108 protein-coding genes, 1 pseudogene, 1 riboswitch and 1 other annotated feature (1 of these 111 running past the window's edge) are annotated in these 115343 nt (G+C 38.3%); of the genes and pseudogenes, 19 read left to right on the top strand and 90 right to left on the bottom strand.

Annotation, left to right across the window (positions count from 1 at the left end; translation table 11 throughout):
- From BZZ03_RS03255 to BZZ03_RS03235, 5 genes are all read right to left on the bottom strand, one after another.
- Positions 1–684, bottom strand: partial view of an FtsX-like permease family protein gene (locus BZZ03_RS03255; protein WP_086582685.1) — the 5' end (the start) only. Its footprint begins 1974 nt before the window's first position; 684 of the gene's 2658 nt are visible here — the first part of the coding sequence; the start codon lies at positions 682–684; its stop codon lies off the left edge, out of view.
- Positions 685–688: 4 nt separating this feature from the next.
- Positions 689–1390, bottom strand: a complete 702-nt coding sequence (locus BZZ03_RS03250; RefSeq protein WP_086582496.1) for an ABC transporter ATP-binding protein — start codon at positions 1388–1390, stop codon at positions 689–691.
- A gap of 112 nt (positions 1391–1502) precedes the next feature.
- Positions 1503–2327 (bottom strand): ammonia-dependent NAD(+) synthetase, encoded by an 825-nt coding sequence (gene nadE / locus BZZ03_RS03245; RefSeq protein WP_086582495.1) that lies wholly within the window; start codon positions 2325–2327, stop codon positions 1503–1505.
- 2 nt (positions 2328–2329) lie between these two features.
- Positions 2330–2818 (bottom strand): GNAT family N-acetyltransferase, encoded by a 489-nt coding sequence (locus BZZ03_RS03240; protein WP_017369595.1) that lies wholly within the window; start codon positions 2816–2818, stop codon positions 2330–2332.
- Positions 2819–2822: 4 nt separating this feature from the next.
- Entirely contained in the window at positions 2823–4286 is a 1464-nt protein-coding gene (locus tag BZZ03_RS03235; protein WP_019293534.1) for a nicotinate phosphoribosyltransferase, read from the bottom strand.
- Between the two features lie 267 nt (positions 4287–4553).
- Here BZZ03_RS03235 and BZZ03_RS03230 point away from each other — a divergent pair, with 267 nt between their 5' ends.
- On the top strand, positions 4554–5141 hold the full coding sequence (locus BZZ03_RS03230) for a nicotinate-nucleotide adenylyltransferase (protein ID WP_086582494.1): 588 nt from the start codon (positions 4554–4556) through the stop codon (positions 5139–5141).
- 11 nt (positions 5142–5152) lie between these two features.
- Here BZZ03_RS03230 and rnr (BZZ03_RS03225) read toward each other — a convergent pair whose 3' ends face one another.
- The 7 genes from rnr (BZZ03_RS03225) to BZZ03_RS03195 form a co-directional block, all read right to left on the bottom strand.
- Entirely contained in the window at positions 5153–7180 is a 2028-nt protein-coding gene (gene rnr, locus BZZ03_RS03225; protein WP_269843659.1) for a ribonuclease R, read from the bottom strand.
- A 57-nt stretch (positions 7181–7237) separates the two neighbouring features.
- Positions 7238–8350: an NAD(P)/FAD-dependent oxidoreductase gene (locus tag BZZ03_RS03220; protein WP_086582492.1), complete on the bottom strand. Its 1113-nt coding sequence runs from the start codon at positions 8348–8350 to the stop codon at positions 7238–7240.
- An 84-nt stretch (positions 8351–8434) separates the two neighbouring features.
- Positions 8435–8959: a dihydrofolate reductase family protein gene (locus BZZ03_RS03215; protein ID WP_019292558.1), complete on the bottom strand. Its 525-nt coding sequence runs from the start codon at positions 8957–8959 to the stop codon at positions 8435–8437.
- 128 nt (positions 8960–9087) lie between these two features.
- Positions 9088–9255, bottom strand: a complete 168-nt coding sequence (locus tag BZZ03_RS03210; RefSeq protein WP_019292557.1) for a hypothetical protein — start codon at positions 9253–9255, stop codon at positions 9088–9090.
- A gap of 18 nt (positions 9256–9273) precedes the next feature.
- On the bottom strand, positions 9274–10587 hold the full coding sequence (gene obgE / locus BZZ03_RS03205; protein ID WP_014024644.1) for a GTPase ObgE: 1314 nt from the start codon (positions 10585–10587) through the stop codon (positions 9274–9276).
- Between the two features lie 252 nt (positions 10588–10839).
- Positions 10840–13977 (bottom strand): SbcC/MukB-like Walker B domain-containing protein, encoded by a 3138-nt coding sequence (locus tag BZZ03_RS03200; RefSeq protein WP_086582491.1) that lies wholly within the window; start codon positions 13975–13977, stop codon positions 10840–10842.
- A 2-nt stretch (positions 13978–13979) separates the two neighbouring features.
- Complete coding sequence (locus BZZ03_RS03195; protein WP_086582490.1) at positions 13980–15152, bottom strand: exonuclease SbcCD subunit D; 1173 nt, start codon at positions 15150–15152, stop codon at positions 13980–13982.
- A gap of 186 nt (positions 15153–15338) precedes the next feature.
- Here BZZ03_RS03195 and BZZ03_RS03190 point away from each other — a divergent pair, with 186 nt between their 5' ends.
- Positions 15339–15800 carry a GNAT family N-acetyltransferase gene (locus BZZ03_RS03190; protein WP_086582489.1) on the top strand — a complete coding sequence of 154 codons (462 nt, stop codon included), beginning with the start codon at positions 15339–15341 and terminating at the stop codon, positions 15798–15800.
- A 102-nt stretch (positions 15801–15902) separates the two neighbouring features.
- Complete coding sequence (locus tag BZZ03_RS03185) at positions 15903–16844, top strand: UbiA family prenyltransferase (protein ID WP_086582488.1); 942 nt, start codon at positions 15903–15905, stop codon at positions 16842–16844.
- 51 nt (positions 16845–16895) lie between these two features.
- On the opposite strand, the gene BZZ03_RS03180 is transcribed toward BZZ03_RS03185, so the two are convergent.
- The 18 genes from BZZ03_RS03180 to BZZ03_RS03095 all read right to left on the bottom strand — a co-directional run bounded on the left by BZZ03_RS03180 (position 16896) and on the right by BZZ03_RS03095 (position 41582).
- A complete protein-coding gene (locus BZZ03_RS03180; RefSeq protein ID WP_086582487.1) occupies positions 16896–19571 on the bottom strand; it encodes a cation-translocating P-type ATPase in 2676 nt (891 codons plus the stop codon).
- A 185-nt stretch (positions 19572–19756) separates the two neighbouring features.
- Positions 19757–19857: riboswitch (yybP-ykoY riboswitch) on the bottom strand.
- A gap of 94 nt (positions 19858–19951) precedes the next feature.
- Complete coding sequence (locus BZZ03_RS03175) at positions 19952–20293, bottom strand: DUF2200 domain-containing protein (RefSeq protein ID WP_019293543.1); 342 nt, start codon at positions 20291–20293, stop codon at positions 19952–19954.
- Positions 20294–20354: 61 nt separating this feature from the next.
- On the bottom strand, positions 20355–21245 hold the full coding sequence (locus BZZ03_RS03170; RefSeq protein WP_086582486.1) for an ROK family protein: 891 nt from the start codon (positions 21243–21245) through the stop codon (positions 20355–20357).
- Positions 21229–22608: a glycoside hydrolase family 1 protein gene (locus BZZ03_RS03165; RefSeq protein ID WP_086582485.1), complete on the bottom strand. Its 1380-nt coding sequence runs from the start codon at positions 22606–22608 to the stop codon at positions 21229–21231. The genes BZZ03_RS03170 and BZZ03_RS03165 overlap by 17 nt, the downstream gene beginning before the upstream one ends.
- Before the next feature lie 12 nt (positions 22609–22620).
- Positions 22621–23418: a MurR/RpiR family transcriptional regulator gene (locus tag BZZ03_RS03160; protein ID WP_061413205.1), complete on the bottom strand. Its 798-nt coding sequence runs from the start codon at positions 23416–23418 to the stop codon at positions 22621–22623.
- A 9-nt stretch (positions 23419–23427) separates the two neighbouring features.
- Positions 23428–26046, bottom strand: coding sequence for a glycoside hydrolase family 38 N-terminal domain-containing protein (locus BZZ03_RS03155; RefSeq protein ID WP_086582484.1), 2619 nt, complete (start codon positions 26044–26046; stop codon positions 23428–23430).
- 57 nt (positions 26047–26103) lie between these two features.
- Complete coding sequence (locus BZZ03_RS03150) at positions 26104–26556, bottom strand: PTS sugar transporter subunit IIA (protein WP_086582483.1); 453 nt, start codon at positions 26554–26556, stop codon at positions 26104–26106.
- A 14-nt stretch (positions 26557–26570) separates the two neighbouring features.
- Positions 26571–28064 (bottom strand): PTS fructose transporter subunit IIC, encoded by a 1494-nt coding sequence (locus BZZ03_RS03145; protein WP_019293549.1) that lies wholly within the window; start codon positions 28062–28064, stop codon positions 26571–26573.
- 194 nt (positions 28065–28258) lie between these two features.
- A complete protein-coding gene (locus BZZ03_RS03140; protein ID WP_086582482.1) occupies positions 28259–28996 on the bottom strand; it encodes an MIP/aquaporin family protein in 738 nt (245 codons plus the stop codon).
- Between the two features lie 52 nt (positions 28997–29048).
- Positions 29049–30878 (bottom strand): type 1 glycerol-3-phosphate oxidase, encoded by a 1830-nt coding sequence (gene glpO / locus BZZ03_RS03135; protein WP_086582481.1) that lies wholly within the window; start codon positions 30876–30878, stop codon positions 29049–29051.
- Between the two features lie 36 nt (positions 30879–30914).
- Entirely contained in the window at positions 30915–32411 is a 1497-nt protein-coding gene (gene glpK, locus BZZ03_RS03130) for a glycerol kinase GlpK (RefSeq protein ID WP_019292543.1), read from the bottom strand.
- 160 nt (positions 32412–32571) lie between these two features.
- Positions 32572–34266 (bottom strand): hypothetical protein, encoded by a 1695-nt coding sequence (locus BZZ03_RS03125; protein WP_086582480.1) that lies wholly within the window; start codon positions 34264–34266, stop codon positions 32572–32574.
- Positions 34267–34518: 252 nt separating this feature from the next.
- Complete coding sequence (locus BZZ03_RS03120; protein ID WP_086582479.1) at positions 34519–35985, bottom strand: helix-turn-helix domain-containing protein; 1467 nt, start codon at positions 35983–35985, stop codon at positions 34519–34521.
- A 158-nt stretch (positions 35986–36143) separates the two neighbouring features.
- Positions 36144–37355, bottom strand: a complete 1212-nt coding sequence (locus BZZ03_RS03115; RefSeq protein WP_086582478.1) for a chloride channel protein — start codon at positions 37353–37355, stop codon at positions 36144–36146.
- Positions 37356–37531: 176 nt separating this feature from the next.
- Positions 37532–37771 (bottom strand): DUF896 domain-containing protein, encoded by a 240-nt coding sequence (locus BZZ03_RS03110; RefSeq protein ID WP_004257921.1) that lies wholly within the window; start codon positions 37769–37771, stop codon positions 37532–37534.
- Positions 37772–37787: 16 nt separating this feature from the next.
- The gene (gene glyS / locus BZZ03_RS03105) at positions 37788–39821 is read right to left on the bottom strand and encodes a glycine--tRNA ligase subunit beta (protein WP_086582477.1); all 2034 of its coding nucleotides are present in this window, start codon (positions 39819–39821) and stop codon (positions 37788–37790) included.
- Complete coding sequence (glyQ, locus tag BZZ03_RS03100) at positions 39821–40789, bottom strand: glycine--tRNA ligase subunit alpha (RefSeq protein ID WP_019292765.1); 969 nt, start codon at positions 40787–40789, stop codon at positions 39821–39823. The genes glyS and glyQ overlap by 1 nt, the downstream gene beginning before the upstream one ends.
- Positions 40790–40802: 13 nt before the next feature.
- Positions 40803–41582: a formate/nitrite transporter family protein gene (locus BZZ03_RS03095; RefSeq protein WP_019292766.1), complete on the bottom strand. Its 780-nt coding sequence runs from the start codon at positions 41580–41582 to the stop codon at positions 40803–40805.
- Positions 41583–41899: 317 nt separating this feature from the next.
- Here BZZ03_RS03095 and BZZ03_RS03090 point away from each other — a divergent pair, with 317 nt between their 5' ends.
- Positions 41900–42922 (top strand): alpha/beta hydrolase, encoded by a 1023-nt coding sequence (locus BZZ03_RS03090; RefSeq protein ID WP_086582476.1) that lies wholly within the window; start codon positions 41900–41902, stop codon positions 42920–42922.
- A gap of 34 nt (positions 42923–42956) precedes the next feature.
- On the opposite strand, the gene BZZ03_RS03085 is transcribed toward BZZ03_RS03090, so the two are convergent.
- Positions 42957–43979 carry a DUF475 domain-containing protein gene (locus BZZ03_RS03085; RefSeq protein WP_086582475.1) on the bottom strand — a complete coding sequence of 341 codons (1023 nt, stop codon included), beginning with the start codon at positions 43977–43979 and terminating at the stop codon, positions 42957–42959.
- Between the two features lie 12 nt (positions 43980–43991).
- Positions 43992–44615: a YigZ family protein gene (locus tag BZZ03_RS03080; RefSeq protein ID WP_019293558.1), complete on the bottom strand. Its 624-nt coding sequence runs from the start codon at positions 44613–44615 to the stop codon at positions 43992–43994.
- Between the two features lie 54 nt (positions 44616–44669).
- Between BZZ03_RS03080 and BZZ03_RS03075 the strand changes: the two genes are divergently transcribed.
- Both BZZ03_RS03075 and BZZ03_RS03070 read left to right on the top strand, forming a co-directional pair.
- Positions 44670–45926 (top strand): ATP-dependent helicase ComFA, encoded by a 1257-nt coding sequence (locus BZZ03_RS03075; RefSeq protein WP_086582474.1) that lies wholly within the window; start codon positions 44670–44672, stop codon positions 45924–45926.
- Positions 45923–46567: a ComF family protein gene (locus BZZ03_RS03070; RefSeq protein WP_019293560.1), complete on the top strand. Its 645-nt coding sequence runs from the start codon at positions 45923–45925 to the stop codon at positions 46565–46567. The genes BZZ03_RS03075 and BZZ03_RS03070 overlap by 4 nt, the downstream gene beginning before the upstream one ends.
- A 2-nt stretch (positions 46568–46569) precedes the next feature.
- On the opposite strand, the gene BZZ03_RS03065 is transcribed toward BZZ03_RS03070, so the two are convergent.
- From BZZ03_RS03065 to BZZ03_RS02995, 15 genes are all read right to left on the bottom strand, one after another.
- Positions 46570–47031, bottom strand: coding sequence for a diacylglycerol kinase family protein (locus BZZ03_RS03065; RefSeq protein ID WP_019292772.1), 462 nt, complete (start codon positions 47029–47031; stop codon positions 46570–46572).
- Positions 47015–47503: an rRNA maturation RNase YbeY gene (gene ybeY / locus BZZ03_RS03060; protein WP_086582473.1), complete on the bottom strand. Its 489-nt coding sequence runs from the start codon at positions 47501–47503 to the stop codon at positions 47015–47017. The genes BZZ03_RS03065 and ybeY overlap by 17 nt, the downstream gene beginning before the upstream one ends.
- Before the next feature lie 9 nt (positions 47504–47512).
- Positions 47513–47986, bottom strand: coding sequence for an NUDIX hydrolase (locus BZZ03_RS03055; RefSeq protein WP_086582472.1), 474 nt, complete (start codon positions 47984–47986; stop codon positions 47513–47515).
- A 1-nt stretch (position 47987) separates the two neighbouring features.
- Positions 47988–48947: a PhoH family protein gene (locus tag BZZ03_RS03050; protein ID WP_004257953.1), complete on the bottom strand. Its 960-nt coding sequence runs from the start codon at positions 48945–48947 to the stop codon at positions 47988–47990.
- 119 nt (positions 48948–49066) lie between these two features.
- On the bottom strand, positions 49067–50173 hold the full coding sequence (gene ald, locus BZZ03_RS03045) for an alanine dehydrogenase (protein WP_086582471.1): 1107 nt from the start codon (positions 50171–50173) through the stop codon (positions 49067–49069).
- Positions 50174–50500: 327 nt separating this feature from the next.
- Complete coding sequence (locus tag BZZ03_RS11965; protein ID WP_158092863.1) at positions 50501–50695, bottom strand: hypothetical protein; 195 nt, start codon at positions 50693–50695, stop codon at positions 50501–50503.
- 238 nt (positions 50696–50933) lie between these two features.
- A complete protein-coding gene (rpmA, locus tag BZZ03_RS03035; protein ID WP_004257956.1) occupies positions 50934–51218 on the bottom strand; it encodes a 50S ribosomal protein L27 in 285 nt (94 codons plus the stop codon).
- The gene (locus BZZ03_RS03030; protein WP_004257958.1) at positions 51211–51555 is read right to left on the bottom strand and encodes a ribosomal-processing cysteine protease Prp; all 345 of its coding nucleotides are present in this window, start codon (positions 51553–51555) and stop codon (positions 51211–51213) included. Before BZZ03_RS03030 ends, rpmA begins: the two co-directional genes overlap by 8 nt.
- Before the next feature lie 3 nt (positions 51556–51558).
- A complete protein-coding gene (gene rplU / locus BZZ03_RS03025) occupies positions 51559–51873 on the bottom strand; it encodes a 50S ribosomal protein L21 (protein ID WP_003136338.1) in 315 nt (104 codons plus the stop codon).
- A gap of 33 nt (positions 51874–51906) precedes the next feature.
- Positions 51907–51979 (bottom strand) — a sequence feature (ribosomal protein L21 leader region).
- 113 nt (positions 51980–52092) lie between these two features.
- Positions 52093–52929, bottom strand: coding sequence for a PRD domain-containing protein (locus tag BZZ03_RS03020; protein ID WP_086582470.1), 837 nt, complete (start codon positions 52927–52929; stop codon positions 52093–52095).
- A 20-nt stretch (positions 52930–52949) separates the two neighbouring features.
- The gene (locus BZZ03_RS03015; protein ID WP_086582468.1) at positions 52950–54422 is read right to left on the bottom strand and encodes a glycoside hydrolase family 1 protein; all 1473 of its coding nucleotides are present in this window, start codon (positions 54420–54422) and stop codon (positions 52950–52952) included.
- Positions 54422–56269, bottom strand: a complete 1848-nt coding sequence (locus BZZ03_RS03010) for a beta-glucoside-specific PTS transporter subunit IIABC (protein WP_086582466.1) — start codon at positions 56267–56269, stop codon at positions 54422–54424. The genes BZZ03_RS03015 and BZZ03_RS03010 overlap by 1 nt, the downstream gene beginning before the upstream one ends.
- Positions 56270–56474: 205 nt before the next feature.
- Complete coding sequence (locus BZZ03_RS03005) at positions 56475–57383, bottom strand: diacylglycerol/lipid kinase family protein (RefSeq protein WP_019293563.1); 909 nt, start codon at positions 57381–57383, stop codon at positions 56475–56477.
- 90 nt (positions 57384–57473) lie between these two features.
- On the bottom strand, positions 57474–58652 hold the full coding sequence (locus BZZ03_RS03000; RefSeq protein ID WP_029345738.1) for a DUF998 domain-containing protein: 1179 nt from the start codon (positions 58650–58652) through the stop codon (positions 57474–57476).
- A 2-nt stretch (positions 58653–58654) separates the two neighbouring features.
- Positions 58655–59032 (bottom strand): YwiB family protein, encoded by a 378-nt coding sequence (locus tag BZZ03_RS02995; protein WP_019292782.1) that lies wholly within the window; start codon positions 59030–59032, stop codon positions 58655–58657.
- A gap of 200 nt (positions 59033–59232) precedes the next feature.
- Here BZZ03_RS02995 and BZZ03_RS02990 point away from each other — a divergent pair, with 200 nt between their 5' ends.
- From BZZ03_RS02990 to BZZ03_RS02980, 3 genes are read left to right on the top strand one after another with little or no spacing between them, the layout of a single operon-like run.
- Positions 59233–60531, top strand: a complete 1299-nt coding sequence (locus tag BZZ03_RS02990) for an HD domain-containing protein (protein ID WP_086582464.1) — start codon at positions 59233–59235, stop codon at positions 60529–60531.
- A 20-nt stretch (positions 60532–60551) separates the two neighbouring features.
- On the top strand, positions 60552–61364 hold the full coding sequence (gene yidA, locus BZZ03_RS02985; RefSeq protein WP_019292784.1) for a sugar-phosphatase: 813 nt from the start codon (positions 60552–60554) through the stop codon (positions 61362–61364).
- On the top strand, positions 61357–61725 hold the full coding sequence (locus BZZ03_RS02980; protein WP_086582461.1) for a hypothetical protein: 369 nt from the start codon (positions 61357–61359) through the stop codon (positions 61723–61725). Before yidA ends, BZZ03_RS02980 begins: the two co-directional genes overlap by 8 nt.
- A gap of 19 nt (positions 61726–61744) precedes the next feature.
- Here BZZ03_RS02980 and trhO read toward each other — a convergent pair whose 3' ends face one another.
- The 3 genes from trhO to BZZ03_RS02965 form a co-directional block, all read right to left on the bottom strand.
- Complete coding sequence (trhO, locus tag BZZ03_RS02975) at positions 61745–62758, bottom strand: oxygen-dependent tRNA uridine(34) hydroxylase TrhO (RefSeq protein WP_019291868.1); 1014 nt, start codon at positions 62756–62758, stop codon at positions 61745–61747.
- An 87-nt stretch (positions 62759–62845) separates the two neighbouring features.
- Positions 62846–63304 carry a hypothetical protein gene (locus tag BZZ03_RS02970; protein WP_061413224.1) on the bottom strand — a complete coding sequence of 153 codons (459 nt, stop codon included), beginning with the start codon at positions 63302–63304 and terminating at the stop codon, positions 62846–62848.
- Between the two features lie 101 nt (positions 63305–63405).
- Positions 63406–64008 (bottom strand): DUF6287 domain-containing protein, encoded by a 603-nt coding sequence (locus BZZ03_RS02965; RefSeq protein ID WP_086582459.1) that lies wholly within the window; start codon positions 64006–64008, stop codon positions 63406–63408.
- Positions 64009–64199: 191 nt separating this feature from the next.
- Here BZZ03_RS02965 and BZZ03_RS02960 point away from each other — a divergent pair, with 191 nt between their 5' ends.
- The 3 genes from BZZ03_RS02960 to ntdP all read left to right on the top strand — a co-directional run bounded on the left by BZZ03_RS02960 (position 64200) and on the right by ntdP (position 66399).
- Positions 64200–64844, top strand: a complete 645-nt coding sequence (locus BZZ03_RS02960) for a CatA-like O-acetyltransferase (RefSeq protein ID WP_086582457.1) — start codon at positions 64200–64202, stop codon at positions 64842–64844.
- Between the two features lie 73 nt (positions 64845–64917).
- Positions 64918–65796, top strand: coding sequence for a metallophosphoesterase family protein (locus BZZ03_RS02955; protein WP_233128946.1), 879 nt, complete (start codon positions 64918–64920; stop codon positions 65794–65796).
- A gap of 72 nt (positions 65797–65868) precedes the next feature.
- Entirely contained in the window at positions 65869–66399 is a 531-nt protein-coding gene (ntdP, locus tag BZZ03_RS02950) for a nucleoside tri-diphosphate phosphatase (RefSeq protein WP_004258003.1), read from the top strand.
- A gap of 21 nt (positions 66400–66420) precedes the next feature.
- Here ntdP and BZZ03_RS02945 read toward each other — a convergent pair whose 3' ends face one another.
- Positions 66421–68061, bottom strand: a complete 1641-nt coding sequence (locus tag BZZ03_RS02945; protein ID WP_086582454.1) for an ABC transporter permease — start codon at positions 68059–68061, stop codon at positions 66421–66423.
- A gap of 12 nt (positions 68062–68073) precedes the next feature.
- Positions 68074–68952, bottom strand: a complete 879-nt coding sequence (locus BZZ03_RS02940) for an ABC transporter ATP-binding protein (RefSeq protein ID WP_086582452.1) — start codon at positions 68950–68952, stop codon at positions 68074–68076.
- A 133-nt stretch (positions 68953–69085) separates the two neighbouring features.
- Here BZZ03_RS02940 and BZZ03_RS02935 point away from each other — a divergent pair, with 133 nt between their 5' ends.
- Positions 69086–69652, top strand: coding sequence for a TetR/AcrR family transcriptional regulator (locus tag BZZ03_RS02935; protein ID WP_019291875.1), 567 nt, complete (start codon positions 69086–69088; stop codon positions 69650–69652).
- Here BZZ03_RS02935 and whiA read toward each other — a convergent pair.
- The 12 genes and pseudogenes from whiA to BZZ03_RS02875 all read right to left on the bottom strand — a co-directional run bounded on the left by whiA (position 69649) and on the right by BZZ03_RS02875 (position 82177).
- On the bottom strand, positions 69649–70569 hold the full coding sequence (gene whiA, locus BZZ03_RS02930) for a DNA-binding protein WhiA (RefSeq protein WP_019293178.1): 921 nt from the start codon (positions 70567–70569) through the stop codon (positions 69649–69651). The genes BZZ03_RS02935 and whiA overlap by 4 nt on opposite strands.
- Positions 70566–71552: a gluconeogenesis factor YvcK family protein gene (locus tag BZZ03_RS02925; protein ID WP_061413229.1), complete on the bottom strand. Its 987-nt coding sequence runs from the start codon at positions 71550–71552 to the stop codon at positions 70566–70568. The genes whiA and BZZ03_RS02925 overlap by 4 nt, the downstream gene beginning before the upstream one ends.
- The gene (gene rapZ, locus BZZ03_RS02920; RefSeq protein WP_019291878.1) at positions 71549–72439 is read right to left on the bottom strand and encodes an RNase adapter RapZ; all 891 of its coding nucleotides are present in this window, start codon (positions 72437–72439) and stop codon (positions 71549–71551) included. The genes BZZ03_RS02925 and rapZ overlap by 4 nt, the downstream gene beginning before the upstream one ends.
- Before the next feature lie 47 nt (positions 72440–72486).
- Positions 72487–73932, bottom strand: coding sequence for a cardiolipin synthase (gene cls / locus BZZ03_RS02915; protein ID WP_086582450.1), 1446 nt, complete (start codon positions 73930–73932; stop codon positions 72487–72489).
- A 105-nt stretch (positions 73933–74037) separates the two neighbouring features.
- Entirely contained in the window at positions 74038–74646 is a 609-nt protein-coding gene (locus BZZ03_RS02910; RefSeq protein WP_086582448.1) for a hypothetical protein, read from the bottom strand.
- Positions 74610–75742, bottom strand: a pseudogene (locus BZZ03_RS12370) (glycosyltransferase family 2 protein). The gene BZZ03_RS02910 and the pseudogene BZZ03_RS12370 overlap by 37 nt, the downstream one beginning before the upstream one ends.
- Before the next feature lie 174 nt (positions 75743–75916).
- Positions 75917–76567, bottom strand: a complete 651-nt coding sequence (locus BZZ03_RS02895) for a hypothetical protein (RefSeq protein ID WP_086582443.1) — start codon at positions 76565–76567, stop codon at positions 75917–75919.
- A complete protein-coding gene (locus tag BZZ03_RS02890; RefSeq protein ID WP_086582441.1) occupies positions 76557–77942 on the bottom strand; it encodes an FAD-dependent oxidoreductase in 1386 nt (461 codons plus the stop codon). The genes BZZ03_RS02895 and BZZ03_RS02890 overlap by 11 nt, the downstream gene beginning before the upstream one ends.
- Positions 77943–78155: 213 nt before the next feature.
- A complete protein-coding gene (locus BZZ03_RS02885; RefSeq protein ID WP_086582439.1) occupies positions 78156–78551 on the bottom strand; it encodes a hypothetical protein in 396 nt (131 codons plus the stop codon).
- Between the two features lie 303 nt (positions 78552–78854).
- Positions 78855–80348, bottom strand: coding sequence for an ABC-F type ribosomal protection protein Lsa(D) (gene lsa(D) / locus BZZ03_RS02880; protein ID WP_086582437.1), 1494 nt, complete (start codon positions 80346–80348; stop codon positions 78855–78857).
- 53 nt (positions 80349–80401) lie between these two features.
- The gene (locus BZZ03_RS12140; RefSeq protein WP_198943944.1) at positions 80402–80563 is read right to left on the bottom strand and encodes a hypothetical protein; all 162 of its coding nucleotides are present in this window, start codon (positions 80561–80563) and stop codon (positions 80402–80404) included.
- A gap of 279 nt (positions 80564–80842) precedes the next feature.
- A complete protein-coding gene (locus tag BZZ03_RS02875) occupies positions 80843–82177 on the bottom strand; it encodes an amino acid permease (RefSeq protein WP_019291882.1) in 1335 nt (444 codons plus the stop codon).
- Between the two features lie 476 nt (positions 82178–82653).
- Here BZZ03_RS02875 and BZZ03_RS02870 point away from each other — a divergent pair, with 476 nt between their 5' ends.
- Entirely contained in the window at positions 82654–83463 is an 810-nt protein-coding gene (locus tag BZZ03_RS02870; protein ID WP_019335346.1) for a Cof-type HAD-IIB family hydrolase, read from the top strand.
- Entirely contained in the window at positions 83460–84383 is a 924-nt protein-coding gene (locus BZZ03_RS02865) for a LacI family DNA-binding transcriptional regulator (protein WP_017369743.1), read from the top strand. Before BZZ03_RS02870 ends, BZZ03_RS02865 begins: the two co-directional genes overlap by 4 nt.
- A gap of 46 nt (positions 84384–84429) precedes the next feature.
- Here BZZ03_RS02865 and BZZ03_RS02860 read toward each other — a convergent pair whose 3' ends face one another.
- The 3 genes from BZZ03_RS02860 to BZZ03_RS02850 are packed head-to-tail and all read right to left on the bottom strand — an operon-like array spanning position 84430 to position 87401.
- Positions 84430–85203, bottom strand: a complete 774-nt coding sequence (locus tag BZZ03_RS02860) for a DUF1295 domain-containing protein (RefSeq protein WP_019291884.1) — start codon at positions 85201–85203, stop codon at positions 84430–84432.
- Positions 85200–86993 (bottom strand): DAK2 domain-containing protein, encoded by a 1794-nt coding sequence (locus BZZ03_RS02855; protein WP_086582434.1) that lies wholly within the window; start codon positions 86991–86993, stop codon positions 85200–85202. The genes BZZ03_RS02860 and BZZ03_RS02855 overlap by 4 nt, the downstream gene beginning before the upstream one ends.
- A 12-nt stretch (positions 86994–87005) precedes the next feature.
- Positions 87006–87401 carry a DUF2177 family protein gene (locus BZZ03_RS02850; protein ID WP_086582432.1) on the bottom strand — a complete coding sequence of 132 codons (396 nt, stop codon included), beginning with the start codon at positions 87399–87401 and terminating at the stop codon, positions 87006–87008.
- 202 nt (positions 87402–87603) lie between these two features.
- Between BZZ03_RS02850 and BZZ03_RS02845 the strand changes: the two genes are divergently transcribed.
- Entirely contained in the window at positions 87604–88761 is a 1158-nt protein-coding gene (locus BZZ03_RS02845; protein ID WP_019291887.1) for a DUF998 domain-containing protein, read from the top strand.
- A gap of 33 nt (positions 88762–88794) precedes the next feature.
- Here BZZ03_RS02845 and BZZ03_RS02840 read toward each other — a convergent pair whose 3' ends face one another.
- Genes BZZ03_RS02840 through BZZ03_RS02825 form a run of 4 tightly spaced genes read right to left on the bottom strand, consistent with a single transcriptional unit; the run spans position 88795 to position 90368 of the window.
- Complete coding sequence (locus BZZ03_RS02840; RefSeq protein WP_019291888.1) at positions 88795–89307, bottom strand: Asp23/Gls24 family envelope stress response protein; 513 nt, start codon at positions 89305–89307, stop codon at positions 88795–88797.
- Between the two features lie 31 nt (positions 89308–89338).
- Positions 89339–89524, bottom strand: coding sequence for a DUF2273 domain-containing protein (locus BZZ03_RS02835; protein ID WP_019291889.1), 186 nt, complete (start codon positions 89522–89524; stop codon positions 89339–89341).
- Positions 89525–89535: 11 nt separating this feature from the next.
- Positions 89536–90093, bottom strand: coding sequence for an alkaline shock response membrane anchor protein AmaP (amaP, locus tag BZZ03_RS02830; RefSeq protein ID WP_019293188.1), 558 nt, complete (start codon positions 90091–90093; stop codon positions 89536–89538).
- Positions 90094–90125: 32 nt separating this feature from the next.
- On the bottom strand, positions 90126–90368 hold the full coding sequence (locus tag BZZ03_RS02825) for a GlsB/YeaQ/YmgE family stress response membrane protein (RefSeq protein ID WP_017369751.1): 243 nt from the start codon (positions 90366–90368) through the stop codon (positions 90126–90128).
- Positions 90369–90572: 204 nt separating this feature from the next.
- Here BZZ03_RS02825 and BZZ03_RS02820 point away from each other — a divergent pair, with 204 nt between their 5' ends.
- Positions 90573–91118, top strand: a complete 546-nt coding sequence (locus BZZ03_RS02820) for a hypothetical protein (RefSeq protein WP_086582430.1) — start codon at positions 90573–90575, stop codon at positions 91116–91118.
- A 62-nt stretch (positions 91119–91180) separates the two neighbouring features.
- Here the strand turns inward: BZZ03_RS02820 and BZZ03_RS02815 are convergent, their stop codons facing one another.
- The 16 genes from BZZ03_RS02815 to BZZ03_RS02740 form a co-directional block, all read right to left on the bottom strand.
- Entirely contained in the window at positions 91181–92296 is a 1116-nt protein-coding gene (locus tag BZZ03_RS02815; RefSeq protein WP_086582428.1) for a CDP-glycerol glycerophosphotransferase family protein, read from the bottom strand.
- Between the two features lie 45 nt (positions 92297–92341).
- A complete protein-coding gene (locus BZZ03_RS02810) occupies positions 92342–93286 on the bottom strand; it encodes an LCP family protein (RefSeq protein ID WP_086582426.1) in 945 nt (314 codons plus the stop codon).
- 44 nt (positions 93287–93330) lie between these two features.
- Entirely contained in the window at positions 93331–94530 is a 1200-nt protein-coding gene (locus BZZ03_RS02805; RefSeq protein ID WP_086582424.1) for a CDP-glycerol glycerophosphotransferase family protein, read from the bottom strand.
- 20 nt (positions 94531–94550) lie between these two features.
- On the bottom strand, positions 94551–94973 hold the full coding sequence (locus BZZ03_RS02800; RefSeq protein ID WP_086582422.1) for a hypothetical protein: 423 nt from the start codon (positions 94971–94973) through the stop codon (positions 94551–94553).
- Positions 94970–95404, bottom strand: a complete 435-nt coding sequence (gene tagD, locus BZZ03_RS02795; RefSeq protein WP_086582421.1) for a glycerol-3-phosphate cytidylyltransferase — start codon at positions 95402–95404, stop codon at positions 94970–94972. Before tagD ends, BZZ03_RS02800 begins: the two co-directional genes overlap by 4 nt.
- Positions 95405–95446: 42 nt before the next feature.
- Positions 95447–96391, bottom strand: a complete 945-nt coding sequence (locus tag BZZ03_RS02790) for a glycosyltransferase (RefSeq protein WP_233128956.1) — start codon at positions 96389–96391, stop codon at positions 95447–95449.
- Entirely contained in the window at positions 96331–96630 is a 300-nt protein-coding gene (locus BZZ03_RS02785) for a hypothetical protein (RefSeq protein WP_143466327.1), read from the bottom strand. Before BZZ03_RS02785 ends, BZZ03_RS02790 begins: the two co-directional genes overlap by 61 nt.
- A gap of 41 nt (positions 96631–96671) precedes the next feature.
- On the bottom strand, positions 96672–97688 hold the full coding sequence (locus tag BZZ03_RS02780) for an XcbB/CpsF family capsular polysaccharide biosynthesis protein (protein ID WP_086582415.1): 1017 nt from the start codon (positions 97686–97688) through the stop codon (positions 96672–96674).
- 3 nt (positions 97689–97691) lie between these two features.
- Positions 97692–100052 (bottom strand): CDP-glycerol glycerophosphotransferase family protein, encoded by a 2361-nt coding sequence (locus BZZ03_RS02775; RefSeq protein WP_086582413.1) that lies wholly within the window; start codon positions 100050–100052, stop codon positions 97692–97694.
- Positions 100053–100154: 102 nt separating this feature from the next.
- Positions 100155–100967, bottom strand: a complete 813-nt coding sequence (locus BZZ03_RS02770; RefSeq protein ID WP_086582411.1) for an ABC transporter permease — start codon at positions 100965–100967, stop codon at positions 100155–100157.
- A 24-nt stretch (positions 100968–100991) separates the two neighbouring features.
- Complete coding sequence (locus tag BZZ03_RS02765; RefSeq protein WP_158092862.1) at positions 100992–102536, bottom strand: ATP-binding cassette domain-containing protein; 1545 nt, start codon at positions 102534–102536, stop codon at positions 100992–100994.
- A gap of 270 nt (positions 102537–102806) precedes the next feature.
- On the bottom strand, positions 102807–103622 hold the full coding sequence (locus BZZ03_RS02760) for a mannan-binding protein (RefSeq protein WP_086582409.1): 816 nt from the start codon (positions 103620–103622) through the stop codon (positions 102807–102809).
- A gap of 308 nt (positions 103623–103930) precedes the next feature.
- Positions 103931–106042 (bottom strand): DUF6056 family protein, encoded by a 2112-nt coding sequence (locus BZZ03_RS02755; RefSeq protein ID WP_086582407.1) that lies wholly within the window; start codon positions 106040–106042, stop codon positions 103931–103933.
- A gap of 349 nt (positions 106043–106391) precedes the next feature.
- Positions 106392–106976, bottom strand: coding sequence for an isochorismatase family protein (locus BZZ03_RS02750; RefSeq protein WP_086582405.1), 585 nt, complete (start codon positions 106974–106976; stop codon positions 106392–106394).
- Positions 106977–107000: 24 nt separating this feature from the next.
- Positions 107001–109439: a ribonuclease R gene (rnr, locus tag BZZ03_RS02745; protein WP_086582403.1), complete on the bottom strand. Its 2439-nt coding sequence runs from the start codon at positions 109437–109439 to the stop codon at positions 107001–107003.
- A gap of 258 nt (positions 109440–109697) precedes the next feature.
- Positions 109698–110327 (bottom strand): NUDIX hydrolase N-terminal domain-containing protein, encoded by a 630-nt coding sequence (locus BZZ03_RS02740; protein ID WP_086582401.1) that lies wholly within the window; start codon positions 110325–110327, stop codon positions 109698–109700.
- A 244-nt stretch (positions 110328–110571) separates the two neighbouring features.
- Here BZZ03_RS02740 and BZZ03_RS02735 point away from each other — a divergent pair, with 244 nt between their 5' ends.
- Positions 110572–110814, top strand: coding sequence for an NINE protein (locus tag BZZ03_RS02735; protein WP_019291898.1), 243 nt, complete (start codon positions 110572–110574; stop codon positions 110812–110814).
- Between the two features lie 622 nt (positions 110815–111436).
- Here the strand turns inward: BZZ03_RS02735 and BZZ03_RS02725 are convergent.
- The 3 genes from BZZ03_RS02725 to BZZ03_RS02715 all read right to left on the bottom strand — a co-directional run bounded on the left by BZZ03_RS02725 (position 111437) and on the right by BZZ03_RS02715 (position 115020).
- Positions 111437–112480 carry a tyrosine-type recombinase/integrase gene (locus tag BZZ03_RS02725; protein WP_143466326.1) on the bottom strand — a complete coding sequence of 348 codons (1044 nt, stop codon included), beginning with the start codon at positions 112478–112480 and terminating at the stop codon, positions 111437–111439.
- A gap of 1777 nt (positions 112481–114257) precedes the next feature.
- A complete protein-coding gene (locus BZZ03_RS02720) occupies positions 114258–114614 on the bottom strand; it encodes a thioredoxin domain-containing protein (RefSeq protein ID WP_086582398.1) in 357 nt (118 codons plus the stop codon).
- Positions 114615–114663: 49 nt separating this feature from the next.
- A complete protein-coding gene (locus BZZ03_RS02715; RefSeq protein WP_086582396.1) occupies positions 114664–115020 on the bottom strand; it encodes an LPXTG cell wall anchor domain-containing protein in 357 nt (118 codons plus the stop codon).
- On the opposite strand from BZZ03_RS02715, the gene BZZ03_RS02710 reads away from it, so the two are divergent.
- Positions 115013–115343, top strand: a 331-nt coding sequence (locus BZZ03_RS02710) for an MSCRAMM family adhesin SdrC (protein ID WP_233128945.1), incomplete at its 3' end; no start/stop codon positions are given. The genes BZZ03_RS02715 and BZZ03_RS02710 overlap by 8 nt on opposite strands.

Here is a 115343-nt window from a genome sequence, read left to right as displayed (position 1 = left end):
TTCCGTAAATTGTGGATCATATGGACTAAGGCCTTGCATGGTTTTGAAACTCAAGCGTGCAATCATATACACATCTGACTGAAAAGTTTCAGGAGGAACAACGGCATAGCCGTTAAGCTGTCCCGTTCCTATATTGGTCGGACCGTATAGACTTTTATCAACAAATTCACTTGATTTGACAAAACCGACCAGCTTAAACTCATGGTTTTTTAGAAGATATGATCCCTCATTTTTTTCTTCGGTTACGCGGATTGTATCACCAAGCTTGTACTTGTCTTGATAGAGAAAATCAAGGGCAATTTCATTGCTTTTTTGGGGCATTTTTCCTGCAATGAGCTCATAAGTCGAAAGGTTGTCCGCTTGCGAGAAAATACGCAAGGATGTTTTCTTATCGGGCAGCAAAACATCACGAAAATAGCCAAAATCCACCGTTTTGACTCCATCTGCCTGGCGAATAAGCGCTTGGTCCGATGCATTTAAACCCATCGTTGAGGTAACACTCAAATCTGCCAAGTGATGCCGCGCATAGAATTCCTCAGCCGTTGCCCTCATATTTGGCCCAGACATTTTTAAACCGACAAAGGCAAAGACCCCTAAAGCCATGAGGGAGAAAATAGATATGAAACGTCCAAAGGATCCAGTAATCGACCGTCTTATATTTTTATTGAGGGTTTTTGTTTTCATCGAATCACCACTCAATCGTTTCAATATCTGATGGACGGTCGTTGACCGTAATCTCCTTGACCCGACCATCATGGACATGAATGATACGGTCCGCAATTTGACTAATGGCAGCATTATGGGTCACAATAATCACTGTTGCACCCTGAACGCGCGACATGTCTTGCAGTATTTTCAGTACATGCTTACCTGTTTGATAGTCTAATGCTCCGGTTGGTTCATCACAGAGAAGGATTTTGGGATTCTTAGCGATAGCACGCGCAATAGCCACACGTTGTTGTTCTCCCCCCGAAAGTTGTGAGGGAAAATTATCCAAGCGATGACCCAAGCCGACATTTTGAAGAACTTCTACAGGATCAAGCGCATTTTCGACAATCTCTGAAGCCAGTTCAACATTTTCCTTGGTCGTCAAATTATTAATCAAGTTATAAAATTGAAAAACAAAACCAACATCACGTCTACGGTAAGTAATCAGTTCTTTAGCAGACAGCTCAGCAATATTTACACCATCAATTATCACTTGCCCTTCATCACTCGAATCCATGCCGCCTAAAATATTTAAGATTGTGGACTTACCCGCACCTGACGTTCCTAGGATAACTGCCAGTTCTCCTTTCTCAATCGCAAAGTTTACGTGATCATTGGCATAGATTTTTTCTCCACCAGATTGATAGATTTTTGATTCATCTTTTATCTCAATATAGGACATAATATCCCTCCTGTAAGCGTTTATATTACTCTATTATACCATACTCTCAACCCTCATTTTATTGATTTACGTATAAAAAACGCCAGCCTAAGCGCTCACGTCTTCTTATATATTATTTCCAAAAATCATCAAAAACGGTAATAGGTAAGTGACGTTTGTGTTCCGTTTTAAGATACCAATTTTCGATTTTTTCTTGTGCCTCGGGGCTGATTGATCGTCCTTCTGTATAGTTGTCGATGTCCTCATAAGTCACGCCCAGAGCAACTTCGTCTGCCAAACCGGGCTTACCATCTTCCAAGTCTGCTGTTGGAACTTTTTCATAAAGAGAAGGTTCGGCACCCAAAGCAGCGAGCAACATCTTACCTTGACGTTTATTGAGACGGAAGAGCGGCAACAGATCAGCGCCACCATCACCAAATTTCGTATAAAAGCCAGTAATATTTTCAGCTGCATGGTCTGTTCCCAAAACAGCACCTTGCATCCCTCCAGCAATCCCATATTGACTAATCATGCGTTGACGGGCTTTGATATTTCCCTTGTTAAAGTCAGAAATCTCCACACCAGTCGCTTCTAAAGCCGCAACTTGAGCATCAACAGCTTCTTTGATATTCACCACTAAACTTTTATCTGGTTTAATAAAGTCCAATGCTCTTTGCGCATCCTCTTCATCTGCTTGTGTACCATAAGGCAGACGAATAGCTACAAATGTATAAGCTTCGTTTCCCGTTTCTGCACGCATTTCTTCCATGGCAATCTGTGCCAAGCGGCCAGCCAATGTTGAATCTTGCCCTCCAGAAATTCCTAAAACATAGGTTTTAATAAACGGATATTTCTTTAAGTAGTCTTTGAGGAAATCCACTGATTTACGGATTTCTTCATGTGCATCGATTGTTGGTTTAACACCTAGTTCTTTGATAATTTTTTCTTGTAAAGACATATTCACTCCAAAATTTTAGCCATATAAAATTCATCAACCCATTCATCATTGATTTTAAGAGATTGGCTACGTACTCCTTCAATCACAAAACCGTTTGTTTTATAACATGAAATAGCTGCACTGTTGTTCATTGCCACTGTGAGTTCTAAACGTGAAACTCCTTCTTTACGTGCCCATTCTTCTAAAGCTACAAAGAGCCGGCTCGCAATCCCTTGACGACGATAATCCTTAAGCACAGCAATGACAATTTTAGCACAATGTCTATTGCGACGGTAAGTGCCACGGTAGGCAGCTAAGAAGGCAACTAATTCGCCTTGATCATTGTCCGCACCCATCAAAAAGTCCGTTGAGGCAACTTGATTGGCTAATTCATGAAGTTTAGTTTTATGTTCGTCCGGTTCAACCAGCATAAAGTTATTTTCTTGAAAAATTTCCATTTGGAGCTGACCAAATGCTTCAGCATGTCCTAATTCAATATTTTTTATTCTCATAGTATCAATCCAATTTCATTCCAGAAACCTTGGTGCGTACTTGACTAATCAAACGCATCTTATGGTTCCATAATTCTTGTGATAAGTCAACGGGATATGGTTGGGGATTGAGGTTGCGCTTATATTCATCCCAAAGTTCGGTCAAGTTGGCTTCAGCAAAAGTTTTGATTTCTTCTAAGGTAGGCAAAGGATAAACTTGCTGGCCTTTGACAAAAATTTCTTTAAGTAGGGGTTTAGCAGTAAAGTCACGTACATTTTTATTAATAAAGGTATGCACGGGATGGAACATATAGATTTCCTCACTCTGGTCTGGTCTTTCACCGTCAAAAGTAATATAATCACCTTCAGACTTACCGTCACTTTCTCTTGTGATACGCCAGATTTGCTTTTTCCCAGGCGTGGAAACTTTCTCTGCGTTGCTCGACAGTTTGATGGTGTCTTGCATTTCGCCCTGATCATCTTCCATAGAGACAAGTTTGTAGACAGCACCAAGCGCAGGCTGATCATAAGCCGTGATGAGTTTAGTACCTACACCCCAAACATCAATCTTCGCTCTCTGCATTTTCAAGTTTAGGATTGTTGACTCGTCCAAGTCATTTGAAGCATAGATTTTGGCATCAGTAAAGCCAGCTTCATCCAGCTGCTTACGTACTTTTTTCGAGATATAGGCCATATCTCCAGAGTCAATGCGGACACCTTGGAAATTGATTTTGTCACCAAATTCACGTGCCACACGAATAGCTGCCGGAACACCAATGTTCAAAGTATCATATGTATCCACAAGGAAGACACAATCTTTATGTGTCTGTGCATAAGCTTTAAAAGCTTCATAATCGTTGCCATAGCTCTGAACTAAAGCATGAGCATGTGTTCCGCTTGGTTTAATGCCAAAAATCTTAGCCGCACGCACATTACTTGTGGCATCTGCACCACCAATATAGGCCGCACGTGTCCCCCAAATAGCAGCGTCCATTTCTTGGGCACGGCGTGTACCAAACTCAAGCAAAGGATCATCACCAATCACAGACTTGATGCGTGAAGCCTTGGTTGCAATCAGTGTTTGGAAATTAATGATATTGAGGACAGCCGTTTCGATAAGTTGACATTCAGCCAGCGGTCCTTCTATCTGAACCAAAGGTTCGTTGGCAAAAACGAGTTCTCCTTCTTGGACAGAGCGGACTGTACCTGTAAAGCGAAGCTGTGCCAGATAGTCCAAAAAATCCTCAGGATAATCTAAATCACGGAGATAAGAAATATCTGTTTCGGTAAATCTTAGATTGTTCAAGTAGTTAACCATGCGTTCCAGACCTGCAAAAATAGCATAGCCGTTTTCAAAAGGCATTGAACGGAAAAAGACTTCAAAAACAGAATTGCGATTATGACGTCCAAGCTCCCAATAGGTCTGCATCATATTTATTTGGTAAAGATCTGTATGTAAAGTTAAACTATCGTCTGGATATAGTGACATGGTGACTCCTTTTATGAGTGACAAATTATATTCTAACTCTATTTTAACAAAATTTGACGGTAAATTGTATTGTCATCACCTTTATTTACAAATATTCAGGGACATTTCTATCTTCATGTTGAAATTATCTCAATGCTTCTTAAATTCTTCATGAGTTTAAACTCAATAAATTATTATTTTCTTATTTGAAACTGCTCATATACCTGATGAAAGTGGGCTTTTCTGGTATAATATGAAAAGAATTAAAAAGGAGCTATATATCCACTAATGGAACAAGCAAAAAGAAATAAAATCGGAATTTTGGGCGGTAACTTTAACCCGGTCCACTTTACCCATCTGATGATGGCTGATCAGGTCGCTCAACGTCTTGATTTAGATAAAGTTTGGCTCATGCCCGAGGCTCTTCCTCCCCATATTGATGAGAAAAAAACAATCTCGGCTGAGCATCGTGTGAAAATGCTGGAGCTGGCGATTGCAGATAGTCCACGCTTATCGCTTGAGTTGGGAGAAGTTGCACGTGGTGGGAAATCTTACACCTATGACACGATGAAGCATCTCACTCAAGCTTATCCAGATACTGATTTTTATTTTATCATTGGTAGCGATATGGTGGAATATCTTCCGAAATGGTACAAGATTGATGCCTTACTTGACTTGGTTCAGTTTGTTGCTGTTCAACGTTCAACTGAAGCTATTGAAAGTCTTTATCCTGTCCAATGGGTGGACTTACCTCTTTCTTTTGCTTCCAGTACTTCTTTACGTAAGATGTTTAAAGATGGAATCGAGCCGGTTTACCTCATGCCTCAATCTGTTATCGATTATATTAAAAAAAATAAGCTCTATCTTGAAGGATAGAACTTTTTTTATTATTCTTCAATAATTTCTTCAAAATCAACGGTTCCCTTACGTTTATTGGCTGAAATGACACGAATTTTTAGGACATCCCCCATACGATAAGTTTTCTCAGATTTTTTACCTTTGAAGATATCTTCTTCTTCATCGAATTCAATGGCTTCTTCAACACCTGTGTGAAGATTGACCGTACGAATCAAACCTTGGACCGTATTTTCAAGTTCCATGAAGAGGCCAAATTTTTGAACACCAGTTACGGTTGCTGAGTAAACTTCACCGATATGATCTTGCATGTACTCCGCTTTTTTCATAGCATCCACGATTCGTTCCGTCACAACTGCACGATGTTCCATATCAGAAGACTGTTTAGCGATTTCAGGTAAACGTTCTTTCCATTCTTCTTTCGTACGGTTTGAGTGATCTTTTGGATAAAGATGAAGTAACCGATGCACGATCAAGTCCGGATAACGACGAATCGGACTGGTAAAGTGGGTGTAGTCTGTCGCAGCTAATCCATAGTGCTGTGTATTTTTTTCTGAATACAGAGCTGTCGACATCGTGTGGCGTAATTGATACGTTAGTGTTTTTTCAAAAGCCGTTCCTTTAATCTCTTCCGCAAAGTAATTTACAGCTTCATGAGAGTTTGAACTCAAGCTAAAGCCCGCATCAGCAGCCTTTTCCATTAATTTAGCAAATGCTTTTTCTTTCGGCTTGTCATGTACGCGGTAAAGTGACGGCAATTTTTTCTTTTGGAAATCAAGGGCAACCGTTTCGTTGGCTGCCAACATGAAGGATTCAATCATACGTTCTGCTGTACCACGTTCACGTTTCACAACATCAATCGCATGTCCTTTTTCATCCAAGATAACTTTTGCTTCACTTTCGTCAAATTCGATCATGCCACGTTGATGACGCATCTCTTCGAGTAGCGCGTGAAGTTCCCCAGCGATAGCGACAGAATCCACAATTTTAGGGAATTGCTCTAGACTTTCGCGATGTCCTTCTTGCCCTTTATTGAGCATCTTGTTTACTGTTGAATAAGTCATACGATAAGTTGTCTTAATCACAGACGGACCAATCTTATAATTGATAATTTTACCGGAATTATTGATTTCCATCACACAGGACATCGTCAACCGCTCTTGCGCTTCATTTAGTGAACAAAGATTATTGGACAGCTTAACAGGTAACATTGGCACGACACGATCGGTAACATAGACAGATGTAGCACGTGCAAAAGCTTCCTCGTCCAAAGGTGAACCGTCAGTGACATAGTGAGAAACGTCAGCGATATGAACACCCAGTTCATAATTTCCGTTGTCTAACTTCTTAACATGAATGGCATCATCCAAGTCTTTAGAATCTTCGCCATCAATCGTATAAGTGATTTCTGAGCGATAATCGTCACGCCCTGCAAAATCTTCTTCCGTTAATTCTTCTGGGATTGCTTCGGTCTGAGCCATTGTTTCTGCTGTAAATTCTTGCGGAATTTTCATAGCGCAAAGCACTTCCAAAATATCAATCCCCACATCATCCTTGTGTCCGATAATTTCTAACATTTGACCTTCAAATGCTTTATTTTCATCAGGATGTTGCGTTACTTTGACACGGACAACATCACCTTCTTGTACTTCAGACAGCGGTTGCTTGATGTATAAAGGATCTGTGATTTTATCATTGTAGAGTTGAATCGTGCCTTTGTAGCCTGTAAGTTTACTTTGACGGCTAGATAAGCTTTGATAGCTCCCAACAGTTTCCGTCACTGAACGTTTTGTGATTTTGATTATCTGTCCATCTGCACCACGTTTAGCATTTTTTTGATGAAGTACACGAACAAGGACTGTATCTCCATCCATTGCTGATTTGGTGAATTTTGGTGAGATGAAAATGTCATTACTCTTGTCAATCGCCTCGAGCGGGTTCACAAAGCCAAATCCCTTCGGATGCTTATGAAAAACGCCTTCAACTTCGTTTTTTTCTGGTGTATTAATAATTAAATCTGATATTTTTGCCATTATTATCTTTCTGTTTTTTAAATCTATCTTTTCTATTATAACACACCCTACAAGACGTCTTTTGTTTTGAAATGTTTTTTAAGCTCATTCTTCTTTTTTATTCACATAGAGATCCATTTCCTTTTGATAATGGTTCATATCCCATTCTGAATTATCTGCATTTAAATGTTGTGCTAAAAGATAGGCAATGTAAGGTCCTGTAGTTAGTCCTGAGGAACCTAATCCACTCGCAATATTCAAACCTCTCTCTTGCACTATAGGGCCAAAGAAGGGCGCAAAATCAGCAGTGTAGGCGCGGGTCCCGACACGGTAGCTATAAGCTGTGTCTGCAAAATAATCTTCCTTTAAGAAGGTCTGCACGCCTTTAGTCAGTTGCTCAAAAGCTTCTTGTGTCGGTTCTAAATCCCAACCTGCTTCATTTTCATGTGTTGCACCTAAGAGTAAACGGCCATTTTGAAAAGGAATCAGGTCGGCTTCACCTTCTAAGAAAGCAACCGGCCATTTCTCTGTTTCAAAATTGGTCTCAAAAGACAACAGTTGCCCTTTCTGGGGCGAGACCTTGGCTGTATAACCCAGTTGATCCAGTAAAGTTTTCAATGCTGGTCCCGGTGTCAAAACAAGTTCATCTACTTCCACCTCCTCTTGCACTGAAGTCACACGCCATTTTGCCTTCTCCTTCTTGACTTGGGCTTCTTCGCTTATTACACGAACACCGCGTGTTTGGGCACGTTCCCGAAGATGTTGCAAGTAAGCTTTTCCATCAAGTCGTGCGCCTCCAGAGATGTATAAGCTTTCGACAGGTTTTAGCAAAGGCAGCATGTTTGTCGTTTCTTCTTTGGTGAGATGGCGCACTTCCCCAATCTCTGGTGCCGTTGCACGTCGCTCTAAAGCAAGCTGTTCGAGGTCTTGAAGCGCTTGTGGACTTCTGACGAAGAGCGTACCACACTTTTCGTAAATGTTTTCATCTAAGCTCAAGTCTTTGACCAGTTGCTCAAAAAAGGCAGCACCATCTTTAGCTAAAGCATACCATTGTTTATTTCTTCGTTTGGACAGCCAAGGAGAAATAATCCCTGCACTGGCACCTGTCGCCTGATGTTTGCCAGAATCAAAAACTGTAATGTCAAATTTTTCTGTATCTAAGTAATTGGCCAAGGTCATGCCGATGATGCCGCCACCAATAATCGCTATTTTTTTCATAAATTTATTATTCCATATGGAGTATTTTAAGTCAAATCCATATTTTAGCTTTAAAAATTTCCTAAGAGAGAAAATATATTTTAACTAACTTTTCGCTTTCGTTTTGCGCTTATAAGCCAATTCAACAAATTGTCCGTATCTTGTTGTTCCTTGTAACTCTAAGTCTGCCGCATAATTACCTTGTGGAAAGAGCGGGATGCCTTCTCCCAAAATAACTGGAGCAATTGTTACTTGGTACTCGTCGATAAGATCAGCTTCCATGAAATCCTTAATCAGCTGACCGCCACCAACTAACCAGATTTCTCCTTGAAGCTCTTTGACAAATGATGTTAGATTACTTGGATGCACAAACTTGATATTGGTTTTGTCTTCCCAAGTTTGTCTTGAAAATACATAAGTCATTTTATCCTCATAGGGCCATGTTTCTAACTTTTGATCTAAAAGCCATTGGTAAGTTCTGCTGCCCATGATAACAATATCTACAGATGAGAGAAATCGCGATATACCATTGTCTCCTTCTCCTTCAACAGCCATCAGCCAATCCAAATTATCCTGCTTATCAGCGATATACCCGTCTAATGTTTGGGCGATAAAAAGTTTTACTGCCATGTGATCTCCTTTTCGTTTCTTAACTTGCTTCATTTAGCTTAGCAAGACTAAATTATAAATTCAAGCTAATTGTTCTTGTTTTCTACCATATTATAAAAATAAAAACCATGAAAAACATGGTCTTCTTTTTATTCATCTTCTTTTTCGTTTGTTTCTTGTGCAGCTTTAGAGAGGCGGAGTTTACCTGAGGGATTATATTTCTTAATCAAAGCATCAATCCGTTCGTCTGTCCAAAAATCTGCTGAGGCAATAAATTCACCGTTTTCATCACGGTCAGAAATAATCTTAAAGCCCATCTCAATCCTCCTACGCTATTAATCTACAAATTCAAACTCAAATTTCTCGATACGTACCAAATCACCATCACGTGCACCTGCTGCACGAAGTTGTTCATCAACACCCATTGAACGGAGTTGACGCGCAAATTTCATGACAGATTCGTCACGGTCAAAGTTAGTCATCTTGAAGAGTTTCTCAAGCTTAGTACCAGACAAGCGCCAAGCGGCATCATCGTCACGTGAAATACTGAATGGTTTTTCTTCTTCTTCAAAGCCATAGTATGCTTCTTCATCGATGAAGTCTTCGTCTTCATACAACAAGAATTCTGGTGTTTCAGCTAAGAGTTCACTTGTACGTGCCAACAGACCTTGCAAGCCTGTTTTTGTTAGACCAGAAACTTCAAAGATTTGAGGCATTTCTTGCCCTTCAGGTAGATTTTCAGCTAACTTTTTCTTGAAATCTGCAAGAATCTCTGGCGCATCTGGCATATCCATTTTGTTGGCCACAATCAATTGTGGACGTTCAAGCAAGCGAAGATTGTAACTTTCCAATTCCTTATTGATGGTTACATAATCTTCGTAAGGGTCACGTTCCTCGATGCCTGACATATCCAAAACATGCAAGAGAACTCGTGTACGCTCGATGTGACGTAAGAACTGAATCCCTAAACCTGCACCTGAGTGTGCGCCTTCAATCAGTCCAGGCATGTCCGCCATAACGAAACTGTCACCGTAGCCGATTTGGACCATACCAATATTTGGTGTGATTGTGGTAAAGTGATAAGCTCCAATCTTTGGTCGTGCATTAGAGACAACACTCAAAAGCGTTGATTTACCTACAGAAGGGAAACCTACTAAGCCAACATCAGCAAGGACGCGCAATTCAAGCATAAGCCATTTTTGCTCCCCTGGCTCACCGTTTTCAGCAACTTCTGGTGCAGGGTTACGTGGTGTTGCAAAGCGAATGTTTCCACGTCCACCACGACCACCTTTAGCAACGACAAACTCTTGACCTTTGTCAATCAAGTCCACAATTACTTGTCCTGTTTCATTGTCTTTGACTGTGGTTCCTTGCGGAACTTTAACAATCAAATCTTCTGCTCCACGTCCGTGCATCCCTTTGTTCATACCTTTTTCACCTGGTTTCGCACGGAAAATACGGTTGTATTTAAAGTCCATCAGAGTAGAAAGCCCTTCATCGACACGGAAGATAATATCACCACCGCGTCCGCCATCTCCACCAGCAGGACCACCGTCTGGTACGTATTTTTCACGACGGAAAGCGACTGCTCCGTCTCCACCTTTACCAGCTCTTACTTCAATTCTAGCTGTATCTAAAAACAAGCTCATTTTTATTTTTCCTATTTCTTCCTAAAAGCATGCGCTCTTCTATTTGGTTCGAGTTCGATTTTCCAGCAGGACTAAACTTCATCATTTTTTACTGCTGTTTGCTGGAAAAGCTTTTTCCCATACATCTCACTCCACACTCCTTTGTGAGTAGAGTTTTGAACTCTACTATTTTACCATATTTCATTGTTTTTCTCAAAAGGCTACTTTGGAAAGCAGTCGGAACTTTTTATCTTGATTTCTGACTAAAAGATTTTATTTCGAAAAGAGTTTTACCTGACTTCGTCCGTCTCCGACTTTTTCGACACGTAGTTGCTGTGCGATTGAATCTTTCATTTCTTCTACGTGACTGATAAGGCCAACAAGACGATTTTCTCCTATTTGTTCCAGCGCTGTCATGGCTTTTTGGAGTGTTTCTTGATCAAGTGAGCCAAATCCTTCATCGACGAAAAGTGCTTCTATTTGAACCCCTTGCGCAGAATTTTGCACCACTTCACTCAGTGCCAATGCTATTGACAGAGCTGCAATAAAGGTTTCTCCACCCGACAAAGTATTGGATGAACGTGAGGCACCTGTCTCATTATCATAGATGCTGATGTCCAAGCCATGATCGCGCCTTTTATTGGCGGATTCTTTGGCCAACTCAAAGCGATAGCGGTTATTGGAAAGTTGATTGATGAAATGCTGGTTAGCATAAATCAAAACTTTTTCCAGATAATGTTGGACAACAAAGGTTTCAAGCTTGAGCTTATCTCCTGTTTTTCCTGCTATCGCATTGTAGAGCTTAGTCATTTCACGCGCCTTATCCGCTGCCTTTCCTTGTGTCTCAAGTATTTGTTCAATCTTAGCAACCGTTGTTTCGAGTTGTTGGCGTGTATTGGATAGCTCAATAACTGCCTTTTGCGCTTGGCTATAGCGCTCGTTTAGGGCTTGCTTTTCTTCTCTCAACTCAGTAAGATCAGGTCTTTGCTTACCGCTTAATTTTTCCTCATACTTTGCTAAAGCACGATTCAAGCGTTTCTCCTCAAGTTCATAAGTATTAATAAACTTGGAAATTTCAGGAAGTTTATCCTCTGCAAGCCAATTTTTCAGTGTGACTAAATCATTGGTCCAAGCATTTGGGGCTGCCAATGCTTTGTGGATAATGCGCTGTCCTTCTTGAAGCTTCAGTTTTTGCTCTTCAATACGCATCAGACGTTCTTCATGTTTTGCTTTCTGTTCTGCATAACGCTTTTCAAGGGAAATTATCTTCTCACGCACCTCTTGGCACTCTGTATAATAGTTATCGACTTCTTGGCGCAATATAACCTTCTGCTCTTTTAGAGCTTGACTGGATTGCAGTTGCCCAAACTCAGCTAAACTTTGAGCGATTGTTTCGAGCTGTGCCTTGACTTTATCGCTCTCCTGAAACAACCCTTGACGTTCAGCTTCTAAGTTTTCTACTAAAACAGACAGCTTGTCTTTTTCCAGAGAACGTTCTTTTTGTGCAGTGCTTTTCTGCCTATAACTGTCTTCTCGAGCTTGAAAAATGATATTGAGCTCTTGGCGACTAAACACTTTAGGAAAACTGCCTTCATGTGCCTGACAAAACTGACGGTAGGCTTGGTCAAACTTCTGCTCCATTTCTTGCAGTGTTTCAGCTTTTTCTGCAGCTTTTTTTTGAGCCTTTTCAAGTTCGCTTTGAGCCTTTTCTTGCCTTTCTTCTGCAGCAGCAAAGGCTTCTTGAGCTTCGTCAACTTGTTGCATAGCTGCTTTTAAGTCATCGTCAGAAACATCAAGCTCAACATGTGATAAAGGATGTTCTGTAGCACCACAAACTTTACATGGTAAGCCATCTTCGAGTTCCTTTTGCAGTTGAGCAATCATGAGACTTTGGCGTAATTTTCGCTTTTCCTGATAACTTTTCTGTTTGAGCATGAAATCTTGCTGCAGTGTCGTAATATTTTCCTCAGCAAAGTTTAATTCCTTTTGTGCAAGTTGATTTTCTTGTTTTAAGCGCTCCAAATATTCTGCTAAGGGAGAAAGTTGCTGGTGAAAGTCCAACTTTAGACGACTTAAAGCATCTTTTTCCGCCTGCAAGATACTCTCATCAAGGATCTCTTTTTGTAATTGATCAAGTTTGACTTGTGCTTCTTTTAGGGGCACATCTGTCTCACTTTGCTTAAGCTGCAAGTGGACAATCTTTTTCTCCAAATCTTTTTTCTGTCGGATAAGTTTTTCTGCCTGCTCAGCTTGCGTAATCGTGCGAGTCAGCTCTTCAATATCCTTATCTTTTTCTCCAAATTCTGAAGCTTTCTGATCTAAGTCTTGCTCACGTTTTTTCACTTCTCCAAGTATTTTCTGCTCTTGCTCGGCTTTTGAGCGATAATCAGCTTCACGTACTTGGTTAGCTTCTAGTTCTTTTTCAACCTCTTCCAAGTCACGTAAAATATCCTTAAATTGTTGCGCCCAGCTGCGGGCTTCGTAGGCTTCTTTCTGTTGCTCATAGAGCGCTGCCTGCTCTGCTATTTTTTCCTGATATTCTTTTTGAGTCTTTTCTGCTTCAAGGAACTCTTGTTCCAGCAGCAAGGCATCTTCGTAAGCTTTATCGACAGTTTCTACTTGGTGCTGCACTATTTTTGCAAAGTCACGAGCCTTGCTTTCTTGCATCTGCTTTTGCTCTAGAAATTCTGACGCTTTTTCAAATTTTTCCTTATCTGGACATTCTTCCAAAGCCTTGGCTTCTTCCTCCGTCCAGACAGAAGAGCTATATTGGCTTTGCAAGATTGAATCAAGAGCTGCGTTTTCTTGATTGTTTTTTGTGTATTGATTCCGCACTTCCTCAGAAAAGACCGTAAAAATTGCCGTACCAAAAATTTTCTTCAGAATTTCTTCTTTTTCATTGGTGGCCGATTTTAAAAAACGTGAGAAGTCATTTTGTGGAAGTAAAATGATTTTCTTGAACTGCTCGGCGCTGAGATTTAAAAGACCATATATTTCACTGGCAACATCGACCGGTTTTGTAGCCAAACTGGCTTGCTCTGTGCCAAATACCCTATCTACAATAGCTAAGCTGGCTTGACTTTTTTCCGTCTTAGTGCCTACTCCTCTTTTCTTAAAGACTTCTTGCTCGGGACAGCGTTGTACCTTATAAAGAAAGTTACCTTGCTCAAAATAGAAAGTAACTTCGGTACGTTGGTCTGGTTGTGCAAACTGGCTGCGCATTTCTCTCGCTTCACGATCTCCTGTCGTCTTGTCAAAAAGAGCATAAGTCATTGCATCAAAAATCGTAGATTTTCCGGCACCCGTATCGCCGCTAATCAAAAATAATGGTGCTTCATCTAAAGCTCTAAAATCAATTTCCGAGTGAGCATGAGGTCCGAAATAATTCATTTCTAAGTAAATTGGTTTCATGTCTACTTCTCCCCTCTCAAGTCAATAAAAGTTTCTTCGATAAAAGTTCGCTGAAATGGACTAAGTACCTCTCCTGCCACCTGTTGGTAGAAATTTTGCACGATTTCTTCCTCACTCATCATTTCCATATTTTGATGGGTTTCGTGCTCTATGATGCGTTCTTTATCTTCATAATCCAGTTCGACAATAGTGCCATAGATTTTCTGAAGTTGGGCACGTAAATTTTGCCCAGCATGAGCAAAGCGGTCAAAGTTTTTAATACATATAGCAAACCAAGCAGATTCTAAAGGTTGTTGCTGGTAAAACTCTGGATCAAGAAGCGTTTCCCACTCTTCAGCAAGAGCAACCAAATCCGTCTGCGGTTGAATTTCGAAAAACTCAGTCTCAACCTTATCCGCCACATTTACGATATAATAGCCTTTTTTCGTTTTCGCTTCTTTGATATTAAATTTGACAGGACTTCCTGAATAACGCACTGTCTCACTGGGTGAAGCATGATGTGTATGAATATGCCCCAAAGCAACGTAGTCAAAATCCACAAACTGCTGGACTGTGACAGTAGCTAGCCCCCCAGCTTTGGACTTGGTTTCACTTGTCAGCTCAATCTCCTGATCTGCAGAAGGGCTCACAGCAAAGTGAGTCACTAAAATTTGTTTTTTCTCAGGGTGAAAGGCTTCTCGCATTTTTTCAAGTACTAGTTCTAATGCCTGAGACAAGGTTTTAATTTCTTTCACTTCCTCTTCCGGCATACCCGCTTGTAAAAAATAAACACGCACATCAGCTGGATCAAAGTAAGGAAGCAAGAACATTTGGATCTCCGCTGTTTCAATGGGTACAAAAGCTTCTTCTAATAATGTATTCAAATGCAGATGGTTAAATTCCATCCATTCACGCCCATAATTTAGTCGTCGTGCACCGTCGTGATTTCCCGAAATTGCATAAATAGGAAAATTCTCCTGAATATTCATTTCTCGCAGCATTTCGTTAAAGGTCGTCACAGCTGCTGCGCTCGGAACTGTCCGGTCATAAAGATCTCCTGCAATAATGATACCGTCAACCTTTTCTTGCTTGGCTGCGGCCAGCATAATTTTAAAGGCGTGCTTTTGCTCTTCTAAAAGACTCCAACCGTTCAAGGTTCTGCCAATGTGCCAATCTGATGTATGTAAAAATTTCACTAATTTCAGCCCTTTTCTACTTTTTTCGCTTCCTCTATTATACCTCATAAAAGTTAAAGACAAAATAATGGGGAGATTTCCCCATGTGGCCAATATTTATTCATCACTTCTTTATCCTCGCCTATGGTATAATTTAGGAAAAACTAGGCTCATACATACCAGATATTTTTTAAATTAAGGAGAAATATGCTAAAACTTATTGAAATGACACAAGAAAGATTTCAACACTACATGCTCTCCGCCGTAGAAACCTTTGCTAAAGAAAAAGTCCTAAACGGTACTTGGACTGAAGAACAGGCTTTTTCAAAGGCTCAGGCAGAATACAATTTACTCCTGCCTGAAGGCCTCCAAACACCCAATAACTATTTTTATTCTATCCTTGAAAAGGGAGGAGTCATTGGTTATATTTGGATTGCTCAAAGTACAGACAATGCTCGAACTGCTTTTATTTACGATTTGGAAATTTATGAAGAATTTCAAAATCAAGGTTTCGGCTCTACGTCTCTTGAATTAATTAGTTTTCAAGCTAAACAACTTGGCTTTTCATCCCTAGCTTTACATGTCTTTGGAAGTAACTCTAGAGCTTTACACGTCTATAAAAAAATGGGTTTTGAAATTACTGATATTAATATGCAAAAAGAATTATAATTTAACTTTTTACTGAAGAGATTTGAGTACTTTAGCTTGGAGCACTGTCTATCTTTCTTTCCAACTAAGAATGCCTCTTTTTTTTGTGATATAATTCTCATTATGAACGTCAAAACATTTCTTAACTTTACAAGAATCCAAACCTTACCCGTGGCTCTGCTTTCGCCACTTGCAGGAATTATGTTCTCGCTATGGTATTTTCACTCTTTTCATCTTTTACCCACCCTTCTTTTTCTGATTGGGCTTGCTGCCATCAATCTTTTTGTTTCCGCATGGAATAATTTGATGGACTACCATAAAGCGCTGGATCCAGAATATAAAACCCAGAAAAATATCATTAGCAATCGCAATATCAACCCTAAGTTAGCACTAAAAATTTGCCTGCTCTTTCTTTTCATCGATATCGTAGTTGGGCTTGCAGTTATGTTTATCACCAATCTTGCCATTTTACCCGTTGGCGGCCTCTGCTTTCTTGTAGCAATCTTTTATACTTATGGCCCCTTTGCTTTCAGTCGCTTTCCTTTAGGTGAAATTTTAGCTGGCCTATGTGAAGGATTTTTCGGTTTCTTTCTCGCTGTATATATTAATTCTTATGATTTACAGTACTTTTTCATTCAATTTGACGGCTGGAAAATGAACTGGACGTGGGATTTTTCCCAACTTCTTCCGATTGTTCTCATAGGTATTATGTGTTTCTGTCAGAACTTTAATGTCATGCTTTCCGATAACATTTGTGATTTGGAACAAGACATTCGCAATCAACGTTTCACCTTACCTTATTATCTTAAAATTCCTGCCAGCTTAGTACTTTATAAAGTCATGTATATCATTCCTGCTCTTTGTGTTAGTCTAGCGATAATCTTAGGTATCTTGCCTATATGGTCTGCCTTAATGCTGCTCATCCTCTTCGAGTTGATTCCTAATATGAAAAAATTCCTCCACAAGCAAGTCAAAAGCGAAACCTTTCATTATCAAATTAAAAATCTAATTCTTTACAATGGCAGCTTGGCTTTGACTCTGTTTATTGCTATTATCTTTAACTAAAAAAAACGCTCCAACAGCTGGGAGCGTTTTTTAAATTTTCTTAAAGGATAATTAACCTACTTTGTTTACTGTTGCTTTTGCTTTTTTCTGACTAACAAGTACGCGAAGTGCTTTGATGATTTCCATCATCAAGACAGCACCTAAAGCAAGACCAGCAGCAAGTAACCAGTAGTGCATACTGAAGTTTGCCGGAATGCTGAAGAATTCACGTGTGAAAGGTAAAGTTGTCAAGCTGTAAAGTCCAAGGCAGAATACTACCGCACCTAAAACATATTTGTTAGAGAAGAGGCCCAATGAAAGGATTGTTTGTGAATTTGAACGTGCTGTGAAAGTTTGTAAGCTACGTGCCAAGATTAGAGTTGTGAAGGCCATAGCTACACCCAACTCATCTGAAACTTGCATCCCTATATATTGAGAAATAATCGCTGCAATACCAATCAATACACCACGAACCGCAACACTTGCCATCAAACCGCCTTCGAAGATACCTTCGTCAGAAGGACGTGGTTTTTTCTTCATGACATTGGGTTCTGCTTTTTCCATACCCAAGGCAATCGCTGGTACAGAGTCATTTACCAAGTTGATGAAGAGCAATTGCAGGGCTGTAAATGGACTTGCCCAGTTCATAACTAAGGCAAAAACAATGGTAATAATCGCCCCTAAGTTACCTGAGAAGAGGTAACCAATTGATTTTTTGATATTATCGTAGACTGTACGTCCAACCGCTACAGCATTAACAATAGAAACGAAGTTATCATCGGTCAAAATCATTGATGATGCATCTTTGGCAACGTCTGTCCCTGAACCCATAGCAATACCAATATTGGCTTGTTTCAAGGCTGGGGCGTCATTAACTCCGTCACCAGTCATCGCAGTAACATTTGCTTTCTTCTGCCATGCGCGAACAATACGAATCTTGTTTTCCGGTGACACACGCGCATAAACAGAGATTTTCGCCAAGTTGTCATCCAACTCTTGCTCTGACATAGCATCTAATTCTTGCCCAGTCACAGCAATGTCGTTTTCCCCAAAGAGACCGATATCTTGCCCAATCGCACGCGCTGTTGTTTTATGGTCACCCGTAATCATCACTGTACGGATACCTGCTTTTTTCGCTTCCGCAATTGAATCATAAACAGCTTCACGTGGTGGGTCAATCATGGCTGTTAAACCAATCAAGATCAAATCATTTTCATCTTCCAAATCCAGAACTTCTTTGTCTTGCGCCAAAGGTTTGTAAGCATAAGCCAAAACACGGAGTGCTTTGTTACTGAATGCTTCATTTTGTTTTTGGAATTCTGCTTTTAATTCTTCAGTAAAGTCTTGGACTTGACCGTTGATAAGAACTTTCGAACAACGTGCAAACATCACGTCTGGTCCACCCTTAGTCAACATGAGTTTTTCATCATCAATAAGGTTAATCGTTGACATCAACTTACGGTCGGAATCAAAAGGAAGTTCTGCTAAACGAGGGTAAGCTTCACGAAGTTCTTGATAAGGTTTACCTACCTTGTTGCTAAAAGCAATAAGTGCAACTTCTGTTGGATCACCGAGCTCTTGCCCTTCTTCATTGATACTTGAGTCATTACACAAGACAGCTGCTTCAATCAGTAGTGCTTCGTCCACCGTCCAAGTTTCTGGCTGATCTGGGAAAGTTTCTTTTGTGGTTGTAGGTAAAAAGTAATCGACAACCGTCATTTTGTTTTGGGTTAATGTCCCTGTTTTATCCGTACAGATAACACTTGTTGAACCTAAAGTTTCAACTGCAGGCAACTTACGAATGATAGCATGTTGTTTTGCCATTTTGTTTGTACCTACTGAAAGGACAATCGTTACAATTGAAGAAAGTGCCTCTGGAATTGCGGCAACAGCGACAGCAACAGCAAACATGAAGGCATCTAACATCTTCACTTCAATATTTGCACCGTCTCCAGCAAAGAAGATACGTGCCGCTTGAATTGCAAAGATAGCAACAGAGAGAATCAGGATAGCAATACCCAGTTGTTTACTGAATTTCTCCAGTTTTTGTTGCAAGGGTGTTTGTTTATCTTCAGCCGTTTCAAGGAGCGTGGCGATTTTACCAATCTCTGTTTGACTTCCGGTACCGGTAACGATAAATTCTCCACGCCCATAAACAGTGAGCGCTCCACTGTAGAGCATATTTTTACGGTCGCCTAAAGGAAGTTCCCCTTCAAGCGCTACATCTGTCTTTTCAACTGCTTCGGACTCACCTGTTAACATGCCTTCTTCTACACGCAAGCTCTTACAAGTCAAGACACGTCCATCGGCAGGAACAAAGTCCCCTGCTTCAAGCAAGACAAGATCACCCACAACAAGTTCACGTGCTGGAATCGTTATTTTTTCACCATTACGTAACACTTTTGCATGGGGCGCCGAAATTTGTTTCAAGGCATCCAATGAACTTTCTGCTTTTTTGGTTTGAATCACAGTGACGATTGAGCTGATTAATACTACACCAAGAATGATGCAGGCTTCAACCACTTCGCCTAATGCCAGCTGAACAATGGTAACAATCAGCAGGACAATAACCATCGGGTCTTTAAAAGTGTCCAGTAAAATTTTCCAAGTTGGAACTTTGTCTTTACTCTTCAGCTCATTAAAGCCGTCTCGTTCTTGTCTTTCTTTGACTTCTTGCTCCGTTAGACCTTCAACGGTTGTCTGCAATTCCTCAAGGACAAGCTCTGTTTCTTTGTTGTAGAATTCCATTTTAGCTCCTTCTCCAATAGTTAAATATGACGCTTGATATCAAAAGCAATATTTTTTGATTCGAAACGAATAAGACGCTACGGTAATCGATAGATAGTATGATTTTCCCTCCAGCATGAACATCTTTCAATGCTTGTATGTAGCGTATTAAAAAGACCCCTGCCAAATCTGGCAAAGGTCTTGCTAAACATGTCATATCCATGTCAACAAAGCCGGTGAGATTAATGCTCACGGAATGACGACTTTGTTTCGGTTTGCACCGACGCTACTCCCCTTTGGGAATTCATATTCAATATTGTTCTTTAATAATAACAAATTCCCTTAGTAAATGCAAGAATTGGACTCAGTCTGGACACATAAAGCTTCATTATGTCCACGAGTTATAAGGTTATTCTTTTAATCTTTTCCAGACTTTTCCCTTTGGCGAGTTCATCTACTACCTTATCCATATAACGTAGCTTTTTCATAAAGTTGTCTTCGATTTCTTCTACACGAACACCGCAAATCACTCCAGTGATAAGAGGCGCATTGTCATTAAAAGGCTGATTTTCAATCAATTGCCCCAAGCTACCCGTGAGCTGGCTAGGATTCGTATATCCTGTCAACCAAGTCAAAATCTCATCTAATTCTTCTTTTGTCCGTCCTTTTTTCTCTACTTTTGCCAAGTAAAGCGGATAAACGGTTTCAAATTTCATCTGTTTTACACGATCAGTGCTTGCCATATTCTTTACCTCTATAAAGCCTTTTCTTTTAAGTATATAGAGCGCTAGTTTTTTTGTCAAATCATCTCTGATCTTTTGGAAAAATAGTGTAAAAATTTAAAGCTGCCCCAATCAGATTTGCATTGTTCATATAATGACAACTTTCAATTCTTGGCAGGATATGAGCTATATCATAGTTTTGAAGACGTTCTGCTAATTTTTTCTGAAGGATTTCTGGCAAATCTTTCCGCGCTGACATTCCGCCACCAATGATAATTGTATCTGGATCAAGCGAAACTTGGATATTATATAAATAATCAGAAATAGTCTCCAGCATATTTTCGATAAGTAAAGTAGCTTGGGGATTTTTTTGATCCATTAAGTCATACAGTTCCTTACCTGAAATTTTCTGCCCTGTCTCTTTGGAATAAGTTTCCGCAGCTTTAACCAATGGTCCGGTTTCGCTAAAAGTTTTATGCTTCGTGTTTTTCATCAAACCGAACTCGCCAGCAAACAGATGCGCACCTTTATAAAGCTTGCGGTTAATAAAGATAGCTCCACCTACTCCTGTACCTATGACCAAAAAAACAGCATTCTGGGCTTCTTTTCCTGCACCATAATCAATTTCACAAATCCCTGCACAATTGGCATCATTTTCGATAGCCACGGGCAAGTCAAAGCATTGTTCAATTTCATCAAATATAGGACGATTGTGCAGATAGGGTACGGCGCTGATTCCTTCAATCCTTCTTTTCGCTGTATTGACAGCGCCTGGAGACGATATCGCTATTCCTTTAAGCTGTGGATAGTCCTTGATAATACTGCCCATCTTCGCAGTAAGCTTTTCAAAGCTTACAGGTGTTTTAAAAGAAGCATTATTCAGGATTTTTTCTCCATCCCATAAACCATATTTTACTGCTGTACCGCCAATATCAAACACGGCGAGCTTCTGTCCATTATTCTTCATATCCATTATGCTCACTTAATTTCTTATACCAAAGTCCGCTCTTTTTCACGGTACGTTTATAATCGTCTTCCAAATCAACCCAATAAAAACCATAGCGGTTGCGATAACCATTCAGCCAAGACCAACAATCAATAAAGGTCCACGTGTGGTAACCAAAGCAATTGCTTCCTTCTTCAATGGCTTGATGAAGATAACTGAGATGCTCCTTCATAAACTCAATGCGATAATCATCTTGGATCATGCCTGAGTCATCCATAAACCGCTCCTCATCAGCTACACCCATACCATTTTCACTGACAAACCAAGGAAGATTATGATAGTCCTTTTTCATCATCATTGCTACATCATAAATGGCTTGCGGGTAAATTTCCCACCCACGATAAGGATTCATTTTCTTTTCAGGCCAATCATAAGGCTGGTAAAAATCATCTAAGGTTTTGGCGGGGAAGCTTGCATCCTCAGGTGCTTGAACGCGACTCGGTTGGTAATAATTTAAACCGATAAAGTCTACTGTATTGGCTGCTACATCTTTTTCATCTTCTGGCAATGTTTCAGGTAAGAGTTGGTTATTTTTGAGAAGTTCAACCAAATCAGTGTTGTGTTTTCCAAGCACCGCAGGATCAAGAAAGCTTTTTATATTGACTAAATCAGCGGCTTTTTTAGCTTTTAAGTCTGCTGCTGACTGACTGCGCGCATAGCTCGGAGATACATTCAGAATAATACCGATGGATCCTTGCGGCATAAGTTCTCTAAAGGTTTGAACAGCTTTTACATGTGCCATTAAGGTATGATAAGCCACTTGAACAGCTTTTTTGATATCAACAATTGCAGGATAATGAAAGCCTTGTAAATAACCACATTCCACATGAACCATTGGTTCATTGAAAGTGGTCCAATCCTGAACTAAATCACCAAAGCATTCAAAAGCTGTTTGGGCATAAAAACGAAAAGCCTCAACAGATTCTCGGATTTCCCACCCACCTTTATCCATCAACCACATGGGCATATCAAAATGAAAAAGGTTAATTATTGGCTTGACACCATTTTCTTTCATTTTTGTAAAATAATCTCTGTAGAAAACCACTGCTTGAGGGTTGAGCGTTTTCCCATCAGGAAGTAGTCGCGTCCATTGGATAGAGGTACGAATCGAATTAAGCCCGATAGCTTTCATCCGTTGGCAATCCTCTACGTAATTTTCGTAAAGATTAGAAGTTATTTCTGGGCCTTGTTTTTCATTAAATCTTTCAGGATTTTCTTTAAACCAGTAATCCCATGTAGAAGCAGATTTACCCTCTTTTAGAGAATAACCTTCAGTTTGTGGACCAGATAAAGCTGAACCCCACAAAAATCCTTCAGGAAATTTTTTCATGTTTAAACCTTCTTATTTTTTATTTTTATGTAAAATTTCTTCAGATTTGATCCATTTCTTTACAGAATCAGAAAAGAGATGAAGATAGCGTTCGTAAAGTATGTCTAATTGAATCAAAATCGGAATTTGTGGTGAGATATTACCGATAGATTCTTCATGTGTTAAGCCCGCTGAAATTAGTGTAATATCTGCTTGTTTAATCAAGTCAGAATTAGGATTGGAAGTAATCAGTGCTATCGGAATATTTTTTTCCTTTGTTATGGTCATCGCTTCAAGAAGATTGCTGTCTATTCCTCTCAAGGATGCCACGAGTATCATTTCACCCTCACGGGCAAATTCTGCTGACATTAAGATTGACTTTTCCTCTGAAATGACACGAACATACTTGCCAAACCGTGAAAATTTGAATGAAAAATCAGCTCCTGTATAACTGTTAAATCCCTTTCCAAAAAAATGAATGATGTTATGATTTTTTATTAAAGCGCACAGCTTGTCCACTTCCACCTCAGAATAAGCATTGTCACTTCGTGTGGCTAAAGCGTGATAAATAGCTGTCACTGCCGATGAAATCGATGGCTCTTCTTTTTTATCCAAGGAAAGGTTGTATAAAAACATGAGTTCCTTGTAATTATCCAAACCAATCTTTTTACAAAAGCGAGTAATCGATGCCTTTGATACAGCTAGTGTTTGTGCTAATTTATCTATATTCAGCGGTGCCTTTTTACTGATAAAATAGTTGGCGATAATCTCCTCAACATAGGTTAATTCCAAACGGTGCGATTCAATTAATATGAAAATATCTTCCTTCATGATTTTTCCTCAATCTATGAAATGAACAGTTTTAATCTGTCCTGCTCTAAAATCTCCCAGATTAATTTTACTATTTTTTTGTCGTTCGGTCAGCGCGATTCCCCTCAGGTCCACAAACTCATAGCGAAGCTCTTGCTCTGACAGAATAAAATTCTCACCCTGAACAGCTTGGGTACTTGGATTATACACCCGTAAGTCCCAACCGCCGTAAAGCTTATTCTTACGGAGTGAACTAAAGACAAGGTCAGGTGCTTTCAAGCTGATATTCTGGGGACTGCAAATTTTTTCTTTCAAGGTATTTGACACAAAATATTTTAAAGTCGTTGTAAAAAGATTTAGACTCTGAATTTGATAGAAAGGCAAGGATAAAGCATAATCAAGGTAACTTTGAGCAAGTCGTGCGGGGTTATAATCCTGTTCTAAACTTATGGCAAATTTGAATGTTAATTTTTCCAACAATTGGCTATCAGGTGTTGGGATGTACTTAAAAGCATTACCAGAAGCTACACCTGGCCTTCTGAGCAAATCAGGCCGTCCTAAAAATCCGACACTTCGAAAGAGGGTTAAAGCTAACTGATGATGATTTTCCCCGATTAATTGATATTCTTTGATTCCTTTGGCAAAAACCGTCCAACTGTTTTTATCATCGTGAGCATTAACCCATTTTAGCATGGGGTAAATAGCTGTTGGTTCTTCACGCCAGCCGATTTCTTGCCAATCTTTCAAATGCGGATCTTCTGCTTCACGCTTCACTGTACCAAAAGGCGTATCTGTGTAAGAATATTGATTAGCAAAAGGAAGATTGATGACTGCACGCATACGATGGTCCAACACTTGATTATCTATCGTCAAATGGCATTCGAGATGCTTGCTCCCTTTTTTTAAGGTAATTTTTAATTCGTAGTCTTGTTTTTGTTGGCAAATGCCTTCTGCACGTTCTTTCAAATCTTTAGGAAGTTCCCAAGAACCTGTCAATAATAACTCTTGATAATGTTCCCCACAAAAAGTACTATTTTTACTTCCTTCAAGTGTCAAATCAAAGACACGATCTGCATGAGCTGGCGAGTAATCGTAAGTATCACCTTCATCACCACCATCTTCAAAAGATAAGATGTTGTCATAACTTTGCTGCATTTTCTTATCAAATAAATGAAGCTGTCCTTTTTCATAGCTCAGCTTGTAGTAATCATTTTCAATATAATCTTGCTTGTCTTCGCTGATGATCTTGCTTGACCGTTGACTTTCTTCAACGAAGTAATTCACAAAACTAAGCGCAGGAACCGTAACTTCTACAGCCAGTTCATGAATATAATAATATTTATCCGGATCTTGAGCAGTTTCTTCGCGTCTGATTTCACCAGAATATTCTTTATTTCTTGCCAGAACATCAAAACTTAGCGCTTCCCCTGCCGTGTTTTTCAGTTGGATATCTTTAAACTCAGTAGAGACATTAATTTTTACTGTTTTAGTTACTTCCCAAGGCAGGGTATTAAAAATGCTGACTTGGTGGTCACAAACTTTTTTCTGTGACTCACTGATTTTTCTGGTCAAGTAGTCGACTATGGAATAAGACAGTTGGTCTGCTTCGATAAAGCGTTCACGAATAATGCGATTGGTTTTATCGCTATTACAGCCGCCCGCACTGTCGTGGGCTTGATTTTTTGCCAGCAATTTCCAGATTCTGTCAATTAAACCCTGCTTGTTAGCAATCCCAAGTTTTTCAGCCATAAGAACGAGTGGTTCTACTTGATAAATCATCCGTCTTTCCAGCTTATCATTCAAATACTTATGGTCGTAACGTGAAGAATAAATCGAGCGATGGATTTTCGAGACTGAGCTGGAGATAAATTCCCCTTCAATTGTGGTCAGTTCCTCTTTTTCGAGTTCGGAGAATAGCTCCTCATAGTTGCTTTCTTTTAACTCATAGTCACTCAGTTTCTGGTTGTAAAAATCAATCCGCTCACGTAGGTTAAAATCTACATAACGCTGGTCTCCTCCTACAGGTAAAACGAGATGTTGCCCCACAGAGCCGTCTTCAATCTGTGTCATAAGTTCTTGGGTTTGGTCACTATGAATAAGTCCAACGCCAACAAAATAACCATCCTTAATATTTGCGGCTAAAACTTTTGAACCATCTTCAGCTTGCCAATAAAATTCGCGGTCCCTTGTTTTTTCCTGCGGCAATCCTCGCCAAAAGACTGTACGATCAATTCCTAAACCTTGATATATCTTAGGCATATCTTTGCTCTGGCCGAAAGAGTCTGGCAGGTAACCGATATTCATATAACCACCCAAATCTTCTGCTAATTCCATTCCCAGAGTCAAATTTCTCACGATTGACTCGCCACTTATGATGAGTTCATCTGTTTGAGTATACCATGGACCAATCCAGAGTTTTCCAGCTTGAACCAGCTTTTTGAGTCGTGTTTTTTGTTCAGGGAAACTTTGGAGGTAGTCATCCAAAATGCTCATTTGCCCATCGAGGAGATAATAAGAAATTTCATTATTCTCCAAAGCGCTCATTACTTCATCCAAATGATAAGCCAACTGGACGAAAGATTCATTATGAGTAAAATACCATTCTAAATCCCAGTGTGTATGATGAATGACGTGTACTTTTTTCTTCATTTTTACTTCCTTATTCATTTTTTCAAAAGGCCAAATCAAGATGATTTGACCTTTGAGTTAAAAATCAATTTTATCTATAACGGCAGTCAGATTATTCGGGTCTTTCTCTGATAAAATATCTTCACGAAATTGATCATCAATTAATTTTCGAGCGATTAAGCTCAGCAACTTCAAGTGCTCAGTCGCACCTTCCTCGGGAATCGTAAGTGCCAAAGCAACTTTCACGGGTTTGCCATCCAAAGCATTCCAAGGAATTTCATTGGCAAATCTAACGAAAAACATGCCCGGCTTTAAGTTCGTTTTATCTTTACAATGAGGAATGGCGATATGGTCTTTAAACCCTGTTGTTGCTTCTGCTTCTCGCTGTTTTAGGCCTTCAAAATATTCGGCTTCATTGTCCACAAAGCCAAGAGAATGCGCAAACTGTGCAATAACTGCAAAGGCTTCTTCCTGTGTACGTGCGCTTGTATCGAAAAGGATATGTTCTTGATTAAAAACTTCTTTGTTCATCTTTATTCACTTTCTTATTTTGCTTTAGCTTTTACTGGCTTTTTGAATTCAATACCTCGTGTAAATCCAATCAATAATGCGGTGGTCAAAATACCTGCACATACGCACAAAATCCATGTTACAAAAGGAATCGGTTGCTCAATATAACCAATAAAGGTTCCCAGAGGCGAGCCAATACCGCCATAAAATTTCGAACCAGTAGCTGAGATAAGTCCACCTGCAACAGCTGAACCTACGACGTTTGAGAAAATCATTCGTACAGGATGTGCTGCCACAAATGGAATAGCTCCTTCAGTGACACCGACAATTCCCATACCGAAGGCTGCACTGGCAGCAATTTTTTCATCTTTTGAAAATTTATTTTTAAATAATATCGTAGCCAACCATACACCTAAGGGTGCTACCGAAATCGCTGCTTGTGTTGCTGTACCTGGTACAAAGTTTGCACCTTCAATACCGTATTTTGTCATTGTATCGGTAAATATTGCTGTCCCAAACACTAAAGCCGTTTTATTGATTGGTCCCCCCAAGTCAAACCCAATCATTGCGCCACAAATGGCTCCGATAATGATTGGTGCACCTGCGAAATTATTATTTAAGTTGGTTAACCCATCATACATGGCATCCATCCCCACTGAGATTGGATTTCCGATGATATAAAGCACGATCAAGCTGATAACTGCTGTTGCAATAAAAGGAATAATCATAATTGGCACGATTGGCATAACAATTTTAGGCCATTTTATTTTTTTCAATCCTTTGACCATATAGCCAACAATGAAAGCCACAATAATAGCACCAATAAAACCTCCACCTGCTTCAGTTCCTAAAAATTCTGGGTCATTAACAAGATAAGCACCAATCATGGCAGGAGCTATTGCGGGTTTGTCTGCAATGGAATTTGCCACAAAACCAGCAAATAGTGGAATCATTAGTTTAAAACCCATCTGCCCAACATAAAAGAGTTTTTCCATGAGGAAGCCCATTTGTGTCGTATTGTCAAAACCCCACTTGACAATACGTCCTAGGTCGTCTCTTTGAAAGGCATAGAGATTGGCAATGGTAAGGAGAAGACCGGCAGCGATGACCATTGGCACCATGTAAGAAATACCACTCATCACATGGGTCAGAAAAGTAACCTTATCTTTATCATTACCAATCTGAATATTCCCTACCTTACTTCCTTTCTTGCCAAAAACTTCAGCCTCAGCGAATGCTTTTTTTATCAAGGCTTCCGAATCTTCAATTGCCGGAATAGATTTTGTAACATAAAGAGGCTTACCTGTGAAACGAATCGGATCAATCTTAATGTCTGAGGCAACAAGTACAAGATCTGCGTTTTCGATCTCTTCAGGAGTTAAGACATTCTCTGCTCCAATAGCTCCATTTGTCTCTACTTTGACCTCATAGCCCATTTTTTTAGCCGCTTTTTCGATAGATTCGGCGGCCATATAGGTGTGCGCTATTCCAGCAGCACAGGCCGTAACGGCTACTATTTTTTTCGACATTTTGTTTCCTCCAAAATTTTTCTTTTAGTTTTGTTATATTTGTAATATAGCACCTCTTATTTTCAAAAGCAAGAGAAAATAAAGCGTTTTCTTTATTTAGTTTTTATTCCCATAAGCTGGAGGATTACTGGTATTTTTTTCATACAAAAAGAGCTAGATTTTTGTCTAACTCTGCTTTTATCTAATATTTCAATTTATTTACTTGCAAATTGAATAACCATGTTAAAGAGAAGGGCGCCTAAGCTACCGCCAATGATTGGACCTACAACAGGAATCCATGCGTAAGACCAGTCAGAATCTCCCTTACCCTTGATAGGTAAGATAGCGTGCATGATACGAGGACCTAAGTCACGTGCAGGATTCAAAGAGTAACCGGTTGTCGCACCAAGTGATAAACCGATGGCTGTGATGATAGCACCGACTAAAAGAGGTGAAACACCAGAAGTTTGCGTAATGGCATATTGACCAAAGGCCAGAATACCTGTCGTTAAGACTGCTGTTCCAACGATTTCACTGATTAAATTCGACCCCGTTTGACGAATGGCTGGACCTGTAGAAAATGTGCCTAAGATATCTGCTGGATTTTTAGTTTCAGCATAGTGAGGGTAAAACATCAGGTAGAGGATAATGCTGGCGACCATTGCCCCAAGCATTTGGGCGATAATATAAGGGAAAACCAAACTCCAGCTAAAGCTACCAATCATTGCCATTGCAATCGTTACTGCTGGATTTAAGTGGGCAGGCGACATAAATCCGGAAATGTAAACCCCCATCATTACTGCAAAGCCCCAACCGAGTGTGATAGCAACCCACCCTGCTCCTGTTGCTTTCGTCTTGTTCAGAACAACGCCTGAAACTACACCGTTACCAAGAAGGATTAAGATAAATGTGCCTAAAAATTCACCGAGGTATTGTACCATTTCTGAGTGCATAGTGACTCCTTTTTTCTATATTTTATTTGTTTCAATCATTTTTGGGATTATTTTACTTCTTCAAGTCCGACAAGTCAGATTCACGAAGTGCTTCTTCCAAAGCTTTTTCTTGTTCTGCTTTTTCTTCTGCAGACCAGCCGAGGTATTCCGCCATGGCATTAACAACATGTACCTTGATAGCATCTACACCTTCACGCATAAATAAAATATGGTTGGTACGACGAAGCAAGTAATCCACTGGCGTCAAGATCATTTCATCTTCAAGCGCATAACGTAAACGTGCTGATTCGGCGAGAGATAGACCTTCATATGGCTCCATTTCAGAAGCATAGGCAAACACTTGGAGAGCGTTCATGCCATAAAAGTCCGCGATGTATTTTGCTTCTTCTTCTGTAAGTCCTGCAGCAACACCAACTTTCATGTTTTCAGCAACAACTTCTTCAACCTTAGTTGGGTCAAATTCACCACCAGAGATTTGGTATTTTTTAGAGTCAATAGGTTCATATTTCAAACCAAAGTCCTCCTCAAGCAGTTGGCAGATAAGCTCCATCGCACCCGCTGCCATTTTACGGTAGTCCGTGATTTTACCGCCCGCTAGAGTAATCAAACCATCGCTCTCGCGTTCGAGGGAACTTCCACGAGATACGGAAGATGGTGCATCTCCTTTTTCGGAAAGGCTTGATTCCATATTGTTCAACAAATGCTCTACTTCGGCTTTTGTTGCTGTTTTATTTTTATAACGGAGCACCGCCTCAACGACAGCGTTAAAGCTGGTTTCAGAAACCGCACCATTATCTCCACCGTTATAGTCTGAACCAGAATTTCCACCTAATAATGGGCGCAATCCAGCCCATGAAGCTTCAATGTCATTAATCGTGATATTTGCTTCAGGGTAGCGGAAATTAATGACATCCAAGAGGTAATCCACATCTTCTTGGGTTACTTTTGGATCAGTAAAGTCGCCATGATAATCTGTATCTGTCGTACCAAAATAAGTTTTATTTTCACGGGGAATAGCAAAGACCATACGTTTATCGTGTTTGCCTGTATCAAAATAAGTTGGTTGTGGTACAGGTAGTTTAGCCGCATCCACTACCAGATGTACACCTTTTGTTGGACGCATTTTTGGCACGATAGGACGTGTGAAGTTCAGATAACGAATCTTATCTACCCAAGGACCACTTGTGTTAATCACAAGTTTAGCTTTGACTTCAATGACTTGGTCTGTCAACAAATCACGCGCACGAACACCAGAGATTTGTCCATCGGTATAGGTAAAATCAATCACTTTCATCTTGCTAATGGCTTGCGCACCGTCTTCTACGGCTTTCTTGATATTATCAATTACCAAGCGTGCATCATTGTTACGATAGTCAAGATAAACACCAGCTCCTTGTAACCCTTTTTTCTTGATGAGTGGCTCACGGCGCAATACTTCTTCTGGTGAGATAGTATAGTTAGCATATGGTGAGTCTTCATCCACACCGGCCAAACGGTCATACAAATCCATCGCGATTTTCACAGAAAACATATCAAAAGTTGTCTTGCCTTCATCATCGTAGATAGGAAGTAACATCGGATCTGGCTTAGGAATATGGGGCGCAATGCCTTGAACAACAGCACGTTCTGAAACTGTATCAGAAACGACTTCGACATCGAAGTTTTTGAGGTAGCGGATCCCTCCATGCACGAGTTTTGTCGAGCGTGAGGATGTTCCTTCTGAAAAGTCCTGCATTTCAAGCACGGCAACTTTCATGCCAGCTGCCGCTGCTTGTAATGTCAATCCAGCACCAGTGATTCCCCCTCCGATAACGAGTAGGTCCATCTCTTCATTTTGAACTTTTGTGATTGCTTCTTGTCTTGTTTTTTTAGAAAAAGCCATTTCTATTCTCCTTTTAGGTTACTGTCTAATTGCTTATTATTTGAAAGCGCGTGTCGCATTCACGGCTTTTTTCCAACCGGCATAGAGTTCTTCTCTGCGTTCTTCTTGCATTTGAGTTTGGAAAATTTTGCCCGGTTCATAGGATTCTTTAAGTTCTTCTAAGTCTTTCCAGAAACCAACAGCTAGTCCTGCAAGGAAGGCTGCACCAAGTGCTGTTGTTTCCAAATCGCCCGCACGTTGGATTGGGATATTCAGGATATCCGCTTGGAACTGCATCAAGTATTCATTGTTTGCAGCACCGCCGTCTACCTTGAGCACAGACATATCGATTCCTGTATCTTCTTTCATGGTGCTGACTACATCACGAACTTGATAAGCAATCCCTTGTAAGGTTGCTTTCACAATATCTTCTTTTGTTGTTCCACGTGTCAAGCCAAACATCGCACCACGCGCTTCTTGGTCCCAATACGGAGCACCAAGGCCGACAAAAGCTGGCACCACGTAAACTTCATCTTGACTCCTAGATTGAAGTGCCACTTCTTCGGAATCACTGGCCCGCTCCAACATTTTCAAACCATCACGTAACCATTGGATAGATGAGCCTGCGACAAAGATACTTCCCTCTAAGGCATAATAAACTTTTCCGTTAATACCATAGCCAATCGTTGTCAGCATGTTATTTTTCGAAATATGTGGTTTCTCACCTGTGTTCATGACAATAAATGAACCTGTACCATAGGTATTTTTAATCATCCCGGGCTCAAAGGCCATTTGACCAAATAATGCAGCTTGCTGGTCTCCCGCCATACCAGAGATTGGTACTTCAGAGCCGAAGAAATGGAAACCTTTAGTTACACCGTAAACTTCTGAGTTGGACTTAACTTCTGGAAGCATTGAAGCTGGGATATTAAGAATTTTCAGGATTTCTTCGTCCCATTTCAACTCGTGAATATTGTAGAGCATCGTACGGCTGGCATTAGAATAGTCGGTATAGTGTGCATCGCCATCTGTCAACTTCCACAAGAGCCATGTATCGATGGTTCCAAAGAGGAGCTCGCCGCGTTCGGCACGCTCTTGTGCACCTTCTACGTGATCAAGGATCCAACGAATCTTTGTGGCTGAAAAGTAGGAATCAACAATAAGTCCTGTCTTTTTATGGAAGAGTTCATCATGCCCTGCTTCTTTAAGACCATTGGCAATGTCGGCAGATTGACGAGATTGCCATACAATGGCATGGTAGATGGGTTTGCCTGTCTTTTTGTCCCAGATAATGGTTGTTTCACGTTGGTTAGTTATACCGATACCGGCAACCTGTACAGGTTTGATACCAGATTCGATAAAAGCTCCTGCGATAACAGACTGAACAGAGTTCCAAATCTCGTTGGCATCATGTTCGACCCAACCTTCTTTAGGAAAGTACTGGGTGAATTCCTTTTGGGAACTGCCAATGTGTTTACCTTGTTTATCAAATATAATAGCTCTTGAGCTTGTCGTACCTTGGTCAATTGCCATAATGTAAGAAGTTTCTGTCATGTTCGTTCTCCTTTGTAAACGCTTTCTATATTTCATATTATAGCATTTAAAGATAATGAAATACTTTCATTTTTTAAGAAATTCTAAAAAAAATTGGCAGTCAAAGGAAAAAAAGAGCTTTGGACAGAGAAAAACTCCCCAGCATGTGGGGAGTTTAGGGTTATTGGTGGATGATGAGGGCGGGACGTGCCCCAAGATTAGATATGGTGTGTGAACGTTGAAAACCGGAAGCAGCAGTAAACGTACCAGCTGCTATTGTCCATGCACTATTGAGTTGTGGGAACAGGGGATAAGTTGCAGGCGTACGTAACCACCATATGTTGGGCCAAGGGGAAGCAGCCATACGGTCGGACAAGTTGTTCGCAAAACCAGAACTCGTACCGAATGTTAAATATTGAACATCTGCTACCGAGAGGGCAAAGGCACTAGGGATGCCCCCTTCTGCTTCTGAAACAACTCTTGTTCTGTCCGCCGCAACTTCTGGATAAGCACTCAGATTAGTGATAGACAATAGAGTGCCACTAATCTGAAGTCCACCCGTAGTACCACCCACGCGGGAATCATGGACATCTCCTGTACTAAAAGATTCAGCTACAGGAGCAACCAACGCACGAAATTCGAGCGAAAGCTCCTCATCGAACCACGCATCCATACGATCCTCTTGCTCATACCAAGACGTATAGGTAAGGACAGAGTTACTGATAATCCAGTGATAACCGCCCTCCATGTTTTCAAGGTAACGGAACTCTTGGGGTTCTCCTGGACTATCTACTGTAAATATCCTGTTGGAACCAGCTGTATCACGCATTGTACTAAAGGTAAAGTCCCTGACAGGGGCAGGAAATTGTGGTGAAGCATTGCCATCGGCACCGACTCTGATACGGTCAAGAAGTTCTTCCAAGGCCTCAGAAGCTTGGTCTTCATGGGAAAAACGCTCTGCACTGACATTGATTAATTCACTGTCGACGTGGATGGCGTAATAGTAAGAACCTTGAATCGCACGAGCCGCATCTTCCATGCGTGCCTCGTCTATCAAGTATGAAGTCGCTTGCCCGGGATTAAGCCTATTCGCCCAGTAAGCCCAACCTGTCTCTGGGTCCATGACCCAGAAGTTACCGATTTGCTTATTTCTTCCTACTTCATCATTCTCTGCCTCTGTTCGGAGTGCTCTCCATTCTTGCAGGGTAATAGGATTGCGCTCTTGGCGGAGATTCTGGGAAGTTGTGCGTGTGCCCTCTGTAGAACCTGGCCAGACGATGTCATTTTGTCCATTGGTGTAGGAGACGTTGGCTTGCCAGAAATTATCTTTGCCATCGCCGGGATGAGTGGCACCTCTTTCAAGGTAGTCTTGCGCATCGCCGGCAGCAGCTGTCGTCAAATCTATACTGTCATGATTAAAGGTCGGCAAGTACCAAGGTTCCTCTTGGTTGTCACGTTCCCAACCAAAGGTGAGAGTGGAATATTGGGTAAAGTTAGATGAACCATCAACAGCTGAACGGCTATTAATATCACCTTCTTCTGGTCTATAGATGGTCCAAGTGCTCGAATCATGGCGATCACCGCCTGCCACTTGTATCCAGCCTGTCTGACCGCGTTTTTGATACTCCATGAACTCCGACAGACGAATTCTTGCCATGATGGGTTCTTGACCGTAATTTTCGACAAAGACATCCTTATTTTCTGTCTGACGGTTGAAGTAATCATGCACCCGAGCGCCAACAGGTGCTGGATTTTCCCGCAAACGGTCATTAATGGCTTGTTGGTTAAAGGCCGCAAAGGCAAAAGTGCCCCCAATCAAGCCAACCAATACCAAAAGGGCGATATTGCGCAGTCTGTGTTTTTTATCTTCATTCATAAGCTTCTCCTTCCTTCAAGGTAGAAAAAACTTAGAACTGTGGGACGGAAAATTACCGTCTGCTCTGCTCTGCTCTGCTCTGCTCTGCTCTTGAATTATAGACCATCACATTACCTCGTCAAGTGTTTTAGTTATTTAGGTAACTTTGTTAACATTTATATAATACAATTGTAATATTTTTCTTAGTAAATACAAAATCATATCCTCAGCAACACAAAAAGAGGGATATGTCCCTCTTGCTCTGATGTATTCTTAGTTTAGAATTGCTTTCTTTTGAAATTTGGCTTTTTTTAAGTTTTCGATGCGTGATAAGAGCTCTTCAAAGTCATACTCACTGGAAAACTCGGAAAGGATATAGACAAACTTTCGACTGTCATTTCTTTTACTTGAGATAAGCAAGTCATAGCTCTGTCCTTCATGGTAATGTTCCAGTTTTATCTTTTCCACTGCTCTGAGACGATTTTTAAGATAATGTTCCATGGGGATTTGATAGGCTGGCGTATCAGACAAGTCATAAGCCACTGTCAGTTGTTGGGCAGATAAAAGTTCCAGCAACATCAAAGCATTGCGATAGCCAAAGAGGAGTTCAGGCAAATCCTGCGTTTTGGGAATATAACTTAAGGCGATATCTTTGAGATTATCCAGCAAATCTTGAAAACTCTTATCGACCCAGTTTTGCTCATGACTGAGCAACGCTTCTTGGCTCTTTGTAAAGAGACTGCCATGGAAAAAGGCAAATTTATTATTGACTTGTGCCAACTGATAACTAATGGCTTTTTCCTCTTCAAATCCTAAACGATGGGGACGATAGTGGTTCAGCATACGTTCTCTTAAAGAAATATTCAAGAGAACGGTCGGGATTTTTTTACTGCGGAAAATATCAAAGCGGTAATAACTTTCCTTATCTAAGATGAAAAAAGACAGGAGAAAACTGTAGAAAAAGATTGTCTCACAATTATTCTTGCTCTGTTTAGCATAAATGTATTGATAAAAAAGAGAGTCCAACAGCTGATAAAGGTGATCGTCTTGGTAGGTTTTCTTCATTTCCAAAGACTGAGTGACTTGGATATCTGTAAGTTTACGCCTTTTTTCTGTAATGGCTAACCAACGGTAAAGTTTATCTTGGCTGCTTGCCGAAAAGGTTACTTTTAAGGTTTCTTCGAGTTGCAAGATAAAATCAACTTGAAACTTCGTGACTTGAAGCAAGTCTGGGCGAAATGTAGGATGAAGCGAATCAAACAACAAGTAGTAAAAATAGCGAATCTGGCTTTCTTCGCCCACCAGCTTATTATTTTTGATTTGAAGCTCAAACTCGGCTAAAAGTTTATTCAGCTCTTTTATTTTGCGGAACAAGGTTGATTCACTGACCAGTAAGGCTTCTGCTAGTTCAAAAATCATGTAATTTTTTTGTTCTAAAAGCAAGAGAAGTAAGCGATACTTAATGCTGTCTTGAATTAAAAAGCTGATGACTTCGTCTAAGCTTTGAGATTCTGCCATGTTTAAGGCAAGTTTATTGTCCTGGCGCATCACTTCCATAGGTTTCCCCATCATCTGTCCCAGATAAGAAATGTCATCTAAGTAGCTTTCAATCGAAGGTCGAGAGAGATTTACCCCCTCACACAGTTCTTGCGCGGTTATCTTATCCCGTTTGAGGACCAACTGACGTAGAATCTTAACCTGTATTTGCTCTTTTTTTTCAAGTAAAGCTTCGATATTCACAGCTGCTCCTCTTCTTTTCTAAGCCAACATTTTTCGTAGGCGTTTTCATATTCTCTTTCTATTTTATCACTTCGCTATATTTTGTGATTAAAAATTGCTCATTCTGGACATAGGAAAATAGACAATAAAAAGAATAAGACCAAAAGCCTTATTCTTTTTTAAACCTCCAAGTTAAGTTTTCCTTGTGCATAGATCGAAGCATTCCCATTGAGAATATAGGCAATGGTCACGATTGGCAGGATATATTGTACCGTACCAAAGCCAAAGACTTCTGCAGCAATGAAGATTGAAGCAAAATATGAGTTGGTTGCTGATGAAAAGACTGAAACATAGCCAGCAGCAGCGACCAAGCCAACAGGCAAGCCCAAAAGTAAGGCTAAGGTCGCGCCCAAACTTGCACCAATCGCAAAGAGTGGTGTTACTTCTCCCCCTTGGAAACCGGCTGAGATACTTAAGACAGTGAAGAGCAATTTCAGAAGCCAATCATAGGCATTGATATGTTCTCCGTTAAAACTCATTGAAATCAGATTCGTCCCTAGGCCTGCATAACGATCAAGATGGATGAAGATGAGACCCAAGCTCAAAATCAGTCCCATAAGTAAGATACGGCGATAAGGATTAGTGAGTTTATTTGCCATATAAGTCTTCATAAAGGCTAAGCCTTGCGCAAAGATGCGCCCCACCAAGCCAAAGCAAATTGCCACAACGAGTAGCTTCAGAAGTACCAACGGATCAACATTTAAGTCGGTATTGACCGCAAAGGAAAATTTTTCTAAACCTAAAGCATGAGATGTCGCACTGGCCGCATAGGAACCAACCAAAGCTGGGAAAAGTGCGATATATTCAATCTTGCCCACCATCAGGATTTCAATAGCAAAGAAAGTTGCAGCAATCGGTGTTTGAAAGAGACCGGCAAAACCGGCTGCCATCCCCGTAATCAAAAGCACTTTTTGTGCTTCCTTGGAAGATAATTTCCCACCGACTGTATGGCCAATCGTGGCACCAATCTGGACAGCTACACCTTCCCGTCCAACACTGGCACCAAAAAGGTGCGATAGCCAAGTTGAAAAGATAATCAAGGGCACTAAACGCTTAGGAATGTCTTCTCGTCCTTTATTTCCCGCTTCAAAAATCAACCCCATTCCTTTTTGACTGTCTTTACCAAAACGTTGGTAGACATACACAATCAAAAGACCAGCTAAAGCCAAAAAAGGAAGAAAATACATGGGATGTGCGTCACGCGTCTCCGTAATATAAATCAAGCCACGCCCAAATAAAGCATCAACAGCTCCAATGATTACCCCAATCACAAGAGCTAAAACGGCATAAAGAACGGCCCATCTTGAGATTCCAATTTTTATATTTTTCATTAAAAGTAATTCCCCTTACCTGTATAATAATAGCAATAATGCAGAAATCAAAAAATCGATCCTGCCTAATAAAATGTTCAGGCAATTCCGCTGGGAATTGTCGTCTAACATGAGCTCCTTCAGGAGCAAATCTGGGAGCGTATTAAAAACAGGCCGAGCACAAAGCTCGACCACTTTTAATCACGCATACCTTTGGCGCGTTGAATGTCTTTAAGCTTTTCTGGTGTGATGTCTTTGCCATCTTCATCCACCAATTTTACTGCTTCAACTTGACCGCGGAGATTTTCACGTACGCTATCAAGATAGATACGGCGCAATTCAGCACGTTCTGCAGTTTCGGCTTCTGTTAGTCCTTCTGCTTTGTGTTTACGTGCAAGTTCATTGATACGTTCCACTTGTTCATTTGTGATTGCCATAAGACCAATATCCTCCTTATTTTGTATTGATTAAACTAAAGTCAGCCATTGTTCCGGTAAGTGCTGACAGCTCTGTAAGCAAGGCCAGACGATTGTGACGTACTTTTTCATCTTCTGCCATAACCATTACATTTTCAAAGAAATTGTTAATGGCTGGAACACCTTTGTTGACAAGAATATCATATTTTTCAGAGGCAGACAAGTTTGCCCAACCTGCTTTAAGTTCTTCTGTAGCTTCGTAAAGCACGCCTTCAGCATCGTTCTCAAAGAGCTCAGAAGAAACCGTTCCGACATGATCGGCTTTTTTCGCCAAGTTGATCACACGTGAAATATTTTCAATAGCTGGTTTAAAAGTTTCTTCGTCCTTATGACTGTTAAGCATTGGCGCAATTTCCATCATGTTAGCAATATCCATTGTATCTGCCGCAATTGTTGCTTCAACAATATCGTGACGGATTTTCTTATCCAGTAGAAGTTTTTGCACACGACCTTTGAGGAAATCAATAACTTGCTCTTTATTTTCATAATCAAGTGCGGCGATAAACTCAGAAAAGTCAAAGTGCCAGTTGAATTTCTCAATAATACGTGTCAATCCTTGCGCTGCACGACGCAAAGCGTAAGGGTCATTTGAGCCTGAAGGAATTAAGCCTGCGCTAAAGAATGAAAGAATGCTGTCGATTTTATCTGCAGCAGCCAAAACACTTCCGACAGCAGTTTCCGGCAAATCTCCTTCAGCAGATACTGGCATATAATGCTCACGAACTGCTGCTGCTACGTTGCCATTCTCTCCTGCAAGAAGAGCATATTTTTCACCCATAACGCCTTGAAGTTCATCAAATTCACCAACCATACCTGTCAAAAGGTCAAATTTGTAAATATCTGCTGCACGCGCCACATCCGTCTTTTCAGTTTCTGTCAGCTTGGCAATATCTGCCAGATGTGCTGCAATTGCTTTTGTACGAGCCATATGTTCTGTGATTGAACCGATTTTTGCATGGAAAGTTACATTTTCAAGTTTCTTCACAAGATCTGCAATTTTTAATTTTTGATCTTCTTTCCAGAAGAACTCAGCATCTTCCAAACGGGCAACCAGAACTTTTTCATTGCCTAAGATGACGTTTTTCATACCTTCAGCATTACCATTACGCACGGAGATAAAGTGTGGTGCGAGCTTACCTTCTGCAGTATAAACTTCAAAATAACGTTGGTTATCACGCATTGAAGTAACCAGAACTTCTTCCGGAACTGACAAATACTTTTCATCAAAGCTACCGACAAAAGCAGTTGGGTACTCGACGAGGTTATTGACTTCTTCAAGAAGTTCAACGTGTTTTTCGTCTGAAAGTTCAACTTTCCAGCCATGTTCAGCTGCAATTTTTTTGATTTGTTGGCTAATTTCAGCTTTACGTGCTCCAGCATCAACCATAACAAAATTATCAGTCAAAACTTTGGCATAATCTGTCGCATGTTCAAGCGTAAATACTTGGTTTGAAAGGAAGCGGTGACCACGTGTTGTATTTCCTGCAGTCACATCAAGAATGTCAAAGGGAACCACTTCGGCATCTAGTAAAGAAATCATCCATTGGATTGGGCGCACGAAGAGGAAGCTATTATTTCCCCATTTCATGTAAGTTTTGAACTGCATTTTAGAAATGACTTCATCGCCAACTTTTGTCAATATTTCTTGTGCAGCTACGCCTGCGATATGTTTGTTTGCGAAATAGTAATCGCCCTTGAGGACCAATTCGTCAGGTGTTACGCCTTGTCCACGAGAGAAACCTTGAATGGCTTTTGACCAGTTTCCTTCAGCATCTTTAGCAATTTTAGCAGATGGACCTTTGACTTCTTCGTCCATTGCTTCGGAATTTTCAGCAAGTCCTTCCACCAAAACAGCCAAACGACGTGGTGTTGAAAATTTGCGGATAGCATCAAATTCTAAACGATTTTCATTCAAAAAGTCCGAAAGACGTTCTGCCAATTGATTGATTGCAGGTGTTACCAAGTGGGCTGGCATTTCTTCCAAGCCAATTTCGAGTAAATAGTTTGCCATTATTTTGCCTCCTGTTCTTCTGCCAATTGTGCCAGAACTTTTGTATATTTCCCTTTTTCTCCCAGATATTTCTCACGTAAGTCTTCATCTTTTAAAAGTGGGAAACCAAGTTTAGCACGTTCTTCAATAAATGTTTTGGCAACTTTACGCGCCATTGTACGTACGCGGTGGAGGTAGCCAGCACGTTCAGTTACCGAAACTGCGCCACGTGCATCCAAAAGGTTAAAGGTATGAGAGCTCTTCAAGATAAAGTCATAAGCAGGGTGAACCAAACCTAAGTCCAGTAATTTAAGTGCTTCTGCTTCGTACTTGTTAAACAAGTCTAAAAGCATATCTTGATCAGACTCTTCAAAAGCAAATTTTGAGTGCTCATATTCTGGTTCTTTGAAAATATCACCATAGAGCACGCCATTTCCCCATTCGAGATCGTAGACACTGTCAACTTCTTGAATAGCTGTTGCCAAGCGTTCTAGACCATAGGTAATTTCAGAAGTTACAGAATCCACTTCAATACCACCCACTTGTTGGAAATAAGTAAACTGTGTACATTCTTGTCCATCAATCCAAACTTCCCAACCAATACCGGCACAACCCATTGATGGATTTTCCCAGTTATCTTCAACAAAACGAATATCATGCTCCAAAGCATCAATCCCTAGGGCAGCTAAACTTTCCAAGTAAAGTTCTTGGATATTTTTGGGTGAAGGTTTCATCACCACTTGAAATTGGTGGTGTTGGAAAAGGCGGTTAGGATTTTCACCATAACGTCCATCTGCAGGTCGACGTGAAGGTTGTACATAAGCTGCTGACCAAGGTTCCGGTCCATTTGAACGCAAGAAAGTATAAGGACTCATCGTTCCTGCACCAACTTCGTTATCGTAGGCTTGCATCAAGTTTGCACCTTGCTTAGACCAAAAAGCCTGCAAAGTCAGAATCATATCTTGAAATGATAATTTATTATTTGACATTTAATTCTCCTTATTATTTATTAAGTTCATTCATTTGGCGTTTATATCCAAGGAAGTAAAAACCAGCAACGAAAATCACACCACCAATGATATTTCCAGCATAGACAAGACTGAAATTGCGGATGAATTCCATCCATGTGGCGCCACCTTCAAAGATTGCAGCGGGGATGGCAAAAGCATTTGCCACACTGTGCTGGAAACCAATTGCAACAAAAGCCATTGTCGGGAACCAGATTACCATTACTTTTCCTGCTGCATCTTTGGCTCCGTAAGAAAGCCACATCGCAAGGCCTACAAACCAGTTACACCCTACTCCAGAAACCAAAGTCTGAAGCCAGGTTGCATTTATTTTCGAGTGCGCAACGGTGATTAATTCCTCACGATACACACCTGTACTTGTCAACCCAACAATGTGTGCAAAAAAGAAAGCCACAAAGAAGGCACCCAGAAGATTAAAAATAGTGATGACAATCCAGTTTTTGAGCAAATCTGAAAATTTTACTTTCTTTGCAAAGAAAGATACAGAAACAGCCGTCATATTAGATGTAATGAGCTCGCCACCGCCCATTAAAATAACAATCAAACCAATAGGAAACACTGCTGCACCGATGAAACTTGCCAAACTTCCAAAATCATCGACGACACTTGATATGACGCGGATATAAAGCAGATAACCTAAAGAGATTAACGCGCCTCCAATAAAGCCAAGTACAGCTTTTTCTAACATCGGTCGTTTGACCTTTTCTTGTCCATGGTGAATAGTTGCAGCCAATATTTCTGCTGGATTCATCATAATGTTCTACTCCTTAAAATAATATAAAAACCGCGCAATACACCTGTCCTAAGACAAAGGGTGCTATGCACGGTTCCACCTTTATTTTTTACTTCATTCGTATTGCGATGATTTTGGGCCATTTTAAATCTCGGCTTTCACTGTCCCGAGTCGCTTGCTTTACCTTAAAATTGTAGTCCTTTTTGCTGAAAATGTCAAGGCCAGACTTAAAGTTTTTAGTGTTTCCGATTGGAAGGGGCTAAAGAGAAATTCAGCTTGCTGAACCCTTCTTCAAAAATCATTTGCAACATGAAATAATTTGATATAATAAGTTCATCATGAAAAAATTATTTAAGGTTATAAGTTTATTGTTAGGCTTTCTTGTGGTATTAATTTTAGGAGTGTTGCTGGTGTTTAATCTCTCCCCACGCCCCGGGGCTTTTGTGATTAATCGTCTTTTTGCTAAAAGTGGCGGAAAGATAACAGATCAAAATACCTATGAGTCCACGAAGAAAAAAGTCCTTTTGAAAAGTGACATCAGCTATAATTCAGACAAAAAAAGAAATACCTTTGACATTTACATGCCTCAAAATGCCAAAGGCCCTATTCCTGTAATTATCTGGGTTCATGGTGGTGCTTATGTCGGAGGAAATAAAACCGATGTTAAAGAATTTGCCACTAGGATTGCGCATGATGCTCAAGTTGCTGTTATCTGTCCTAATTATGCACTTGCACCTGATGCACAATATCCCAGCCAAATTCAGCAAATAAACGAACTAGTAGAAGACTTGCTCCATCGTCAAGCTGAATACCCTTCACTTGATTTCAATAAAATTATTCTTGGAGGAGATAGCGCTGGTGCCCAGATTGCAGCCCAATATGCGGCCATCCAAACCAATAAAGTTTATGCAAATGCATTAAACTTCAAACCCCTCCTCTCTCAGCAAAATTTAAAAGGAGTCATCTCTTATTGTGGCCCTGTAAACTTGCAAGAAAAGGCACATGATAAGTCAAATAATTTATTGCTTAAAGCTTTCACTAAAACTGTGGCTTGGTCACTCTTAGGTACAACAGATTGGAAAACCAATCCACATCTAAAACAAGCAAGCGTGGTTCCATCCGTAACAGAAAACTATCCGCCCACTTATATTACGGATGGAAATACTCTTAGTTTCGCTCCAGAAGGTGAAGCGTTGGCAAAGCGTTTAAAGGAGCTAAATGTTCCTGTATCCGAGCTTTTCTTTAATGATTCCAGTAAAAAAATTGGACATGAGTATCAATTTGATTACCGTACGAAAGAAGCACAGCTCTGCTACGAGCAAACACTCCAATTCATTCAAGAAAATACCCTACAACATTAAAAAAGCTGCACAAGAGGTGCAACTTTTTTGTTTTTTAATGTGTTCGATTGTAAATAATGCTTGAGATAAAGGATAACACGATAATAATCCCGCCAAGTAAACCTGTCACTGCCTCACCAATTTCCCAATGGATACTTGCCAAAATCAGAATGGCTAAGGTAAGAATCGCCCAATGCGCACCGTGTTCTAAATAAACAAGTTCATTCAGTGTTCCTTTTTCTACCAAGTAAAGAGTCAGTGAGCGGACAAACATTGCTCCGATAACACCTAGCCCAAGTAGGATAATAATAGGGTCTGAGGTAATGGCGAAGGCCCCAATAACACCATCAAAACTAAAGGAAGCATCAATAACTTCCAGGTAAAGGAAGAGCGAGAAAGCTGCTCTTCCCACAGCGTAAGTCGTCTGACCTGCTGTTTCGGTAGGCATGTGCTCGGTCATCATATCGCCAAAGCCATTCACCAATATATAAGTTACAATCCCCAAAACACCTGAGAATAGAACAGTGTGTGCATCAGCCGCGATAAATTCAGCAGTCAATAAAAGAACAAGCATTGAAATTATCGCATTTGCTGCAGGAAAATGACCAACCTGTTGTAAGACTTTTTCGGGCAATTTTAGCCATGTATGTGCTCTTTGATCAAAGAAAAAACCAAGTGCAAGCATCAAAAGAAACATTCCACCAAATGCAGCGATTGAAGGATGCGCATGGTGTAAAATATAACCGTAGGTCCCTGGAACACTGGGATCACCTTTTTCTAAAGCTAAGCGCATGGCACTTATTGGATCCAGTTTTGCGGAGACACCAACAATCAAAAGCGGAAAGACCAAGCGCATCCCCACAACAGCAATTAAAATCCCCACCGTCAAAAATATTTTACGCCAAGCATGGCTCATACGCTCCAAAATACGTGCATTAACAATGGCATTATCCATGGAAAGTGAAATTTCCAACACTGCTAGGATAGCTGTAATCATTAAACCATCCCATCCGGCGTAGAGGTAAGCGATAATCAACGCAATAATACTAACAATAAACGAGCTTCTAAAAATTTTCATAAATCCCTTTTTCTAAATATCAACTTCCACCAGTTGCTTGTCCCCTTTTGCCGCGGAAATTTTTCCACTGAACTGTTCAACCAAATTGTCCAAAAGTTGCTCTGTCTTATCCAAGTCAACAAAGAGCTTGACCGTAACATCGGAGAGAAATTCACTCTCTGAGATGACTAAGCCTTGGGAACTTAAAAAGCGCTGTAGACCGTCATAATTCCCATAATCAAGAGTCAAGATTAATTGCTCCTGTGTGACAAATTTGACCAAACCAACTTGATCTAGAGCATGGCCAACACTCCCCGCATATGCACGGATTAAACCACCAGCACCGAGTTTAATTCCCCCAAAATATCGAGTCACAACTGCACAAACGTTGGTAATTTCTCTTTTCTTAAGAATTTCCAACATAGGTACACCAGCTGTACCAGAAGGTTCGCCATCATCACTTGAACGCTGGATCTCCTGACGGTCGCCTAAAGTAAAGGCGGAACAATTATGATTCGCCTTATGATGCTCTTTTTTTATTTCAGAAATAAAAGCTCGTGCTTCTTCCTCAGTATAAACGCGCTTCAAATGGCAAATGAAGCGCGATTTTTTGATTTCTTCTTCTGCAATGAAATCCTCTTTTATGGTAATTGTCATAAATAAATTTTATCAAAAATAGTGAAAACATGCGACTTTTTTCGTCTTAAAGGTATGAATGAATTATATGGTAGACTCCTTTTACAAAAAGAGTTGTCGAAAATCCCAGACAAAGCAACACTTTTTGATAGTATGCACGATATTTCAAAAACAGTGATTATGTGCAATCGCTGCGGTAAAAAAAGTAAGAAAAAAGAGGTCTTACTCCCCGTTGGTGCTTATTATTGTCCCTATTGTATTCAGATGGGACGTGTTCGCTCGGATGAAAAACTTTATCACCTTCCTCAGGAGGATTTTTTAGCAGCTTCTTTTCTAAACTGGCAGGGAAAACTCACAGCCCCTCAGCAATATATATCTGATACTCTAGTCAAATTACATCAGCAACAAAAAACGGTGCTGGTGCAGGCTGTCACGGGTGCAGGAAAAACTGAAATGATTTATCAGATGATTGATAACACCCTTAAAAAAGGAAAAGCTGTAGGTTTAACTAGTCCTCGTATTGATGTCTGTCTAGAACTCTACTATCGCTTAAAGCGAGATTTTTCTTGTCCCATCTCGCTTTTACACGGAAAAAGTGAGAAATACAGCCGCTCGCCACTCGTAATTGCGACGACACATCAGCTTATGCGTTTTCGTCATGCCTTTGACTTAGTCATTCTTGATGAGGTTGATGCTTTTCCATTTCCAGATAATGACATGCTCTCTTTTGCACTGACTCAAGCTCGTAAACCTTCTTCAAGCTTGATTTATCTTACTGCAACAACCACCAATAATTTGGAAAAACAAGTCAAGTTGGGGCAAATCGAAAAGTTACAACTTCCCCGACGTTTTCATGGTTTTCCATTGGTACTCCCGCAATTTTTTTGGCAGAGCAAGTTTTACAAAATGGTCAAAAAACAACGCGAATCTGGTTTCCCATTACTTATCTTTGTCCCTGAAATAAGACTGGGAGAAAAACTGAGCCAAGACTTACAGAGTAGTTTTCCTCATGAAGAAATTGCCTTTGTTGCTTCAACGAGTCTTGAACGCTTAGAGGCTGTGGAACGTTTTCGTCAGGGCAATATTTCTATCCTTGTCTCAACGACTATTTTAGAACGTGGTGTAACTTTTCCTAAGGTTGACGTTTTTGTATTTCAAAGTCATCACCATAATTTCACAAGATCAAGCCTCATCCAAATTGCCGGACGAGTAGGACGAAGTACTGAAAGACCTGATGGCAAAGTGTTTTTCTTTCATTTAGGAAAAACAACAGCGATGTTGGAAGCTTATAAAAATATCAGAAATATGAATAAGGCAGGAGGTTTCCAATGATTTGTTTGCTTTGCCATACTGAATACACTATTGAAGCCACTTTCCATCAACTTTTTCTCTTAAAAGACTCTTCTCCCGGGCTTTGTACAACCTGTCACAATAAGTTTCAACTAATTACTCCACCTTATTGTAGCCGCTGTTATAAGCCAGACATAAAGGACGTCTGCTCTGACTGCAAGATTTGGGAAAAGGAGGGCATTATTGTAAATCATCAAGCTGTCTTTACCTATAATACAGCCATGGAAGAATTCTTTAGTCGTTACAAATTTTTGGGAGATTATCGCCTACATCATGTTTTTCACAAATATTTTCAAATAGAAAAAGGATATACGATTGTTCCAATCCCCGTGAGTAAGCAACGCTTTCAAGAGAGAGGTTTCAATCAGGTCGCTGCGCTCCTGCAGCAACTTCCTTTCAGTTCTCTTCTGGAAAAAGAAGAAGGTCCTGCACAAAATACACGTACCAGAAATGAACGTCTTAAAAACAAAAATACCTTTACTTTAAAAGCAAAGGTAAAAGTGCCAGATAAAATTTTACTGGTGGATGACGTTTATACTACCGGTCGAACGCTCCAACATGCTATAGCTGTCTTAAAACAAGGAGGGGCTCAGGAAATCAAAACCTTTTCCTTATGCCGTTGAGTTTAAAAGAAAAGATGCCAAATTTTAGGTAAGAAGATAAACGCAGCAACAATCACGGCAAAACCAGAAATGACTAAAACAGCTCCTGCAGCCATATCTTTGGCTCTTTTGGCGCGCAAATGAAACTGGTAATCAGCAGCCAAATCAACCACATTCTCAATAGCCGAATTGAAGAGCTCTGCCATAAAGACTAAAAAGATGGCAAGAAAAAGGAAAAGCCACTCAAATTCTTGAATTTGCAAAACAACACCTAGGATCAAAGCCAACACACCAGAAAGCGTATGCTTGCGCATATTTCTTTCTTCTTTAAAAGCTGTCCAGATACCCGTAATTGCGAACTCCATGCTGGAAATAACATTCGTATTTTTCCAACGTTTACGCTGGGTATTCTCTGGGACTTCACCGTCCGCAAAGTCTTCCTTATTGAAAATTTTTACATCTTTTTCGTTATCTTTTAAGTCCATAAGCAGTCAAAATCTCCTCCTGAAGTCCGAACATTTCTGCTTCTTCTTCTGGAGAATAATGATCGTAACCATTAATATGTAAGAAGCCATGAACAGCTAACCAGCCATATTCACGTTCAAGGGAATGCCCATAATCTGCTGCTTGCTCGGCAGCTTTATCGATTGAGATAAAGAGCTCACCAATAAAAGGATCAAGCTCATCCATCAACTCTTCTGGAATATCCATATCTTCATCAAAGAAAAACTCATCTTCATCAGGCTTATATTCAAGCGAAATAACATCCGTCGGTGCATCTTTCTCTCTATATTCCAGATTAATTTCTTGTGAGCGCGCATTATCAACGAAAGTAACAGACATTTCTTTTGAGTCGGCAAGCTTTATATAATCTGCAGCAAAGCTTAATAACTTTTCAGTTTGCTCAATAATTTCTTTTGAAACTTTTCCTGTTTCATCAACTAATTCTATATACATTCTTTTTCCTTATATATTTTCGATGTTCTCTCTCATTTTTTTCGCAAAATCTAAGAGCGGTGTTCTTGTTGAAGGCATAATATTTGCTGGCAATTGGTCAAATGCAAACCATTGTGCATCCAGAACTTCGCTTTCTTCAAAAACCATTTGACCTGAAAAATCATTGCTGACATAAACAGTATCTACAATATGAACTTCATCACCATTTGGATAGCAAAAATGCTGTTCCTCTCCAGAACATACGGTAAATAGCTCCATGTTTCCTACAGTCAAACCTATCTCTTCAAAAAGCTCTCTGCTCGCAGCTTCTTCTGCTGTTTCTCCAGGTTCGATTGAACCCCCATGATAAGACCAACACCCTGTATCCTTACGTTTCTGAAGCAAGATTCCATCTTCATTATAGATAATTATGCTAGCACATGCAACAACAAGTGGGCGCGGGCCCAATATTTTACGTAAGTCGAGAACATAACCTTCAGACATCTCACTCTCCTTTTTTCTCGTAAGCATTAATAATTTGAGCTACAACAGGATGACGAACGACGTCCTTAGCTGTAAAGTAGACAAAATCAATACTATTTAAACCAGAAAGTTTTTCTTTTGCGTCAATCAAACCAGATTTAGCCTTAGCCGGCAAATCAATCTGTGAAATATCACCATTGACAATCATTTTTGAGTTGAAGCCCAAACGTGTCAGGAACATTTTCATTTGCATCGTTGTTGTGTTTTGCGCTTCATCCAAGATAACAAAGGCATCATCTAAAGTACGTCCACGCATGTAAGCTAAAGGTGCAATTTCAATGATCCCACGCTCCATCATACGTTCCGTTGCATTTTTTCCTAAAATCTGGAAGAGTGCATCATAAACAGGGCGCAGATAAGGATCTACTTTTTCTTGCAAATCTCCCGGTAAGAACCCCAGATTTTCACCAGCCTCTACAGCCGGACGTGTCAAAATAATGCGTTTCACCTGACCATTACGCAATGCTTGGACTGCCATAACGACAGCCAAAAAGGTTTTCCCGGTCCCCGCAGGACCAATGCCGAAGACGACATCATGCTGCTTCACACTGTCTACATAGAGCTTCTGCCCCACATTTTTTAACCGAATTGGTGTACCAACAGCATCTTTAGTGAGCTCGATTTCATAAAGTGTAATGAAATTTTCGATATTATCTTCAAGCACCATTTTAACTGCAATCATCGCATCAGAGCTATGGACAGGTAAACCACGAGAAATCAAAACTAAAAGAGCCTGTAAAACTTTACGTGCTTGCTCAGGCGCTACTTCATTATCAGCAAAAATCTGTACGCGCTCCCCGCGATAGTTTATATCAACAGCAAGTTGAGATTCAATCAACTGTGCATTTTTATCCTGTGAACCAAAAAGTAAAACTGCATCTTCTGGATTTTCCAACTTAAATTCTACGGAATGTCTAGCCAAACAAATACCTTCCTGTTCTTTTATTTATAATCTTTGTCTCATTATACCATATTTCAAGGTTTATACGCTTCCATACCTTTCATGCAAGCAAAAAGATCATTGGGAAGCCCCAATAATCTTTACTTAATTTTTGTATAAGGAAGCCCAATCGAATCAGCCAACGCAGGCGACACTATTTTTCCTTTATAGACACTCATACCAGAGCGAAGCGATTCACTAAGATTAAGTGCTTTTTCTAAACCATTGTCGGCAATCTGCTTCAAGTATTCTATATTACCTTTAGACATTACCAGAGTTGAAGTACGGGGTGTCGCCCCTGGCATATTTGGCACTGCATAATGAATGACATTGTGTCTTGTAAATACCGGTTCTGCATGATTCGTTGCGTGATCAATAGTTTCAACCGTCCCTCCTTGATCAATAGCGATATCAACAATCACAGCACCTGGTTTCATTGATTTGACCATATACTCTTTCACAAGCTTTGGTGGTTTAGCCCCAGGAATCAGAATTGTTGAAATAAAAACGTCTGCTTTTTTTATGTGCTCTTCAAGTGCTTCGGTTGTTGACTTGACGACCTGCAGCTTTTTACCCGCATAACGCGTTTCCAGCTCTTGAATACGTGTATCACTCAGCTCTAAAATAAGGACGGAACAACCAATACTCAAAGCAATATCTGCTGCATTTTCAGCTGCAGTACCACCACCAAATATAACGATATGTCCTGCCTCGATACCACTTTCGGGAATGCCTGGAAGTAGAATTCCTTGTCCCCCGTGTTGTTTTTCCAGATAATATTGTCCAATATTAACGGCACGTCGTCCCGCAATTGCACTCAAGGGTTTGAGTAATGGAAAAGTTCCCTCCGTAGCGATATTTTCAGCCGAAAAAGCAGTCACCTTCATTTTTATCATTTTTTCAACACAAGCTTTATTTGCAGGTAAATGTAAAAATCCCCAGATGATTTGTCCCTCTTTAAGGTATTGATATTCTTCCTCTAAGGGCTCTTTTACGCGAACCATCATTTCTGCTTCCCATGCTTCTTCACGTTCCACTATCTTGGCCCCCGCTGCGATATACTGCTCATTTGGAAAACCAGCACCAAAACCTGCATTATTTTCAACATATAGCGTATGCCCGGCCTCTACCAAAAATTTTACATTTTCCGGCGTCATTCCGACACGTGCTTCCCCTTGTTTCAAGTCTTTTACTACACCAATTTTCATTCTTTCCTCCTTCAATGCAACTCAAAATTATAGAGTAAATATACCATAAATAAAGTGCTTAAATTATAGAAAGGGAAAATAACACTATCTTTTTAGAATAATAAGATATTTATGTTTTCTATTCTACAAGATATATTTTTAGTGAAAAGTAAGATGTATTCACGTCTTATATAGTGTAAAGAAAAACAAGACATTATTCATTGTAGAGTTTCCTATGTTGCAGCACTTGATATTTTTGAGCCTAATCTTCGAGCGATCGATTATATTAAGGTTTTGACAAAAACAGAGCTAAAAAACGCAGAAAAATACATGCCCTTATTTTCTGCTTCACATTTCTTTAAAAGACCAATCAAAAAATATTCTCTCGGAATTAAAAAAATACTGGCTTTCATTTATACTGTAAGCCTTGAAGCAGACCTTATCATTGTCTATGAGCTGATGAATGGGCTTGACAATGCGATGCGTGCCAAAGCGTGCCAAAGCTTTCCAAATCTTAAAAGAGCTTTCCAAAACAAAAATCATTCTGCTTACCTCCCATATCTTAGAAGAGGTGGAAAAATATTGCGACCAAGTCTATTTTCTTTCAAAATATGGTTTTGATGATGTCCTAAATTTTAGGGAAGCACAAAAATTAATCCAGGAAACTCAAGTATTTATGTAAAGAAAAGACATGAATCTGTCCCTCCAGAGTGGGCTTTCCTCATTGTCTTTTCTTTTATATTTATAAAAAAAGCCTCTCCGAAGAGAGACTCGTTTACCATTATTTAGCTACTGCTGGGTAAACTGAAACGTGTTTTTTACCACGTTTCATTTCAAATTTAACGTGTCCTTCGATTTTAGCGAAGAGAGTGTCATCGCCACCACGACCAACGTTAGCACCTGGATGGATATGTGTACCACGTTGACGGAAAAGGATTGAACCGCCGCTTACAAGTTCACCGTCAGATGCTTTAGCACCAAGACGTTTAGCTTGTGAGTCACGACCATTGGAAGTAGAACCCCCACCTTTTTTGTGGGCGAAGAGTTGCAGATTAAGTTCAAGCATTATATTGCCCTCCATTTTCAATTTTAAGTGTAATGTATTGGCTGTAATTATTTGATACTTCTCGCATAGCATTTTCAAACGCTTGGAGAAGTGTTTGAGCCAATTCGCCTTGTCTTTCAGGAGTACTCAAAGGTATTTCAACATAAAGATAACCATCTTCCATATTGGCAATAGGTTTAATCTTTGCCATTTCATAGAGATTATTTGCTGTTGTAATTGACAACACACTCACAGCTGCACAGACCACATCGTGACCATATTCACCTGATTCAGCATGTCCAGAGATTTCATAGGAAACTATTTTATCTCGCTTTGTCCTGATAACCGCTTCAATCATGCCTTAAGCGTTGATTGATTTGATAACAACCTTAGTGTAAGGTTGACGGTGACCTTGTTTACGGTGTGAGTGTTTTTTAGGTTTATATTGGAAAGTAACAACTTTCTTTTGTTTACCATGTTTTTCAACTTCACCGACAACTGTTGCACCTGAAACGAGTGGAGCACCAACTTTAGTAGTAGCACCGCCGACAAGAACAACTTCATCAAAAGTTACAGTTTGACCAGCTTCAACGTTAAGTTTTTCAACGTAGATAACTTGTCCTTCTTCAACTTTGACTTGTTTACCACCAGTTTTGATGATTGCGTAGTTTGACATTGTGATTCCTCCTTGTTAGATTTTGTGCCGTAAAACGACTGTAAGACTCGCCTTGGACCGTGAGCTAATGCTACTTAAACGGTACCTCGTGCGGTTGTACTTTATGGGAGACCACAAAGACAACTATATAAGTATAACAGAAAATATTCTTCAATTCAAGTGGTACGTAAGCTTTTTTTGGTACTAATTGCTCTATTCCTTTCTACGAAGAAATACAATTTATACTTTTTTTAAACGTGTAAGATGGATAATAAGAAAATTTTGTTCTTCAGCAGTAAGCTCCTTACCGTATTTATTTTTCATGAAGCGATTCACTTTGTTTACCGTTTGTACTTCATCTGGGTAGTTTAATAACATTTCTGAAAATAGTACACCTTCATCGCTGTCTAACATCTCTTCTTCAAAATATCTTTCTACAAAAAACTTTACATGAATTACAAGTCTCGTATAATTAATACTATTTTCATTTAATCTTTCTCCGCGTCCATATTGAATTATTTTTAGAATTTCTCCTACTGCTTTAGCAATTTTCATAGAATCATGTTGTTCATTCTTACCTACTTGTGCATTAACAACATGAAAAGCTATATTTGCTGCTTCTTGCTCTGCAAGCTCAACTTGCATCCTCTTTTGAATAAGCTTAATAGCCTTCAAACCAATCTCAAACTCTTTAGGGTAAAAGCTTTTTATTTCCCAAAAAATGCGGTTATTCACGTGCAAGGCGTTTTTCTGCCTTTCAATTGCAAACGAAAGATGATCTGCAAGCATGAAATAAAGTGAGTCATTTATTGAAGTATTCAAATGAAGTTTTGCATCATTTACTATTTCTTTTGTTATATCAAGGAGTTCGTAAGGAATTTCCGAGATCACTTCGACAAATTGTTTATCACGCTCACTTTGGATAGGAATAAATGTTTGCATCTCATCAATATTATTAATAATATCGCCTCGTTTTTTACCAAACCCTACTCCTTTTCCCAGTAAAATGAGCTCTACATTTCTCTCATCTTCAACAAGTACGACGCTTGAATTTAATACTTTTTTTATAACAACCATTTTATTCCCATTCCAAATTTTTAATCTATATCCAAAGAATTATTAGCTATTACTTTTTTATACCAGTAAAAGCTATCCTTACGGTAACGGTCATAACTTCCATTTCCTTTATCATCAATGTCCACATAAATAAAGCCATATCTCTTGGAAATCTGTTTTGTTGATTCAGAAATAAGATCAATACACGCCCAAGAGGTATATCCCATCAATTCCACACCATCTTCAATAATCGCATCTAACATTGCTTCAAAATGTGATTTAAAATACTCAATCCGGTAGTCATCGTGGACTTGACCATCAATAAGTGTATCCTGAGCGCCTAAGCCATTTTCAACAATAAATAATGGTTTCCGATAACGATCATACAAATCAACCATCGAAATACGTAAGCCTAAGGGATCAACTTGCCAGCCCCACTGGGTTGACTCTAAATACGGATTTTTAATACCCAAAATAGTATTTCCTGCTGTTATATCAAGTCCTTCTGTCTCTTTTGCTGCACAGCTTGACATATAGTATGAAAAAGATACAAAGTCTACAGGATATTTTTTCATTATCTCATCGTCATTCTCACATTTAACAATATTGATATCATTATTCCTAAAATAAGCGAGCAATTGTGCAGGATATTCGCCAAAGACCTGAGTATCACTATAGGCATAGATTTCTCTCATTTTTTGTTGAGCAGCGAGAATATCTTCTGGTTTGCATGTATAAGGATAATAGGAGAGTTTTGTAATCATACATCCTACCTTAGACTCAGGAATTATTTCATGGCAAATTTTAGTCGCCAAGGCACTTGCAACAAACTGATGATGCATGGCTTGAAAAATAACTTCTTCAAAATTTTTCCCTTCAAAACGATCACGCACAAGCCCACCTGTAGTATATGGATGACGAATCATTGAATCTACCTCGTTAAAAGTCAACCAGTACTTAACTTTATCTTTATAACGTGTACAAATCGTCTCTACATACTTGGTAAACATACCTACAACTTCACGAGAATACCATCCTTCATAGTTTAAAACTAGATTTAATGGTGGTTCATAATGTGACATTGTTACCAAAGGCTCAATCCCATATTTTAGGAGTTCATTAAACACATCATCATAAAATTGAAGCCCCTCTTCATTTGGAGTTGCATCGTCTCCATTAGGGAAAATCCGTGACCAAGCAATACTCATCCGAAATGTCTTAAATCCCATCTCAGCCATAAGTGCAATATCTTCCTTATAGCGATGATAAAAATCACTACCGTGCCTTTTAGGATAGTTTACCATATCATCAGGATTGTCTAAAGCTATTTCAATATCTTTGGTTGAAATTTCGTTATGCTTATCATAATTCGTAACATCCAAATCAAAATGAGCACGTGCTGTATCAGATACAGACCAGCCTTTTCCCCCTAAATTCCAGCCCCCTTCAAATTGGTTGGCTGCAGTTGCACCGCCCCACAAAAAGTCTTTAGGAAATTCTTTTTTTACTTTCATTATTTTGCCTCCACTTTATATAAACGCTCTCCGCTACTCACTGGTCCAAAATTTGTCTCACGCACGTTAAATTCTGACGAGTTTGTAACTACCACAAGTACATTAGGAGAAAAACCTGCTTTTTCAATTTTTTCAATATCAAAACGCAACAATAAATCTCCTTCTCTGATACTGTCTCCTTCTTTAACGAAACTTTCAAACCCTACGCCAGCCATTTGAACAGTATCAATACCAACATGGACTAAGATTTCTATGCCCTCTTTTGTTTTCAATCCTACGGCATGTTTGGTATCAAAAACCATAGTTACCGTTCCAGAAACAGGTGCTTTAAGTTCCTCCGATAAGGGTTTTATAGCTACGCCATCACCAATCACTTTCTCCGCAAACATCACATCATTGACTTCACTTAAATCAACAACTTCTCCTTTTATGGGAGAGAGCAATTCGGAAAAGTTTCTTTCGTCTCTCGTTACTTTTAAACGGGTTTCTTCTTTAATTTTCTCCTCTGTGGTTTCTTCTTTCCAAAAAAGGAAAACTAAAATGAAGGACAGAAGCAAGGAAAGCACAAAGCCAATAATAGCAAACCACAAGTTACTCCCATTGTCCACATCCGTGAACATGGTCAAACTCGCTAAACCTGGACCTACAAGTACAAAAGCTTTGAGTGTAACAAGTCCAAGAAACGCTCCCGTAATTGTGCCACTAATCATCACACTTCGTAGTACTTTTTTATTTTGCAAAGTGACCCCGTATAAAGCCGGTTCTGTGATTCCCATTAAAGCAGATATGCCCGCAGACAGTGCTGTTGCTTTTAAATCTTTATTCTTCGTTTTGAGAGCAACACCAAAGCATGCCCCAGATTCAGAAATATTGTGAGCAAGTGAAGCTGGCAGATATAGCGTTTCATGTCCTGTTTCACCTAATATTGCAACAGAGTAAGGAATCAAAGCTTTATGCATTCCAGTAGCAATCATAAATGGTAAAACACCTGCGAGAAGAGCCACAGCCAAAAAACCAATCTTTGCATAAATGAATAAGATGACCGTTGCTAATATCTGACCCACATAAAAACCAAACGGGCCTAATAAGAGTAATGCAACAGGAAGTGTAATTGCTAAGGACATCATCGGAACAAAGAATATTCGAATTGACTTTGGTGTAATCTTATTAAAAAGCTTTTCAATGTATCCAATAAAAATCGTAACGAGCAGTGCCGGAAAAACTTGGGCGTTATAAGCAATAACAGGGACACTTAGTCCCAGAATATGGACACCATCTGTGATGAGCTGTGTCGTTGCTGGGAGCAATAATACGCCAACCATTGCTACAGCTACCATTCTATTTGACTTCAACACGGTTGCTGTTGTATAAGCAATCATTATCGGCAAGAAATAAAAGGTAGCATCACTTATTGAAGCAAAAAGCTGATAGAAGGTAGAAGTGTTTGATATCAAATTTAGTGCATATAAAATTAAAAGTAATGACTTCAAAATCCCAGCTCCTGCAATTGCTGGAATTAATGGTTGGAAAATAGAAATGATGAAATTCATCAGTCTTTTTCCTTTCTTTTCTTTAACAACTACCGTACTTTCAGAAAAATTTTCTGGACCCGTTAATTTCAATATTTCATCGTAAACTTCTATAACTTCACTCCCGATGACAACTTGGCACTGTACGTTATTAATAACCTTTAAAACGCCATCAATAGTTTCTAGTCTTGAAATGTCTGCTTTTTGAGGATCAATCAAGGTGAATCTTAACCTTGTCGAACAGTGTCCTAAATGAGCAATATTCTCACTTCCGCCAATAGCTCGAATAATTTCTTGAGCCGTATTTTTATAATCCATTTTATTCTCCATTTTAATCATAATAATGTAGTGTTTCATATATTGGCCAAATATAAAGAAAAAAGGCAGAATCCAAGATACATCAAAAAAATTGATGTATCTTGAGATCCTGCCTGCATTATCAGTTACATGTCTCGAAGACACTTTTATTATATACAATTTGAGTTTGCTTGTCAACAAAAATGAAAGCGCATCAAAAAAGCATTTATTTAGGAACCACCGTAGTCAAACCTTTGCGGTATACCGTTATGTCTAGTGGAAGTGGCGAGCTTTTATCTCCGTCAATTCTTGAATAAGGAATATCTTGTTTTTTATTAGATTGGGCACTTATTTCTAAGTGATCTGTGTCAAAATAAGTAATTTCCATAAAATCTTCGAGTTGGCCCTTGCGTAGCTTATTAAGATGGAATAAAATTTTGAGTAAATTAATCTCCTTCAACGAATACACTCGGATAAGACCATCGTCTACCTTAGCATCAAGAGATAAAGCCTGTCTTCCGCCAATCGTATCGGTCATCGTAATTAATAATAATTTCGTTTTTAAGGCTTTTGTTTTGCCATTATATTTGAGCTCGATACGGTAGCTTTTATTATGGCGAATAACTTTGTAGGCATCCTTCAAGTAAGCAAAGGGTCCAAATTTTTTCTTTTCTGAGCTGCTCACATTTTGAGCGATATCTGCCAATATTCCCAAGGTTAAGCTGGAAATCATATAATCATCGTTAACTTTAGCAATATCAAATTTTTGCAACTTCCCCTCATTGAGATTTTGCAAGGCAGCTTCTATATCCTGAGGAATATGGAGTGATTTTGACAAGTTATTGACTGTACCATTGGGAACGATACCTAAGATAGATTTGCTTCCTCCCTCAAATACGCCTCCACATACTTTATTAATCGTTCCATCTCCACCAAGTGCCACTACAAGATCTGTGTTTTCTTGACTTGCTTTTTTTGCTAAACGTACTGCATCTTCTGGGCTATCTGGATTGATATATTCCACATGAGAGGCTTTATTTTCTTCTTTTCCAAAAAAATTTTTAATTGTATTTAATACTTCGTTTTCGTCATTTTTTCCTGATTTTTCATTATAAAATACTTTTACTTCTTTCATTTTGACCTCCCTATCGTCTTTATTTTACCATAGCTTTTACTTAAGGTAAAAAAAAGCTGCTCTGCTTTTGGTATATGAAAAAACCACAGCTTATTTTTCTGTGATTTTTTCTACGTCTTTTACGATATCAACTTGATAAACGACACGTGGATTAAACAATATCCTCACTAATGTATTAATCAAGAGCATAATCCATGCAAAAGATAAGCTAAAGGAAAGAATTTCAAAGGCAGTTAAGTTCAGATAATAGAGCGGATGCCATAAGAAGTAACCAAACACTATCAAACCTGCTAAACCATAAGAAATTCGGTACATGTTTTTATCTAAGTCTGGTAAAAACCAGCGAATTCCTAAGATTGATAAACTCATAAACAAAACAATGAGCTGAGCCGCCACATCGTGCATAATGTGCGCCAAACCATCACCATTATTAGGAATCAGGCCAACCAAAGCGATAGAGATGGCACATAAAGTTAATAAGATTTGCAATATCATAAATCGTATACGATGCCCTAATTTTTCACGAATCGAGACGAATATATAATCAAATAAAGCAATCATTAAGGCAGCCGAAACAACCAAAGTCATATTAAACTGCAAGCTTGTGTTGGATTCACTCGTTCCTAGCAGGCTGAAGTTCTTTTGCCACCAATATTGGTTATTGTTGGCGGCCATACTTGCGACAAGTCCACCAACAGAAACCATAATAAGCATATTAATCATCATTTGGATGGAGAATGTGTCTACAGCAAAAATTAACAGGTAATTTAAAATTCCAGAAAAAATAGCAAAAATCAACATTGAAGTAAAAACATCAAAACTCAAGCCATAAAAAAGCTGGTTCAAGAACCAAAATAAGGCAACTAATCCTAAAGTGACGATAATAAAAACAGAAAGAATAACAGAGGGAAAAGTTCGCCAGTACACGCGCGGTAACATGGTATGATAAAGCTCTTTCCGCTTTTTAATAAAAGCAATGATGAAAGATGTTAAAGCGATTGTATTAGCAATAACTAAAACGCCAGTTGAGATCGAGGCTGTCCCCGATAATTTAATCTGACTCAGCCCCATCACCTGACTGGCAACAAAAAAGAGGAGTGTGCTAAGCGCTGTGGGGATTAGAAAGACCCGCGCTGCCTCTTCTCTCTTGTTGGGGGTTTTAGCACGTATGGTGAAGCTGTTTTTATTATTTTCAACGACTTCAATTTCTTTTTCACCTGACAACTCCAACTGGTCGTACAGTTCCTCAGGGAGTAATATTTTTTTCATCTTTAACTCAATTTCCAATCAATTCTCATTCGATACTCCCCGATCGGGATATCATTTTGAGCTAAGCGGTATTTCAATTTCACATGTTTTAACTCTTCATTCATATGAAAACCATCTGTCAAAATCTCCAAACGTCCCAAACCTTCATAAAGAGTATGCGTTGGAAGTTCTTTGTGAAAACGCATGACAACCGGTTTATCAGCATAACGTGTCATACTCAACTCTTTGTCATCAAACTTTATCAAGACTTTTTCTTCTTCAGCATTCTTATAATATAATGCAATTTTATTCCCTAACTTTTTAACATCACCTTCAAAAGTTTCACGAATAAATTCTTCTTGTCCATCAATAACAATACGGTTCCGAATAGTAATTTCCATAACTGTTATTTTACTATAACTTGCCTTATTAGTAAAATGGCAATTTATGTTAATTTCGGTTATAATTATATTACAGTAATGCAAGAGTTTTCATTAAGTTAGAGTCTCTCTTGAAGACTCTTTGTCGAAAAACTTATCTTGAAACCACAACTTGTTCAATTACGTCAAGATAATTGCATATAAAATGCAAAGGAGGTTGTATGGCACAGCTCGAAAAAGTTTTTCGTGACCCCGTCCATGATTATATTCATGTCGAAAACGAAACAATTTATGATTTAATTAACACTGCAGAATTCCAGCGTTTACGTCGTATAAAACAACTTGGAACTTCTTCATACACTTTTCACGGAGCCGAGCATAGTCGCTTCTCTCATTGTATGGGAGTTTATCATATCGCTAAAACAATCACTGAATGGTTCACTAAGCGTTATCCTGAAGCTTGGAATCCAGAAGAAAATTTAGTTACACAATGTGCAGCTTTATTACATGATGTCGGTCACGGTGCTTATTCTCATACGTTTGAAGGCCTATTTGGCACAGATCACGAAGCCATGACACGTGAGATTATTACCTCACCAGCTACTGAAATCAATGCGGTTTTACGCAAAGTAAGTCCTGACTTTCCTGAGCAGGTCGCTTCAGTCATTTCCCATGACTATCCTAACCCACAAGTGGTGCAACTTATTTCCAGTCAAATTGATGCAGATCGTATGGATTACCTCTTAAGGGATGCTTACTATACCGGGGCAGTCTATGGACAGTTTGATTTGACTCGGATTCTGCGTGTAATTGCGCCTCATGAAGATGGAATTGTCTTCAGAATTTCTGGTATGCATGCCGTTGAAGATTACATTGTGAGCCGTTACCAAATGTACATGCAGGTTTACTTCCATCCGGCAAGTCGCTCCATGGAAGTCATTCTCCAAAACTTGCTGAAGCGGGCTAAATATTTATACCAATTTGATCACGATTACTTTGCGCAAACAAGTCCTTGTTTAGTTCCTTTCTTTGAGAATAAACAAACTTTGCATGATTATCTCGCCTTGGATGATGGTGTAATGAACACCTATTTTCAAACATGGATGGCTAACGAAGATGATATTTTGTCTAAGCTTGCTCAGATGTATATCAACCGCCATCTTTTAAAATCCTTAGAGTATAATCAAGGACAAGAAAAACAGCTGGATCTTTTTAACTCAGATGCTTCGCTTTTGGACAAACTGCGTGATCAAGTGGAAAAAGCTGGCTTTGACCCACAATACTTCACGGGAACAAACAGTAATTTCGATCTTCCTTATGACTTTTATCGTCCCAATTCGAATAAACCACGAACACAGATTGAAATTTTACAAAAAGATGGTAGCCTCATTGAGCTTTCCGAGGTCTCTCCTATTGTGGCAAGTTTAGCGGGCACCATTCACGGGAACAGCCGCTTTTACTTTCCAAAAGTAATGTTGGAGAATCCTGAATTCATTACCTTTATGCAAACCAACCTTTAATTAGAAAAGAGAAAAATAAAATGATTAAACTTATCGCTATTGACATCGATGGTACACTATTGGACCCGGAACGTAAAATCACGCCAGAAGTTAAGCAGGCAATTGCTGAAGCTAAAGCTGCTGGAGTTAAGGTTGTTATTACAACAGGTCGTCCACTTATGGGTGTTCATGATATTCTGGAAGAACTTGAATTGACGGATTATAGTGATTATGTCATCACTTATAACGGTGCTTTAGTGCAACGTGCGACTGGCGAAGAGTTCATTATGGAAACCTTAGAAGCTGAAGATGTTCTTGATATTGATGCTGCAGCTCGTAAAATCGGTGTACATATGCATGCCATTACTAAAAAAGGAATCTACACAAGTAATCGTGACATCGGTAAATATACTATTCACGAAGCTTCCTTGGTTAATATGCCCCTCTATTTCCGTCAGCCTGAGGAAATTGCAGCACTTGAAGTTGCAAAAGTAATGATGATTGATGAACCTGAAGTTTTAGACAATGCTATCGCCTACTTGCCTTTTGAATTTTTCGAGCGTTATAATATGGTTAAATCAACTCCATTTTATCTTGAATTTATGAACAAAAAAGCCAGCAAAGGAAATGCTGTATTGCACTTAGCTAAAAAACTCTTCCTAGATGTGGACGAATTAATGGCAATTGGTGATCAAGAAAATGACCGTTCTATGTTGGAAGCTGTTGGCAACCCAGTTGTCATGGGCAATGGTAAAGAAGAGCTGAAAAAAATTGCCAAATATGTCACAAAATCTAATGCTGAATCTGGTGTCGCGCATGCTATTAACGAATGGGTTTTGAAAGATTATGAATAAGCTTGCTGAAGAAACCTTTGGTCAGAGTGTTCACTTTTGGTATGACGGACTTCCGCTTTATAAAGATGGGGCCTATGCAAAAGAACTCGAATTTTCTGACCAACTTAAAACTGTTTTTTTACTGGTAAACGATGATTTCCATAACAAAGAAGCGCTTGAATATTTCTGGTATATCTATGGTAATGAACAGACACAGGATGCTCTGCATGAAAAGGTACGACCAAATATTATGATTCGTTATCAGTCAGGGGAATTTTTCGTGCGCATGAATATTGCCGATGCGGATTTTGCTTTATCTTTGGAGCGCGTGCTTGCTTTTGAAACAGAACTCAAGGAACAATTAAAAAAAGCAATCTTTTAAAAGATTGCTTTTTTTATTTTTAGCTTCTTCCTTTTGTGAAGAATGTTGGATCCGCTGCACGCTCTGCGATTAAAGCATTGATTTCTTCATCAGATAAGCTGAGTTCCTCCACACAGCTTTGTGAACAACAACCTTCAAAGCGCTCTGCACAATTTTCACACTGGATAAATAAACGATGACAAGCTTTATTTTTACAGTTTGTATGCATATCACAAGCTTCACCACATTGTGGACATGTTGAGAGAACATCGTCTGTTATACGTTCTCCCATACGTTCATCAAATACGAAGTTTTTACCGATAAATTCAATCGGTAAGTCTTGTTCTTTAGCTTTACGCGCGTATTCAATAATTCCGCCTTCCACATGGTAAACATTTTCAAAACCTTCATGCTTCATAAAGGCACTGGCTTTTTCACAACGAATTCCGCCTGTACAGTACATGACAATATTTTTATCTTTATCGTCTTTAAGCATATCTGCAGCCATTGGTAACTGCTCACGGAAAGTTGCAGATGGCACCTCTAAGGCATCCTTGAAATGTCCCACTTCGTACTCATAGTGGTTACGCATATCAACAAAGATTGTGTCTTCTTTACCGAGCATTTCGTTCACTTCTTCAGCTTTTAAGTACTGCCCAACATCTGAAGGATCAAACGTTGGATCATCAATACCATCTGCAACAATTTTGTTGCGGACTTTCATGCGTAAGACCCAGAAAGATTTTCCATCATCTTTAATCGCATAGTTCAGACGAAGTCCATCCAGTTCTGGCGCTGTTTGGTAAAGAGTCGTTTTGAACTTTTCTAAATTAGGAGTAGGCACACTGATTTGTGCATTTATTCCTTCTTTCGCAATATAAACACGACCAAAAACTTTTAAATCCTCAAATTTCATGTAAAGATTATCACGAAATTCTTGTGGGTCAGCAATATTAAAATATTTATAAAAAGAAATAGTTGTACGAGGCTCTGTTTCAGCCTCTAAACGTTCTTTTAATTCTTTATTTGAAATTTTATTGTGTAAGATAGTCATATTTCTATGGTAGCATAGCTTTATATTTTTCTTAAGAAATGCGCTTGTGTTTTTTTGCACAAGAGTTGATATAAAAAAGAAACACAATCAAGATTGTGCTTCTTTTTCCTCTTCTTCGGCAAGTTGCTCAAGCTTTTTCATACGACTCATCAGCTGTCTTTCCCCCAAGAGAATGACCAACAATAATAAGCCCCAACCTGCTAAGATTCCCGCTGTACGCATCAAGCCATCGCCACGATAAGTCAAAAAGATACGTTCTGGATGTTCATTATCCACGTAAATTTTGATTTTTGTATCAACAGTGCCCAAGTTTCTAAAGTAAGTATCCAAGGGACGTACTTGGTGACTGACACCTTCAAATGTGTAGTTCACCTCTTTTAATGCTTCATCCCCGCGGACAATCACACCTTGTGTTTCAGTTTTTGTGACGTTTTTATTAGCCATATGAACCCCAGTAAAAAAGAGAGAGCCTGAGATTAATGCTAAGCCAACAACGAGTAAGAGAATTCTTGAAATCCCTTGCAGTATTTTTACCGTATTCTTCATCTATAACCTATATAAATTCTAAACTTTATTTTGATCTCCCCCCTATTATATCAAAATTATCGTTCGGACTCTAGTTAGCTATAATTTATAAGCTTACAAATTTATTTTCTGTAGAAATATTCTTCAGCAGGACTGTTTGACCCACTTTGCACTAAAAGCAGACGTGGCTTAGATGTATCTGATTGATCACCATATGGATTTTTTTCTCCAACCTTTAATGTTTCGATTGCTGCCCCAGCACGTGCCACACCAGTTGCCATTCGAATATTGAGTACTTTTTGCCCTGAACTTACAGTATCCACAGTAATTGTCTGTGCCTCTCCATTAAGAGTTGCACTATGGTCTGGGTTAATTATTAAAATATTGCCATTTCCAGCACCCCATGTGCCGGACAGTGTTGTGAAATCATTGTTTAAAATTGCCGCTTCATCCAAATCAACTTCTTGTACCTCTGTACTTGAGTCCGGAGTAACTTCAGTAGAGGTTTCTGGCTCTGAACTTGGTAGCACTTCTTCTGGGCTACTTGTTTCACTTTCTATACTTTTTGTACTTTCAGTAGACACTGAACTTTCGGTCGTTGATGTCTGACTTGTCACCTCTATTTTTTCTTCTGAAGACTTTGTTTTTGAAGCTTTTTCGGACGAACAAGCAACCAATGTCAATGACATAAGTGCAACACCAGATAATATTATTAATTTTTTCATACTTTTTTACTCCTTGTTTCTGTTTTAATACAAAGCCCCAAGAAAAGAAAGCGCGAACAAGTCACTTCCACACAAAATAAAAAAATACTTTTAATTTAGCTGACAGCTGGATAAGCCCTTCAAAATTATAGAAATCTATGATACGCTCTAAGGAAGTACTCGCTTGTAATAGTGATTTTTGAGGAGAAACAATGAATTTTAAATATCTTGACATGGCTTCCTATAATCGGCTTTCACATTTTGAATATTTTAAAAGTCTCGCTCAACCTTATGTTGGAGTGACCGTGAACGTAAATATTACACAACTTCTTGCAACGATAAAAGAGAATAAGTTACCATTTTTCTTGACCATCTGTTACTGTGTGTCACAAGCAGCAAACGGTGTTTCAGAATTTAAGCAACGTATCGTTGAAGATAAAATTATAGAATTTGATAACTGTCAGACTTCACACACAGTTTCCTTAGATGATGGAACCTATACTTACTGCAATCTTGATTATACACCTGATTTTGCTGCATTTTTGATCTATGCCGTGGAAGAGCAAGAAAAAGCTAAAACCATACGCTCAATAGATGAGGAAGCAGAGGATACTTTAAATAAATTATTTATCTCCACGCTCCCATGGTTCTCTTTCACTTCTATGATTAATCCGACACCAGTTCCTGCGGACAGCAATCCAAGAATCACCTGGGGAAAGTATTTTGAACAAAACAATGAACTGTTGCTTCCCCTTTCGGTTCTTGCTAACCACGCCCTTGTGGATGGAGCACACATCGCAGCATTTTATACCTTATTGGATCAAGAAATTGAAAAATTAGTCCAAAATTATCAATAAATAAAAAACTCCTGTAGTCTTTTTTCAGTTACCACAATTAGAACTTGACTTGCGGTTCTGTTATAATTTAACTATGAAAAAATTAGCACTGCTTTCAGATTTGCATCTGGATGTTAATCAATTTACAGATACTGAAATTCAAGTTTTAATTGATACGCTACAAGAGCAATCTGTGACAGACTTGCACTTTGCAGGCGACATGTCCAACGACTATAAAAAAATTACGGCACCTTTTTTTAATCAATTATCAAAGTGTTTCGATATCAGCCATAATCTTGGCAATCACGATATGGTACATTTATCCGAAAAAGAAATTAATGCACAGGATTTTTCACTTAAGTATTTCGGTGATACACTTTTGATTAGTTTTCATGGCTGGTATGATTATTCTTTTACTCAAGATTACTCGAAGGAAAAACTTTTAGCCTTTAAGAATAGTTTTTACTTTGATCGTAAAATTCATCGTGATTATAGCGATGCTCTCACAACACAGCATACTCTTAACAGCCTTAAAAGTATCTTGGAAAATCTAGATTTTTCTGGCCGTATCATCATTGCCATGCATTTTGTTCCACACAAAGCTTTTTCCATTAATACAGCTTATAAAAAATTTGAGCGCTTCAATGCTTATCTTGGTTCCCAAGCTTTCCATGAGCTGTTTATTCAGTTTCCGCAAATTACGGACGTGGTCTTTGGACACGCACATCATCGTATTTCTGCTAAATCTATTGATGGAATCATATATCATTCCCGCCCCTTGGGTTACACTTACGAGTGGCAAATGGTTAGCGATTTTCTGCAAGATTATCCTGAATATCAAATCGAAGAACACTATCATTTGCGTAAAAGATATCAGGCGATTAGATCACTTGATAGCTGGCAAAATTATCGTGAACAGAATCTGTCAAAGGAGTTTCTTAGTAGCTTAAGTTTTTTTGAACTGCCAACCTAAGTTCAGAAACTTTTTGAATATTATGCTATAATAATAAGCGAGAACTTTGAATTTTGGAAAGTTGGTGAAGCCTTGAATCTTCCGAAAGAAGGCGACCTTGTCACGATTCAAAGCTATAAACATGATGGCAGTTTACATCGTACCTGGCGAGATACGATGATACTGAAAACAAATGAAAATTCAATTATTGGTGTAAATGACCACACACTTGTAACCGAGTCAGACGACCGTCGTTGGGTCACACGTGAACCTGCAATCGTTTATTTCCACAAAAAGTTTTGGTTTAACATCATTGCTATGATTCGTGAGGAAGGCGTCAGCTACTACTGCAACCTTGCGAGCCCCTTTGTTTTAGACAATGAGGCGCTGAAATACATCGACTACGATCTCGATGTAAAAGTATTTAAAGATGGCGAGAAAAAACTCTTGGATGTTGAAGAATATGAACGTCACAGAAGACAAATGAACTACTCTCCTGAAATTGACCATATTTTGAAAGAAAATGTAAAAATTCTTGTTGATTGGATAAATAATGAACGCGGACCTTTCTCCAAAGAGTATGTTGACATTTGGTACAATCGCTATCATCAATTAAAAAAATAGTCCATCTGGACTATTTTTTATTTAATCACCAATCAAGTCACGTTGGCGATAAGCAACCATTCCAAGTAGAGCAAAAGATACTGCTAAAGCAAATATGAGTACAAAATTACCCCAGTTCATCGTTTCGACCGGAAGCCTTGAAATATGGTGGAAAATATTAAAATTATTTAACCAAGCCGGGAGATTCAATATGTTGCCAATATAACTCATGAAGAACGCAAAGCCAAGATAAACCCAAATCAAAGCACTCAAACGTGGAACCAAGGCTATGAGCAAGCCTAAAATACCCAGAATAAAGAAAACTCCAACTGTCCAAGACATCCCCGCAGCAGCTACTTTAGCAAAGCTAAATGCATTGGCGTTATTAGCTTGAGCCAGATAGATACCAAGTACAACTGCAAATTGAGCAAGAGCCCCCAATATCCAAGAGATAATCATATAGGTTGCGTAAACTTTATAACGGCTAATCGGCATAGCATAAAGCTGTTCTTGCCGATTTTTTCGTTCTTCTGTTACCAGCCGCATGAGGGAAGTGACCGCAAAACAAGCAACCATTACCGCACAAATCATAAAGATTGTCGACATAAAACTTTCAATCATCGCTTTACTTGCTGCCTTGCTGGCTTCATTTGCCAGATGAGGGTCAATATTAAAGAGTTTGGATATAGTTGGACTGGATTCAACAAAGCCACCGATTTGGTCAATCATAGATCCATAAGTAATACCTAGAACAAAAAGTCCCAAAATCCATCCGATGCTGGCTGTACGTTGTTGCCTTAGCGTAAGCCCTGTAAAACTAAGCAAGCTTTTCGAAGCATGGTCCTTACCGTTTATCTCTGGAATATAACCTGCATTGACATCTCGTCTAATCTCAAGGAAGTAAGCGAGAACGAGAAGGACAAGGCTTAATCCCAATGCTAACAAGATGGGAAGCCAATGATTCTTAACATAAGGGTCGGTCAGATATGACCAACTCAAAGGATTCCAATAGCCCCAATTTACATTTTGTGTATCTGTTCCCATACGAATAAGATAGAGCAAGCCAAGGAAGCCAAAAGTGGCACCTTTAGCACTACCTGAATCGGAAAAGATTTGCGCAAAAACAAGTGCGAATAAGCCCCACATTAAACTTTGAGCACCTATAGCAGAGGCAAACAAGAGATTTTCGCTAAAAGAAGTCATGCCCGGAATATTTTGCAACTGAATTGAAATCGCCAAGACCACAGTAATCAAGATTTGTAAAACAAAGAGTTCAATAACGACAGCTGTCGTATTGGCTAGCTTTCCAACTTGAAAAGAACGGAAAACTTCAGCAATTCCATCCTCTTCTTCTTTACGCGTTCGATTGACAACGTAGATAACAGAAACAACAGCAAATGTTATTGCTGTAATTAAAGGCATGGTCGTGCCATAAGCTACAGCGGCGGTAAAATCCTTTCCTTGAGTGACCGTCATAGGGCCGAATAATGCCGTCATAGCTGGTCCTTGAAAAACATTAAACATAGTTTCTCTTTGACTGTCAGTCTGCATGATAAGCTCAAATTTACCCACTCCTGATGCTGCAAAAGCCAACACACCGACTATCCAAAAGACCAGCTTTAACCAATCTCTCTTGAGCAAGGCCTTCAGCATACTGAAGGTTTTATTTAAAGGTTTATCCATAATATCCACCTCCTACTCATAATGATGCATGAAGAGCTCTTCTAAAGTTGGCGGTGTAGACTCTAACTTCTTCACCCCATACTTAAGTAAGGTTTTTAAGATAACATCTGTTTTATCCGAATCCACTTGAAAAACAGCCTTGTTACCATTGAGATGTAAATCATGTACGCCCTCTAATCCACGCAACGCTTCTGGCGCTTGATGAGTTTCGACTTTAAAAGTATCACGTGTCAAATGACGTAAATCATCAAGTGAGCCTGTCTCAACGATTTCTCCTTTTCGAATTACAGCAACACGATCTGCTAGACGTTCGACTTCAGATAAGATATGGCTGGACAAAATAATGGCTTTCCCTGCTTTTTTGAGGCGCTGGACTTCAGCTTGGAAAACCGATTCCATCAAGGGATCCAAACCACTGGTTGGCTCGTCAAATATATAAAGTTCAGCATCCGTGGCTAAGGCAGCAATTAAGGCAATCTTCTGACGGTTTCCTTTGGAATAGCTACGCGCCTTTTTCTTGGGATCAAGTTCAAACTTCTTGATAAGTTCATCACGTTTTTTTAAATCTGCATGACCATGTAGCTTCAAGAAAAGGTCAATAATCTCGCCCCCAGAAAGATTGGGCCAAAGATATACATCGCCAGGCACATAAGCAATTTTCTTATGAATCCCAATGGCATCTGTCCACACATCTTTACCAAATATTGTGGCTGAACCTCCACTCTTTTTAATAATCCCCAGCAAAACACGAATCGTTGTTGATTTTCCTGAACCATTGGGACCAATATAGCCCAAAACTTCTCCGGCATTTACATCTAATGTAACATTCTTCAAAGCTTGAAATTTACCAAAATTTTTCTGCAAGTTTTTTATTTCAACAATCTTTTGCATTGCTTTTCCTCCTCACTCCATAAATAATATGTACTATTTTTACTTTTATAGTTCATATTGTACTATTTTAGTTGAAAGAGTACAAACGAAAAGATATAATACATATAAAGTATTCTTTTGTGGAGGCGAGAAAATGAATCAAACAGAAAAAAAGAAAAAAGCCATTCTTGAAGTGACTTCTAACCTACTACGAGAACGCTTAATTTCAGATATTTCTATGGATGAAATTGCTCAACTGGCACAGGTCTCTAAGGTCACAATTTTTAAATATTACAAGAATAAAAATAACTTGATGAATATCGTTATACGAAATGCACTTAATTTTATGATTGAGGAAATTCAACACTTGGTAAACACGAAGGAAAATTTTCGTGAGACTTTTCGCCAGGTTTCGCGTTTTAAAATAAAACAGATCCATATGATGACGGATATTTTTTTGCAAAACATGATGAATCAATACGCTACTGATCCTAACTTCTTTGATACAGATATGCGACATATTCAACATCTTGTTTATCAAAAACTCTTTCAAAAAGGGCGTGCAGAAGGACAAATTTCTCCTGATTACACGGATGAGGATCTGATTCTTTTTATCGATATTATGAGTGAAGGAATGAAAACAATCCCTTTGGAAAGGGCACTGAAGCGCCCTGAGATTCTTACTGAAATGTTTTTAAATGCACTAAAAAAAGCGGATTAATTTCCGCTTTTTTTTATTTCTTCAGCTAAGGCTGTCAATTTCCGTAACCGGTGATTCACACCTGATTTACCCAACGGCGGATCCAAAAGTTGCCCTAATTCTTTGATGGTCGCTTCAGGGTGAGCAATCCGAGCATGAGCAACCTCTGTAAGTGCAGGCGGCAAATTTTCCAGCTCTTTCTTCTCTGCCAAATATTTAACTGCCGATATTACATCTTGTGCTGCCGACACTGATTTGTTTATATTTGCCGACTCAAAGTTGGATTGACGGTTTGCCAAGCCACGCATTTCACGCATTATTTTTGCATCTTCAAATTTTAAACGTGCCTTCATCGCTCCAATTAAGGTCAAAAAGTCCATGATTTCCTCTGCTTTAGATAAATAAAGGATATAGCGATTCTTCCGCGCAATGACACGCGCATCAAATCCGAAATTATTAAAAATATCTTTTAAGTCTTCAGCATGTTCCTGATACACACTAGAAATAGACAACTGATAATCGCCTTTTTCTGGATTATGCATCGAACCACTTGATAAAAAAGCCCCCCGCATATAATCTTCTTGTGCTTGTTGGTCATACTTCACTGACTCAGGAATACCCGAATCCAAAAACATCAGCGAATCCGACAGTTGCAGTTCATTGAGCAACTCATTAACTTTATCTTCAATAAAAACGGTGTACACTCTATTTTTGGAAAGTGTTGTTTTCTGATGCACCCGAATTTCAGCACGTATTTGATAAATTTCAAGGAGCATCTGATAGATATACTTTGCGGTAGCTGCATTTTCAGTAGACAAAGACAAGGTCAAACCTCCAGAAATACCCAGAGATCCATTCATGCGTATTAAAGCGAGTAAAGTTCCTCGACTTGCTTTTTGACTCGTGAGCTCTTTTTTTATTTCACTCGTAAAACTCATTCTTTTTTTCTCTCACAACGTGCACTGATACCCATGATTTCTGAAGCAATGGCATCACCATTATGGAAGGCTCCTCCATTAACCAACTGTAAGAAATCATTTGAAATAATGTTAACTTCTTCTTCTTTGAGTGCTTTAAAGTCATGAACAACTTGGACCAAATACTCATCGAATTCATTTGAATTCATATACTCTTCTGGCACTTCCGCACTATTTACAAGTACGGTATCAATCACACGAGTGCCTAAATGTTCATGGATAACACGCACATGATCTGCATCACTAAAGTGCTCAGTTTCCCCGCGTTGTGTCATGATATTGCAGACATAAATGATACGAGCTTTTGTTTTAAGCAAGGCTTCACCAATTTCTGGGATGACGATATTTGGTAAGATTGAAGTAAAGAGGGAGCCAGGTCCTAAAACGATCGTATCTGCTTCCATTATAGATTGCACCACCTTTTTAGAGGCGCGTGGGCTCTGACCTGTATTTGTCTCCGTCAAATAAACATGATGAATCAAGCCATCATAATCAGCAATTTTACTTTCACCTTCAACTTCGTGCCCATCATTAAAAACAGCATGCAAGGTCAGTGCCACATCACTGGAAGGATAGACATTGCCACGCACGTGGAAAAATCGTGCTAAAGTTTGTACTGCTTGATAAGTTGAACCTTGCATCTCACCAATCGCAGCGATAATCAAGTTACCTAAAGGATGGCCAGCAAGTTCTCCATCGCTTGCATCAAAACGATATTGCAGAATATCTGCATAAAATTTGGGCATGTCGCTCATGGCAATAAGAACATTACGCAAGTCTCCTGGCGGAGCAATATTAATTGCTGAACGCAGGCGACCTGAAGATCCCCCATCATCTGCTACTGTTACAATTGCGGAAAGATCAATATTTTCTTGTCGCAAAGACTTCAAAATGACGGGAATTCCAGTCCCGCCTCCTATAACTACTACTTTTGATTTGCTCATGATCGATTAACCGTTTCTTTCCGTCTATCCTTATCTCTGTGGCTAGTATTTAAATGCCAGTCTTCTTTAAGAAGTGCTTTGGATACGCGTTCAGCAAATGCGACAGAGCGGTGTTGCCCACCAGTACAGCCAAAAGCAATTGTCAATACAGATTTTCCTTCTTTTTGGTAAGCAGGAATAATCGGCAAGAGCATGTTCATTAAATTTTTATAAAATGCTTCAGAAGCTTCTTGATTCATGACATAGTTGAAGACTTCTTTATCTTGCCCTGTTTTATCACGAAGCTCTGGAATGTAGTGTGGATTTGGTAGAAAACGTACATCAAAGACTAAGTCTGCATCCATCGGCAAACCGTACTTAAAGCCAAAGGAAACAACTTCGATACGAAATGGAGCTTCTTTTGTTTCTGAAAAGCGCTCAAGAATACGAGCCCGCAAATTACGTGGTGTGAGCTCACTTGTATCGATTACAACTTCAGCCAAGGACTTCAAATCCGAGAGAATTTCGCGCTCTTGCGTAATCCCATCCAATACACGTCCATCAATAGCGAGCGGATGTGAGCGACGTGTTTCTTTATATCGTGCAACCAATTCAACATCACTTGCATCAAGGAATAAAAGTTTAAAATTCACTTCTGGTAGATTTGAGAGTTCTGCAACGATACCACGTAAACGGTCAAAGAAGATACGTGAGCGCATGTCAACAACCATTGCAACTTTGTTTATTTTACTGTCGGGTGTATTGAGAAGCTCAACAAATTTTTCAATTAAGTTAGGTGGCATATTGTCAACGGCAAAGTAGCCCATATCTTCAAAAGATTGAATGGCTACAGTTTTACCTGCACCTGACATCCCGGTAATAATGACAATATTCAGTTTGTTATCCATGTTTTTCTCCTCTTTCTTATTAAAGTATAAATAGGATCATTTTTTGTTTAAAGCATTGGACTAATGAGCCTTGCAAGCCCTTCTTTGAAGCGAATTCTTGTGCTTCGCTCTTCATATATCTCCATGGTCAATCGCTTGCTGACTTCAAGGTCTTTCTTAAAGTCTTCCCGTAATTTTTGCGAAATATCATAATCGTAAAGGACCATATTTCCCTCAAAACAAAGTTGGAGACTTCGATTGTCGAAGTTTGCTGATCCTACAGATGCATACTCCCCATCGATAATGAGCGTTTTAGAATGTACAAAGCCCTTCTCATAAGTATAAACCTTTGCTCCCATCTTAAGCAAGTCAGCTGCATAATAATAGGTCGCCCAATAAACCAATGGATGATCCGGTTTGTTAGGAATCATGAGCCGAACTTCCACCCCAGATAAAAGGGCTAATTTTAAAGATTCGTGCAGGGCATCATCGGGCACGTAATAGGGTGTTTGAATGATGATTTCACGTTCTGCACTGTTTATCATCTTCATATAGGTCATTTTTATTTGCGCTTTGACTTCGTCTGGACCAGAGGTCACAAACTGTGTAATGATCCGATCTTCTTCTAAGGCTGCTGGGAAGTACTCTTCTGCTTCTGATATTTCAAACTTATGCTGACTGTTCCAATCCATAATAAAGCGATTCTGCAACGAGTACACAACATCGCCTGTTAAACGGAGATGGGTGTCTCGCCAGTAGCCAAATTTAGCCGTTTCTGTTGCATATTCATCTCCCACATTGAAACCACCTGTGTAACCAATTTGACCATCGATAACGACAATCTTACGGTGTAGGCGATAATTTGTTCGCGGATTGATGAGGGATAAAATCAGTGGAAAGAAATAGGACACTTCTCCACCAGCTTTCGTCAATTCATCAAACTCACGCATTTTTGTTTTATTGCTTCCCCAAGCATCAATGAGTACTTTCACTTCAACACCACGTTTTACAGCTGCAGTAAGAGCATTCGTAAGTTCCCTTCCCAGATGGTCCATCCGAAAAATGTAATACTCTAAATGGATGTGATGTTGGGCATTATGAATGTCATCAAGCAACGCATCAAACTTTGCCCGACCATCTGTAAAGATTTTCACTCCGGTATTTGCTGAAATAACAGCTTTTTCTTCAACAAAAAGCATATGAATCAGCTGGGTAATACCATGATTTCTCGTTATTTTTTTTATAAATCCCTCTTCGTTATACACTCTCCAAGTACGTTTCAATTGCTCTTCAAATCCCACACGAAAGGCACGCTGCACCTTAAAAATGCGATAGTGTGCAATGCCACGACCAACTAAGATATATAAAATAAAGCCAAAGACAGGTAGAAGATTGACCACAAAGAGCCAAGCCCATGTTGTTGAGGTGCTTTTTCGCTCGCGAAAAATGATGGTCAATGATAAAAAGAAGTTTAGGACAAAAATAGATAGTTCAACAATGGCAAGAATCCCCAAAATAAAACTCCTTTTTCTAAAATTATTCTTATCTAATTATAGCAAATTAAGGACTGTTTCGCTTTTATTTTAGGTAATAATGCTTTAAGAAAACCTTGAATATATTCAAGGTTTCTTAATATAATCATCATAAAGAAGTTCAATTTCATCGGTATCAATATTTTCTTCAGGTAAAATAACAATCCAATCAGTATGTCGCCTCACTGCTTCTTCACCCAATTTGCTTGAGAAATGAAACTCTAAAACGTCAGCTTTATCTTTAATTTGACTCAAAAGCTTCTTTTGCTTATTTTGGAATTTATTGGAAAAATAACCTTTGGATCGAAACCATTTACGATGGGCCGCAAGTAAAGCAATGATAATGGAGACTACAAGTAAAGTCATAAGTATGGATTCCGAAAAGTTAAAGAAAAGGCGTGTTGTGGATTCTAAGTAGAAGAAGGGATCCGTATCTATCATTTCTTCCGTCCAAAAAACTTGCCACAAAGTAATTATGCCTGGTAAAAATGTTACCAACCAGACGATAATTATACCCAAAACATTTAACACACGCGTTATTACTAATTTCGAATCAGGCGCAGCTTTTGGATCAAAGAAAGCATCGTAAACTACTTCATTCTCTATTTCTTTACGTGACAGGATACGAGATCGTTGAAAATCAGACGATGTTTTTTCCTTCAATCTTCTGTCTTCTGTCTCTCTGGAGATACCCATGTTCCTCCTCCTCCCGTAATTTGTGCTTTAATCGCTCTTGGTAGAGCCGCAAGTAAAGTAAATGGGGAAATAAGCCAATAAATCCACGTATACCAACCCGCAAAAAGTGAATATTTCATGGCTGCTTTATCACTTTCATTGAACCAAATAGAAGTTAGCAGCTGTGTCACACCCACAATAAATTCATACATGATAAAAATCAATGCACTAATGATAAAACGCTTAATCTGGAAACCATCACCAAGTGCAACCCAGAAAAAGAGCCAATAGATGACAAAAAGTGACGAGATAAACCAAAAAATAGCCCACATGATAGATAAAAACTGATCCATAAGCAAAAAAATAAACGGAAATGTCTTCACTGGATATAAAAGCACGTCCAATGCATGAGACATAAACACCTCAAGGCCACCTTGCGCCCAACGACGACGCTGTTTATAAAGGACACTTATTTTTTCGGGAACCTCCATATAACAACGTGCATTTGGAGCATACTGAATACGCCATCCCTTAAGCTGCAGTGCCCAGCTGACAGCTATATCTCGGTAATTTTAGATTGGTCAAAAAGTCCTATATCAATCAGTGCTTCCCTACGATACATAACACAGACACCCGAAACTGTAAAAATTCGTCCAATCATCGATTGTGCACGTTTAGTCATTCCGATAATCGAATGATATTCCACATATTGCAACTTTGCTAGCAAAGAGGTCAGATTACGTGGCATTGTATTTCCCGTAACTGCAGCAACCAACTCTTTTGGAGAAAAGATAGAATCTACCATAAACCAAGCCACCATATGTTTAAGCGCATTTCCCGTAACAAAAGAATCCGCATCGATACAGAGTAAAAAATCTCCTTTTGAATGAAGAGCTGCTTGAGTGAGCCCATGTGCTTTTCCCTTGTTCTTCTGTACTTCAATAACCCGTAAATGCGAATTAGATTTTGTCTCTTGCCATTCTCGTAAGATAGTATTTGTATTATCTGTTGAACCATCCGATATAGCAATAATTTCATAATTTTTGTAATTAATCTGTGTATCCAAGTAATGGAGAGTACGCTTTATAACTACCTCTTCATTGTGACAAGGTACCATAATAGTTATAAAAGGCTCTTCCGCATCTTCTGGAAACTTTGGCAGACACTTTTTAGTCCGAAAATGATAATATGTGCCACCAATAATCCAGAAAATACCACCAACAATTGGGTAAAAAATGAAGATAAAGAGTGTTATATCAACAATACTGCTAAGATTAAACCAGGCAACCATTTAATGTCCACCCTTCTTTTCAATATAAGTCCGTTCTTGTGAAACCAAAGATTCATGATTGTGAAAGAACTTTGCATAACGGTTTCTACTATTCTTTAGATCAATTTCAAAAATATAGGCTGCCTCGCGTACAGTATCACATTGCCCGGTTTGAATATAGCTCTGAAAAATTTCGATAGCTTTTGGCGTTAAGTATTCCACTGAAACATTCGTTTGAGTAATTGCTTCCGAATCTAGGATTTCTCGAGTTTCCTTCTGAAGACGCTCGCGCTCTTCTTGGGCCTCACTATTAATCCTCACCTCTGTGCGTTCAGAAAAATGCTTGAGTGCACCTTTCTCCCATAGAAGTAGAAAAATTACCATGCAGATTAAACTAGAAAAAACAAAGTAGAAAACATCAAAAAGAACAAAAATTTCAAAATCAACTCGCTGAAGTATATATTCCCCAGTTACAATAAAAAGTGCGATCGCAATAAATACTCCAGCAATTAATCCCGTGATAAAAGCATAACGATTACGTGTGGCACTAATTTCACGCTTGGTTGCCTTATTCAGTTGAGTGCGTTGAATACGTAACCTGTCCAAGCTCTCCAGTGCTTGGAGTAACTCCTTCAATTGTGCGAGAGCGGCAAATGATCGTTTATTTAACATTGAGATTTCTCGCTCCTTGTCTTTGACGCACCTGCTCTCTTACTTTTTGTGCTGTAATTTTTAAGAAGCTATCTGGGTTTTTGAAGCCATGTTCAAAGTAGAAATCAGCAAATTCCATGTCTTCAATAGTCATATCTTGTTGAATAGCAACTGAAATAATGTTGGCATAACTTGCAAGATTCGGAACTGTTCCCATAGCTTGAATACCTAGAAACTTGTGATTTTTTTGATCATAGGTAATCCATATTTTGATATAGTCGTCAGAGTTGATAAAGTGATTTTCTAGATAAACCAGTTCTGCATCATAGCCCTCTTTACGAGCTGTTTCTTTGCTGAGACCGGAGACACAGATACTGTATCCCTCTAAGTTCATTGCATATGTTCCTTGTGATGGTGTAATCATCTGGTTTGGCTTTATAAGATTGACAGCAGCAACCGCTCCTTCGCGAAAAGCATCGGAGGCATGGGGGAGATAAATTTTGCGCTCTACTTGTTTCATGTTTGTTGTTGCACAGTCTCCAGCGGCGAAAATATCATCAGCGCTGGTACGCATAAACTCGTCAACCTCAATAGCTCCCATCTCACCTAAGAGTACCTGATCCATCAACAATGTCGAATTGGGTCGGAAACCTATGGCCACGACGACTCCATCAACATTGATCTGTTTATTTTCTGTATAAACAGCTAGCTTTTTCCCTTTTTTACTGAGTTTTGTTGATGATATGTCTTTGATGTCAACAACTAGTGACGATGTGTGTATTTTAATGCCCTCATCTTCAAGCAAGCTACGAATTTCTTCGCTGACTTCTTCATCAACATATTTGTTAAGAATACGATTTCCAGCTTGTACGATATAAACGTCCATTCCTTTGTTTCGAAAGATACGGGCAAGCTCAACGCCAATCATACCACCGCCCATGACCGCAACAACTTTTTTCTTATCCATAAATTTTCGGAGAGCAAATGCATCTTGTTTATTTTTAACAAAATATACATTTTCATTAATCACACCACGAATCGGAGGAATGACCGGATACGAACCTGTTGCTAGAACAAGTTTATCGAAGATATCAGTTAGTGGAATTTCGCTATCTTTTTCAGTATATATCAGTTGCTTAGTTGTTGTATTAATGTTTTCAATGGTCGTCCGCGTTTTGACTTGAATACCCAAATCCTCAAGCTCTCTAACGGAAGTATAAGTAGAATGGCTAGCCAAATTATTTTGTCCCATCAGATATTGCGGAATACTTTGGGAAATGAAACTCACTTCCGCTTTTCTTTCATAAATAATTACTTCAGATTCTGGATATTCTTCACGCGCACGCTTAGCACAAGCAATTCCTGCATGAGATCCTCCTACGATTACAATTTTCATAAACCATCTCCTTTTTTAACTTATTATTAATTATATTAAAATAAACGTAATTTACCTAACACAATAAGCACAAAGATAAACTAAATTACTTTTAAGTCACAACAATTAAATTTAATAAAAAGATTGTCTTATTCATATCGTAATTTTCTAATGCCTTAAATAAAAGACTAGCCACAATAAAAAAACATCTCAACTTGAGATGTGCTTTAAAACTTAATTAACATTATGAAGTGACGGCCACCACCCATCTTTACTTGTACCATCTGGATTGACAATATGTAAAATCTGTACTTCATCAATATGCTGGCGATTCATAGCTTCTTGCTTAGCTTCCATGCGGCTACTTGCCTCAACAAAAACACGTAAAGTATTAGGATGCGTCTCAAAATTTGCCTTCATGCCTTCTGCTTCTTCAGGTGATGGTGCATAATAAACTAAAAAAGTGTATTTCCCTATCCCACCTTGACCTTGTTCTTTCCATTTTTCTTCAATCGCTGTAAGTCTTTTTACAGATTCTCGATTTTGTGTAAAAATCACCGCAGTCAGCACTAAGAGTATGAGCAGTGCTCCACTTACTAATGCAACTACTATTTTTCCAACTTTGGACATCTCTTCTCCGTTTCATTTGTTTTACTTATATTTTACAATAAGATGTCTTGTTTTCGAAATGAAATACTATTATCCATAGATAGAAAACACTTTTATTCAAAAAAAGTAAAAACGCCCGCTTCACCAACGGACGTTCTTACTTTTGTAAACATTTTATAGGAAAGTTTGCTCTTGGATAGAGAGCAATGTCTTTAAAATAACGCGCACGTAAAACGCTTTCATTCTTTCGACTTCTTTAGTATACAGGAATAAAAGGAACATGTCAAGAAATCTCTAAATTTTTTCAAATAAAAAAGCAGTGTGCTAAACGCTGCTTTTTACGAGTTCGATTTGGATATCTGCTACTTGATCAACAAAATACTGATCGTGCTCAATGACGAGCATGCTGGGCTTGCTGTTCTTTATCATTTGAATGATTTGCTCTTGATTAAAAACATCAAGATAGTTGAGCGGCTCATCCCAAAGATAAATGTGCGCTGGCTGACTTAAGGCGCGAGCGAGTTCGACTTTACGCTGCTGTCCTTGACTCATATTTTCGATTTTTTGCTCAAAAACTTTGCGCTCTACGCCTAACTTGCGCAAATTGTTGAGGAAAAGTTCTAATTCTAAGTTTTCTTCTTTAGCAAATTCATTTAGGAAACCTTTGTTATCGGCAAGCTGCCTTACTTCAGAAATGACCAAGTTATGAGCCAACTCAAATGAACCAGCATAACGTCCATTAAATTCTCCTGTGAGGACTTTCATTAGAGAAGATTTTCCTCGACCGTTTTCTCCTGTTAGGGCAATTACTTGGCCTTGCTCAAGTGTAAAAGACACAGGTTGAAAAAGAAGGTCTTCAAAGCCTACCGCTAAATTTTCCACTGTCAATAAGCGTTTTTGATGGCTCTCTAAGATACTCATTTCCAAGCCAGGTACTTCCTCCCAATTTTTTAGAAGTAGTTCCTTGTCAGCGATATCCTCTTTCATGCGCTTTTCGAGATTTTTAGACTTTTGCATCATATTTGCTGCTTTTCGTCCAATAAAACCTTTATCAACACGTTTGGTTTCTGAATCAAAGCCTCGCTTCTTACGGGATTTTGTTGCTTCTAAATTGCGTGACCACGCTTCTTTTTCACGCGCCGTTTGCTTCAATCTACCGATTTCTTTCTTGAGTTTATCGTCTTGCGCCTTTTCCGTTAAATCGCGCAAACGTTTTTCCTCCTCGTAGACAGCAAAATTACCTGCATACACTTGTAAATCCGCACGTTCTATCGCCATTGTATGATCCGTTGTTTTATTAAGAAATTGACGATCATGTGAGATTAAAATATATCCTTTCTTTTCTGCCAAATAGGCAGCAATTTTCTCACGTGATGCCTTGTCAAGATGGTTGGTTGGTTCATCTATGAGCGGATAATTGTGCTCATCCAAGAATAGAACTGCTAGCAGCATCTTTGTCTGCTCTCCACCAGAAAGACTATTGAAAGGACGCCATAAAGTGTCTAAGTCAACACCCATTAATGTTAATTCACGTTCTAGCTTCCACTGCTCAAAGTCAGCTAATTCCTGCAAGACAAATAAGGTCAGCTGCTCTTTATCATTAATCGTCTGAGGAAAATACACAAAGCTCTTATTTGTCTTTATGTCAATGTGTGCTTCCACTTCTCCGAGAAGGATTTTTAAAAGTGTAGTTTTCCCCCTCCCGTTACGGCCAACTAATCCCAGCTTCCATTGATCATCAATATTAATACTTACATTATCAAAAATAAGCTGATCGGTATAGCCAAATGTTAAATGATTTATTTTAATGTTCGACATTTTTCTCCTGTTCTAAAAGCTTATATGCTTTTTAAACCACACTGTTCTCATTTTTAGCTAAAACCTATCGTATAATGCTGCGAACTTGTGTGGGCTTTTGTTGCATGTTTAAGGCCTTTTGCCTGTATTTTCTTACCTGTTTGAACAGGTATTTTTTTCTGTGCTGCTTTAATTTTCTCTAATCGAGCTTGCAGCTCTTTCTGTTTTTTATTCAAAATAAAAACTCCTCTTCTCTATTTTCGCATCCACAAAAATAGAGAAAAGGAGTTCAAAATAAGCCCAAAAAGGTCTTTATTTTTGAAAGTCTATTTCTATAAATCATGAATGCGAAAAAACATCTGCGGTCTTTCTTGCAGAACCGCTTTTAACGTTTTTTCAATTTTCATGACTTATAATTTCAATAGACCTTACCTCGCTTTTATTATTAAGATAAGTTTATCAAAACAAAAAAATACTGTCAAGAAAAATACTTGACAGTTTATTGTTTCATTTATTTATTCTTCTTTTTTACGATAGCTTAAAAGGCTAAGAAGGCAAACGACTAAGGCAAATACAGAAATTCCCCACGGGTTTGAAATCACAACATTGTAGCCCACAATAAGCAGTACAATTAAAGTAAGGATGGAAACCGTCTTGACAAACCAACCACCAAGTCCTGTTTTAAAATAGAAAATAATCGCCGCAATCAAGAGCATCATCCATACAATAAGAATCGTATAAGAGATTGATCCTGCAAGATAGACAAAAAGATTATCGCCAAAAATAAAGGAGAGAATAGCTCCGATAAAGAGCATGCCTGAGCAAAAGATGATTGCTGCGACAGGGATTTGTTTCTTCGAGAGTCTACCTAGCGTTTGTCCGATTGGACCCTTCGCATCTTTGGCCCGTGAATAAACCGAACGTGATGTGGCATAAATAGCCGAGTTAATAACAGAAAAGAGAGCTAAAATAATAACAAAGTTAACAATCAAAGCTGCCCCTGGAATCCCAAGTTTTTCAAAAATTAAGACAAACGGGCTTTCTTTTGTTGTACTCAAAAACTTCCATGAGTAGAGCTCCACAAAGATAAACATTGGAATAACATAGAAAGAGAAAATACGGATAATAACTCCTCGAATCGCTCTTGGTATAGCTTTCTTAGGATTTTCTACTTCTGCAACCGTCAAGGCGATAAGTTCTGACCCACCATAAGAATAAAGAACGATAAGCATGGAATTAAACACTCCCTGCATGCCATTAGGCATAAATCCGCCATAAGTGTTCATTCTTCCAAGTCCGTCACTAAGGCCGAGGTGGAAAACTTGAGTTGCGACTAAATAAAGTCCCACAACAATCAAAATAAGAATGACAATAATTTTTGTCCAAGCCAGCCAATACTCTGTTTCCGCAAAGACACGTACTGAATAAAGGTTTAGCCCCAAGGTAATAATAGCTACTATAAGTACAAAAATCCACGATGGAATTTGGGGGAGCCAAACTCCTAAAAATTGAGCAATGGCTGCTGATTCTGCTACCATAACAGCCATCCATAAGGACCAATAAACCCAGTCTGTAAAGTGGGCAAATCTTTTTCCCACATAAGGGGAGATGAGCCCTGCTAAACCAACAGTGTTCTCTTTTTGATGAATGATTATTTGGCCAACACCATGCATCACGACATATAAAATTACGCCAGCTAAAAGATAAGCAATCATTACCGCTGGACCAGCGGCTTGGATGGCGTTACTGGAACCAGCAAATAAGCCCGCTCCAATGGCGCCACCAAGTGATAGCATAATCACATGTCTCGTCTTCATTGAAGACTTCAGTTCTTGATTAGAATTTTCCAAGTAAAATCCCTCATTTCTATTTTTTTTGCTTCTTTAGTTTTTTATAAAAAAGGTAAAGCCCTGCTTGGATCACGATAGATTAACTTTAATGGTTTAACAAAAACTAAAGAGCGGTTAAATTCAAAAAGAAAAAGCCGGGTAATTTACCCGGCTTTTTATCACGGGCACAGATACTTTTTGAGAATACTCAAAAGTTGTATCTATGCCAAGCATAAACACAACTTATCTGCGCCAAAAGAAATAGACTGTCAATGGAAGTGTTTTGCTCATGTGATTTTCTCCTTTATGAATTTAAAACTTATTATACGTAAAAATATTTTAAATTGCAAGAATTTATACAGAATTATGTGAAAATTTATGAAATTCCACTTTTTCTCCTCAATTTATCTTCCAAATCGGAAAAGCATATCGCTTGACATGGAACGCGTTTCATAAATTACAATGAAAGCATCAAAAAACATAAAGGAGATTTAACGATGATTAAACACATTTTTACAGACATGGATGGGACACTTCTCGATACACGTGGCAGCCTTTCTGATACAAATCGCTGGTCAGTCTGCCTGAGTGATATCCCCGTTAGCCTTGTTTCCGCACGAAGCCCGATTGAGATGGGCCCTATATTGAATAAACTTCAGCTAAAGACACCACAGATCGCTTTCAACGGAAATCTAACTTTTACTCAAAATGATTTTGGGATTCAAGTGATTGAAAAGCACACCTTACCGGCTGATATTGTTTCCGCTCTTTTGGATTACTTCTCTTCAAACTTTCCAAATGTAAGCCTCAGCTGGTACAGCTTGGCACATTGGTACATTAAGAAACAGGACAAGGGAGTTTTCTTCCAAAAAGCCCTTACTGGCGCTGAACCACGTATTAAAGCATTTGACGGACAATCTGAAATCTACAAAATTATGCTGATGTCTTTCAACCCTGAAGAAATGCTACAAATTGAACAAGCTTTAAAAGAGCTGGATATTCCTGATATCCATGTGACTCGTTCCACAGTACATACTTTAGAGATTACATCTGCTGAAAAAACTAAGGCTGATGCTGCGGAAGCTATTTTGGAAGAAAAGGAAATTAACTTTGAGGAAATTGCTGCAATCGGTGATGGACATAACGATATTCCGCTCTTGAAGGTTGCCGGTCTTCCTATCGCAGTAGATAATGCTAGCGAAGAAGTGAAAGCCCATGTTAAAATAGTGGTAGCTAAAAATACAGATCACGGTGTAACTGAGGCGCTCTCAGCTATTCGTGAAATCAACGAACAGGTAACCTTATGACATCTCTTTCTGATATTGCCAAACTTACTGGATACTCCAAAGCCACCGTTTCCCGTGTGCTTTCTGGTAATGGCTATGCCTCTCAACACACGCGTGAAGAAATCTTGAAAACTGCTGCCGAATTAGACTATGCGACAAATGCGATTGCTCAAGAATTGGCATATGGAGCTACACATAATATCGGTGTTGTACTTCCTTATATCAAGTCACCCTTTTTCAGCAAAATTTTAGAAGGAATCCTTGAGAAAAGCTTTGAAACAGGATATAAAATCATTATTCTCCCCTCAAACTATAATCAGGATTTAGAAATTGAATATCTAGAAAAATTACGTAAAAAGGCCTTTGAAGCCATCATTTTCACTTCACGTCAAGTACCTGAAGAGACGATTCTTAAATATCAGAAATATGGTCCTATCGTGCTCTGCTACAAACCTGAAAATTCAGGGATTCCAGCAACCTATGCAAATCGGATTCCTGCTTATCGTGAAGCCTTTGAATGGCTCAAGGAGCAACACTGTTCAAATATTGGCTTTCTCTTATCCAGAGGTAAAAGTCCAACAATCTCAACTACTCTACAGGCTTACAAGGATGTTTACCAACTTGAAGCAAGACCAGAGCAGATCAAATCAGGCCTTATCTCATCTGAGGATGCTTATCGCTTTGCTCCACAATTAACACAATTTGACGGAATTTTTGCTAATTCCGACGAAATTGCAGCCAATGTATGGCGTTGGTTTGAAGAGCAAGGACTTCCTAAACCGATTATTGTAGGACAAGAACGTTTGCTCGCTGGACAATTGCTCAAATTACCCACCATTGACAACCATTGCCGTCAAGTCGGGCGAATGGCTTTTGAGCAGGCTGTTTCAAAAGCAAATAAACAGACCTCTGTTAACTCTGAGTTTATCCTTGAACGTTAACTGAGGCGTGACATAAAAATCCCAAGAAATTTATCTTGGGATTTTTTTACAGTCCTTTCTTGCCGATGAAAGGGAAAAATTTAGGGGTAACTTGTGCATATGCTTGAAAATCTTTGCGCGCTTTATATTTCCTTTCAAGTAATGGGACTCCAGAAACAAATAAGAGTAAACCAGTGATTAAAAGTGGACTCACGATCAACCAAAGATCAGAAATGTCTGTAAAAGCGATCAAGAAGATGCCCCACCAACATGCAGCTTCTCCAAAATAATTCGGATGTCGTGTCACTGACCACAAGCCGCTGGTCAGTAATTTTCCTTTGTTTTCTTTATGCTTCTTAAACTGTTCCAGTTGCCAATCACCTATTACTTCAAAAACAAAACCTATCAGCCAAACCACTACTCCAAGAATTTGCCACCAGAAAATTTGACTTTCCGGGCGGTGATTGCTTTGCATGATTGGCAGCGCAATAATAAAAAGTAAAAGGTACTGAACCATAAAGACGGAGAAAAAAGCCTTTAGTTTTGGCGCGTGACTCCCCCATCTGCGGCGCATGTTTGTATAGCGATAATCTTCGGGTTTGTTCCAATTGCGTCGGGCTAAATGAACGAATAACCTCACACCCCAAAGCCCAACCAAAACCAAAATTGCTCTATTTTGCATGGTTATTTGAGTATTGAAGAAATAGCTTAAACACGCTGTTAAAACAAAACCTCCGCCCCATGCTATATCGATTAATCCGTAGTTTTTCTTCTGGTCTGCTACCTTAAACCAGCAAATAAAATAAACAAGCAAAACCCCTAAAACTATTCCATAAATCATAACTGCTCCTTTGTAATTCCAGCGACAGCGATACTTCCCGCTCCCGCAGAGATAGCAATGGCAGATGAACTCTCAATCACCTTATAATCATTGCCTGTTTTTTCTTTTAATATTTTCTGCCAATCCTCTATATCACCTTGGGCCAAGACATGAGTCAGAGCAATATCTTCAATCTGTCCACTTTTTGCTAAGGATTGGATTTTTTTGAGTATTTTTTTCATACTTTGCTTCTGACTTAAGGAAGCACCGATGAGTTTTCCATTGCCCATTTTATCTAAACTTATTATTGGATGAAGTGAGAGTTTTTGAGCTATTGCTCCCAAAGACTGAGGAATTCTTCCTGACTGTATCATCGGAGATAAGTCAGCTACTGCCACATAGATGAAGATTCTTTCACGTAGCTGCTGGATTTCTTGCACAAGCTGCCGGATAGGAACTTTCCTCTCCGCAAGTTGGGCTGCCCGTTGTACAAGTAAACCTTGAGCAACAGAGTTTAATCGTGAATCAATGAGATGAATCCAGTTTTTCGAATAATTTTTTTCTTTGATACGTTGCTCAATCAACTGATATGTGCCACTAAGTTGTGACGCTACCGTGATAACAAGCACATGTTCATACTTACCTTCCAAAAAAGAGAAAAGCGCATCAATCGTTTGGATGCTTGGCTGTGAAGTACCCATCTTAAGATTTTCATCTGCTTTTTCTTTGATAAGTTGTGCATTAATTGTCAACTTGTCTAGAAAATTTTGGTCTCCCACAGTGACATTTACAGGTAAAACATGCACTTGATGTGCAAGTACAAATTCTTGAGGTAAATCAGCAATAGAATCTGTAACAATCGCTATTGGAGCTAACATTTGTTGAGAAATTTCGTACTGTAGGCGCATATCGTCTACTTTTTGGTAGATAATTTGTCCGTATTTTTCTAGCTTTGCCAAGACCTTTTGAGGCTCATTAGTGTGCATATGGAGTTTTAACTGTTTAGCATTTCCTGCAGTAACCATTGAATCGCCCTTTTCTTGCAGTACTTCTCGTAATTGAAGTTCAGAGATTTGGGGTGCTTTGATGATAAATTCGGAACAGTATCTGTAACGCGGTGCTTCAGCTATGATATGATTTACCGAAAGTTCTTTAACCCTCTCTAGACCGTCATCTGCCTCTTCATCCCCAACTTTTAAAACTCTACCGCAGTAAAAGTCTGTAAAACCAAGGATAAAATAATAAAAACCTTTCGCCCCTGCATCTACCAACTTATTTTTCCGTAACAAAGACATTTGAAATTGCGTAGCATTTAGTGCTTCTTGTGCTTCTGCTTTTGCTTCTAACAAGGCCTCTTCAAAGGAGTGATTCAATCTATAATTTTTTACCAGTGTAATAGACCAGGCACGCATTACTGTTAAAATAGTCCCTTCCTTAGGATCTATTAACGAACTATAAGCTTTGTTTACAGCTTGTTCTAAAGCTTCCACAAAACTTTCAAAATTCGTTTCTGCTTTCTGGTAGTTCTCAGCCACAGCACTTAAATATTGGGCAAAAATGATTCCTGAATTTCCTCGAGCACCAATAAGTGCAGCTGCTGATATCTCATCTAAAAGAATATCCATAGGATAATTTTTCATCGGCACATTGTCAATAATAGCTTGCATTAGTGAGGCAAGATTACTACCTGTATCTCCATCTGCCACAGGGAAAACATTTATTTTATTCAGCTCTTCTTTCTGAAGAATTACTTTTTCTGCCCCAGCTCTAAAACTCTGTAACAAGCGATAATTTTCATTTTTTTCTCCCACTTCTTTCTCCTTCTAAAGCTTTGCAGCAATTATATAAGTGAGTGTTGCACTAAGGGAAGTCACAAAACTCCCCCAAATAATATCAACAATTGTAATTTTCAATGGCCAATCGCTCAATGTCGCAAGATTTGTCAAATCATATGTGGCATAACATACTGCTCCAAAAAAAGCTCCGGCTAAAAGAACATAAGAAAGGCTTTCTTTTTCTTGTCCAGGTATCAAAACAAAAAATACAAGTGCAGCCACATAAATAAGATAAAAAATGACGGCAGGCAAAAGTTTGGTTTGCCCCATCAGATGGCCAATATATGGTTGATAAAATTTTTTATTTGCAAAGATTAACCATAAACTATCTAAAATAAGGAAAATTACTGCATTGATTAAAAACAACTTTAAAAATTGAAACATCTTATACCCCTTTTCCACTTCGTATCCTACTCGGCAACCGATTTCATTTCATTAATTTTAACACTTCTCTTTAAAATTAGCGAAAAACTTAACTCAAATCTTTCAATTCAGAAAATTTTCATTTCTTAAATGAATCAGAGAAGTTAAATCGTCAAAATATTGATATAATAATAAGAATAGGAGTTAAAAATGGAGAAGATAAATGAAAAAAATAATTGAAATTCCGGATGATGTTGCGGATAAATTTGAGCAACAAAACTATAAAATGTCAGTCGAGCAAAATCAGATTGTCTTAAAAAGTGACGTTGATCAGCTTGATGCACAAAATTTTTCGTTACACTATATGCTTATTCCCAGTTTATTAAGTTTAGTTATCTCGCTACTTACTTTCTTTTTAAGTGGTCATTCTCAGATTAATTTTACGGGCGGGCGGTATCATTCTGTCGCTGGAATCAGCATGCTGTGTGCGACAATTATTGGCTTTGCAACCTTCCTTTGGGTTTATGCCAAGCAAAATACCTCACCACAAAAACGCATGCTTAGCCGTATAAGAGAACTTGTCACAATCAGCCTTGCCTATACCTTGATTGTTTTTGCGATTCAAGCATTAATTTGGTACATTTTGGGGATGACCTTTGTCGGAGTAACTCTCGATCGCTTCACAGCTTCTTTTGTAGCTGCTCTCTTTTCAGCTATTGTTTTTTACTTTTTGATTCTTTTTGCAGCCTCTGTTAAAATTTCTCATCTGATTATCTTATTGTTTATTACCTTTATTGGTGGTATTTTCCTTTCCATGGCCACTAATGGTCAAAATGGCTGGTGGCAATACAACTTTAGCTTTTTAGGAACAGGTGAAGCTAAAAATCAGTGGCAATTTAATTTTACGATGATTTTTTCTGCTTTGATGCTATTAACGATCACTGATTATTTATTTATGGATTTTCAAAAAAGCGACTTGTACAATTTCAAAGTCAAAATTGTTCAAGCTTTCTACTATGTCATTGCTCTGTTTATTGCTGGTGTAGGTATTTTCCCCGCTCAATCATGGACAATGACCTTTCACAATGCCTCTGCGTATGGTATTGTTTTGTGCATTATTATCTTGATAGTATTAAGTAAATATCTGTTACCCCAAATTTCGAAAGAATTTCTCAGCATGTCAGCTATTGTTTTCGTCGCTCTTGTTACTTCAGCAATTTTATTTCTGAAAGTTCATTATCTGTCTCTGACGGTTTTCGAGATTATTGCCTTTGCAATTTCCTTTACATGGTTGGTTCTGATGATTAATGCTCTCCAAAAAATGCTTCATGAGTCGAGTATCTATCAAGTCAAAGTTGTCCAACTAAAGGAAGAGATTTAATAAAAAAAATAAGGAGAAAATCTCCTTATTTTTTTATTTTACACGTGGTTCATCATCATCGCTGACTTTGTCTTTCACTTGATCAACTTTTTCCGAAGTAAAGCGTCCTGTTGATTTTGCGGCATCGCCTACTTTATCTTGAAGGCTTTGTTCATCTTGTTTTTGTTGTTCTTTCGTTTTAACATCGATAACATCTACGTTAACTTCTACAACTTCAAGGTCTGTCATGCCTTTAACTTCTTTTGAAACAACTTCTTTTATATTTTTATAAATGTCAGGAACATATTTCTTATATTCAGCTACGATTTTAAGATCAACCGCAACTTGTTGTTTACCAACTTCGACACCTACACCAGAAGTTACATCGTCCGTATTTACGAGTTTTCCTGTGAGATTAGACAGGAAGCCACCATCAACTGCAAGCAAGCCGTCTACTTTTTCCAAGGCAAGTCCTACGATTTTTTGAATCACTTTATCTTCATAAGTTAAAGTTCCACTTACTGCATCAACTGAGTTATCCAAAGTTTTTTTGTTTTCTTGTACCATAGCTTCTCCTTTTTATTTATAAATTATTTAATTATTTTTTACCTATTTTATCAATATATCCTGTACGTTCGAGATAGAAACCAATATAACTACCAAGCGCGATGAGTAAAAACAGTAAGAGCATCTTCCAAAAACCAATTGTAAAGATACAGATAGCGATGATTGCTCCAATTGCCCCACCTATAATTGGATATTGATATTCTTCTAAAAGATTCATCTAACCTCCAATCATAACACACGTGAACTGCTTTTACTCTTTGGTGTTACAGCGTTCACTTTTATTTTCAAACTTAAGTGATGATTTACCCCGAGAAACTCTTTCAAGCCCTTACGAATTTCTTCTTCAATAAGCAAAGCCTTTTCTGAAATTTGCACACGAGGTATAATCTCACCTTTAATCGCAATTTTAATCTTATTTTTACCTAGCAAAGTATCGATTTTCGGGTCTTTAATATAACCATTTTCTCTGAGCGTTTCTCGCACAAAGCCTTCAATCGCAGATTTTTTAAGAAGCAGTTCTCCTCTACCCTCTCCTAAGACAAAGCCGGTATATCTTCTTGGATAGAAGATAATGACAAGTAAAAGAATGAGTAAGAGAATTCCTAAAATACCTGTTGCAAACAAGAAATATGTAGGCAAGTAAGGTCCAATATAAGGAACCTGCGCCATATCTGTAATTGGTTGGACTATATTAAATTTCCCGAGTGTGTAAAGAAACAGTGGTAGGATGATTGTAATAAGAAATAAATCAACTAAAATTAGAATAAATTTTTTTCCTTTTGACACATTTCCTCCTCCCGTTTTACTGCAACTACTGTTTAATCGCCCATTTTACTTAAGAAGAAAGAAACAACAGCTACCACGATAACGGCACCGATAATGGAAGGTATAAGCGCCATACCAGCTAAACTAGGGCCCCATGATCCCAGTAAAGCTTGACCAACAGCAGAACCCACGAGACCCGCTAAGATATTAGCAATCCATCCCATAGACTTCCCTTTGCTTGTGATTGCACCCGCAATCACCCCGATAATTGCACCAACGATTAATGACCAAATCATAAAGCACCTCTTTCTTTCTATTTATTATTTTTTCTATATAATAATTCTAACAAAGTTAAAAAACGCTTACAAATTATTCGACTTATCTTTTTTAGATGAGAGTTTTTTCTTCATTAACTTTTAATTTATAGATAATTAATCAGGTTTTTGAGAGACAATATGTTATACTGGAAGAAAGAAAAGGAATTTTAAGGAGTCTTACATATGAAAAAATTTAAATTATCATTACTTTTAGTTAGTTCATTAGCTGCTGTCTTGCTACTGACAGCTTGCAGCAATACAACTAGCGCAAAGAAAGACACATCTTCTGAACCTTCTAGCTCTGTTAAAAGCTCAAGTGAAAGTACAAGTAAAGCCAGCAGTTCAGAAACAACAACTACAACATCTGAGAGTTCAGATGCCAGTTCAACTTCAGATTCCACAACAGCTACTTCTGAAGCCCCAGCTACATCTGAACAACCGTCTGAGCCTGCAACATCAGAAAGTTCAGATCAGGGCTGGGTCGATAACTCAAATAATCCAGTAGAAAATAACGGTGCAGGTGGTCATACTCCTCAGGCTGACCCTAATGCAACACCATCTAGCTCTGAAACAACTCCCAACGGACGTGCTTGGGTCTTGGTTTATGTAGATAAAGCAGGCAACAAGCATGAGTCAACAGTTTCAACATCATACAAGGAACTTCAAGACAAAGCGAATGCTCTCCTCGCTTCAGGTGAAGCAACATCTTATTACTTCATTCAAAAATAAGGGTAAAAGTAAAAAAAAGCCATTTAGCTCTAGTCTAATGGCTTTTTTTATGTAAATTTTATCTACAAGCTCTGGTTCATAATTGCTTCAATCAACTTAAGCACACGTTCTGTTGCTTTGCCATCGCCATAGTTATATGTTTTCTGGAAAAACATGGCTCTTTCTTTTTGGTAGGAAGCTCTATCTGTTGCTTGGAGCGCTTGGATGAGCTCACTTTCATTAAAAGTAACCTCTCCGGGAAATTCTTGCAAGTAATCAATCGTCAAACCTGGTTTTTTAGAATAACTTTTATAGTCGGGCACATAAGCGATGATAGGTTTGTCAAAGACCATCCAATCCACTGCAATAGCCGAATAATCGGTAATTAAAACATCCGTAACACAAAAAATCGAGGAGATTGGCTCTTCTTCAATAAAAAGCACATGAGGATTATTCTCATAAGCCGAACCCGAAATCAGTGGATGCGCCTTGTAGATGAGGATATAGTCTTCCCCCAAAGCTTGATGTACACAAGCTAAATCAATTTTAACTTCTTTAAAGTAAGTACTGATCCGCCCACGAAATGTTGGGGCATAGGTTATGACTTTTTTTCCTACTAAAGCAGGATACTTTTTAAGAAGTTGCTCTTTTGTTGTCTTGACAAAATGTTCATCGAAGATTTTGTCATTGTTAGGAATACCTGTAACAAGGACGTTTTCTTCAGGAAGATTGAAAGCTTGTGCATACACTCTTTTATAAAAATCTGAGTTAGCAATAGCATAATCATAGTTTTTAATTTCATAATCCCGTTGGACACAGTTGCCAAAATTTTTTAGGGCTGCTGTGGCATGCCAAAGCTCTAGAACTTTGACTTCTTTACGATGGGGAAATTTAGAAATGACAAAGTTGTTATAGTCAATAATCACCAGTTTCGAACTTTGAAGGACGAAAAGTTGCTGAATACAAGCCAGTCCATACTGGAGTTGTCCTAGAAAAGTGGGCTGGAACTTGAAAAGCAAAGTTTTTATCTCGTACTCTTGCTTGGTGCTTAACTTATCATGCAAAATTTTGAAATCCTTGGACAGATTTTCATGCTCAAGTGAAATGAAAGTGATACGGTTTTGATGGACACGACAGAGAAAAGTGAAGGGGTAGAAGAGTGCCAAAATGAAGGTTAACACGATGGATTTAAGTTTCATTAAGAGCTTCTCCTTCCTCTAGAAATTCTTTTCATTCCTGCTTATTTATTTTGTTAACTGCTCTTGAAGTAAATCGTGAATGCGGGTACGTTCTTCTTCTGACACAACTTGGAAACTTAAGTTATTGAGCATTTGTCCTTGCCCTTGCACAGACTCATGCACGACATTTCCAAAGGCCTGATTGTAGTTCAGTATAATCTTTTGAATCTGACTCCAGGTCACGTCCGTCTTGACATTACCACCCAAAGCCTCAAAAATCCCTTGATATGCTGTCAAACTTTGTGGCGACTTCATTTTTGCGAGAATAGCTGCAATGACTTTTTGTTGACGTTCATCTCTTCCATAAGTTCCTCTGACATCATCATGGCGCATACGTGTGAAGGCAAGAGCTTGCTTGCCGTTCAAGTTATTTGCACCTTCGTGAAATTCCATATCGCCTACAGTGAAAGCAAGGTCAGAGTTGACTGTGACGCCTCCAAGCGCATCAACCAGCTGCTCAATACCGCTAAAATTCATGGTTACATAGTGATCGATATTGATGTTAAGCAATTGATTGACCGCCGCAATCGAGGCAGCTGCGCCGCCTTGGGCAAAGACCGCATTAATCTTGTTAACGGCTGTAATTGAGCCATCCTCTGCCTCGATAAAAGTATCTCGTGGAATGGAAACCATGGTTGTTTGCTTAGTTTGTGGGTTCAGCGTGACCACCATTAAGCTATCTGTTCTCCCGGACAAATCCTCATCACGTGAATCAAGTCCCATGATAAGAAAGGACAGCGGTCGACTTTCACTGATGGCTTGAGTTGCTTCGGCTTGATCCTTGGAGCTTTCAAGTGGTGCATAAGTCTTATCAACATTTACTCTGGCCGTCTGGTAAAACACAGCAGCGAGAGCCGTTCCTGTCACTAGGAAAAACCCTAGAATAATAAGAATCGCATTTCTCACAGGGTGCTTTTTCTTTGTCTTTTTCCTGCTTCTGTTCATCGTCATGTTTTCTCCTCTTTCTTTTTATGGCTCCTGTGAGATCGAAAAAATCAACTTTCCTTGCACTCCATAAAAATTTTTTCGATAATTTTTAGGCTACTTGAACCTTTTACCCACGGGTTAAAACGTTGGTTAAAGTCCGCTAAACGGGCAAAATCAAAGTTGTTTTCTAAAAGTACCGCAAGCAACTCTTTTTCAGTTTGTATCGGCTCACTCGGTAAATCTTTGTGTACATCCAAGTAAAATCCGCGCAAATGCTGGCTGTAAAGCTCCAAATCATACATATAGAAATAAATCGGACGCTTCAAGATAGCATAATCAAAGAAAACCGATGAATAATCCGTCACTAGCACATCGGCCATAAGATATGCTTCATGAATATCTAAAGTCGCTGGCAATGGATAGATGAAATCCTTTAACTCCTCGTCAATCCTGATGTGATTGGAAATCAAATAATGCGGCTTAAACAGGACCACATACTGCTCACCAAGCACTGCTTTCCAGTGTGCAAAGTCAAGCTGGAGCCGCATATGATATCCATCCAAACCATATGCATCATCACGCCACGTCGGAGCATAAAGGATGACTTTTTTATCTAAAGGAAGCTGATAGTGCGCTCTGAGTTGTTCTATCTGTTCTGGCTTTGGTTGATACAGTATATCTGTCCGCGGATAAGGCATTTGAATCATCTTATCTGGCGGGAACTGGAAAGCACTGGCGAATTTCTCGACAGTAAAAGGTGATGAAGCAATTAACCAATCCCAGTGTCTACTGTCTTCTGCGTAAGATTTCACCATTTGCTTGTGGGTCAAGTAAGCACGATAACGCTTGCCCGTATCTTCAATGTCATGCGCCAAACGCTTCAGCGGTGTTCCATGCCAAGTCTGTAAATAAACCTGATCTTCTGCCTTGTAATAATAAGGCGCCATCTTGGCGTTAAAGACCCAGTACTTTGCTTTGGTCAGCGCTTTGTAATAAGCCAAGCTGTTAAATCTTACAACTTCAGCTCCTGCGACCGGACGCGGCTTCTTTAAAGCCCAAACCAGCTGGTAGTCTGCATAAGCCGGATCAGCACGCAGAGCTTCAAAGATAGCCCCTGGACTGTCTCCCGTTGATTTACCGTTATAGCTGGCAAAAAGAATCATCTTGGCTTCACGCTTGATAAAAAGAGGCAATACACGCAAAAACACAGAAAGCAAGGCTTTCAAGATTAACCGTCTTAAATTCCCCAAAAAACTTACTGCTGTCATCTTGCTCCTTTTACTTTTCATTACTTCTTGCTTAAACTTCTAAGTACCTGCCGCAAACTGATATTGCTGGAAAAATTTCCCGAAAGCTCCGTCATGATCTCCTGAAAGACCGAAATATCATCAACCTGACGAAGCGTTTTGAGCAAGACATTGATATCCGCATCAGGTTTTCCTAAAATATGTGCCACATGAGCCAGTGATCCCTGACTGACCTTTATCAGATTTGCCTTTTGAGGTAAAAACTCTACCTGAACAAATCTTTTTCTCTGAAAAAAGTAAATATCATCCTCAACCTTGAGATAGAGCTTCTGCGACTTCTTATCTTTAGGATAGTTGTGAGGTTGTGCTTTGAAGAGTTGCTCCATTTCCTGTAATAATCGCAAAAATTTTACAGGCTGAGCTGCCAGTTTGAATTTTGAAAGTAGGTCTTTGATGTCCTTCATTTACTTCCACTATCCATATTGGAAATGTACATCTTCCCTAAATCCTGCTTAATACTTGAAGAGGAAGTTTTGCCACGTGGAAAGTACATGATTTTCAGCTCAGGAAACTGTTCTTTCAAGAAGTCAAACTTCCCTTGCCAATCATCGCCCATGGCAAAAATAGCCACCTCAAACATGTCAATATAGAGAACCTTATCCTCCCAAGACTGTTCCGGAACCACAAGATCCACATAGCGAACAGACTCCAAAATATACTTGCGTGTCGCATATTCCTGATAAGCTTTCTTCCCTTTTTGGGCATTAAATTCGTCTGTCGAAAGCATGACGATCAGTTTATCGCCAAGATTCTTGGCATTGCGCAACATGTCCACATGACTTTCATGGAGGATGTCGAAGGTGCCTGCGACGAGGATGCGTTTTTCTTTGTTCATTTACTATTTTCTCTGCTATTCATTACTTAATTTTTTGATTCATTAATTCAATTCTATATTCACTAGTCTGTCTAAAATTTGTCTCAGCTCTCCTTTGACTTGATTTAACTCTTCTGTCAATTTTACGACCTTTGCTCTATGCCTTATGTCAGAGCTAACTGCTACTAAATAAGTTCTTTTTATATTGCTTGATAAGAGCTTAGAGTCTTTTAACATTTCATTAAAAAAAGGAGTTTCTTCCGCAAATTTCCAATATAAAGCATAATAGTCTTTAAAAGCAACAGGCGTAAAAGAGTGAAGTCTCTTCAAAAAATTCATCTCGTTCACATTTCCTGGAATATTGCCCTTCTCAAAAAAATTAGGCTCAATCGACCATGGTTTAAATCTTCCATCAAAATGAATTATCCTGTGTTCTGATTGCTCTGTTCTCTTGAATACGTGCCTCAACTGCTTAACGAAAGGGCTATAGTTATATACTCTCATATTAATTTCATCGTCAGAGACCCCACGAAAAGAGTTGACGTCTCCTAAAAACGCAAATGAGAAAAAGGCTTGATCTCCATCATAATACATACCATTTGAAACCTTAGGACGATTTTCAATTATCAACTTTCTCATATCTAAATAGAAATCAAGTGTTCTCTTCTGCTTCCTAAATTTATCAACATTAATCATAAAAGTTCCAGAATTGAAATATTGTAAAAGACTATTCTTTTTCAAAAATTCTAGGTGTTCGTCAATAGAATATAAGAGGGGTTTACCATTGTCTATTTGTTTGATGAAATTCCTAGCCGTTATTTCGGCAGTGATAGCTTTATCATTAAAGTCAGAAAAATAATATTCTGAAAAATCTTCAACAAAAATAATATCTGCAGCATGAATGTATAAAATCCTATCCACCCAGTTAGGAAGATAATTATGGCAGTCTAATGGAAAATAAACTTCATAAGGAAAATACTTTTGCCCAGTCCCCCCCCACCAGCTGATGAAGCTAGCAAGGTATATTCTTCAATATTTTTATCAACGAAACATGGATAAAATTCTAAACCAGAAAGCGTCTTGCTAAATTCTACTAATTTATCAATCACTTCAGTTGAAACCCTATTATAAAGTAGAAAAAAATTTATTTTATGATTTGTCTTTATTTTAGATAGGCTAACTAATTGTGGAAATATATATTTTGCATATCCCTCGTCACAAGCTGTCATTACATTTATATTATTCACTAATGTTTCTCCTAATTCCTTAACATTCCGATTCACTTGCATTATTTCAAGATTTCACTAAGCCCTTTTAACTCTTGGACTTTCCTTTTATACTCGTTACTTTCAAGCAATAAATTATTAATAAATGTTGTTTGTTCCGCAATAGTTTCAGGATAAACCTCTCCTTCTTCATCTATTGCATTATCCAACACGTCAATGATATTGATGTTCTCATTTTTCAACTGCCCATACATATCGTAATTAAACGGAATAACCGGGCTACCAATCACCATCTTTTTATACCGGAATTCTTGTTTATCTAGTTCAAGTAAATCACTCAGAAGTGAGTCTTTTCTTAACCCCTTTAAAAAATAATTATCTTGTAATAAACTTTTTCGATCTAATATAGAGATAATGGGTTCGATACTTAAAGACTTATAATCACCTAACATCGAATGATAGAACGCCCCTGTCCCGCCTTTGTTTGCACCATAAAGGACAACATCTTCTTTATTGATATCATAGCGTTCAATGACAGCTCTGATGGCACCTTGAACATCATCTTCAAAATGAGGATAATTGTCCGTGTTGATATAATGACTACCATGAGAAAGATTTAAATCCATGATTCTCATAACTATCGTGTTTTTTAAAACAACATTTTGAAGTGTTGGATAATTTTTGGTAAAGCAACGTACTCCAATGTTAGGATTATAATAATTTTTAACATCATTTCCCGAAAAAACAACGACTAAGCGTAAAGGAGCCACTAAATTTTTTCTTTTTTGAGGCGGTTCTTCAACGGTATAAAACAAATCACCAAATGAAATTAAATCTTTACGTTTCCAAATTTGCGCAATTAACTTACGCTTAATAAAGTAAGATTTTGTTCCTTGATGAAAATAAAACATAAAATCATTGGTCAGCAAGTCCTTGTAGAGATTATAAAAAATCTCGTTTTCTTTACTCAAGGCAATAATATTTTTTGAATTTTTCAAATCAACAATAATGCGTTCGTAGTTATAATCTCGAATTTTCTTTTTATATGTTACTCTTAAAATTTTTTCTTCATTTTTCATTAATCATAGTCCTATCTGTTTTAAAATATCATTGGCTGAGTGCATACTATCTTTATTCAACAGCTCTTTAATAATAAGCGAATTATACTCATATTTTTCCTTTTCACCAGATGACAGAATATTTTCAACCAGTTCCTCAGTTGTGTAATTCTTCCCCTTCAATTTCAGAAGTGATTCAGAATCAAAATACATTCCTATCTGATGTGTATATTCTTCAACATCTTCTTGTAAAAGAATAATTTTCTTTTGTAGATGGGCATAATCAAATACCGCTGATGAGTAATCTGATATTAAAATATCACTTAGTAAGTATAATTCCTGAATGTCAACAAGTTCATTATAGAAACAGTGGATACGTGCATCTAGATTTGAATATGCTCTCCTTAATTGTGCTTCATGTGGATGAAGTTTAACAATAATTTCGTAGTTTTCTGGGAGTTGGTTAATGACTTCTTTTAAATCAATGGAAGTTACCTCACTTCGTTCATTCTTTCTCCATGTCGGACAAAACAGAATATATTTTTTTCCTTCAATCAAGGGGCGATTAAAATATTTTAAGTGCACTTTTTTCAACTCATTTTGGTTCTCCTTATTTTTTATCAAATAGCCATTTTTCGGTGCTCCCAATGATAAAACCTTTAATTTTGAGTTTTTATTAAGAAGAAAGGCTGAATTTAAGAGTTGAGTATGATAATCAGACGATGTTATGAGGTAATCCCATTTTTTCATCCTCGGAATAAAAGCATTAAGTTCTTGTTCTCTCTGTTCCATGTTTTCTAAGTCGGAAACCATTTTTTTAATTGGGAAACCATGCCAAGTTTGGATAAAGATTTGTCCCTTGTTTTTTCCAGCCTTATCTAAGGTATTGGCACTATGAAAAACATATTTACTCTGCGTGAAAGCTTTGAGATAAGCCTTAGTACCAAGTCGTACCGCTTCAAATCCATAGCTTCTGATTGCTATATCAACAAGTTGATTAGTGGAGCTTACAAAAATTTTAGCTTCTGGATACTTTTCCGAAATTGCTAGTGCCAAGTGCTTAGGATCTCCTGAGAAATTTTTACCGTGAAATGACTCAATGAAAAAATAATCATCTTTAACTTCCAATTTGGGCTGCGTACTGCTTCCTACAGCTAAAATAGCCTTCTTTATCTGTCTTCTGATATTTTTATTTTTTAAAATGGGACCAACAATAGGATAGTGTTTGATTTTTAAATAGTAACTTCTTAAATTTGATAAAATATCATCCGCTTCTATTGTATTCGTAGAAAGCTTCTTGATAATATCACTGATTTCTTTATTTGAAAGCTTAACTTCATTACTTGCTTGTGAGGTCCTCTTTGAGAACTTACTAACCTGATACAAAATATTTTGGCAGTAATCCTTCGATGGTTTTAATATAGTTTCAACATCACTTTTTATTTCTTGCTTGGTCAAAGTTTTTTGCATAACTTGAAGTAGAACATTTGCATCATGACTCAAGTCTTTATTCAACCATGAAATAGAGCTGACTTCCTCGAAGTTTTCCAAGTTAACTTTATCATCTCCTTCATAAACACAAGCCAGTTTGTATTCACTTATCGCCTCTACTATTGAATATCCCAGAGTTTCTAGTCTGGCAGTTGATAAATAAATATAGTTTTCTGGTAATTCAAAATTAACAAAAACATGCTCTTTTAAATTATAATATTGGATAAGATTTTCATATAGTAGCTGGGCAGGTCCGTCCCCCTTTATGTAAAATTTTATTTCCTTACACCCTAAATAATTAATTAAGTAATCCATCAATTTTAACGAATAAGCAACATCTTTCTGTTTTTCAAAAAAACGTGACAAAACTACAAAGTTAGTCGTTAAGGAATTTTCAAACGCGTTTACACGTGATATATGCGCAAGACTTACTCTTTGGACAAAAACGTTATCATATCCAAATTGCTTAATAAAATCATGTTTTATACTCTCAGTAGCAACTCTTATAGCTGAAAAATAGGGTAAATCAACTCCCAAAGCATCATCTAGATACGCTAATGGTGCATGAATTTCTCCAAGAATTTTTGCATTCGGTCTTTTAGCTCTCAGAAATTTTCCTAAACCAAAAAAGCTTTCTCTTGTAATAATATATAAGCTTGTATCACTTTCATCATAAGAGATTTTAAAAATATCATTTAAATGTTGATATTTAATATCTCTCATAAATACTTCTCGCTGCATAAGTGCTAAAACATCTACTTTGCTAAAATCCGCAAAATTATAATAAGTTATTTCATTATTGCTATCTTTGGAAAACTCATAAATAGTATTAAGATTACTTCTTGAAGTTCCGCCAATTCCAAAAATGTTTAAACCAATAATTGATATTTTCATAAAATATATCCTCGTTTCAAATAAATCCTCTTCTTATATTTAGCTTTTGCTTTTATAAACCATATAACTTCCTCTTGAGTCGTGTGGAAAGATATCCATTCCCTACAAAAAGTCCGAAATACGTTCCCGAATTTTATAATGCAAATGCGTACCTAAAAGAAGGATGAAGAAAGTCAGAGTCCAAAAAGATAAGATAATCGAAGGATCCACTTCCCAGAACCACTGTGTGCCAAAAATGGCATCACGAAAGCCTTCAATCAGGTAATAAAAAGGATTCAACATTATTCCTTGAAGTATAAATTGCGGAATTTGACTGAACTGTCTCATCGAAAATACAGCGCCTGACAGGAACATCAAAAAACGAAACGAATAGTTCAGAAAGAACTTTAAGTCGGGAAAAACAATCATGACTGTAGCATTCAATAAAGAAAAAGATACAGAGAAAATGAGCAAGGCAAAGAAATAATAAAGTCCTTGTAAAAGATAGAGGCTCGGTATAAATCCGCTGAATACTGCTCCCAGAGTTCCAACGATTATCATGACCCAAAACTCACTCAAAAAACCCAAAAAGGCTGAGGTCGGTAAGATAGAAACAGGAAATTTCATGACTGATGCGGCACGCAACTTATTATAAGTGGTAAGTGCCCCAGAGACAATCGTTTTTTGCATGAGACCCCAAACCCCTAAGCCAATAAACATCCAAGGCAGGACAGGATAACCTCCCGGTATGACACGTTTCATGAGTACACCAAATAAAAGATAAAAAACGCCAAGCTGAAATAAAGGATCTAGAATTTCCCAGACACGACCAAAACGATTATGCATGGTTGCACTTTTGGTGTTGTATCTGGACATGCTGTAAGCTACCGGGAAATATCGGACTTGTTCTTTAAAGTACTGAAAAATATTTTTCACTTTGTAAATCTTTCTTCTCTAATCTTAAGGAGTTGTCGGAACGGTGAGGATTTGCTCGACTGTTAAGTTACTCAAATCTTGCGTAGGGTTGAGCTGGATAAGCTCCTCAGGGCTGATATGAAACTGCGCAGCAATACTGTCTATCGTGTCTCCGACTTGAACACTGTACTCACTCAGGGTATTATCGCCTTCTTCTGACGCTTGGCTTTCTGGAACTGTAAGGACTTGCCCAGCCAATAATGCGTTCAAATCCTGTTCAGGGTTTAATCGCGCCAACTCCTCAATCGTAGTATTAAAATGCAGAGCAATAGCATCTAAAGTATCTCCAACCTGAACATGATATTCTGTGAGTTTCGGCTCGGCTTCTGCTGGGGTTTCTTCTTTTGGTTGAGGCTCGTTTTGTGCGGGCTTATTTTCTGTTTCTTGGACAGGTTGCTCATCTTGCTTTTCTTCGACAGGCTGAGGCGGTAAGTTTCCTGTCGCTCTTTGCCGTTCTAAGAAGGTTTCCTTAGGTTGAAACAAATGATGTTGAAAGAAATCAAGCGGGTTTCGCAGTGATTTTTTCAAAGTCATCGAAGATGTATTGACCAAAGCCAACCATAGTAGCACAAAGGCAGACAAGCATAATAAAACTTTGGTCGACATACTAGATTTCTTCTTGGCTGCTTTTGCCGTGAGTGCCTCAATCCTGCGTTTACCTTTTCGGTTTTCTCCTACTTTTAATTCCGTAAGTTCTTGACGGTATTCTTCCAGTGAATAGGACAATTGCTCTTGGCGGGCTTTTGTTTTGTACTCCTCTTGTTCTTTACGCTCTAGACCGTTAAACCAACGAATAAAGGCTTCATACTGGGGGAGAACTTCTTCCACTGATCCGTAAGCCTTGACTGCGCCATAATGTATCCAAAGCACCTTGTCTGACCACTCCCTGATCGTCGGAATCGAGTGGGAAACCAGCAGGATTGTCTTGCCTTTTTCACGAAACTCAAACATTTTTTTCTTGGATTTACCCACAAAAGTTTGGTCGCCAGTAGCCAGTCCTTCGTCAATAACCATAATGTCAGGATCTTGATGCACCATAACAGAAAAGCCTAACTTGGCGCGCATCCCTGAGGAATAAGTCTTTACACGTTGGTCAATAAACTCCTTGAGTTCAGAAAAAGCGATGATATCATCCATCTTTGCTTCAATCTCACGTTTGGACATGCCTGACATGAGCCCTTTCAAACGGATATTTTCGCGCCCTGTCAGATTATTATTCAGACCTGCTGAAGCTGAGATAATGGAGACTTCTCCATTAATTTCAACTTGACCTGTTGTTGGAGAAATTTGACCTGAGATAATATTGGAAAGGGTTGATTTTCCCGAACCGTTCAGCCCAACAATTCCAATCGTTTCACCATCATAAAGCTCAAAAGAGACATTGCGCAAAGCCCAAAAGTCTTGTTTATTGCCTTCAAAAAAAGCTTCTTTAGTGCGAGCTCTTCCTTTTTTATTATTACTGATTAAATCAAAACGCTTTGTAATATAAATGGCTTTTACTTTTATCTTTTTGTCATCTTCTGTAATCATAATCGTTACTATTATGACATTTATGTAACTATATGTCAAATTTTTATCTATAATTTCTATAAAATATCAAAAAAAAAAAAACAATTCAGATAACTTTAGTTTGATGAGGAAGACGAGAACTAAAATAAAGTCCTGTCGCTAAAAATTTCGCAAAAAAAAACCAAATACCTTGACTCAATTTCAATAATTTTTAGTCAAACTATTCGGTTTTATTCCCGAGATTTTTCAAGGAATCTCGCTATTCTTTTATGCGGATACTTTTTAAAAATGTCAAAAAGTAAATTTACATTGACAAACACTCATCTTGCCCCAAGTTTCTTTTGGAGTATGCCATGCACCCGTCCATTCTCCTCCGTAGGATGCACAGACAATTGGAGCCTTCACTTTTGCATCTTCTTCATTCCATATAGGACCGGCAACGACATCTACCACGATAGTATTTTTTCCAGTTTTGTTTATATCAAACTCAATATTAACAACACTCATTTTTCCTGGTATAACGGTTTTCCAGTGACCTGTCCATCGCCCTAGATGTGCAGCTGCGATGATTGGCCCTTTCAATTCAGCGTCTTTTTGATTCCAAATGGGACCTGCTGGAATATCAATAGCATACTTGGTTGTGGATGGAATTTTTTGTGTTTCTTTGATTGAAAGGTTAAAACTTAAGAAACTGCCCCAAGATTTGGGAGTTAATTCAGATGTAAAACTCACAATATATTCCCCTTCAGGTGCTTTCAATTCTTTAATATTTAATTTTTTAAATTGATTTTCTTCGAAATTTCTACTCGTATATTCGATGACATTATTAAGATTAGTCTTAAAACGTAAACGAGATACACATTCTTTATAGTGTCCTTTTGCAGGTCCTTCCTTGCCATAATCTCCTTCTGTAACCTCTACAGACACAATGACTTCTTCTGGTGCAAAATTAAAGGTTCTTGATGATGTACCACCAGAGCCACCATGCCTAACTTTCTCTTCACCATAAATTAAGGTAAAGCTATCAATGATATCTCCTTTATTTGCAAAAATCCCAGTAACTATCTTTTGCTGTTCAACATGTGAATGAGTTGTTGTCGTTTCCATTTTTTACCTCTTTCTAAATTTAAAATAATTTTTTTATTAACTAAATATAATTATACGAAATAAAAGTCACAAAAAGAAACAATATACAAACATTACATTAATTTAATTGTAACCATATGCATTTTTATAATTCAGCTTTGGTGCGTATCTATTGTTTTTATCACTAACTTTCTTAAGAAAAAGCGAATCAATTTGTTTCTTCAACCTTTTTAGCTAGCTCTTTGATAAAATATTTCGCAGCACAAAAAAAGAGCCCTAAAGGACTCTTTCCACATGACATGGTACACACATTTGATAAAAGATAATACTTATCTTCCCTGCCGTTGTTTAAGAAAAATATCATAAACCACAAAAATCAATAACCCAGCAACTACGCTATAAAAAGTCGAGAATCTTCCTAGATTTTTCCAAAATGGAATTTTGGTTACTTCTACTGTTTTATTCCAAGGTGTCTCTGCATCAATGGTAACACGTGTTGTTTTTGATCCATTGCTGCTGTAACCTCGTGGCAATTGTACGGTGAGCGTTTCTCCTGTTTGGCCTTCAACATTTGTGATGGAAATATTTTTTTGATGTTTATCATTAAAGAAAAGTGTAATGGTATGAAGTGTAGGCTTGACATGAATGTCAATGGTCTGATCGAAACGTTTATTAAAAATATAAGATTTAGGATTATTTGATAGTGTTTCATAGCCTGCAGTTGCTGCATGAGAAATATCGTAAGCTTCATTATAAGGTGAAGTGATTTGCTCTGTTGCAACGATTTCATCCTTATTTACATCGATATAGCGAATAAGCGCGTTACGAAGCCAAGGTTTATCTGCCGGTAAGTTTTTGTTATTTGGTTTAGTGTTCTTAGTGATGGTTGCTTTTGCTGTCGAAGTTTTAGCAGTTTGCTCACGTTTTAAGACCCTATCAGTATTGAAAGGAAGAATCTTGCGTTGGAAATAACCAAAATATTTATTGTAAGCATTCAGAATGTTATCAATAGGTTGAGCATTCTCTAAGTTTACTTTTGCTATTGGCACTGTATCATCCAAATAGACTTTCTCTAGCCCATAATATTTGGCAAACCATGTATTCGCCCATTCTTTTTCTGGGTGCTCACTTGAAACCAAATAAGGCGTTCCAAAATAAGCATTAAAGTCGTTAGAAGTCATCGGAATCCCAGGTACGCGGACCGAAGTTTTACCCTCTTCTTTTGCTTTTTGGGCTATAGATTGGGCTGTATAAAAATATTCATATGAATTTTTGATGTCTTTTAAATTATAGTCATAGCTGGGCAAACTCACAAAGCTTAAACAAATAATGGCAATGCACAAAGGCACATTCGTCCAAGAGCTTTGTGTACGTAACTCCTGCCATGCTTCAATCATCATTAATAAAGCTATGATAAACAGAATGTTACTTGCAAACCAAAGACGGGCAGGTGTGATGGGCGATGCCAGGATTGCAGCACAACCTGCAAGACCTGATACCAGAAAGATAAGTCCTCCATGCCAGAGATAACATGCTTTTTCTTGGAGTTGCTTCCGGTTAAAATAAAGAATTCCCCCAAACACAAGGATAGGCAGTATCAGAAAACCAGAATAATGCGCAGTTCCCGATATGATATCGAGGAAACGTTGGCCTAAACCTGCGGAGACTCCGTAGTTCTGTGTTTCAGCAGATCCTGATGATAAGATGACTTGCGTCCCAAAACCAAAGGCGGCAGCTAAGGTTCCTAAAATCTGCGCCACCGTGTTTCCGTTTGTCGATTTTTTAAAATTATAAACCGTAAAAATGAGAGCAAGCAATACAGTTGTCGCGCCACCGACTTCATTTGTTAAGCCTGCTAAAAGTCCCAAAACCGGGAGATAGTATTCTTCCCAACCACGTTTTGTACTTACATTAAAACGGTAGGGTAATAAAAAGAGGAGTATGATTACTGTGGCCCACAGATAATTTGCAGCTCCACTGACCCACAGCACTGTGCTGCCCATCCCCGGAATGAAAAACCACATCAACAGAAAAGTTAACGTCAGATGCAAAGGTTTTAAAAGTACCTTTTTACCACTGATTATTACATTCAATAACAGCCCAACCAATACATAAATACTGGCATTAAGGATATTGAAAATTCCTTTAGGAAGCTGCATCACTAAGATTTCGAAAATTATCGAAGTCATGCGGGCATTCCATAGTGTCATGTGCGTATAGACTGCTGAAATATAATCACCAATATTATGATATTCACTCAGATGTTCACTTGGCCAAGCACCTGTATAGATAAAGTGATACAAAAAATCATCGCCCGTGTATCCTGTAAAGCGGTTGAGGTTCAAAATAAAAATAAAGGTTAGTCCTAAAACAACTATGGTTGCTATTGTGCATAATATACTCCAACCACTTGTTAAATTAAATCTTGTCCTATTTTCCATGTTCAATATCCTTAAATAGCTTATATAAGCCATCTTCTATTTCTTCCGTATTTTAAGCCGGTTAAGGTTTGGCTTACCGTCTTTTTATCTTATTATCGGACATTTTCCCACTTTAAATCATTACTTACACTTTCAAATAAATGTGAAAAAATCACCGTTAACATTATAGCAAAAAAATGTGTCAATTTTACTTTATGAAAAAATTAACATACTATTACGGTGATTTCTTTAATCTTCTCCAACTTCTTATCAATTGTCTAAAAATATAAAAAGCTCAAGATGCAGAAAAGCCTATGCTCTTCTACATCTTGAACTTTTCAAATCACCAAAACCTACTGCTCTCTATGGTCTAATCCTGTATCATATTTAAGACTTGCTCTGTCGAGCGGACGCGTCCTAAGCGTGTAAAGATACCGTTAACGATGCCTCTATGTAGTGCTCCATTAAAGTCTGTCATTGCATCTTCAACAGCAATCACATTATATCCATGTTGATAAGCTTCACGCGCCGTTGTATCACAACCTATCGTTGTAGCAACACCTGTCAAGATAATGTTTTCAATGCCTCGTCTACGTAACTGCACATCGAGATCTGTCCCATAAAAAGCGCCCCAATTGTGCTTTTTGACATGGATTTTATTTTTAACCTCTTCATCATAAGCTAAAGGAGAAACAAATTGGCTATAATTGTCGGGAAGTGGACCAGAAGCACTTATATTTGTATCTGTAAGCGGAGTGAGCACTTCTGGCCCATAATTTTTCACATGTACAAAAACGATAAGTCCTGCTGTATTCTTGAACTTGTCCAGCAATCTATCATTTTTGGCAAGAATTTCTTCCTTACTATAGGGTTCAAGCTGTGAACGATTTACAATGCCTTCTTGTAAATCAATCAGGACCAAGGCCGTTTTCTCAAGATTCAATTGTTCTGACATAGGCTTTTCTCCTCTAAAGTATTTTTATTTTTTCGATTTTTTCTTCGTATTATTTCCGAATTTTCCTTTTGCTGCATCCGCATAGAAAGGCTTCTTCCTCTTTTTCTTTTTATTTGGTTTTTTATCGAAATCGTTTTTACGTTCTCGATCCTCATCCTTGGATTTACCTCTGTATTTTTTGTTTTTGTTATTTTCAGAGAAATTTTTTCCGTGTTTTGAGGCTTTACGTTCCTCTTTATTTTCGGAACGATTTGCTTTTGGTCTACGGCGTGGGCCTTTTTCTTTTTTAGATTTTAAATTACTTTCGACAACATCGAGATCACTCTTGATATATTCAAAGTCGATATCACCGGTAACTTTATCCGCTTTAGTAACTTGGATTTTGATGGGTTGACCAATTCGGAAGACAAGTCCTGTTTTTTCTCCCACAAGTGCCATCATACGTTCATGGAAGTTCATATATTCACCTTTAATAGTAGAAATATGAACCAAACCTTCAATAGTATTTTCAAGCTCAATAAACATCCCAAAGCGAGTGACGCTGGCAATAACACCTTCGAACTGTTCGCCGACATGTTTTTCCATAAATTCGGCTTTTTTCATCTTTTCAACTTCACGTTCAGCATCGACAGCACGGCGTTCACGGTTACTTGATTGTTGAGCAATTTCCGGTATTTTTTCGGCCCAATATTCGATGGTCTTTGGACTTGGTTGAGCCATCTCACGAATTAAGCGGTGCACGATCAAGTCAGGATAACGACGAATCGGGCTGGTAAAGTGTGTATAGTTTTCTGCTGCCAAGCCAAAGTGACCATAGTTGTCTTCCGAATAGCGTGCTTGTTGCATCGAACGCAGAAGCATCGTTGAGAGAACCATTTCTCCTGGTTGGCCTTTCACTTTTTTCAAAAATTCTTGCAAGGCTTTTTGACTAACTTCTGTCGAAGTGCCTTTGACTTGCAAACCAAAAGTTGCAGCAAAGTCGATAAAACGGGTCATTTTTTCTTCTTTTGGATGTTCGTGAATACGATAAATCCCTGGTAAATGACGTGCTTCAAAACTGCTTGCAACTGTTTCGTTAGCAATCAACATGAAGGACTCAATCATTCGTTCTGCTGTTCCACGACTGCGCTTACGAATTTCGATAGGCAAGCCATTTTCATCAACGATAATCCATGCTTCCATAGTTTCGAAATCAATCGCCCCACGGCGGCGGCGCATCGCTGCCAAAGCTTCGTGAAGCTCAGACATAATCTCTACGGATTCTTTAATTGCAGCATATTTTTCTAATGTTTCCTCGTCACCAGCAAGCATAAGGTTAACATCATCGTAGGTCATACGTTCTGTCGTCTTGATAATGGAAGGACCTATTTGTGATTGAAGGACTTTTCCTTCTGGCGTAATCTCCATCACACAAGACTGTGTCAAGCGATTAACACGTGGGTTGAGTGAACAGATACCGTTTGAGAGTCGTTCAGGCAACATTGGCACGACACGATCAGCCACATATACTGATGTTCCACGCTCAAAAGCTTCACGGTCCAAGGGCGAATTTTCAGTGACATAGTGTGACACATCTGCAATGTGAACGCCCAACTCATAGTTACCATTACCCAATCGTTTGATATGCACAGCATCGTCTAAGTCTTTTGCATCAGCGCCATCGATAGTGAAAGTAATCTCATTGCGATAGTCCACGCGCCCCATGATATCTTTTTCATCAACTTCTTCTGGTACAGCGTTCGCTTGCGCCAAAACGTCTTCTGGAAATTCAGAACGAATACCAAGTGAAGCTAAAACTTCAAGAACATCGATTCCTTTATCACCTGCTTGTCCGACAATTTCGACAGCCAAACCTTGCATACTTTTGGGATTTTTCTTATCTGGATAAGCGGTAATGTCAACACGAACTACTGCTTTATCTTCTGGTACCAAGCCCTTATCTGTCAAAAAGACATGATAAGGCAACTTTTTATTGCGTGATTTTACGTAACCGATACGATTGAACTCTTGACGTTCTTTTTCGTCAAATTTGACAAAAGTTCCGACAAGCTGAGTGACCGCGCGCTTTAAAACCTCTGTAACTACCCCTTCAGCACTTGTGCCTTTTAAAGGATTGGCATTACTTTTCAGTTCGACTTTTACTTCATCTCCTTCAAGAGCAAAAGCCGTTCTTCCCTTAGGAATAAAAACGTCAGGCTCATCAGAATCGACTGTTACAAAACCAAAACCGTTCGCATTAGCACGGAAGACTCCGACAAGTTCTGCTTTTACTTCGGCTAGTGTGACTTTTCCATTTTTTGTAAATTCCAGTAATCCTTCCCCTTCAAGAGCAGCTAAAGTTTTAACAAATAGTTTAAAATCTGAAGCCTTTGTTAGGTCAAGTTCCATTGCCAGTTCTTCTACAGCATAGGCTCTCTTTGGATGTTTTTTAAGTTCATCCAATATAACTTCTTTTATTTTCATGTTTCTCCAATATTTCTTTTTCTCTATGCACTTTGGTGATTCTTTTCAATCCCAAGCACATACATTATTATTTTAAAAATTAAAATGCGGACTGTCAGCAGCCCGCTACTTTTTGGTTCGATAAACGTAAAAATCTCCACTGATTTCTCCGTAATCGTTTATTCAATAGGGGCAATCATCCTAAACAGCCCAATCTTTTTCATCGTCCGCATGGAATAATGATATTATAACATATTTGATATTTTCGTGAGCCACCTTTTACTGCACGCGATCAAATCTTGCTCCTGGTGTTGGATGATTATGATATTCAAAAGCTTCCAGAAGGTCCTCACGTGTGTTTCGATCCACAGAAATATTCTGCAAGTTTTCAACTTCTTCCCGCGAGAAAAAGCGTGCCTCCGAAGTTTCTAATCCCGGATGCAACTCAAAAGTTTTGGGCTCACAATAAAAGAAGAGCTTATAAACATAATTCAAGCTTTTAGGATAAGGATGTTTGGCCTTATCAACCAGCTTAAACAACTGCAAAGGTATCACCTCAAGCCCGCTTTCTTCTCTTACTTCTTTTTGAGCGATTTCTGCAGGGGAATAACCGACATCTGCCCAACCACCAGGTAAAGACCATTTTCCTTCAGTTTTTTCTTTCACAAGTAAGAGACTGTTATCTTCAAAGACAACAGCTCTTACATCCACTTTGGGTGTGACATAACCTAAATCCTCATTAAAGAAGGATTCCAGTTCATTTTTTGAGTAAGAGGTCAACTTTTGAGAAATTTCAAAGAGAATTTCTTTCATTTCTTCTAATCTTTCTCGGTCATACACATCTTTATTATAATACAAAGAAGTGTTTACAAGAGCTTTAAGTTTTGCTAGAGCTTGAGTTGTATCCATTGTTTATCCTCCTTCTCTCATTTTATCACACGTATGGGATGATACAAAAAGTATTTATTATTAACTAAATGAAAGAGTATATTTTATTGAAAAATTTTTATTAAATGTTTGAATCTTGGGGAGCTTGTCTATATAATGAAAAGAGTAAGAGATAAAAAAATGGGAACAAATTATATCGCAAGCTAGTCTCTTGAAGGATGAAATACGTGCGCGAATCACGCTAAAAGGGCAAGGAGAAACTTTTATGAATGAAAAGAAGATTAACAAACATATTTTTGTTTGGATTGGAAACTTTTTAGTTGGACACTTTGGCGTTGACCGCTTTATGCGTGGTCAAATCGGCATGGGTATCTTTAAACTTCTATGTAACTGGATGACTTTTGGTATTTGGTCACTCACCGACTGGATAATCTCCCTCGTGAAAGCTTATAGTACATATAGTGACACAGACGATATTACCTTTATCGATGGTAAATATTCACGATAAATGAAAAAACATCCTCATCTTCAAAAGATAAGGATGTTTTTTTGTGGGATTACTTAAAACGTTGTCCACGCTTTCGTCTTATCAACCGAATAACTACACCCGATAAGCCACAAAAGAGAGCACCAACGGAAGCTATCGCTCCCAGCCCTTCTAAAAATAATTTGTGAGAGTGTGCGCCATAGCTAAATAAAACAAGACCAACTGCTATTATGACAAGCCATGTACTACTTATTCTGATTCGATCGTCCATTGTGTTCCTCACATGTTTTAGTAGGATATTATTATAGCATATAATTAGACAAGTTTTAATTACTTATTTAATTTATTGTGTAAACACTTGTTGATACTATATGGGTAAGCCGTTAATCCTTAAAAATAAAGAGAAAAATACTCGCTTCAAACCCCTAAACCTATATGCTCAGAAAAATCTTTTGACTATTTATAAAATATTTAGTAAGATATATTACTGAGCAAACAATTTGGGTTTGTTCGCTCATTATATGGTCTAAATGTGCTTATTTAGGCCATTTTTTTGTACCTTTATTATATCTCAATCATTTTTTTATGTCAATTTCTGTTGAAAATTTCTATGTGCCAAATATGTGCCAAAAAATTTAAGATATTAATAATTCATAGATTGTCTAATTTTATCAGACTCCTGAGCTTCGAGTCCTTGAATGATATGAGAATATACTCTTAAAGTTACAACTGTTCCAGAATGACCTAATACTCTTGAGACTGAAACAATGTTTACACCGTCATAAAGAAGACGTGAGCCAAAAGTATACCTTAACGAATGTAATGTTATGTTCTCAGAAATTCCTAGTTTCTTATTTAACCTTTTTAGGGCCCTATTAGCTGGAGCATTACAGATTGCCTTTCCAAATTTTGTACTACATACCAAATTATCTTCATTAATTAATTCACCTTTTGATATCTGCTCTATTACCCATCTTTTCCGAATTTTTAAAAGTTTAACAGTTTCAGAGCTAATGGGTATTGTGCGATTAGATGATTCTGTTTTAAGATTTCTCTTTGCCCATGGTTGAACTATAATTACTTTTTTTTTGAAGTCAATATCACTCCATCTTAGCCAAGCAACTTCCGAATACCTCATACCAGTAACCATTGCAATATAAACAAATGTATTAATTGAACGCTTCGTAGCTATATTATTCTTTACATGATTAAGGAGTTTAAAATAACTATCATCATCACATACGTTTTCCTTAAATTTTGACTTTTTAGGCTGTCCCTGTATTTTAATCCTCTGCGCAAAATTCTCATAAATTACACCATCAAATATCAGATCCTCTACACACTCCTTTATCCGTCTATGAAATAAAGCTAAAGTGCTCTCACTATGGTTCAGACTATATTTATTAAGTGCATCCTGATAGAAGTGTCTAGTAATATTTCCGACAGGACAATTATCCATGTATTCATAAATAAATTTCTGTACTTGTCTCATGGTGCTTTTAGAGTGTGGCGATAAATTCCCTTTATAAAGTTCTATCCAATGAGCAAAGTAGTCACCAAATCCTACTTCAATTATATCTACACTTCCTGGACATAAAGTTAATGCATCACGAATCATTGCAGCTTCGGCTGCTTTTTTTGTTGAAAAACCACTCTTTCTTTTTTTACTATAGATATTTTTACCCACTTCATTTTTTCCTTTGGTATAAGAAATTTCATATTGCCAACTTTTCCCACGTCTATAGCATCTCACTTTTTTATCTCCGTTTCTATTTTTTGGTTAACAGAGATTATTTTATATAAACACTCTTATTATTGCTAACATTTTTTTAATCTCCCCCCTTATCCACCTTATTATGAGAATTCATCAAAATTTAGACGTTCTGGAGTCAATTTCTAAATTTGTTATAAATTCAGTAATAGATGATGTTCAGTATATTTAACTCTACTGGAGTCAATTTTAAAAATGAGAAAAAAAGAATTCTTTTAGAGTCAATTTCGTTTTTTTAATTTAGGTCCAAAAATAGTGGAGTCAATTTCAACTTTTTTTGCTGAATTAAACTCTATATGTGTAAAATCTACACATATAGAGTTTCAAAATGTGTAATATTTACACATTTAGCTCCTTTAAATGTCTTATATTTGTACATTTAACTCTATATTTCATTTCTCATTCTTTCTAATTATTGTTCTTCAGAATAATCGTTTTTAAAATCCAAAGAAATAAAAGAAAGAAGTAGTACTTGATAGTTTATTTTAGCTCTAAATGTGTAAAATCTACACATGTACTTAATTAAAAACTACATATTTATAAACTGATAGTGTAAAATCTACACATATACTTAAGCAAAATCTGCACATATAGAAACTGATAGTGTAAAAACTATATATACGGTTCAATAGAACAATTTTAAGTTTATAGATAAACCAAGATAATTATTTCCTAAAATAATGAAGAAAGTGGTAAGGAAAATAATATCTAACATATATTTTTAATTAGAAGATAAAGACATTCAATTAGCTCATATTCATAAATATAATTTTTCTGTTCTGGAGGTTTATTAAGTATTCAATATTCCGTCTATAAGGAGTAGAGCACACTTTTAACTTTCGAGAAAATTCATGTTTTCTTGAAAGTTAAAGAATTAATATAGTTTTATTACTTTTTAATCTTCATTTTCTTGTGACAATATTTCAAATACTTCTTTGAGAAGTCCCTTTACATTGAGAATCCAATTACGTAACTGGACTCTCTTTTAAATAAAAATACCTTTTTCAATAGTAATTTCATGGTCTGCCAAGATTTTCTTAGTCTCTTTATAAGCGACAAAAGTACACTTTCCTATCTCATTATATTACCTACTATTCTCTTTATATTTAAACCAGTTTTTTACCTTATGATTCTATATTTCAAGACCTATGTATGTTCTATTTTTAGAAAGAATTTTTTGGATAAAACTAATAACATTCTTAATCTATCCTTTAGATTCAGGCTCATAAGAAGCATACTCTTAAAAATGAGCCATTTAATGGTAAGCTTCAAAGACTTAAGTAAAAAGGATATCTCCACGCATAGATCCTCTTTCTTCTAGCTGATCATAGTTCTATGGGGGGAGAGAGGTCAAAATTTTTTGAGTTCAGAGATTAAGATATGGTATATTTCTACTTTCTATTTTCTTATTCGTGTTGTTGTCAGCTAAGTAAGCATTTCTTCATTGTCTTTATCCAGATATCTTTTGACTATGTTTCTAGAAACTTCAAGTTTCCTAGAAAGTAATATTTGAGAGAACCTGTTTTTATTATGGCTTACTTTATTTTAGTAGTTATAATAACTAACTAATATCATTTTAAGCCCGTATTACTACTCTTTGCAACTTTTTCAACTTTCTATATTCTACTAAGATAAAGGTACAAAAAAACATGAAGCTAGCTTTTAAATTTCTGCTTCATGTTTTTAATACATACTAGGTCAAGAAAGTTTGTATTTTCTGCTCGTTATAACCTGATAATGAATGTTCATTTGAGAGAATAATGGGTACTTCTAATAGCTCTGAATGCTTTTCTAAATAAATTAAACTTTCACCAAAGCGTAACCTACTCAAATATTTTATCTTAACTTGTTGTTTCAGAGAATACTTATTTAATTTTGTAAGAATATCGGGTAGATCCATACCGGATAAGTAGATTAGTTGAAATATTTCTCTACGTGTTATAGACTCAATTTCTCTTAGCTCTACTGCAAGATTATGTGCCTTCAACCACTTAATTGCCTGCGAACATTGCTCAGAATTTTCTTTATAATATAGTATTAAGTTTTCCATATTTGATATTTTATCTTACTTCTTCTATTCCTTACTTTTTAGCATTAAATCAGCTCTTTTTATTCTTACTTCTGCGTAAAGAAAAAAGTGAAGCAGAACATAATAAACCGATTCCTAGGCTATTCAAAACTATATTTTCTTTATCCCCTGTTTTTGGCAGATTACCATATCCATTGGAATTAGTTGCAATTGTACTTGGGTAATTATATAAATCACTCATTGATTCTGATCTTGAATCTGAAGCTGAGCTTGATGCACTGTCTGATGTACTTGTAGAATCACTCATTGATTCTGACTTAGAATCTGAAGCTGAGCTTGAAGTACTATCTGATGCACTTGTAGAATCACTCATTGATTCTGACTTAGAATCTGAAGCTGAACTTGATGCACTGTCTGATGTGCTCATTGATTCTGATTTTGAATCAGACATTGATGTTGATGCACTGTCCGATGTACTTGTAGAATCACTCATTGATTCTGACTTAGAATCTGAAGCTGAGCTTGATGCACTGTCTGATGTGCTCATTGATTCTGATTTTGAATCGGACATTGATGTTGATGCACTGTCTGATGTGCTTGTAGATTCTGATTTTGAATCGGATATTGATGTTGATGCACTGTCCGATGTACTTGTAGAATCACTCATTGATTCTGACTTAGAATCTGAAGCTGAACTTGATGCACTGTCTGATGTGCTTGTAGATTCTGATTTTGAATCGGACATTGATG

This window comes from Lactococcus petauri (assembly GCF_002154895.1).
Taxonomy (GTDB): domain Bacteria; phylum Bacillota; class Bacilli; order Lactobacillales; family Streptococcaceae; genus Lactococcus; species Lactococcus petauri.
This window is presented reverse-complemented; position numbering and strand designations above follow the sequence as displayed.

What these genes read in the sequence shown, in the direction of transcription:
- BZZ03_RS03250 (WP_086582496.1), bottom strand. Translation starts at nt 1,390, where the DNA reads ATGTCCTATATTGAGATAAAAGATGAATCAAAAATCTATCAATCTGGT.
- nadE (WP_086582495.1), bottom strand. Translation starts at nt 2,327, where the DNA reads ATGTCTTTACAAGAAAAAATTATCAAAGAACTAGGTGTTAAACCAACA.
- BZZ03_RS03240 (WP_017369595.1), bottom strand. Translation starts at nt 2,818, where the DNA reads ATGAGAATAAAAAATATTGAATTAGGACATGCTGAAGCATTTGGTCAG.
- BZZ03_RS03235 (WP_019293534.1), bottom strand. Translation starts at nt 4,286, where the DNA reads ATGTCACTATATCCAGACGATAGTTTAACTTTACATACAGATCTTTAC.
- BZZ03_RS03230 (WP_086582494.1), top strand. Translation starts at nt 4,554, where the DNA reads ATGGAACAAGCAAAAAGAAATAAAATCGGAATTTTGGGCGGTAACTTT.
- BZZ03_RS03220 (WP_086582492.1), bottom strand. Translation starts at nt 8,350, where the DNA reads ATGAAAAAAATAGCGATTATTGGTGGCGGCATCATCGGCATGACCTTG.
- BZZ03_RS03215 (WP_019292558.1), bottom strand. Translation starts at nt 8,959, where the DNA reads ATGGCAGTAAAACTTTTTATCGCCCAAACATTAGACGGGTATATCGCT.
- BZZ03_RS03210 (WP_019292557.1), bottom strand. Translation starts at nt 9,255, where the DNA reads ATGGGCTTTAAGATTATTTCTGACCGTGATGAAAACGGTGAATTTATT.
- obgE (WP_014024644.1), bottom strand. Translation starts at nt 10,587, where the DNA reads ATGAGCTTGTTTTTAGATACAGCTAGAATTGAAGTAAGAGCTGGTAAA.
- BZZ03_RS03200 (WP_086582491.1), bottom strand. Translation starts at nt 13,977, where the DNA reads ATGAAACCAATTTACTTAGAAATGAATTATTTCGGACCTCATGCTCAC.
- BZZ03_RS03190 (WP_086582489.1), top strand. Translation starts at nt 15,339, where the DNA reads ATGCTAAAACTTATTGAAATGACACAAGAAAGATTTCAACACTACATG.
- BZZ03_RS03185 (WP_086582488.1), top strand. Translation starts at nt 15,903, where the DNA reads ATGAACGTCAAAACATTTCTTAACTTTACAAGAATCCAAACCTTACCC.
- BZZ03_RS03180 (WP_086582487.1), bottom strand. Translation starts at nt 19,571, where the DNA reads ATGGAATTCTACAACAAAGAAACAGAGCTTGTCCTTGAGGAATTGCAG.
- BZZ03_RS03175 (WP_019293543.1), bottom strand. Translation starts at nt 20,293, where the DNA reads ATGGCAAGCACTGATCGTGTAAAACAGATGAAATTTGAAACCGTTTAT.
- BZZ03_RS03170 (WP_086582486.1), bottom strand. Translation starts at nt 21,245, where the DNA reads ATGGATATGAAGAATAATGGACAGAAGCTCGCCGTGTTTGATATTGGC.
- BZZ03_RS03165 (WP_086582485.1), bottom strand. Translation starts at nt 22,608, where the DNA reads ATGAAAAAATTTCCTGAAGGATTTTTGTGGGGTTCAGCTTTATCTGGT.
- BZZ03_RS03160 (WP_061413205.1), bottom strand. Translation starts at nt 23,418, where the DNA reads ATGAAGGAAGATATTTTCATATTAATTGAATCGCACCGTTTGGAATTA.
- BZZ03_RS03155 (WP_086582484.1), bottom strand. Translation starts at nt 26,046, where the DNA reads ATGAAGAAAAAAGTACACGTCATTCATCATACACACTGGGATTTAGAA.
- BZZ03_RS03150 (WP_086582483.1), bottom strand. Translation starts at nt 26,556, where the DNA reads ATGAACAAAGAAGTTTTTAATCAAGAACATATCCTTTTCGATACAAGC.
- BZZ03_RS03145 (WP_019293549.1), bottom strand. Translation starts at nt 28,064, where the DNA reads ATGTCGAAAAAAATAGTAGCCGTTACGGCCTGTGCTGCTGGAATAGCG.
- BZZ03_RS03140 (WP_086582482.1), bottom strand. Translation starts at nt 28,996, where the DNA reads ATGCACTCAGAAATGGTACAATACCTCGGTGAATTTTTAGGCACATTT.
- glpO (WP_086582481.1), bottom strand. Translation starts at nt 30,878, where the DNA reads ATGGCTTTTTCTAAAAAAACAAGACAAGAAGCAATCACAAAAGTTCAA.
- glpK (WP_019292543.1), bottom strand. Translation starts at nt 32,411, where the DNA reads ATGACAGAAACTTCTTACATTATGGCAATTGACCAAGGTACGACAAGC.
- BZZ03_RS03125 (WP_086582480.1), bottom strand. Translation starts at nt 34,266, where the DNA reads ATGAATGAAGATAAAAAACACAGACTGCGCAATATCGCCCTTTTGGTA.
- BZZ03_RS03115 (WP_086582478.1), bottom strand. Translation starts at nt 37,355, where the DNA reads ATGAAAAATATAAAAATTGGAATCTCAAGATGGGCCGTTCTTTATGCC.
- BZZ03_RS03110 (WP_004257921.1), bottom strand. Translation starts at nt 37,771, where the DNA reads ATGGCAATCACAAATGAACAAGTGGAACGTATCAATGAACTTGCACGT.
- glyS (WP_086582477.1), bottom strand. Translation starts at nt 39,821, where the DNA reads ATGGCAAACTATTTACTCGAAATTGGCTTGGAAGAAATGCCAGCCCAC.
- glyQ (WP_019292765.1), bottom strand. Translation starts at nt 40,789, where the DNA reads ATGTCAAATAATAAATTATCATTTCAAGATATGATTCTGACTTTGCAG.
- BZZ03_RS03095 (WP_019292766.1), bottom strand. Translation starts at nt 41,582, where the DNA reads ATGATGAATCCAGCAGAAATATTGGCTGCAACTATTCACCATGGACAA.
- BZZ03_RS03090 (WP_086582476.1), top strand. Translation starts at nt 41,900, where the DNA reads ATGAAAAAATTATTTAAGGTTATAAGTTTATTGTTAGGCTTTCTTGTG.
- BZZ03_RS03085 (WP_086582475.1), bottom strand. Translation starts at nt 43,979, where the DNA reads ATGAAAATTTTTAGAAGCTCGTTTATTGTTAGTATTATTGCGTTGATT.
- BZZ03_RS03080 (WP_019293558.1), bottom strand. Translation starts at nt 44,615, where the DNA reads ATGACAATTACCATAAAAGAGGATTTCATTGCAGAAGAAGAAATCAAA.
- BZZ03_RS03075 (WP_086582474.1), top strand. Translation starts at nt 44,670, where the DNA reads ATGAATGAATTATATGGTAGACTCCTTTTACAAAAAGAGTTGTCGAAA.
- BZZ03_RS03070 (WP_019293560.1), top strand. Translation starts at nt 45,923, where the DNA reads ATGATTTGTTTGCTTTGCCATACTGAATACACTATTGAAGCCACTTTC.
- BZZ03_RS03065 (WP_019292772.1), bottom strand. Translation starts at nt 47,031, where the DNA reads ATGGACTTAAAAGATAACGAAAAAGATGTAAAAATTTTCAATAAGGAA.
- ybeY (WP_086582473.1), bottom strand. Translation starts at nt 47,503, where the DNA reads ATGTATATAGAATTAGTTGATGAAACAGGAAAAGTTTCAAAAGAAATT.
- BZZ03_RS03055 (WP_086582472.1), bottom strand. Translation starts at nt 47,986, where the DNA reads ATGTCTGAAGGTTATGTTCTCGACTTACGTAAAATATTGGGCCCGCGC.
- ald (WP_086582471.1), bottom strand. Translation starts at nt 50,173, where the DNA reads ATGAAAATTGGTGTAGTAAAAGACTTGAAACAAGGGGAAGCACGTGTC.
- BZZ03_RS11965 (WP_158092863.1), bottom strand. Translation starts at nt 50,695, where the DNA reads ATGATTTTTGTTTTGGAAAGCTCTTTTAAGATTTGGAAAGCTTTGGCA.
- rpmA (WP_004257956.1), bottom strand. Translation starts at nt 51,218, where the DNA reads ATGCTTGAACTTAATCTGCAACTCTTCGCCCACAAAAAAGGTGGGGGT.
- BZZ03_RS03030 (WP_004257958.1), bottom strand. Translation starts at nt 51,555, where the DNA reads ATGATTGAAGCGGTTATCAGGACAAAGCGAGATAAAATAGTTTCCTAT.
- rplU (WP_003136338.1), bottom strand. Translation starts at nt 51,873, where the DNA reads ATGTCAAACTACGCAATCATCAAAACTGGTGGTAAACAAGTCAAAGTT.
- BZZ03_RS03020 (WP_086582470.1), bottom strand. Translation starts at nt 52,929, where the DNA reads ATGGTTGTTATAAAAAAAGTATTAAATTCAAGCGTCGTACTTGTTGAA.
- BZZ03_RS03015 (WP_086582468.1), bottom strand. Translation starts at nt 54,422, where the DNA reads ATGAAAGTAAAAAAAGAATTTCCTAAAGACTTTTTGTGGGGCGGTGCA.
- BZZ03_RS03010 (WP_086582466.1), bottom strand. Translation starts at nt 56,269, where the DNA reads ATGGATTATAAAAATACGGCTCAAGAAATTATTCGAGCTATTGGCGGA.
- BZZ03_RS03005 (WP_019293563.1), bottom strand. Translation starts at nt 57,383, where the DNA reads ATGAAAGAAGTAAAAGTATTTTATAATGAAAAATCAGGAAAAAATGAC.
- BZZ03_RS03000 (WP_029345738.1), bottom strand. Translation starts at nt 58,652, where the DNA reads ATGAAAAAAATATTACTCCCTGAGGAACTGTACGACCAGTTGGAGTTG.
- BZZ03_RS02995 (WP_019292782.1), bottom strand. Translation starts at nt 59,032, where the DNA reads ATGGAAATTACTATTCGGAACCGTATTGTTATTGATGGACAAGAAGAA.
- BZZ03_RS02990 (WP_086582464.1), top strand. Translation starts at nt 59,233, where the DNA reads ATGGCACAGCTCGAAAAAGTTTTTCGTGACCCCGTCCATGATTATATT.
- yidA (WP_019292784.1), top strand. Translation starts at nt 60,552, where the DNA reads ATGATTAAACTTATCGCTATTGACATCGATGGTACACTATTGGACCCG.
- BZZ03_RS02980 (WP_086582461.1), top strand. Translation starts at nt 61,357, where the DNA reads ATGAATAAGCTTGCTGAAGAAACCTTTGGTCAGAGTGTTCACTTTTGG.
- trhO (WP_019291868.1), bottom strand. Translation starts at nt 62,758, where the DNA reads ATGACTATCTTACACAATAAAATTTCAAATAAAGAATTAAAAGAACGT.
- BZZ03_RS02970 (WP_061413224.1), bottom strand. Translation starts at nt 63,304, where the DNA reads ATGAAGAATACGGTAAAAATACTGCAAGGGATTTCAAGAATTCTCTTA.
- BZZ03_RS02965 (WP_086582459.1), bottom strand. Translation starts at nt 64,008, where the DNA reads ATGAAAAAATTAATAATATTATCTGGTGTTGCACTTATGTCATTGACA.
- BZZ03_RS02960 (WP_086582457.1), top strand. Translation starts at nt 64,200, where the DNA reads ATGAATTTTAAATATCTTGACATGGCTTCCTATAATCGGCTTTCACAT.
- BZZ03_RS02955 (WP_233128946.1), top strand. Translation starts at nt 64,918, where the DNA reads ATGAAAAAATTAGCACTGCTTTCAGATTTGCATCTGGATGTTAATCAA.
- BZZ03_RS02945 (WP_086582454.1), bottom strand. Translation starts at nt 68,061, where the DNA reads ATGGATAAACCTTTAAATAAAACCTTCAGTATGCTGAAGGCCTTGCTC.
- BZZ03_RS02940 (WP_086582452.1), bottom strand. Translation starts at nt 68,952, where the DNA reads ATGCAAAAGATTGTTGAAATAAAAAACTTGCAGAAAAATTTTGGTAAA.
- BZZ03_RS02935 (WP_019291875.1), top strand. Translation starts at nt 69,086, where the DNA reads ATGAATCAAACAGAAAAAAAGAAAAAAGCCATTCTTGAAGTGACTTCT.
- whiA (WP_019293178.1), bottom strand. Translation starts at nt 70,569, where the DNA reads ATGAGTTTTACGAGTGAAATAAAAAAAGAGCTCACGAGTCAAAAAGCA.
- BZZ03_RS02925 (WP_061413229.1), bottom strand. Translation starts at nt 71,552, where the DNA reads ATGAGCAAATCAAAAGTAGTAGTTATAGGAGGCGGGACTGGAATTCCC.
- rapZ (WP_019291878.1), bottom strand. Translation starts at nt 72,439, where the DNA reads ATGGATAACAAACTGAATATTGTCATTATTACCGGGATGTCAGGTGCA.
- BZZ03_RS02910 (WP_086582448.1), bottom strand. Translation starts at nt 74,646, where the DNA reads ATGGGTATCTCCAGAGAGACAGAAGACAGAAGATTGAAGGAAAAAACA.
- BZZ03_RS02895 (WP_086582443.1), bottom strand. Translation starts at nt 76,567, where the DNA reads ATGTTAAATAAACGATCATTTGCCGCTCTCGCACAATTGAAGGAGTTA.
- BZZ03_RS02890 (WP_086582441.1), bottom strand. Translation starts at nt 77,942, where the DNA reads ATGAAAATTGTAATCGTAGGAGGATCTCATGCAGGAATTGCTTGTGCT.
- BZZ03_RS02885 (WP_086582439.1), bottom strand. Translation starts at nt 78,551, where the DNA reads ATGTCCAAAGTTGGAAAAATAGTAGTTGCATTAGTAAGTGGAGCACTG.
- BZZ03_RS02870 (WP_019335346.1), top strand. Translation starts at nt 82,654, where the DNA reads ATGATTAAACACATTTTTACAGACATGGATGGGACACTTCTCGATACA.
- BZZ03_RS02865 (WP_017369743.1), top strand. Translation starts at nt 83,460, where the DNA reads ATGACATCTCTTTCTGATATTGCCAAACTTACTGGATACTCCAAAGCC.
- BZZ03_RS02860 (WP_019291884.1), bottom strand. Translation starts at nt 85,203, where the DNA reads ATGATTTATGGAATAGTTTTAGGGGTTTTGCTTGTTTATTTTATTTGC.
- BZZ03_RS02850 (WP_086582432.1), bottom strand. Translation starts at nt 87,401, where the DNA reads ATGTTTCAATTTTTAAAGTTGTTTTTAATCAATGCAGTAATTTTCCTT.
- BZZ03_RS02845 (WP_019291887.1), top strand. Translation starts at nt 87,604, where the DNA reads ATGAAAAAAATAATTGAAATTCCGGATGATGTTGCGGATAAATTTGAG.
- BZZ03_RS02840 (WP_019291888.1), bottom strand. Translation starts at nt 89,307, where the DNA reads ATGGTACAAGAAAACAAAAAAACTTTGGATAACTCAGTTGATGCAGTA.
- BZZ03_RS02835 (WP_019291889.1), bottom strand. Translation starts at nt 89,524, where the DNA reads ATGAATCTTTTAGAAGAATATCAATATCCAATTATAGGTGGGGCAATT.
- BZZ03_RS02825 (WP_017369751.1), bottom strand. Translation starts at nt 90,368, where the DNA reads ATGATTTGGTCATTAATCGTTGGTGCAATTATCGGGGTGATTGCGGGT.
- BZZ03_RS02820 (WP_086582430.1), top strand. Translation starts at nt 90,573, where the DNA reads ATGAAAAAATTTAAATTATCATTACTTTTAGTTAGTTCATTAGCTGCT.
- BZZ03_RS02815 (WP_086582428.1), bottom strand. Translation starts at nt 92,296, where the DNA reads ATGAAACTTAAATCCATCGTGTTAACCTTCATTTTGGCACTCTTCTAC.
- BZZ03_RS02810 (WP_086582426.1), bottom strand. Translation starts at nt 93,286, where the DNA reads ATGACGATGAACAGAAGCAGGAAAAAGACAAAGAAAAAGCACCCTGTG.
- BZZ03_RS02805 (WP_086582424.1), bottom strand. Translation starts at nt 94,530, where the DNA reads ATGACAGCAGTAAGTTTTTTGGGGAATTTAAGACGGTTAATCTTGAAA.
- BZZ03_RS02800 (WP_086582422.1), bottom strand. Translation starts at nt 94,973, where the DNA reads ATGAAGGACATCAAAGACCTACTTTCAAAATTCAAACTGGCAGCTCAG.
- tagD (WP_086582421.1), bottom strand. Translation starts at nt 95,404, where the DNA reads ATGAACAAAGAAAAACGCATCCTCGTCGCAGGCACCTTCGACATCCTC.
- BZZ03_RS02780 (WP_086582415.1), bottom strand. Translation starts at nt 97,688, where the DNA reads ATGAAAAATGAAGAAAAAATTTTAAGAGTAACATATAAAAAGAAAATT.
- BZZ03_RS02775 (WP_086582413.1), bottom strand. Translation starts at nt 100,052, where the DNA reads ATGAAAATATCAATTATTGGTTTAAACATTTTTGGAATTGGCGGAACT.
- BZZ03_RS02765 (WP_158092862.1), bottom strand. Translation starts at nt 102,536, where the DNA reads ATGATTACAGAAGATGACAAAAAGATAAAAGTAAAAGCCATTTATATT.
- BZZ03_RS02760 (WP_086582409.1), bottom strand. Translation starts at nt 103,622, where the DNA reads ATGGAAACGACAACAACTCATTCACATGTTGAACAGCAAAAGATAGTT.
- BZZ03_RS02755 (WP_086582407.1), bottom strand. Translation starts at nt 106,042, where the DNA reads ATGGAAAATAGGACAAGATTTAATTTAACAAGTGGTTGGAGTATATTA.
- BZZ03_RS02750 (WP_086582405.1), bottom strand. Translation starts at nt 106,976, where the DNA reads ATGTCAGAACAATTGAATCTTGAGAAAACGGCCTTGGTCCTGATTGAT.
- rnr (WP_086582403.1), bottom strand. Translation starts at nt 109,439, where the DNA reads ATGAAAATAAAAGAAGTTATATTGGATGAACTTAAAAAACATCCAAAG.
- BZZ03_RS02740 (WP_086582401.1), bottom strand. Translation starts at nt 110,327, where the DNA reads ATGGATACAACTCAAGCTCTAGCAAAACTTAAAGCTCTTGTAAACACT.
- BZZ03_RS02735 (WP_019291898.1), top strand. Translation starts at nt 110,572, where the DNA reads ATGAATGAAAAGAAGATTAACAAACATATTTTTGTTTGGATTGGAAAC.
- BZZ03_RS02720 (WP_086582398.1), bottom strand. Translation starts at nt 114,614, where the DNA reads ATGGAAAACTTAATACTATATTATAAAGAAAATTCTGAGCAATGTTCG.
- BZZ03_RS02715 (WP_086582396.1), bottom strand. Translation starts at nt 115,020, where the DNA reads ATGAGCACATCAGACAGTGCATCAAGTTCAGCTTCAGATTCTAAGTCA.